Annotated in this window: 100 protein-coding genes, 3 tRNA genes and 2 pseudogenes (1 of these 105 cut by a window edge); 55 read left to right on the top strand and 50 right to left on the bottom strand. The window is 62.9% G+C overall.

Annotated elements, in window-relative coordinates:
- Together mexE and N8H22_RS06285 are read right to left on the bottom strand one after the other, a co-directional pair.
- Positions 1–762, bottom strand: the 5' portion of a protein-coding gene (gene mexE / locus N8H22_RS06290; protein ID WP_264589754.1) for a multidrug efflux RND transporter periplasmic adaptor subunit MexE. The gene continues 468 nt to the left of window position 1, outside the view; only the first 762 of its 1,230 coding nucleotides appear in the window; its start codon is at positions 760–762; its stop codon lies beyond the left edge, outside the window.
- Positions 763–1,064: 302 nt separating this feature from the next.
- Positions 1,065–1,982 (bottom strand): LysR family transcriptional regulator, encoded by a 918-nt coding sequence (locus N8H22_RS06285; protein ID WP_264589753.1) that lies wholly within the window; start codon positions 1,980–1,982, stop codon positions 1,065–1,067.
- Between the two features lie 262 nt (positions 1,983–2,244).
- On the opposite strand from N8H22_RS06285, the gene N8H22_RS06280 reads away from it, so the two are divergent.
- The 4 genes from N8H22_RS06280 to ligD (N8H22_RS06265) all read left to right on the top strand — a co-directional run bounded on the left by N8H22_RS06280 (position 2,245) and on the right by ligD (N8H22_RS06265) (position 6,121).
- Positions 2,245–3,261 carry a zinc-dependent alcohol dehydrogenase family protein gene (locus tag N8H22_RS06280; protein ID WP_264589752.1) on the top strand — a complete coding sequence of 339 codons (1,017 nt, stop codon included), beginning with the start codon at positions 2,245–2,247 and terminating at the stop codon, positions 3,259–3,261.
- Positions 3,262–3,355: 94 nt separating this feature from the next.
- Positions 3,356–4,213 (top strand): SDR family oxidoreductase, encoded by an 858-nt coding sequence (locus N8H22_RS06275; RefSeq protein ID WP_264589751.1) that lies wholly within the window; start codon positions 3,356–3,358, stop codon positions 4,211–4,213.
- Positions 4,214–4,229: 16 nt separating this feature from the next.
- The gene (locus N8H22_RS06270) at positions 4,230–5,189 is read left to right on the top strand and encodes a Ku protein (protein WP_264589750.1); all 960 of its coding nucleotides are present in this window, start codon (positions 4,230–4,232) and stop codon (positions 5,187–5,189) included.
- 17 nt (positions 5,190–5,206) lie between these two features.
- Complete coding sequence (gene ligD / locus N8H22_RS06265) at positions 5,207–6,121, top strand: non-homologous end-joining DNA ligase (protein WP_264589749.1); 915 nt, start codon at positions 5,207–5,209, stop codon at positions 6,119–6,121.
- A gap of 16 nt (positions 6,122–6,137) precedes the next feature.
- Here ligD (N8H22_RS06265) and N8H22_RS06260 read toward each other — a convergent pair whose 3' ends face one another.
- The gene (locus N8H22_RS06260) at positions 6,138–6,302 is read right to left on the bottom strand and encodes a hypothetical protein (protein WP_264589748.1); all 165 of its coding nucleotides are present in this window, start codon (positions 6,300–6,302) and stop codon (positions 6,138–6,140) included.
- Positions 6,303–6,654: 352 nt separating this feature from the next.
- Between N8H22_RS06260 and N8H22_RS06255 the strand changes: the two genes are divergently transcribed.
- The 3 genes from N8H22_RS06255 to glgB all read left to right on the top strand — a co-directional run bounded on the left by N8H22_RS06255 (position 6,655) and on the right by glgB (position 14,347).
- Complete coding sequence (locus tag N8H22_RS06255) at positions 6,655–8,667, top strand: alpha-1,4-glucan--maltose-1-phosphate maltosyltransferase (RefSeq protein WP_264589747.1); 2,013 nt, start codon at positions 6,655–6,657, stop codon at positions 8,665–8,667.
- A 144-nt stretch (positions 8,668–8,811) separates the two neighbouring features.
- Positions 8,812–12,138 (top strand): maltose alpha-D-glucosyltransferase, encoded by a 3,327-nt coding sequence (treS, locus tag N8H22_RS06250; RefSeq protein ID WP_264589746.1) that lies wholly within the window; start codon positions 8,812–8,814, stop codon positions 12,136–12,138.
- Entirely contained in the window at positions 12,131–14,347 is a 2,217-nt protein-coding gene (gene glgB / locus N8H22_RS06245; protein WP_264589745.1) for a 1,4-alpha-glucan branching protein GlgB, read from the top strand. The genes treS and glgB overlap by 8 nt, the downstream gene beginning before the upstream one ends.
- Before the next feature lie 3 nt (positions 14,348–14,350).
- On the opposite strand, the gene N8H22_RS06240 is transcribed toward glgB, so the two are convergent.
- From N8H22_RS06240 to pqqD (N8H22_RS06220), 5 genes are all read right to left on the bottom strand, one after another.
- Positions 14,351–15,205, bottom strand: a complete 855-nt coding sequence (locus N8H22_RS06240; RefSeq protein ID WP_264589744.1) for a phosphoserine aminotransferase — start codon at positions 15,203–15,205, stop codon at positions 14,351–14,353.
- Positions 15,198–16,298, bottom strand: a complete 1,101-nt coding sequence (serC, locus tag N8H22_RS06235; protein ID WP_264589743.1) for a 3-phosphoserine/phosphohydroxythreonine transaminase — start codon at positions 16,296–16,298, stop codon at positions 15,198–15,200. Before serC ends, N8H22_RS06240 begins: the two co-directional genes overlap by 8 nt.
- Positions 16,279–16,782: a urate hydroxylase PuuD gene (locus tag N8H22_RS06230; RefSeq protein WP_264589742.1), complete on the bottom strand. Its 504-nt coding sequence runs from the start codon at positions 16,780–16,782 to the stop codon at positions 16,279–16,281. Before N8H22_RS06230 ends, serC begins: the two co-directional genes overlap by 20 nt.
- 85 nt (positions 16,783–16,867) lie before the next feature.
- The gene (gene pqqE, locus N8H22_RS06225; protein WP_264589741.1) at positions 16,868–18,013 is read right to left on the bottom strand and encodes a pyrroloquinoline quinone biosynthesis protein PqqE; all 1,146 of its coding nucleotides are present in this window, start codon (positions 18,011–18,013) and stop codon (positions 16,868–16,870) included.
- A complete protein-coding gene (gene pqqD, locus N8H22_RS06220; RefSeq protein WP_264589740.1) occupies positions 17,982–18,278 on the bottom strand; it encodes a pyrroloquinoline quinone biosynthesis peptide chaperone PqqD in 297 nt (98 codons plus the stop codon). Before pqqD (N8H22_RS06220) ends, pqqE (N8H22_RS06225) begins: the two co-directional genes overlap by 32 nt.
- A gap of 544 nt (positions 18,279–18,822) precedes the next feature.
- Here pqqD (N8H22_RS06220) and N8H22_RS06215 point away from each other — a divergent pair.
- From N8H22_RS06215 to N8H22_RS06155, 13 genes are all read left to right on the top strand, one after another.
- Positions 18,823–20,343, top strand: a complete 1,521-nt coding sequence (locus N8H22_RS06215) for an aldehyde dehydrogenase family protein (protein WP_264589739.1) — start codon at positions 18,823–18,825, stop codon at positions 20,341–20,343.
- Positions 20,344–20,670: 327 nt separating this feature from the next.
- A complete protein-coding gene (gene pqqA, locus N8H22_RS06210; RefSeq protein ID WP_003291121.1) occupies positions 20,671–20,742 on the top strand; it encodes a pyrroloquinoline quinone precursor peptide PqqA in 72 nt (23 codons plus the stop codon).
- Positions 20,743–20,789: 47 nt separating this feature from the next.
- Positions 20,790–21,701 carry a pyrroloquinoline quinone biosynthesis protein PqqB gene (gene pqqB, locus N8H22_RS06205; protein ID WP_264589738.1) on the top strand — a complete coding sequence of 304 codons (912 nt, stop codon included), beginning with the start codon at positions 20,790–20,792 and terminating at the stop codon, positions 21,699–21,701.
- A 78-nt stretch (positions 21,702–21,779) separates the two neighbouring features.
- A complete protein-coding gene (gene pqqC / locus N8H22_RS06200; RefSeq protein ID WP_264589737.1) occupies positions 21,780–22,532 on the top strand; it encodes a pyrroloquinoline-quinone synthase PqqC in 753 nt (250 codons plus the stop codon).
- Between the two features lie 109 nt (positions 22,533–22,641).
- Positions 22,642–22,920: a pyrroloquinoline quinone biosynthesis peptide chaperone PqqD gene (pqqD, locus tag N8H22_RS06195; protein WP_264589736.1), complete on the top strand. Its 279-nt coding sequence runs from the start codon at positions 22,642–22,644 to the stop codon at positions 22,918–22,920.
- Positions 22,892–24,046, top strand: coding sequence for a pyrroloquinoline quinone biosynthesis protein PqqE (gene pqqE, locus N8H22_RS06190; protein ID WP_264589735.1), 1,155 nt, complete (start codon positions 22,892–22,894; stop codon positions 24,044–24,046). Before pqqD (N8H22_RS06195) ends, pqqE (N8H22_RS06190) begins: the two co-directional genes overlap by 29 nt.
- 59 nt (positions 24,047–24,105) lie before the next feature.
- Entirely contained in the window at positions 24,106–26,019 is a 1,914-nt protein-coding gene (locus tag N8H22_RS06185) for a prolyl oligopeptidase family serine peptidase (protein ID WP_264589734.1), read from the top strand.
- Between the two features lie 108 nt (positions 26,020–26,127).
- On the top strand, positions 26,128–27,291 hold the full coding sequence (gene ercA, locus N8H22_RS06180) for an alcohol dehydrogenase-like regulatory protein ErcA (protein WP_264589733.1): 1,164 nt from the start codon (positions 26,128–26,130) through the stop codon (positions 27,289–27,291).
- Complete coding sequence (locus N8H22_RS06175; RefSeq protein WP_264589732.1) at positions 27,275–28,966, top strand: NahK/ErcS family hybrid sensor histidine kinase/response regulator; 1,692 nt, start codon at positions 27,275–27,277, stop codon at positions 28,964–28,966. The genes ercA and N8H22_RS06175 overlap by 17 nt, the downstream gene beginning before the upstream one ends.
- Complete coding sequence (locus N8H22_RS06170) at positions 28,956–29,369, top strand: hypothetical protein (RefSeq protein WP_264589731.1); 414 nt, start codon at positions 28,956–28,958, stop codon at positions 29,367–29,369. The genes N8H22_RS06175 and N8H22_RS06170 overlap by 11 nt, the downstream gene beginning before the upstream one ends.
- A gap of 100 nt (positions 29,370–29,469) precedes the next feature.
- Positions 29,470–30,705, top strand: a complete 1,236-nt coding sequence (locus tag N8H22_RS06165) for a TolC family protein (protein ID WP_264589840.1) — start codon at positions 29,470–29,472, stop codon at positions 30,703–30,705.
- Entirely contained in the window at positions 30,702–32,267 is a 1,566-nt protein-coding gene (locus tag N8H22_RS06160; RefSeq protein ID WP_264589730.1) for an efflux RND transporter periplasmic adaptor subunit, read from the top strand. The genes N8H22_RS06165 and N8H22_RS06160 overlap by 4 nt, the downstream gene beginning before the upstream one ends.
- Complete coding sequence (locus N8H22_RS06155; protein WP_264589729.1) at positions 32,264–35,404, top strand: efflux RND transporter permease subunit; 3,141 nt, start codon at positions 32,264–32,266, stop codon at positions 35,402–35,404. Before N8H22_RS06160 ends, N8H22_RS06155 begins: the two co-directional genes overlap by 4 nt.
- A 153-nt stretch (positions 35,405–35,557) precedes the next feature.
- On the opposite strand, the gene arsJ is transcribed toward N8H22_RS06155, so the two are convergent.
- The 5 genes from arsJ to N8H22_RS06130 form a co-directional block, all read right to left on the bottom strand.
- Positions 35,558–36,781 (bottom strand): organoarsenical effux MFS transporter ArsJ, encoded by a 1,224-nt coding sequence (gene arsJ, locus N8H22_RS06150; protein WP_264589728.1) that lies wholly within the window; start codon positions 36,779–36,781, stop codon positions 35,558–35,560.
- Positions 36,782–36,914: 133 nt separating this feature from the next.
- Positions 36,915–37,919, bottom strand: coding sequence for an ArsJ-associated glyceraldehyde-3-phosphate dehydrogenase (locus N8H22_RS06145; protein ID WP_264589727.1), 1,005 nt, complete (start codon positions 37,917–37,919; stop codon positions 36,915–36,917).
- A gap of 25 nt (positions 37,920–37,944) precedes the next feature.
- Entirely contained in the window at positions 37,945–38,442 is a 498-nt protein-coding gene (locus N8H22_RS06140; RefSeq protein ID WP_264589726.1) for a protein phosphatase, read from the bottom strand.
- 17 nt (positions 38,443–38,459) lie between these two features.
- Positions 38,460–39,173, bottom strand: coding sequence for an arsenical resistance protein ArsH (gene arsH / locus N8H22_RS06135; protein WP_264589725.1), 714 nt, complete (start codon positions 39,171–39,173; stop codon positions 38,460–38,462).
- Between the two features lie 21 nt (positions 39,174–39,194).
- The gene (locus tag N8H22_RS06130) at positions 39,195–39,551 is read right to left on the bottom strand and encodes a metalloregulator ArsR/SmtB family transcription factor (protein ID WP_264589724.1); all 357 of its coding nucleotides are present in this window, start codon (positions 39,549–39,551) and stop codon (positions 39,195–39,197) included.
- Positions 39,552–39,757: 206 nt separating this feature from the next.
- Between N8H22_RS06130 and N8H22_RS06125 the strand changes: the two genes are divergently transcribed.
- The 12 genes from N8H22_RS06125 (at position 39,758) to N8H22_RS06070 (ending at position 48,646) form a co-directional block, all read left to right on the top strand.
- Positions 39,758–40,825: an ArsO family NAD(P)H-dependent flavin-containing monooxygenase gene (locus N8H22_RS06125; protein WP_264589723.1), complete on the top strand. Its 1,068-nt coding sequence runs from the start codon at positions 39,758–39,760 to the stop codon at positions 40,823–40,825.
- Positions 40,826–40,881: 56 nt separating this feature from the next.
- Positions 40,882–41,961, top strand: coding sequence for an ACR3 family arsenite efflux transporter (gene arsB / locus N8H22_RS06120; RefSeq protein ID WP_264589722.1), 1,080 nt, complete (start codon positions 40,882–40,884; stop codon positions 41,959–41,961).
- A gap of 10 nt (positions 41,962–41,971) precedes the next feature.
- Complete coding sequence (locus N8H22_RS06115) at positions 41,972–42,976, top strand: permease (protein ID WP_264589721.1); 1,005 nt, start codon at positions 41,972–41,974, stop codon at positions 42,974–42,976.
- Between the two features lie 15 nt (positions 42,977–42,991).
- Positions 42,992–43,228, top strand: a complete 237-nt coding sequence (locus N8H22_RS06110) for a thioredoxin family protein (protein ID WP_264589720.1) — start codon at positions 42,992–42,994, stop codon at positions 43,226–43,228.
- A 34-nt stretch (positions 43,229–43,262) separates the two neighbouring features.
- Complete coding sequence (locus tag N8H22_RS06105; protein WP_346658370.1) at positions 43,263–44,135, top strand: cation transporter; 873 nt, start codon at positions 43,263–43,265, stop codon at positions 44,133–44,135.
- A gap of 227 nt (positions 44,136–44,362) precedes the next feature.
- Positions 44,363–45,007, top strand: coding sequence for a UvrY/SirA/GacA family response regulator transcription factor (gene uvrY / locus N8H22_RS06100; RefSeq protein WP_264589719.1), 645 nt, complete (start codon positions 44,363–44,365; stop codon positions 45,005–45,007).
- Positions 45,007–46,830, top strand: a complete 1,824-nt coding sequence (gene uvrC, locus N8H22_RS06095; RefSeq protein WP_264589718.1) for an excinuclease ABC subunit UvrC — start codon at positions 45,007–45,009, stop codon at positions 46,828–46,830. Before uvrY ends, uvrC begins: the two co-directional genes overlap by 1 nt.
- A 33-nt stretch (positions 46,831–46,863) precedes the next feature.
- A complete protein-coding gene (gene pgsA, locus N8H22_RS06090; protein ID WP_264589717.1) occupies positions 46,864–47,418 on the top strand; it encodes a CDP-diacylglycerol--glycerol-3-phosphate 3-phosphatidyltransferase in 555 nt (184 codons plus the stop codon).
- Between the two features lie 68 nt (positions 47,419–47,486).
- Positions 47,487–47,562, top strand: a tRNA-Gly gene (locus N8H22_RS06085).
- 46 nt (positions 47,563–47,608) lie between these two features.
- Positions 47,609–47,682 (top strand) — tRNA-Cys (locus N8H22_RS06080).
- Positions 47,683–47,956: 274 nt separating this feature from the next.
- Positions 47,957–48,043: transfer RNA gene (locus N8H22_RS06075), tRNA-Leu, on the top strand.
- 225 nt (positions 48,044–48,268) lie between these two features.
- Positions 48,269–48,646, top strand: a complete 378-nt coding sequence (locus N8H22_RS06070) for a hypothetical protein (RefSeq protein WP_264589716.1) — start codon at positions 48,269–48,271, stop codon at positions 48,644–48,646.
- A 339-nt stretch (positions 48,647–48,985) separates the two neighbouring features.
- On the opposite strand, the pseudogene N8H22_RS06065 reads toward N8H22_RS06070, so the two are convergent.
- The 12 genes and pseudogenes from N8H22_RS06065 to oscA all read right to left on the bottom strand — a co-directional run.
- Positions 48,986–49,933, bottom strand: a pseudogene (locus tag N8H22_RS06065) (alkaline phosphatase family protein); the annotation flags it as partial.
- A gap of 310 nt (positions 49,934–50,243) precedes the next feature.
- The gene (locus tag N8H22_RS06060; RefSeq protein WP_264589715.1) at positions 50,244–52,010 is read right to left on the bottom strand and encodes a DUF262 domain-containing HNH endonuclease family protein; all 1,767 of its coding nucleotides are present in this window, start codon (positions 52,008–52,010) and stop codon (positions 50,244–50,246) included.
- A 266-nt stretch (positions 52,011–52,276) separates the two neighbouring features.
- Positions 52,277–52,696, bottom strand: a complete 420-nt coding sequence (locus N8H22_RS06055) for a hypothetical protein (RefSeq protein WP_264589714.1) — start codon at positions 52,694–52,696, stop codon at positions 52,277–52,279.
- Complete coding sequence (locus N8H22_RS06050; RefSeq protein ID WP_264589713.1) at positions 52,693–54,705, bottom strand: hypothetical protein; 2,013 nt, start codon at positions 54,703–54,705, stop codon at positions 52,693–52,695. Before N8H22_RS06050 ends, N8H22_RS06055 begins: the two co-directional genes overlap by 4 nt.
- Positions 54,702–56,657 (bottom strand): hypothetical protein, encoded by a 1,956-nt coding sequence (locus N8H22_RS06045; RefSeq protein WP_264589712.1) that lies wholly within the window; start codon positions 56,655–56,657, stop codon positions 54,702–54,704. Before N8H22_RS06045 ends, N8H22_RS06050 begins: the two co-directional genes overlap by 4 nt.
- Entirely contained in the window at positions 56,654–58,120 is a 1,467-nt protein-coding gene (locus N8H22_RS06040) for a site-specific integrase (RefSeq protein ID WP_264589711.1), read from the bottom strand. The genes N8H22_RS06045 and N8H22_RS06040 overlap by 4 nt, the downstream gene beginning before the upstream one ends.
- A gap of 77 nt (positions 58,121–58,197) precedes the next feature.
- A pseudogene (locus N8H22_RS06035) lies at positions 58,198–59,181 on the bottom strand (alkaline phosphatase family protein); the annotation flags it as partial.
- A gap of 169 nt (positions 59,182–59,350) precedes the next feature.
- Positions 59,351–60,346, bottom strand: coding sequence for a sulfate ABC transporter ATP-binding protein (locus N8H22_RS06030; protein WP_264589710.1), 996 nt, complete (start codon positions 60,344–60,346; stop codon positions 59,351–59,353).
- Positions 60,343–61,218 (bottom strand): sulfate ABC transporter permease subunit CysW, encoded by an 876-nt coding sequence (gene cysW / locus N8H22_RS06025; RefSeq protein ID WP_264589709.1) that lies wholly within the window; start codon positions 61,216–61,218, stop codon positions 60,343–60,345. Before cysW ends, N8H22_RS06030 begins: the two co-directional genes overlap by 4 nt.
- A gap of 10 nt (positions 61,219–61,228) precedes the next feature.
- Positions 61,229–62,047 carry a sulfate ABC transporter permease subunit CysT gene (gene cysT, locus N8H22_RS06020; RefSeq protein WP_264589708.1) on the bottom strand — a complete coding sequence of 273 codons (819 nt, stop codon included), beginning with the start codon at positions 62,045–62,047 and terminating at the stop codon, positions 61,229–61,231.
- Positions 62,048–62,204: 157 nt separating this feature from the next.
- A complete protein-coding gene (locus N8H22_RS06015) occupies positions 62,205–63,203 on the bottom strand; it encodes a sulfate ABC transporter substrate-binding protein (protein ID WP_264589707.1) in 999 nt (332 codons plus the stop codon).
- 169 nt (positions 63,204–63,372) lie between these two features.
- Entirely contained in the window at positions 63,373–63,552 is a 180-nt protein-coding gene (oscA, locus tag N8H22_RS06010; protein WP_264589706.1) for a sulfur starvation response protein OscA, read from the bottom strand.
- A 254-nt stretch (positions 63,553–63,806) separates the two neighbouring features.
- Between oscA and N8H22_RS06005 the strand changes: the two genes are divergently transcribed.
- From N8H22_RS06005 to N8H22_RS05970, 8 genes are all read left to right on the top strand, one after another.
- Positions 63,807–64,388 carry an alpha/beta hydrolase gene (locus N8H22_RS06005; protein ID WP_264589705.1) on the top strand — a complete coding sequence of 194 codons (582 nt, stop codon included), beginning with the start codon at positions 63,807–63,809 and terminating at the stop codon, positions 64,386–64,388.
- A 53-nt stretch (positions 64,389–64,441) separates the two neighbouring features.
- Entirely contained in the window at positions 64,442–65,080 is a 639-nt protein-coding gene (locus N8H22_RS06000) for a peroxiredoxin (protein WP_264589704.1), read from the top strand.
- A 24-nt stretch (positions 65,081–65,104) separates the two neighbouring features.
- On the top strand, positions 65,105–65,698 hold the full coding sequence (gene ssuE / locus N8H22_RS05995) for an NADPH-dependent FMN reductase (protein ID WP_264589703.1): 594 nt from the start codon (positions 65,105–65,107) through the stop codon (positions 65,696–65,698).
- Positions 65,699–65,833: 135 nt separating this feature from the next.
- Positions 65,834–66,817: a sulfonate ABC transporter substrate-binding protein gene (locus N8H22_RS05990; RefSeq protein WP_264589702.1), complete on the top strand. Its 984-nt coding sequence runs from the start codon at positions 65,834–65,836 to the stop codon at positions 66,815–66,817.
- 66 nt (positions 66,818–66,883) lie between these two features.
- Positions 66,884–68,032, top strand: coding sequence for an FMNH2-dependent alkanesulfonate monooxygenase (ssuD, locus tag N8H22_RS05985; RefSeq protein WP_264589701.1), 1,149 nt, complete (start codon positions 66,884–66,886; stop codon positions 68,030–68,032).
- A 94-nt stretch (positions 68,033–68,126) separates the two neighbouring features.
- On the top strand, positions 68,127–68,933 hold the full coding sequence (gene ssuC, locus N8H22_RS05980; protein WP_264589700.1) for an aliphatic sulfonate ABC transporter permease SsuC: 807 nt from the start codon (positions 68,127–68,129) through the stop codon (positions 68,931–68,933).
- Positions 68,930–69,745 (top strand): aliphatic sulfonates ABC transporter ATP-binding protein, encoded by an 816-nt coding sequence (gene ssuB, locus N8H22_RS05975; protein WP_264589699.1) that lies wholly within the window; start codon positions 68,930–68,932, stop codon positions 69,743–69,745. Before ssuC ends, ssuB begins: the two co-directional genes overlap by 4 nt.
- A gap of 35 nt (positions 69,746–69,780) precedes the next feature.
- On the top strand, positions 69,781–69,996 hold the full coding sequence (locus tag N8H22_RS05970) for a TOBE domain-containing protein (protein WP_264589698.1): 216 nt from the start codon (positions 69,781–69,783) through the stop codon (positions 69,994–69,996).
- Positions 69,997–70,036: 40 nt separating this feature from the next.
- Here the strand turns inward: N8H22_RS05970 and N8H22_RS05965 are convergent, their stop codons facing one another.
- The 5 genes from N8H22_RS05965 to N8H22_RS05945 form a co-directional block, all read right to left on the bottom strand.
- Positions 70,037–70,282: a hypothetical protein gene (locus tag N8H22_RS05965; protein ID WP_264589697.1), complete on the bottom strand. Its 246-nt coding sequence runs from the start codon at positions 70,280–70,282 to the stop codon at positions 70,037–70,039.
- 153 nt (positions 70,283–70,435) lie between these two features.
- Positions 70,436–72,697 (bottom strand): ATP-dependent DNA helicase, encoded by a 2,262-nt coding sequence (locus N8H22_RS05960; protein WP_264589696.1) that lies wholly within the window; start codon positions 72,695–72,697, stop codon positions 70,436–70,438.
- Positions 72,694–74,337 (bottom strand): VRR-NUC domain-containing protein, encoded by a 1,644-nt coding sequence (locus N8H22_RS05955; protein WP_264589695.1) that lies wholly within the window; start codon positions 74,335–74,337, stop codon positions 72,694–72,696. Before N8H22_RS05955 ends, N8H22_RS05960 begins: the two co-directional genes overlap by 4 nt.
- A 132-nt stretch (positions 74,338–74,469) precedes the next feature.
- The gene (gene hemN, locus N8H22_RS05950) at positions 74,470–75,858 is read right to left on the bottom strand and encodes an oxygen-independent coproporphyrinogen III oxidase (RefSeq protein ID WP_264589694.1); all 1,389 of its coding nucleotides are present in this window, start codon (positions 75,856–75,858) and stop codon (positions 74,470–74,472) included.
- A 230-nt stretch (positions 75,859–76,088) separates the two neighbouring features.
- Entirely contained in the window at positions 76,089–77,711 is a 1,623-nt protein-coding gene (locus tag N8H22_RS05945; protein ID WP_264589693.1) for a HAMP domain-containing methyl-accepting chemotaxis protein, read from the bottom strand.
- A gap of 591 nt (positions 77,712–78,302) precedes the next feature.
- Here N8H22_RS05945 and galU point away from each other — a divergent pair.
- Positions 78,303–79,142, top strand: coding sequence for a UTP--glucose-1-phosphate uridylyltransferase GalU (galU, locus tag N8H22_RS05940; RefSeq protein ID WP_264589692.1), 840 nt, complete (start codon positions 78,303–78,305; stop codon positions 79,140–79,142).
- A gap of 56 nt (positions 79,143–79,198) precedes the next feature.
- Here galU and N8H22_RS05935 read toward each other — a convergent pair whose 3' ends face one another.
- On the bottom strand, positions 79,199–79,621 hold the full coding sequence (locus N8H22_RS05935; RefSeq protein ID WP_264589691.1) for a VOC family protein: 423 nt from the start codon (positions 79,619–79,621) through the stop codon (positions 79,199–79,201).
- A gap of 72 nt (positions 79,622–79,693) precedes the next feature.
- Here N8H22_RS05935 and gorA point away from each other — a divergent pair, with 72 nt between their 5' ends.
- The gene (gorA, locus tag N8H22_RS05930) at positions 79,694–81,052 is read left to right on the top strand and encodes a glutathione-disulfide reductase (RefSeq protein ID WP_264589690.1); all 1,359 of its coding nucleotides are present in this window, start codon (positions 79,694–79,696) and stop codon (positions 81,050–81,052) included.
- A 57-nt stretch (positions 81,053–81,109) separates the two neighbouring features.
- Here the strand turns inward: gorA and N8H22_RS05925 are convergent, their stop codons facing one another.
- Positions 81,110–81,610, bottom strand: a complete 501-nt coding sequence (locus N8H22_RS05925; RefSeq protein ID WP_264589689.1) for a copper chaperone PCu(A)C — start codon at positions 81,608–81,610, stop codon at positions 81,110–81,112.
- Positions 81,611–81,878: 268 nt separating this feature from the next.
- Between N8H22_RS05925 and groL the strand changes: the two genes are divergently transcribed.
- Positions 81,879–83,498, top strand: a complete 1,620-nt coding sequence (groL, locus tag N8H22_RS05920; RefSeq protein WP_264589688.1) for a chaperonin GroEL — start codon at positions 81,879–81,881, stop codon at positions 83,496–83,498.
- Positions 83,499–83,504: 6 nt separating this feature from the next.
- On the opposite strand, the gene N8H22_RS05915 is transcribed toward groL, so the two are convergent.
- From N8H22_RS05915 to N8H22_RS05890, 6 genes are all read right to left on the bottom strand, one after another.
- On the bottom strand, positions 83,505–84,218 hold the full coding sequence (locus tag N8H22_RS05915) for a hypothetical protein (RefSeq protein WP_264589687.1): 714 nt from the start codon (positions 84,216–84,218) through the stop codon (positions 83,505–83,507).
- Complete coding sequence (locus N8H22_RS05910) at positions 84,196–86,604, bottom strand: ATP-binding protein (protein WP_264589686.1); 2,409 nt, start codon at positions 86,602–86,604, stop codon at positions 84,196–84,198. The genes N8H22_RS05915 and N8H22_RS05910 overlap by 23 nt, the downstream gene beginning before the upstream one ends.
- A gap of 162 nt (positions 86,605–86,766) precedes the next feature.
- A complete protein-coding gene (locus N8H22_RS05905) occupies positions 86,767–87,444 on the bottom strand; it encodes a cyclic nucleotide-binding domain-containing protein (RefSeq protein WP_264589685.1) in 678 nt (225 codons plus the stop codon).
- 194 nt (positions 87,445–87,638) lie between these two features.
- Positions 87,639–88,592, bottom strand: a complete 954-nt coding sequence (gene prs / locus N8H22_RS05900; protein ID WP_264589684.1) for a ribose-phosphate diphosphokinase — start codon at positions 88,590–88,592, stop codon at positions 87,639–87,641.
- Positions 88,589–89,662 (bottom strand): phosphotransferase, encoded by a 1,074-nt coding sequence (locus N8H22_RS05895; protein ID WP_264589683.1) that lies wholly within the window; start codon positions 89,660–89,662, stop codon positions 88,589–88,591. The genes prs and N8H22_RS05895 overlap by 4 nt, the downstream gene beginning before the upstream one ends.
- A gap of 141 nt (positions 89,663–89,803) precedes the next feature.
- Entirely contained in the window at positions 89,804–90,346 is a 543-nt protein-coding gene (locus tag N8H22_RS05890; protein ID WP_264589682.1) for an Hsp20/alpha crystallin family protein, read from the bottom strand.
- Positions 90,347–90,592: 246 nt separating this feature from the next.
- Between N8H22_RS05890 and acsA the strand changes: the two genes are divergently transcribed.
- The 6 genes from acsA to N8H22_RS05860 all read left to right on the top strand — a co-directional run bounded on the left by acsA (position 90,593) and on the right by N8H22_RS05860 (position 96,562).
- Positions 90,593–92,353, top strand: a complete 1,761-nt coding sequence (acsA, locus tag N8H22_RS05885; RefSeq protein WP_264589681.1) for an acetate--CoA ligase — start codon at positions 90,593–90,595, stop codon at positions 92,351–92,353.
- Positions 92,350–93,342, top strand: a complete 993-nt coding sequence (pdhA, locus tag N8H22_RS05880) for a pyruvate dehydrogenase (acetyl-transferring) E1 component subunit alpha (protein WP_264589680.1) — start codon at positions 92,350–92,352, stop codon at positions 93,340–93,342. Before acsA ends, pdhA begins: the two co-directional genes overlap by 4 nt.
- Positions 93,339–94,313 (top strand): alpha-ketoacid dehydrogenase subunit beta, encoded by a 975-nt coding sequence (locus tag N8H22_RS05875; RefSeq protein WP_264589679.1) that lies wholly within the window; start codon positions 93,339–93,341, stop codon positions 94,311–94,313. The genes pdhA and N8H22_RS05875 overlap by 4 nt, the downstream gene beginning before the upstream one ends.
- 25 nt (positions 94,314–94,338) lie before the next feature.
- Positions 94,339–95,487: a dihydrolipoamide acetyltransferase family protein gene (locus N8H22_RS05870; protein ID WP_264589678.1), complete on the top strand. Its 1,149-nt coding sequence runs from the start codon at positions 94,339–94,341 to the stop codon at positions 95,485–95,487.
- A 12-nt stretch (positions 95,488–95,499) separates the two neighbouring features.
- Positions 95,500–95,760 carry an acyl carrier protein gene (locus N8H22_RS05865; protein ID WP_264589677.1) on the top strand — a complete coding sequence of 87 codons (261 nt, stop codon included), beginning with the start codon at positions 95,500–95,502 and terminating at the stop codon, positions 95,758–95,760.
- 181 nt (positions 95,761–95,941) lie between these two features.
- Positions 95,942–96,562, top strand: a complete 621-nt coding sequence (locus N8H22_RS05860) for a class I SAM-dependent methyltransferase (protein WP_264589676.1) — start codon at positions 95,942–95,944, stop codon at positions 96,560–96,562.
- A 135-nt stretch (positions 96,563–96,697) separates the two neighbouring features.
- Here N8H22_RS05860 and N8H22_RS05855 read toward each other — a convergent pair whose 3' ends face one another.
- The 8 genes from N8H22_RS05855 to N8H22_RS05820 all read right to left on the bottom strand — a co-directional run bounded on the left by N8H22_RS05855 (position 96,698) and on the right by N8H22_RS05820 (position 104,786).
- The gene (locus tag N8H22_RS05855) at positions 96,698–97,294 is read right to left on the bottom strand and encodes a cytochrome b/b6 domain-containing protein (protein WP_264589675.1); all 597 of its coding nucleotides are present in this window, start codon (positions 97,292–97,294) and stop codon (positions 96,698–96,700) included.
- 1 nt (position 97,295) lies between these two features.
- A complete protein-coding gene (locus tag N8H22_RS05850; protein ID WP_264589674.1) occupies positions 97,296–98,879 on the bottom strand; it encodes a tetrathionate reductase family octaheme c-type cytochrome in 1,584 nt (527 codons plus the stop codon).
- Between the two features lie 65 nt (positions 98,880–98,944).
- A complete protein-coding gene (locus tag N8H22_RS05845) occupies positions 98,945–100,072 on the bottom strand; it encodes a glutaredoxin domain-containing protein (RefSeq protein WP_264589673.1) in 1,128 nt (375 codons plus the stop codon).
- Between the two features lie 25 nt (positions 100,073–100,097).
- Entirely contained in the window at positions 100,098–101,300 is a 1,203-nt protein-coding gene (locus N8H22_RS05840) for a hypothetical protein (protein WP_264589672.1), read from the bottom strand.
- A 23-nt stretch (positions 101,301–101,323) separates the two neighbouring features.
- Complete coding sequence (locus tag N8H22_RS05835) at positions 101,324–102,304, bottom strand: SLAC1 anion channel family protein (RefSeq protein ID WP_264589671.1); 981 nt, start codon at positions 102,302–102,304, stop codon at positions 101,324–101,326.
- Positions 102,305–102,371: 67 nt separating this feature from the next.
- Positions 102,372–102,560, bottom strand: coding sequence for a DUF2892 domain-containing protein (locus N8H22_RS05830; protein WP_264589670.1), 189 nt, complete (start codon positions 102,558–102,560; stop codon positions 102,372–102,374).
- A 33-nt stretch (positions 102,561–102,593) separates the two neighbouring features.
- Positions 102,594–103,133, bottom strand: coding sequence for a rhodanese-like domain-containing protein (locus tag N8H22_RS05825; RefSeq protein ID WP_264589669.1), 540 nt, complete (start codon positions 103,131–103,133; stop codon positions 102,594–102,596).
- 744 nt (positions 103,134–103,877) lie between these two features.
- Positions 103,878–104,786: a helix-turn-helix domain-containing protein gene (locus tag N8H22_RS05820; RefSeq protein WP_264589668.1), complete on the bottom strand. Its 909-nt coding sequence runs from the start codon at positions 104,784–104,786 to the stop codon at positions 103,878–103,880.
- A gap of 159 nt (positions 104,787–104,945) precedes the next feature.
- On the opposite strand from N8H22_RS05820, the gene N8H22_RS05815 reads away from it, so the two are divergent.
- From N8H22_RS05815 to N8H22_RS05800, 4 genes are read left to right on the top strand one after another with little or no spacing between them, the layout of a single operon-like run.
- Entirely contained in the window at positions 104,946–107,012 is a 2,067-nt protein-coding gene (locus N8H22_RS05815; protein WP_264589667.1) for an FUSC family protein, read from the top strand.
- Complete coding sequence (locus N8H22_RS05810; RefSeq protein WP_264589666.1) at positions 107,009–107,212, top strand: DUF1656 domain-containing protein; 204 nt, start codon at positions 107,009–107,011, stop codon at positions 107,210–107,212. The genes N8H22_RS05815 and N8H22_RS05810 overlap by 4 nt, the downstream gene beginning before the upstream one ends.
- A 3-nt stretch (positions 107,213–107,215) precedes the next feature.
- Positions 107,216–108,118 carry an HlyD family secretion protein gene (locus N8H22_RS05805; RefSeq protein WP_264589665.1) on the top strand — a complete coding sequence of 301 codons (903 nt, stop codon included), beginning with the start codon at positions 107,216–107,218 and terminating at the stop codon, positions 108,116–108,118.
- On the top strand, positions 108,115–109,593 hold the full coding sequence (locus N8H22_RS05800; RefSeq protein ID WP_264589664.1) for an efflux transporter outer membrane subunit: 1,479 nt from the start codon (positions 108,115–108,117) through the stop codon (positions 109,591–109,593). The genes N8H22_RS05805 and N8H22_RS05800 overlap by 4 nt, the downstream gene beginning before the upstream one ends.
- On the opposite strand, the gene N8H22_RS05795 is transcribed toward N8H22_RS05800, so the two are convergent.
- The gene (locus N8H22_RS05795) at positions 109,565–109,897 is read right to left on the bottom strand and encodes a YnfA family protein (protein ID WP_264589663.1); all 333 of its coding nucleotides are present in this window, start codon (positions 109,895–109,897) and stop codon (positions 109,565–109,567) included. The genes N8H22_RS05800 and N8H22_RS05795 overlap by 29 nt on opposite strands.
- Before the next feature lie 194 nt (positions 109,898–110,091).
- On the opposite strand from N8H22_RS05795, the gene N8H22_RS05790 reads away from it, so the two are divergent.
- Both N8H22_RS05790 and N8H22_RS05785 read left to right on the top strand, forming a co-directional pair.
- The gene (locus N8H22_RS05790; protein ID WP_264589662.1) at positions 110,092–111,027 is read left to right on the top strand and encodes a LysR family transcriptional regulator; all 936 of its coding nucleotides are present in this window, start codon (positions 110,092–110,094) and stop codon (positions 111,025–111,027) included.
- Between the two features lie 284 nt (positions 111,028–111,311).
- A complete protein-coding gene (locus N8H22_RS05785) occupies positions 111,312–111,548 on the top strand; it encodes a DUF2790 domain-containing protein (RefSeq protein WP_264589661.1) in 237 nt (78 codons plus the stop codon).
- A 75-nt stretch (positions 111,549–111,623) separates the two neighbouring features.
- Here the strand turns inward: N8H22_RS05785 and N8H22_RS05780 are convergent, their stop codons facing one another.
- From N8H22_RS05780 to N8H22_RS05770, 3 genes are read right to left on the bottom strand one after another with little or no spacing between them, the layout of a single operon-like run.
- A complete protein-coding gene (locus tag N8H22_RS05780) occupies positions 111,624–112,190 on the bottom strand; it encodes an HPF/RaiA family ribosome-associated protein (protein WP_264589660.1) in 567 nt (188 codons plus the stop codon).
- A gap of 52 nt (positions 112,191–112,242) precedes the next feature.
- Entirely contained in the window at positions 112,243–114,783 is a 2,541-nt protein-coding gene (ligD, locus tag N8H22_RS05775; RefSeq protein ID WP_264589659.1) for a DNA ligase D, read from the bottom strand.
- A gap of 28 nt (positions 114,784–114,811) precedes the next feature.
- Positions 114,812–115,108, bottom strand: a complete 297-nt coding sequence (locus N8H22_RS05770) for a hypothetical protein (RefSeq protein ID WP_264589658.1) — start codon at positions 115,106–115,108, stop codon at positions 114,812–114,814.
- Positions 115,109–115,343 lie beyond the last annotated feature (235 nt).

Here is a 115,343-nt window from a genome sequence, read left to right as displayed (position 1 = left end):
GTGGCCGAGATGCGGGTGGCCATCCTCGCTGGACAGGCCGAGGTAGACCGGCGTGGTCTCGCCGCGGTCGCCTTGTCGCGCCAGCTCGCGGTACTTCAAGTACAGACGTTCGTCCGCTTCGAAATAGGCGTAGACCTTGTCGGTGGAGACCAGCGTGGTCAGCAGCGCCTCGCCGGCATTGACCAGGTTACCGGCGGTGATCAGCGCGCGGCCGACACGGCCATCGATGGGCGCCGTCACGCGGGTGAAGGACAGGTCCAGCTGGGCCTTGTCCAGCTGCGCCTGGATCGCCGCGACCGCCGACTTCGCTTCGCTGGCGGCGCTGACACGGGCGTCGGCCAGTTCGGCGGAGATCGCATTCTTCTGCCGCAGACGCTGGCCGCGTTCGGCTTCGGTGGCAGTACGCTGCTGCGTGGCGCGAGCCTGCTGCAGCTGCGCCTGCAGCCGTTTGACCTCGGCCTGGAACGGCCGTGGGTCGATCTGGAACAGCAGGTCGCCTTTTTTCACCAGCGCGCCTTCGTCAAACGCCACCTTGTCGATGAAGCCGGACACGCGCGGGCGAATCTCCACCGATTCCGGCGCCTCCAGACGCCCGGTGACTTCGTCCCACTCGGTCACCTGATGCTCGATGACTTCGGCCACGCTGACGGCTGGCGGCGGCATGCCCGACTGAGTGGCCTCCGGTGCCTTGCCGCAGGCGGCGGTGATCAGCACCGTTAGGGCAATGAGGGGAAAACGCAAGGCGTTGAGCGAACGTTCCATGCTTGACTCCGCAAGTCGGATTTGTTGATGGCGGGAGTCTGCGCGGTCAGTTCGTCAGGCAGAAATCGAACGAGCCGAAGGTGAATATCACTGGCGATGATGGTTGCGGATAGATCATCAGCAGCACGCGATAACGGTAGGGTGGAAAACGACCGCCAGGTCTTTTCCACCGATTCGCGGCGTCGATCGGCCGCGTCGGCTGGCAGCCGGTGCTGCGCTAGGAATCGGCAGTGAAGTCGAGAAAGGCGTGGCGGCGTGCAGGGGCGGGGAGACGCGTGGAAAAGGCTGCGCCGTTTTCCACCCTACAGGCTGTCGGGATCGCCGATGAACATCTGGATGCGCGAGCGCAGCCAGCGTTCGGCGGGATCGTTGTCCTGAGCGCCGCGCCAGGCCATGGACAGTTCGAAGTCATGGCTGGTCTCGAACGGCAGTGGCTCGGCGCGCAGACCGCCGTGGGCCACCAGCGCGGCGGCGGCATAGTCCGGTACGGTGGCGATGATGTCGGTGCCGGCGAGCAGGGCGGACAAACCGTTGAATTGCGGAACCGCCAGCACCACGCGGCGTTTGCAGCCATGCAGCGCCAGTTCTTCGTCGATATAGCCGGTGAGATCGCCGGCGAAGGAAACCATTGCATGCGGGCGCGCGCAGTAGTCCTCAAGGCTGATGCGCCCCGGAATGCTGTCCGCGCGCAACAGCATGGGCTTGGGCCGGCGCAGCACCTTGCGCTTGGCGTTGGCCGGCAGCTCCTCGGTATAGCAAACGCCCACCGAAATCTCGCCGGAGGCGAGCAGGCCCGGCATCAGCAGGTAATTGGCGCGGCGCACCACCAGCACCACGCCGGGCGCTTCGGCCCTTAGACGGCGCAGCAGGGGCGGCAGCAGGGCGAACTCCACCTCGTCGGTCAGGCCTATGCGAAACACCTGGTTGCTGGTCGCAGGATCGAAGGTCGAGGCACGGCTGACCGCAGTGGAGATCGAGTCCAGCGCGGGCGACAGCAGCTGGGCGATTTCCTGCGCTCGGGCAGTGGGTTCCATGCTGCGTCCGGTGCGCACGAACAGCGGATCGTCGAACAGCGCGCGCAGGCGAGCCAGCGCGGCGCTGATCGCCGGTTGACCGAGGAATAGCTTCTCCGCCGCGCGTGTGACGCTGCGCTCGTGCATCAGCGTTTCGAAGACGATCAGCAGATTGAGGTCAACACGGCGAAGATCGTTGCGATTCATACCTGATTCACGTCGAGCCTGCAGCCGGACCAGGAGGTGTCCGGCTCTGGGGGTGGTCTGCATTCTAGACAGCTTCGGCTACCCAAGGCATGCCCGATTCCGCTTTCGAAATGCACAAAGCTGCAAGGTGCAGCACGGATACATACGCAGTTCCATCATTACGGTGCATGGCAACTATCAATGGAAAGACGCGCCGCTGGCTGGAGTTGTGACGATACTGACGATAGAGTCCGTTTGCACAGTAGTAAGGCGAGGGGTCGCAATGTCCCGCATCATCCGGTTCCATCAGTTCGGCGCTGCCGACGTCCTGCGTTTCGAGGAGCGGGACACTCCCGTGCCGGGGCCAGGCGAGGTATTGCTCGCCGTCCATGCGATCGGCGTGAGCTGGAACGATGTGCTCTGGCGCCAGGACCTCGCACCACGTCATGCGCGCTTGCCGGCGGGGCTAGGTAGCGAAGCAGCCGGCGAAGTCATTGCGGTCGGCCCGGGCGTTCAGGGCTTTGCCGTGGGCGACCGGGTGGCGAGTTTTCCGGCCCACGATCTCAATCAGTACCCGCAGTACGCCGAACAGGCGCTGCTGCCGCAGCAGGCCCTGGTGCACTACCCAGGCATGCTCAGCGCCAGTGAGGCGGCAGTGCACTACACGCCGCTGCTGGTCAGTTACTTCGCGCTGGTCGAACTGGCGCAGCTGGAGCCCGGACAATACGTGCTGATCACCCAGGCCAACCACTGCACCGGGCCGGCGGCAGTGCAGCTGGCCAAGGCGTTGGGGGGACGGGTGATCGCCAGCTGCGACAGCGCTGCCGACCGCAGCTATCTGCATGAGCTCGGTGCCGAAACGGTGATCGTCACCGAGGACGAGGATCTGGTCGGCCGGCTGCAGAAAATCACCGGCGGGCGTGGCGTCGAGGTTGTGCTGGACGCCTGTGGCGGCTCGCAGATGAAACTGCTGGGGGATGTGATCGCACCGCTCGGCAAGCTCATTCTCTACGGAATGAATGGCGGTAACGAAACGGCGTTCCCCGCCTGCGCGGCGTTCAAGAAGAATTTCAAGTTCTTCCTGCATTGCCTGTGCGACTTCACCGGACAGCCGGAACTTGGCATCGAGCAGAATCGCGAGGCCGTCGAGCGCGCGCTGCAACACATCAATCAGTTGACCGCGGACCGCCTGCTCCGGCCCCAGGTCGATCGGGTGTTCACCTTCGAACAGGTCGTCGAAGCGCATCACTACGTTGAAAGCGGCATTCCCCGCGGGCGCGTGGTACTGACCGTCGACTAAGCGCCGCGACCCTCTCATCGCCTGGCAGAAACTTTTCCCGCGGCTTCCCAGTCCTCCGAAGACAGGCTATTGACCTTGACGGAGGATTTTTTGCATGGCCGACGAAAAGCAGACCCTGCCCCCTCAGGAACAACCCGAACCTGGCAAGGAGGGGCTGATGCATCCGCGCCCGGAGTTTCGTGGCGCCGAGTACAGGGCTGCCGGCAAGCTCGCTGGCAAGGTCGCCATCATCAGCGGTGGCGACAGTGGTATCGGCCGCTCGGTGGCGGTGTTGTTCGCTCGTGAAGGTGCCGATGTGGTCATTCTCTACCTCGATCAGCATCAGGACGCCGAGGAGACCCGCAACACCGTTGAGCAGCACGGCCGGCGTTGCCTGACCTTCGCCGGCGACGTGGCCGACCGCGATGTCTGCCGCAAGGTCATCGACGAAACCCTCGCTGCATTCGGCAAGCTCGACATACTGGTCAACAACGCCGCCGAGCAGCACCCGCAGAAGTCGCTGGAAGACATCAGCGAAGCGCAGTGGGAGAAGACTTTCCGCACCAACATCTTCGGCATGTTCCAGCTGACCAAGGCAGCGTTGCCGCATCTGGGCGAGGGCGCGTCGATCATCAACACAACGTCGGTGACCGCCTACAAGGGCAGTCCGCACCTGCTCGACTACTCTGCCACCAAGGGGGCGATCACCGCGTTCACCCGCTCGCTGGCGATGAACCTTGCTGAGCGCGGCATTCGCGTCAACGGCGTGGCGCCGGGGCCGATCTGGACGCCGCTGATTCCCTCGACCTTCGATGCTGAAGAGGTGGCGCACTTTGGTTCCAACACGCCGATGAAGCGGCCTGGTCAGCCGGATGAAGTCGCACCGGCCTATGTCTACCTCGCCAGCAGTGACGCGGCCTATGTCAGTGGCCAGGTGCTGCACGTCAACGGCGGCACCGTGGTCAACGGTTGAACCGCAAGGAGGAACTATGCCCCGCACGATCTGGAAAGGTGCTGTCAGTTTTGGTCTGGTCCACATCCCGGTGGCGCTGGTGCCGGCCACCACCCGCCAGGGCATCGACTTCGACTGGCTGGATAAACGCAGCATGGACCGGGTCGGCTACAAGCGCATCAACAAGACCACCGGCGAAGACATCGACAGCGAGAACATCGTCAAGGGCGTCGAGTACGAGAAGGGCCACTACATCGTACTCAGCGACGAAGAGATCAAGGCGGCGCACCCCGAGGCCACGCAGACGCTGGACATCGTTGCTTTCGTCGATGCCAAGGAGATCTCCTTCCTCTACATCGACACGCCGTACTACCTGACGCCCGAACGACGGGGCGAGAAGGTGTATGCGCTACTACGCGAGACGCTGATCCAGACCGGCAAGGTCGGTATCGCCAATGTGGTGCTGCGTAACAAGCAACATCTGGCGGTGGTGATGCCGCTGGGCAAGGCGCTGGTGATGAATACCCTGCGCTGGGCCGACGAGGTGCGTGGAGTGGAATACCTCGAACTGAAGGACGAGGCGCTCGATCCTGATCTCGCCGAACGCGAACTGGAGATGGCGAAGCGGCTGGTCGAGGACATGAGCGAGAAGTGGAAGCCCGAACAGTACAAGGACACCTTCCAGGACCAGATCATGGAACTGGTGGAGAAGAAGGCCCGCGAAGGCAAACTCGAGGCGGTGGGCGGGCCGGAAGAGGCGGTGGACCGCCGCTCGGCGGATGTCATTGACCTTACCGAGCTGCTCAAGCGTAGTCTGGCGGCGAAGCCCAAAGCCAAGGCGCCCGCCGACGAGGATGAGGAGAACGCGCAGGCGCAGAAGCCCGCGGCCAAGAAGCCTGCGAACAAAGCCGCCGCCAAACCCAAGGCTGCGACCAAGGCCAGTGAGTCGCGCAGCCGCAAACCGGCCGCAAGCAAGACCAGCAAGAAGGCCAGCTGACAGGTAGCGGAGGGGCAATGGCGCAGTCGCGTGGTCGTCGGCCGCTGGTTGGTTCGGTCGGGATCAGCAACCCGCAGCGGGTCATCGACGCTTGCAGCGGCACCACCAAGCTGCAATTGGCCCAGTTCTATCAACGCATCGACCGCTGGCTGGTGCCGCAGCTCGCCAAGCGCCCGCTGTCGCTGGTACGTGCACCGGACGGCGTCGACGGCGAGACATTCTTCCAGCGCCATTGCGGGCGGCTGAAGATGCCGCACATGCGTCTGCTCGACCGCGCGCTAGACCCCGACCACGCCCGGCTGATGCAGGCCGACAATGCCGAGGCGGTGCTCGAGGCGGTCCAGATGGGCACCGTCGAGTTTCATACCTGGAACGCGCGCAGTGACCGCATCGAGCGGCCGGACCGGATCATCTTCGATCTCGACCCCGATCCCGCGCTGCCCTGGGCGCGGATGGTCGATGCCACGCGCATGACCCTGCAACTGCTGGACGAACTTGGGCTCGATGCCTTCATCAAGACCAGCGGCGGGCGTGGCATGCACATCCTGGTGCCGCTGGATCGCCGGCATGAGTGGGAGCAGGTGCGATGCTTTTCCCGTGCGTTCAGCGAGTATCTGGCGCGCCAGGCACCCCAGCGCATCGCAGCGAAGATGGGGCCGCAGAACCGTGTCGGCAGGATCTTCGTCGACTATCTGCGCAATCAGAAAGGTGCCAGCACGGTCGCCGCCTATTCGGTCCGCGCTCGCCCCGGGCTGCCAGTGTCCGTGCCGATTGCGCGTGACGAGCTGAATGAGTTAGGCAGTGCGGCACAGTGGACCGTGGCTAATCTGGCCCAACGCCTGGCTGCGCTACGCTGCGACCCCTGGGCGAGACAGGGAGTGGTGCGCCAGCGTCTGACCCGCACGATGCTGGCGAAGCTCGATGCCGAATGAGCGGGGCAGCGAGCGTTCAGGAGGGCTGCTGGTCGTCCGGGTCGGCCACGGTCTGGCCGCCGTAGGGCGCACCCGGCTTGTTCTCGTCCAGCTCATCGGCGCAGGGCACCTGCGGTACATCGCCCGGTTTGTCATGCACCACAGGATCGGGTTGAGGTACATCGGGTCGTGCGTGGGTCATTGGATCTCTCCTGCCATACCACGGATTTCGGGCTCGCCAGAGCGAGCGTTCTGGATGGAGGCAACGGCCCGTCGCGAAGTTCCGCCCGGCCATCGCCGCCAGCCGGCCTGGCGACCGGCGGTGCGCTCCAGTCTAGAGGCCCTTGACCGTCAACGCAGCCCCTCCGCGCGGTGCTGCCATGCGGGCGGTCAAGTACCGAATCCGGCTGAACTTTTCCCCACCCCTTCGGCTCGGAAGAAGAGAGCCTGCGCACGCCCAGCGCCGGTTTTTCTGCGGCAACCGTTCAGCTCGACCACCGTAGCCGTGTGCCGGGAGGGCCTGTGCCGCATCGCAACGCTTCAGGAGCCCGCCGATGACCGATGCACAATCCCTTGCGCCGCTTCACCCCCGCCTTGAAGAAGCCCTGCAGATGGGGCGAATCGCGATCGAATCCACCGAGCCGGTGGTGGAGAACGGGCGTTTTGCGGCCAAGGCAATCATCGGGCAGGCGGTGACCGTGACCAGCAAGATCTTCGCGGACGGCCACGATCAGCTGGCCGCGGCGGTGTGCTGGCGAGTTCGCGGCGAGGACAACTGGCGACGCGCCCGGCTGAAGCCGTTGGGCAATGACAGCTGGAGTGGCCAGTTCACTGCAACGCAGGTGGCGTCCCACGAGTTTCGCATCGAGGCCTGGTGGGATGTGTTCGAAAGCTACCGCTACGAGCTGTCGAAGAAGCATGCTGCCGGCGTTGCGATTTCCGTCGAGCTGGAAGAGGGGCGTCTGCACCTGCAACGCGCCGCGCAGCGAGCCCACGGCGAGACCCGCGCGATACTCGACGACTTGCTGCATCGCCTGGACATGACCCATCTGCAAGACGAGCGTGTCTCGCTGCTGCTGGCGCACGAAACCGCGGCGGCGATGGCCGATGCCGACCCGCGCGAGCATTGCAGCCACAGCCCGATATATCCGCTGGAAGTCGAGCGCACACGAGCGCAGTTCGCCAGCTGGTACGAACTCTTCCCGCGTTCGGAAACCGATGACCCGAATCGTCACGGCACCTTCCGCGACGTGATCAAACGCCTGCCGGCGATCCGCGACATGGGCTTCGATGTGCTGTATTTCCCGCCGATTCACCCCATCGGCCGCTCCTTTCGCAAGGGGCCGAACAACAGCCTGGAGGCCGGCCCGAACGACCCCGGCAGTCCCTACGCCATCGGCAACGAGGACGGTGGCCACGATGCCATCCACCCGCAGCTCGGCACCCACGAGGAGTTCCGCGCGCTGGTCGCCGCGGCGGCCGAGCACGGCCTGGAGATCGCGCTGGATTTCGCCATCCAGTGCTCGCAGGACCATCCGTGGCTCAAGGAGCATCCAGGCTGGTTCTCCTGGCGTCCGGACGGCACCATCAAGTACGCCGAGAATCCGCCCAAAAAGTACCAGGACATCGTCAACGTCGACTTCTACGCCGAAGACGCCATGCCCGATCTCTGGATCGCTCTGCGCGATGTGGTCTGGCACTGGGTGGAGCAGGGCGTGAAGATCTTTCGCGTGGACAACCCGCACACCAAGCCGCTGCCGTTCTGGGAGTGGCTGATCGCCGATATCCGCGAGCGCGATCCGGACGTGATGTTCCTCTCCGAGGCCTTCACCCGCCCGGCGATGATGGCGCGCCTGGGCAAGGTCGGTTTCAACCAGAGCTACACCTATTTCACCTGGCGCAACAGCAAGGCGGAGCTTTCCGAGTACTTCAGCGAACTCAACGAGGCACCGCTGCGCGACTGTTACCGGCCAAACTTCTTCGTCAACACACCGGACATCAATCCGTTCTTCCTGCAGGACTCCGGCCGCGCCGGTTTTCTCATCCGCGCGGCGCTGGCGACCATGGGGTCGGGGCTGTGGGGCATGTATTCCGGCTTCGAGCTGTGCGAGGCGGCGGCGATCCCCGGCAAGGAGGAATACCTGGATTCGGAGAAGTACCAGATCCGCCCGCGCGACTACCACGCACCGGGCAACATCGTCGCCGAGATCGCCCAGCTCAACCGCATCCGCCGACAGAACCCGGCGCTGCAGACGCACCTGGGTTTCCAGCCCTACCTGGCCTGGAACGACAACATCTTCTACTTCGGCAAGCGCACCGAAGATCGCAGCAATTTCATCCTGGTGGCGATCAGCCTCGATCCGCATCACCCGCAGGAGGCGCACTTCGAGTTGCCGTTGTGGGAGCTGGGCTTGCGTGACGATGCGCATACCCAGGGCGAGGACCTGATGAACGGCCACCGCTGGACCTGGTACGGCAAGACCCAATGGATGCGCATCGACCCGGCACACCTGCCGTTCGGCATCTGGCGCCTGACTGCGGCGCCGGTCGATCCAGACCTGAAGTGATCCCTCAACTGTGCGCTGGAGTTGCAGCGATTTCAGTCACTTAAGGCATGTATCGAACAACGATTCGATGATTCGACGCCGAGAATTCCAGCCCCTGCCGCGAACGTCAGGCAGCCGGTGCGGGGCCACATAAGGAACGAAGACATGGCAAAAGCACGCAAACCCGCCGCCTTCATCAAAGACCCGCTCTGGTACAAGGACGCGGTGGTCTATCAGGTACACCTGAAATCCTTCTTCGACTCCAACAATGACGGGGTGGGCGACTTTCCCGGGTTGATCGAGAAACTCGATTACATCGCCGACCTCGGGGTGAACACCATCTGGTTGCTGCCGTTCTACCCGTCACCGCGCCGCGACGACGGATACGACATCGCCGAGTACCGCGGCGTGCACCCGGACTATGGCGACATGGCCGACGCCCGGCGCTTCATCAATGAGGCACACAAGCGCGGCCTGCGGGTGATTACCGAACTGGTCATCAACCACACCTCCGACCAGCATCCCTGGTTCCAGCGCGCACGCAAGGCGAAGAAGGGCTCGGCGGCACGCAACTTCTACGTGTGGTCGGACACCGACGACAAGTACCAGGGCACGCGGATCATCTTCCTCGATACCGAGAAGTCCAACTGGACCTGGGACCCGGTGGCCCAGCAGTACTTCTGGCACCGCTTCTATTCGCACCAGCCGGACCTCAATTTCGACAATCCGCAGGTGATGAAGGCGGTGCTCAGCGTGATGCGCTACTGGCTGGATCTCGGCATCGACGGCCTGCGCCTGGATGCCATTCCCTACCTGGTCGAGCGCGATGGCACCAACAACGAGAACCTGCCCGAAACCCATGTGGTGCTTAAGCAGATCCGTGCGGAGATCGACGCCAACTATCCCGACCGCATGTTGCTGGCCGAGGCCAACCAGTGGCCGGAGGACACCCAGCTGTACTTCGGCGGCGAGAACGGCGGGCCTGGCGATGAATGCCACATGGCCTTTCACTTCCCGCTGATGCCGCGCATGTACATGGCCATCGCCCAGGAGGACCGCTTCCCGATCACCGACATCCTGCGCCAGACGCCGGACATTCCGGACAACTGTCAGTGGGCGATCTTCCTGCGCAACCACGACGAGCTGACCCTGGAAATGGTGACCGACAAGGAGCGCGATTACCTGTGGAACTACTACGCCTCGGACAAGCGCGCGCGGATCAATCTGGGCATCCGTCGTCGACTCGCGCCGCTGCTGGAACGTGACCGTCGGCGCATCGAACTGCTCAATAGCCTGCTGCTGTCGATGCCGGGTACGCCGGTGATCTACTACGGTGACGAGATCGGCATGGGCGACAACATCTTCCTTGGCGACCGCGACGGCGTGCGTACGCCGATGCAGTGGTCGGTGGACCGCAACGGCGGTTTCTCCCGTGCCGATCCGCCGAACCTGGTGCTGCCGCCGATCATGGACCCGCTCTACGGCTACTACACCGTCAATGTCGAGGCGCAGCAGCGCGACCCGCATTCGCTGCTCAACTGGACGCGGCGCATGCTGACCATCCGCAAGCAGTTCAAGGCGTTCGGCCGCGGCACGCTGAAAATGCTGGCGCCGAACAATCGGCGCATCCTGGCCTATCTGCGCGAATTCACCGGACCCAGTGGCGAAACCGAACTGATCTTCTGCGTTGCCAATGTTTCGCGCTCGGCGCAGGCAGCCGAGCTGGAAATGTCGCAATACGCCGGCATGGTGCCGGTGGAAATGCTCGGTGGCAGCGCCTTTCCGCCCATCGGCCAGTTGCCGTACCTGCTGACATTGCCGCCCTACGGCTTCTACTGGTTCCAGCTCGCCACGACCCATCAGATGCCCAGTTGGCACCAGGAACCGGTGGAAACCATGCCGGACTTCCGTACCCTGGTCTTCCAGCGTCTGGATACCCTCAACAGCGCCTGCAAGCGCATCCTGGAGAGCGAATCGCTGCCGGCCTATCTGCCCAAACGGCGCTGGTTCGCCGGCAAGGACGCGCCGATCGATTCGATCAAGATCTGCTACAGCGTGCCCTTCGGCAATCCGCAACGCCCGGTGCTGTTCAGCGAGATTGCGGTAGAAAGCGCCGGGCGCACCGAGCTCTACCAGCTGCCGCTGGGTTACCTGGCCGAAGCGGACTTCGGCAATGCGCTGCCGCAGCAACTGGCGATGGCGCGGGTTCGCCGTGGTTCGCAGGTCGGGCTGCTGACTGATGCCTTCACCCTCGATCAGTTCGTGTTCGGAGTCATCCAGGGCCTGCGCGATCATCTGGTGCTGGCTTGTGGCGAGGGCGAGATTCGCTTCGAACCCATGCCTCAGCTGGAGGAAGTGGAGCTGCCGGGCGACGCCGAAGTGCGCTACCTGTCCAGCGAGCAGTCGAACAGCTCGGCGATCATCGGCCACGCCATGATGATCAAGCTGCTGCGTCGGGTGGCACCGGGCATCCATCCGGAACTGGAAATGGGCCGGTTCCTCACCGCGCAGGGGTTCACTCACATCTCGGCGATGCTCGGTCAGGTCAACCGGATCGACAAGAACGGCGATCCGCATGCGCTGATCGTGGTGCAGCGTTACCTGGACAATCAGGGCGACGCCTGGGAGTGGTCGATCAATACCCTCGACCGCGCGGTGCGTGACCAGCTCGCCGGCGGCGTGTCGGAGCATGAGAACCAGTACAGCGCGCTGGCGGAACTGGAAGACTTCAATCAGCTGCTCGGTCAGCGTCTGGGCGAGATGCATCGGGTATTGGCCGGTGCCGCGGATGATCCCGCCTTTGCTCTCGAGCCGACGAAAAAAGCCCATGCGCAGGAATGGGCACAGGCGGTGACGGCCGAGCTGGAGCGCGCGTTGACGCTGCTTGGCGATCACCGGGGCGATCTGGAGCGCAAGGATGCCGTACTGGTGGACCAGCTGCTCGGACAGCGCGAACAATTGATCGCCGAAGTGCAACGTCTGGCTGCTAGAACTCTCGGAGGCGTGCGCATGCGCGTGCACGGCGACTTGCATCTGGGGCAGGTGCTGGTGGCCCACGGTGATGCGTATTTCATCGACTTCGAAGGCGAGCCGTCGCGGCCGCTGGAGCAGCGTCGTCGAAAGCTGAGTCCGTTCAAGGATGTCGCCGGGGTGCTGCGCTCGTTCGAGTATGCGGCGGCGATGACCATCCGCAATGCCCAGGTCAGCGACAGCTCGGCCGAGGCCGACCAGGCGCGCCGCACCATCGCCGAAAGCTACCGGCGAAGCGCGCGCGAGGTCTTCCTCGATGCCTATCGGCAGGCGACCAGCGACCTGCCGCATGCCTGGCGCGACGCGGATGGCGCCGAGGCGGCATTGATGCTGTTCAGCCTGGACAAGACCGCGTATGAAGTGGCCTACGAGGCAGAGAATCGTCCGGCCTGGCTGTCCGTCCCGCTACAGGGATTGGCAGCCTTGGCTCAACAGCTTTCCAGTGGAGGTTCCAATGAGTGATCGTCCGGCCGTGACCATGCCCGGAGAGAACCTGTTGCCCAGCGACGTGGATGTCGACGAGCTGGTCCGGGCCGAGCACGGCAATCCTTTCGCCATTCTCGGGCCGCATTCCGACGGCGACGGCCTGGTGATTCGCGCCTACCTGCCCAACGCGCTTGGCGTCGATGTGCTCGATCGTTCCGGCATCAACGCGCTGGGCAGCATGGAGCAGGGGCAGGTGCCGGGCTTCTTCGTCATTCGTCTGAGTAATCCGCAACCCTACCTGCTCAGGATTCGCTGGGCCGGCGGCGAGCAGATCACCGAGGATCCGTACAGCTTCGGCCCGCAACTGGGTGAGGTGGACATGCACCTGTTCTCCGAGGGCAACCACCGGGAGATCGGCCGGGTGTTCGGCGCTCAGGTGGTGACGGTCGAGGGAGTACCGGGTGTGCGCTTTGCGGTGTGGGCGCCGAATGCGCGGCGGGTCTCGGTGGTGGGCAGCTTCAATGGCTGGGACGGCCGGCGCCATCCGATGCGCCTGCGCTTTCCTTCTGGCGTGTGGGAGTTGTTCATCCCGCGTCTGCAACCGGGCGACGCCTACAAGTACGAGATTCTCGGCCCTGACGGCGTGCTACCGCTGAAGGCCGACCCGGTGGCACTGGCCACCGAACATCCACCGGGCACTGCGTCGGTGATCGCGCGTCCGCTGGAATACGAATGGCACGACCAAGCCTGGCTGCAGCAACGACCGGCACGTCAGGCGATCGACGCGCCGATGAGCATCTACGAGCTGCATGCCGGCTCCTGGCGTCGCGAAGGCGGCGATGGCGGGCGGCTGTATAACTGGCACGAGCTGGCCGAGCGGCTGATCCCCTACGTGGTTGACCTGGGCTTCACGCACATCGAGCTGATGCCGATCATGGAGCATCCGTTCGGCGGATCCTGGGGTTACCAGCTGCTCTCGCAGTTCGCGCCGAGTGCCCGCTACGGCACGGCCCACGACTTCGCCGCCTTCGTCGATGCCTGTCACGGCGCAGGCATCGGCGTGATCCTCGACTGGGTGCCGGCGCATTTCCCCACCGATGCCCACGGCCTCGGTGAGTTCGACGGCACCGCGCTATACGAATATGCGCACCCGTTCGAAGGGTTCCATCAGGATTGGGATACCTACATCTACAACCTCGGCCGCACCGAAGTGCACGGCTTCATGCTGGCCTCGGCGCTGCACTGGCTGCGCGAGTTCCATGTCGATGCGCTGCGCGTGGATGCGGTCGCATCGATGCTCTACCGCGATTATTCGCGCAACGAGGGCGAGTGGATTCCCAATCGCCACGGCGGCCGAGAGAATCTCGAGGCAATCGATTTTCTCCGTCACCTGAACGATGTGGTGGCGCTGGAGGCGCCCGGTGCGCTGGTGATCGCCGAGGAATCCACCGCGTTCCCCGGCGTGAGCAAGCCAACCAGCGAGGGCGGCCTGGGGTTTTCCTACAAATGGAACATGGGCTGGATGCACGACACGCTCAAGTACATTCAGGAAGACCCGATCAACCGTCGTTATCACCATGACCGCATGACCTTCGGCCTGGTGTATGCATTCTCCGAGCATTTCGTGCTGCCGATTTCCCATGACGAAGTGGTGCATGGCAAGGGCTCGCTGATTGACAAGATGCCGGGCGATCGCTGGCAACAGTTCGCCAACCTGCGAGCCTATCTGACCTTCATGTGGACGCATCCAGGCAAGAAACTGCTGTTCATGGGGAGTGAGTTCGGTCAGTGGCGCGAATGGAATCACGACCGCGAGCTGGACTGGTTCCTGCTCGACGAGGCCGATCACCGCGGTGCGCAGCATCTGGTTCGCGATCTGAACCGCCTGTACTGCCAGGAGCCGGCGTTGCACCAGCTCGATTGCGATCCGCAGGGCTTCCAGTGGCTGATCGGTGACGACCGTAACAACAGCGTGTTCGCCTGGCTGCGGCGCAGCACCACCGGCCATCCATTGCTGGTGGTCGCCAACTTCACCCCGGTGGTGCGGGAAGGGTATCGGGTGGGCGTGCCGCTGGAAGGCCGCTGGCTGGAGATTTTCAACAGCGATGCCGAATGCTACGGCGGCTCCAATGTCGGTAACGGCGGCGGCCTGCTGGCCGAAGCGCTGCCCAGTCACGGCGAGCAACGGTCGTTGCTGTTGACGCTGCCGCCGCTCGGGGTGGTGATGCTGCGCCCGCAGGGCTGACGTTCAGCCTTTCACCAGCAGCCGGCGCGCAATGTACGGGCCTTCGTGCAGCAGCGCACTGTGCACCTGAACCAGGCGCGCGCCGGCTGCCATGCGCGCCTGCAGGTGAGCGGCGGTCTGCACGCCGCCCACCGACATCAGCGCCAGCTGGTTGCCGCAAAGCCGCTGCAACTGCTCGATCTGCGCACAGGCCAGATGCTGCTGTTCGTCGTTCTGCCAGTTGACGTAACGCTGGCGGGTCGCCGGCGGGCCGGGGTCATGAGCGGCGAGAAGACCATCGAAGCCGAGCTCCAGCAGCACTTCGGCCAGCGCCAGCGGGACCTGGCCGGGCAGGCTGCGCAGCTTGACCGCCAGCGGCACGCGGCGGGGGCCACAACTGTTCAATGCATGCGCGCGATTGCGCAGCGCGCGCAGCAGGTCGATCAGCTGCGCACGCCGCTCGTCCGCCAGCAGCGGCGCGCTGAGCGGGCTGATCAGGTTCAGCATCAGGTAATCGGCCTGCGCCCAGGCAAGCGTCAGATCGGCGCACAGTTCAGCCGAAGATCGGGTTGGGTCGAGACTCAGATTGAGGCCGACCAGGGCGCGTCCGCCAGCGTTGGGCGGGCGCATCTCGAACAGTTCGGCCGAGGTGCAGCTGCCGACTTCTGTGAAGCCGAAACCCAGCCGTGCGGCGCGCCGGCCGAGCCGGCCGCTGCGGTCGAACCCGGCGGCGATGCCCACGGGTGAGGGGAAGCGCAAGCCCATGACATCTACCGCTTGCGCACGACTGCGGGTCGCCGGCAGATAGCTGGCGGCGCAGGCCAGTTGCAGTGCCAGCCGTTGGCCCAGCCGGCGCACGGTCATGTTGCGCTCAGCCATGTTCACGCTCGAAACGTTGCAGGAAGGCGACCAGCCGCTCGACGCCCGCCAGTGGCATGGCGTTGTACAGGCTGGCACGCAGACTGCCGATGGCCGCGTGCCCGGCCAGATGATGCAGCCCGGCCTGTTCGGCCTCGGCGAGCAGCAGCGGCAGCAACGCCGGCTCGCGCAGCTCGAAGCAGACGTTGACGGTTGAACGATCCTCCTCGCGCTGGTGGCAGCGATACAACTCGCTGCGGTCGAGGCAGGCGTATAGATATTGGCTTTTTTCGCGGCAGCTTGCCGCCATCGCGGTGAGACCGCCGTTTGTGGCGATCCAGCGCAGCATCAGCGCGGCGACATAGAGGGCAAAGGTCGGTGGTGTATTGAAGCGGCTCTGCTGCTCGGCCTGCACCGCATAGCTGAACGCTGCGGGCAGCCCGGGTGCTGGCGGACGCAGCAGGTCGTCGCGGACGATGACCAGGCATAGCCCGGCGACTCCGACGTTCTTCTGTGCGCTGGCGTAGATCAGCCCGAAGCGCTCGACGGGAACGGGGCGGGTGAGGAAGTCAGAGGTCATGTCCGCCACCAGCGGCACCGACAGTTGCGGGAAATGGTGCAGCTGTAGGCCGTTGCCGGTTTCGTTGCTGGTGAGGTGGCAGTAGCCGGCGTAGGGATCGAGCTGCCAGGTCTCGACGGCGGGCAGGGCGGTGAAGCCCTCCGCCGCACCGCTCGCCACCACGTTGACCGGTCCATGCCGGCGTGCCTCGGTGATGGCCTTGCGGGCCCAGTGGCCGCTTTCCAGGTAGTCGGCGCGCTGTCCGGCTTGCAGCAGGTTGAGCGGCACCAGGCCGAACTGCGCCGATGCGCCGCCCTGCATGAACAGCACGCGATAGTTGGCGGGAATCGCCAGCAATGCGCGCAGTTCCTCTTCAGTTTCGCTCATCAGCTGCTTGAAGGCCGGGCTGGTGAACGGTTGCTCCAGCAGCGAGAAGCCGCTGGTTTGCCAGTCCGGCAGCTCCTCGTGGATCTGGTTCAGCACCTCGCGCGGCAGCATTGCCGGACCGGCGGCGAAGCTGTAGCGCTCGGCCTGTTCAGAAAAGGTGCAGGCCATGACCGCCGGCCGCCATCAGGAACAGCAGGGGAAACGAGAGGATGGTGTTGCTGCGCGAGGACAGGAAGGTGATCCGCGAACAGATCACGCGCTCTTCGAGCGTCGCCGGAACGAAGCCGAGCAGTTTCTTCTGATGCGGCCAGAGCACCAGCCAGAGATTGAGCAGCATCGCCGTGCCGATCCAGGCACCCAGGCCGATCGCCGCCAGCGGGCCTTGCAGCAGCAGCGCATCGACCAGCCAGCCGCGCTGCCAGAGCATGAACATCCCGGAGGCCCAGACCACCAGCGAGGCATAGCGGAAGATGCCGTGCTCGCGCTTCATCCGTACCTCCAGATCGCGGTTCAGCGTGGCGGTGTCGATGCCGTTCTGCAGCGGCACGAAGCGCGGGTTCTGGATGAAGTTGGCGTAGTTGTGGCCAACCCACACCAGCGCGAACACGAGGTGCGCGTAACGCGCTAGCACATCGAAGACGGACAGTTGCATCGATCTCTCCTAGATCAGCACGCGCAGCAGCAGGTAGCAGCCGAGCGTCAGCGCGAGGCCCGCGCTGACGGTGCCGCCGAACGAGTCATGGGGCAGTTTCAAGTTCCACCCCCTGGCTGGCCTGCCGGGCGATCAGCGTGCCTTGCGGGCGGGTGGCGTCCTGCGCCAGCGCGACGGCCTGCTGGATCAGCTGATGGTGCGGCGACTTGCTGCACGCCGGGTCGGTGTTGGCACCGTTGCCGGTGAGCAGCAAGGCCTGACAGCGACAGCCGCCGAAGTCCTTTTCCTTCTCGTCGCAGCTGCGGCACGGCTCGGGCATCCAGGCATCGCCGCGGTAAAGGTTGAACACCGGCGAGTCGTGCCAGATCTCTTCCAGGCGCTGCTGGCGCACGTTGGGGAAGGTCAGGTTCTTGAAGTTGCTGGCCTGCGAGCAGGGCAGCACATCGCCGTTCGGTGCTACGGTGACGTGGATCGCCCCCCAGCCGTTCATGCAGGCCTTGGGCCGGCCTTCGTAGTAGTCGGGGATGACGAAGAAGATCGTCAGCCGATCGCCGTAACGCTCGCGCGCACGCTGCACCTGATCCTCGGCGCGTTGCAGTTCGGCGTGGGTTGGCATCAGGGCGTCGCGGTTGAGCAGCGCCCAGTTGTAGTACTGCACGTTGGCCAGTTCGAGGTACTCGACGCCCAGCTCGACGGCAAAATCGATGATGTCCGGTATCTGGCTGATGTTCTGCCGGGTGATCGGTACGTTGAGCACCATCGGGAAGTCCAGCGACTTGATCAGCCGCGCCATGCCGAGCTTGCGCTCCCAGGCATCGACGCCGGCCAGCTCGCGCGCCACGTTGCGGTCGGTGGACTGGAAGCCCAGCTGGATATGGCGCAGGCCGGCATCCTTCAGGGCGCGCAGGCGCGCTTCGGTCAGGCCAATGCCGGAGGTGATCAGATTGGTGTAGTAGCCCATGCGGTCGGCTTCGGCGACCAGCGTCTCCAGATCCTTGCGCAAGGTCGGTTCGCCGCCGGAGAAGCCGATCTGCATGGCGCCCATCGCGCGGGCCTGCGCCATCACGTCGATCCATTCGGCGGTGCTCAGCTCATGCGGGCGGTAGTCGGCGAAGTTGCGCGGGTTGCTGCAGAACACGCACTGCAGCGGGCATTGATAGGTCAGCTCCAGCAACAGCCAGACCGGATTGCCGCTGCCATCAAGCCTTAGCTCGGATCCAGCCTTTGCCATGGGACACCTCCAGGAAATTCAGTACGCCCTTGCCGATCGCGTCGATATCGGATGCGTGGTAATCGCGGCCCAGCTGTTCGATCAGCTCGGCGACGCTGGTCTTGCCGTCGCAGCGCTTGAGGATGTCGCCGCCGGTGGCATTGAGCTTGACGATGCCCTCGGGGTAGAGCAGCACGTGGGCCTGCTGCGACTCCTCCCAGCGGAACAGGAAGGGTGGGCGAATCTCGTAGCAGCTGGCCGGCGATATGTTTGTTGTTGTCGTCATATCCATCTCCTCGCTCGACCGGCGTGAAGGCTTGCACCACCACGCCGGCCAGGGGCTCAGCGCACGTAGACGTACGCGGTGACTTCGAAGCCCAGACGCAGGTCGCAGAAGTCCGGATTGATCCACTGCATGGCGTATCTCCTCGATCAGATTGTTTTCAGGAACAGCGATGTCGCAGCTCGAAACTAAGGCGCTTTGCAGGGGCGACTAATAAGACTTTGGGGTCGGTTTTCCGGGCATTTGGTCGCGCTTTTCTTGCCGCGGAGAAATATTTGCGCTGCGAGGTGTCGCCCTTGTTCATGGTCAATTTCGAGTGCGCGATACGACCTACACTGACGAGTTTTTTTGCGTGGCCATGCGTAGCTGCTAAGCCGGCGCGCCGCGCCAACCGGGCGCTCCAGCGTCGTTGGCATCTACTACCAAATGAGGAGGGCTCCGCTGCCATGGGTGCATACCGGCGGTGAGAGGGCGCTGCCTAAGATCGGTCCATGCCCTGTGCCGGTTCTGGTGCGGGCTCCGACAAGCAGAAAAAGAGAGGCCCAACATGATCTACGCCCAACCCGGTACTGCAGGCGCCGTCGTTTCCTTCAAGCCGCGCTACGGCAACTACATCGGTGGTGAACTCGTGCCGCCGGTCAAAGGTGAATATTTCGTCAACACCTCGCCAGTGAACGGTGAGGTGATCGCCGAGTTCCCGCGTTCGGGCGCCGAAGACGTGGAGCGTGCGCTGGATGCCGCCCATGCCGCCGCCGATGCCTGGGGCAAGACTTCGGTGCAGGACCGCGCGCTGATTCTGCTGAAGATCGCCGATCGCATCGAAGCCAACCTGGAAAAGCTCGCGGTCGCCGAAACCTGGGACAACGGCAAGGCCGTGCGCGAAACGCTGAACGCCGACGTACCGTTGGCTGCGGATCACTTCCGCTACTTCGCCGGCTGCATCCGTGCGCAGGAAGGCAGCGCCGCCGAGATCAACGAGCACACCGCCGCCTATCACTTTCACGAGCCGCTGGGCGTGGTCGGTCAGATCATCCCGTGGAACTTCCCGCTGCTGATGGCGGCCTGGAAACTGGCTCCGGCGCTGGCTGCCGGTAACTGCATCGTGCTCAAGCCGGCCGAGCAGACCCCACTGTCGATCATGGTATTCATCGAAGTGGTTGGCGATCTGCTGCCGCCGGGCGTGCTGAACATCGTCCAGGGCTTCGGTCGCGAAGCCGGTCAAGCGCTGGCCACCAGCACCCGCATCGCCAAGATCGCCTTCACCGGCTCGACCCCGGTTGGCGCGCACATCATGCGTTGCGCCGCCGAGAACATCATTCCGAGCACCGTCGAGCTGGGCGGCAAGAGCCCGAACATCTTCTTCGAAGACATCATGCAGGCCGAGCCCGCGTTCATCGAGAAGGCCGCTGAGGGCCTGGTGCTGGCCTTCTTCAACCAGGGCGAAGTCTGCACCTGCCCGTCGCGTGCAGTTATCCAGGAGTCGATCTTCGAGCCCTTCATGGAAGTGGTGATGAAGAAGATCCAGCAAATCAAGCGGGGCAATCCGCTGGATACCGAAACCATGGTCGGTGCCCAGGCGTCCGAGCAGCAGTTCGACAAGATCCTCTCCTACATGGACATCGCTCGGCAGGAAGGCGGCCAGATTCTCACCGGTGGCGCTGCGGAGAAGCTCGAGGGCAGCCTGGCCAGCGGTTATTACGTGCAACCGACCCTGATCAAGGGCACCAACCAGATGCGCGTATTCCAGGAGGAAATCTTTGGGCCGGTGGTGGCCGTCACCACCTTCAAGGACGAGGCCGAAGCGCTGGCCATCGCCAACGATACCGAGTTCGGCCTGGGGGCCGGGGTGTGGACCCGTGATATCAATCGCGCTTATCGCATGGGCCGTGGCATCAAGGCCGGTCGCGTCTGGACCAACTGCTACCACCTATACCCGGCACATGCCGCGTTCGGCGGCTACAAGAAATCCGGCGTCGGCCGCGAAACTCACAAGATGATGCTCGACCACTACCAGCAGACCAAGAACCTGCTGGTCAGTTACGACATCAATCCGCTCGGCTTCTTCTGATTGGATGGGCTCCGGCGCAGCGCGCTCCCGCCGCGCCGGTTACTTTGCCAGGCACCGCTCGGTGCAGGGCCTTTGCGGACAGTTTCTCCCTTCTGTCGTCCGACTGGCTCGTTTCGCAACGCGGCTTTCATGCCGCGTTTTTTTATGCGCGAGAAATACCTGCACGGCTGATCCGGACATGGCATTCGTCTGGTTTGAGGGCAATCCGGGGCACTACGAAGGCAGGTTGATATCTACTTCCAAAGTACCATTCTGCCGGTGGCGGACAGGGTGCTTAATGAGGGTGCCGGGCATTTCCGGCGCCACGCATAAGAAGAGGATCGAGCCATGTGGACTAAACCCGAATACACCGATCTGCGCATTGGTTTTGAAGTGACGATGTATTTCGCCAATCGTTGATCGTCCCGCCCCGGCTCCGGCCGGGGCTTCGTTTTCAGGGGTAGCCCATGTTCATCCAGATTCTCGGCTCCGCCGCGGGCGGTGGTTTTCCGCAGTGGAACTGCAACTGTGCCAACTGCGCCGGTTTGCGTGCCGGCACGCTGCGAGGCCAGGCGCGCAGCCAGTCATCCATCGCCATCAGCGACAACGGCGAGGACTGGATTCTGTGCAATGCTTCGCCGGACATCCGCGCCCAACTGGAAGGCTTTCCCAAGCTGCAGCCGGCCCGCAAGCCACGGGATACCGCCATCGCCGCGATCATCCTGCTCGACAGCCAGATCGACCACACCACCGGGCTGCTGACCCTGCGCGAAGGCTGCCCGCATCAGGTCTGGTGCACCGAGATGGTCCATCAGGATCTGACCAGCGGCTTTCCACTGTTCAACATGCTGGAACACTGGAATGGCGGGCTAAAGTGGAATCGCATCGAGCTGCAGGGCAGTTTCGTCATTCCGGCGTGCCCGAACCTGCTGATCACGCCTGTTCCGCTACGCAGTTCGGCGCCGCCGTATTCACCGCATCGCAACGACCCGCATCCGGGCGACAACATCGGCCTGCTGATCGAGGATCGCAACACCAATGGCACGCTGTTCTATGCGCCGGGACTGGGGCAGATCAGCGATGGGTTGCTGGCGATCATGCGCCGCGCCGACTGCCTGCTGGTGGATGGCACCCTCTGGCGCGACGACGAAATGCGCCTGCGTGAGGTCGGCGACAAGCTCGGAACCGAGATGGGCCACCTGCCACAGAGCGGCCCGGGCGGCATGATCGAGGTGCTCGACGGGCTACCGGCGCCGCGCAAGGTGCTTATCCATATCAACAACACCAACCCGATCCTCGACGAGGACTCCGCCGAGCGGGAAATCCTCGGAGAGCACGGTATCGAAGTCGCCTTCGACGGCATGAGCATCGAGCTGTAACGCTGCTTGGACCTTTAACCGGCAGGGACCACCCGCGTCGGTCGAACCAAAACAGAACGATAAGAAAGGAATTGCGCCATGAACCTGCCAGCCATGAGCCCCGCCGAATTCGAACAGGCGCTGCGCGCCAAGGGCGAGTACTACCACATCCATCATCCGTTTCATCGGGCGATGTATGCCGGGCAGGCCACGCGCGAGCAGATCCAGGGTTGGGTCGCCAACCGTTTCTACTATCAGGTGTGCATTCCGGTGAAGGACGCCGCGATCATGGCCAACTGTCCGGACCGCGACACCCGCCGTGAGTGGATCCAGCGCATCATCGACCACGACGGTCGGCCCGGCGAGGAGGGCGGCATAGAAGCCTGGCTGCGCCTGGCCGAAGCGGTGGGGCTGGATCGCGAGCAGGTGCTGTCGCAGGAGCTGGTGCTGCCCGGCGTGCGCTTTGCGGTGGATGCCTACGTCAACTTCGCCCGTCGCGCCAGCTGGCAGGAAGCGGCCAGCAGCTCGCTGACCGAGCTGTTTGCCCCGACCATCCATCAGTCGCGCCTGGACGCCTGGCCGCAGCATTACCCGTGGATCGATGCCTCCGGCTACGACTATTTCCGCAAGCGGCTGAAAGAGGCGCGGCGCGACGTCGAGCATGGCCTGCGCATCACCCTGGAGCATTACCGCACCCGAGAAGCTCAGGAGCGCATGCTGAACATCCTGCAGTTCAAGCTCGACGTGCTCTGGAGCATGCTCGACGCCATGAGCATGGCCTACGAGCTGGATCGCCCGCCGTACCACACCGTGACCGCCGAGCGCGTCTGGCACAAGGGCATCGCGCTGTAAGCGCCGCGGATCGGCAGCGTAGGGTGGAAAACGACCACAGGTCTTTTCCACCGTAGTGAACAGTGGCGGGAAGCGCTGCGCGTGTTTCCCTCCCGACGGAGAATTACCGATGAGCGACGACATCCTGCTGAAGGTTCCGGCCCTGCGCCGCGGCTTTCGTTTTCAGTTCGAGCCGGCGCAGCAGTGCCACGTGCTGCTCTATCCCGAGGGCATGATCAAGCTCAACGACAGCGCCAGCGAGATTTTCAAGCGCATGGATGGCGCGCGGACGGTGGGGGGCATCATCGCTGACTTGCAGACGAGTTTCCCCGGTGCAGAAGGTATCGAGGAAGACATCCTGGCGTTTCTGGAGGTGGCCGTTGAACGATTCTGGATCGAACTTCGCTAAACCCGGTTTCGAGCCCGGCCCGCCGCTCTGGCTGCTCGCCGAGCTGACCTACCGCTGCCCGCTGCAGTGTCCGTATTGCTCCAACCCGCTGGATTTCGCCCGCGGTCATGAGGAGCTGAGCACCGCCGAGTGGATCGAGGTATTCCATCAGGCGCGGGAAATGGGGGCGGCGCAGCTGGGTTTTTCCGGCGGTGAGCCGCTGGTACGCCAGGACCTTGCCGAGCTGATAGCCGCCGCGCGCGGGCTCGGCTACTACACCAACCTGATTACTTCGGGCATCGGCCTGACCGAAGAGAAGATCGCCAGCTTCGCCGAGGCAGGGCTCGATCACATCCAGATCAGCTTCCAGGCGGCCGACGAGGAGGTGAACAACCTGCTCGCCGGCTCGAAGAAGGCCTTCGCCCACAAGTTGGAGATGGCCCGGGCGGTGAAGAAGCATGGCTACCCGATGGTGCTCAACTTCGTCACTCACCGGCACAATATCGACAACATCGACCAGATCATCCGCCTGTGCATCGAACTGGAAGCCGATTTCGTCGAGCTCGCCACCTGCCAGTTTTACGGCTGGGCCGAGCTGAACCGCGCCGGCCTGCTGCCGAGCAAGGAGCAGCTGGTACGCGCCGAGCGCATCACCAATGAATGGCGCGACAAGCTGGCCGCGGAGAACCACCCGTGCAAGCTGATCTTCGTCACCCCGGATTACTACGAGGAGCGCCCCAAGGCCTGCATGAACGGCTGGGGCAACCTGTTCCTCGATATCACCCCGGATGGCACCGCGTTGCCTTGTCACAGCGCGCGACAGCTGCCGGTGGAGTTTCCCAACGTGCGCGAGCACAGCGTCGAGTACATCTGGCGCCACTCGTTCGGCTTCAACAAGTTCCGCGGCTACGACTGGATGCCCGAGCCGTGCCGCAGCTGTGACGAAAAGGAACGCGACTTCGGCGGCTGCCGCTGCCAGGCCTTCATGCTCACCGGCGATGCGGCCAACACCGATCCGGTCTGCAGCAAGTCGCCGCAGCACGGCACAATCCTCGCCGCACGCCAGCAGGCTGAAGAGGGCGCACTGGGGTTGGACCAACTGCAGTACCGCAACGAAAAAGCTTCGAAACTTATCCTCAAGGTCTAGCAGGGCCGCCGTGGTGCGCCGCCACCAACAGCGCTGAATTCCCGACGATGAATGCATGCATGAGCAAAACCACGGTTCCCCACGGATTCTGGCCCAGCGAATGGACTGCCGAGCGGGCCGCGGCAGCCAGTCGCGATTTCGCCGAACTGCGCGCCGGACATGGCGGACTGTTCTGGATCGCCTACGATCCGGCTGATGCGCGCTGCACGCTATGGCATTGGTGCGAGGGTACGGCCAGCTGCCTGACGCCCAGTGACTACTCGCTGCGCAGCCGGGTGTATGAATACGGTGGTGGCGCCTTCTGCCTGACCGGGCATGGCGTGGCATTCGTCAACGAGGCCGACCAGCAGATTCATTTGCAGTCACCTGCCGGGCATGGCGGCTGGAGCGATCCGATCGCTCTGACCCGCAACAGCGCCTGCCGCTATGGCGCGCTGCATTTCGATGCGAGCCGTGCAGCGATCATCGCCGTGGAAGAAGCCCATGCGGCGCAGGCAGTGCAGCATCGCGTGGTCAGCATCGCCGTGGCCGACGGGACGCGCCGGGTCATCGCCGAAGGCGCGGATTTCTATTCCTCGCCAGTCGCCAGTGCTGATGGCACACGGTTGGCATGGATCCAGTGGAACCGTCCGGAACAGCCGTGGACTGCGACCAGCCTGTGGCTCGCCGAGCGCGACGCGGCTGGCGAGTGGGACGGCGGACGCTGTCTGGCCGGCGCAACGGGCGGGGAGTCGCTGCAGCAGCCGCGGTTTTCAAACGACGGCGAGCTTTACTGCCTGTCCGACCGTCACGGCTGGTGGCAGCCCTGGCGCGAGAGGTCGGGCCGGCTGGTAGCCGTCGAGCTGGCTGAGCATGCCGCAAACTTCGATTGCGCACCGGCGCCCTGGGAACTCGCCACGACCAGCTACCTGCCGTTGGCCAATGGCCGGTTGCTGCTGACGCAGATGGTCGAAGGGTACGGCCTGCTGTTCGAGCACACCGAGGCGGGTGGGCTACGTCAGCTGGCCAGGGACTTTTCGCGCTGCCGTCAGTTGGCGGCCGACGACCGTCACTACTACTGCATTGCCGGCTCGCCCGCGCGTGCGCCGGCGGTGCTGGCGATCGCACGCGACAGCGGTGGCGTGCGGATTCTCGCCGGTGGGGCAGTGCCGCTGCCGGAAGCGGAGCTATCGCGCCCGCAGAGCCTGACTTTCGCAACCGGTGCAACGGTTGACGGTGCTGCCAATGAAGGAGAACGAGCGCATGCGTTCTTCTATCCGCCGTGGAATGCCGCGTGCGTCGGGCCTGCCGGCGAGCGACCGCCGTTGCTGGTGTTCGTCCACGGTGGGCCGACTTCTGCCTGCTATCCGCTGTTCGACCCGCGTATCCAGTTCTGGACGCAGCGCGGCTTTGCCGTGGTCGATGTCAACTATCGGGGCAGCAGCGGCTTCGGCCGCGCCTACCGTCAGCGTCTGCGTGAGCAGTGGGGGGTATTGGACGTCGAGGATGCCTGCCGGGTGGTCGAGACGCTGGCGAGCAGCGGGCGGATCGATCCGCAGCGGGCCTTCATCCGGGGCTCCAGCGCAGGAGGCTACACCGCACTCTGTGCCCTTGCTGCCGGCGCGCGCTGGCGTGGCGGCGCCAGCCTCTATGGCGTCAGCGACCCACTGGGGTTGCGCCGGGTGACGCACAAGTTCGAGAGCGACTATCTGGACTGGCTGATTGGCGATCCGCAACAGGTGCCGCAGCGCTTCCGCCAGCGCGCCCCCCTGCACAACGTCGAGAAGATCAGTGCACCGGTGATCTTCTTTCAGGGCGGGCGTGATGCAGTGGTCCTGCCGGAGCAGACCGAGTCGATGGTGGCGGCGCTGCGTGCCCGCGGCGTGGCGGTCGAATACCGGCTCTATCCCGAGGAGCGCCATGGGTTTCGCGAGGCGCGACACCTGGCCGATGCGCTGGAGCAGGAGTGGCGGTTCTACCAGGCGCTGCTGTGACCAGCGCGGTAGCGGACGGTCGGGCGTGAGCCTTTGGGTGGATTGCTTTAGCTGAGTAATCCAGTAGGCTGGCGCGGTTGTTACAAAAAGATAAAAAAGGCCGCAGTGATGAGCCCGAACATCAGCCTCCAGCGTAAATTCGTCTCCCCTGAAATCGTCTTCGGCGCCGGCTGTCGTCACAGCGTCGGTACCTGTGCGAGCAACTTCGGTGCGCGCAAGGTGCTGCTGGTGTCCGATCCCGGCGTGGTCGCGGCTGGTTGGGTGGCCGACGTGCAGGCGAGCCTGGAGCTGCAGGGCATCGAGCACTGCCTGTTCACCGACGTGTCGCCCAACCCCCGTTGTGAGGAGGTGATGCTCGGCGCCGAGGTCTACCGCAACGAGGGCTGCAACGTGATCGTCGCGGTCGGTGGCGGCAGCCCGATGGATTGCGCCAAGGGCATCGGTATCGTGGTCGCCCACGGCCGGCATATCGTCGCATTCGAGGGTGTGGACACGCTGCGGGTACCCAGCCCGCCGCTGATCCTGATTCCGACCACCGCCGGCACCTCGGCGGACGTCTCGCAGTTCGTGATCATTTCCAACCAGGACGAGCGGATGAAATTCTCCATCGTCAGCAAGGCGGCGGTTCCCGACGTTTCGCTGATCGATCCGGAAACCACCCTGAGCATGGACCCGTTCCTCTCTGCCTGTACCGGCATCGATGCGCTGGTGCATGCCATCGAGGCTTTCGTCTCCACCGGCCACGGGCCGCTGACCGATCCGCATGCGCTGGAAGCCATGCGCCTGATCAACGGCAACCTGGTGCAGATGATCGCCAATCCGACGGACCTCGCCCTGCGCGAGCAGATCATGCTTGGCAGCATGCAGGCCGGGCTGGCGTTTTCCAACGCGATTCTCGGCGCAGTGCATGCCATGTCGCACAGCCTGGGCGGTTATCTCGATCTGCCGCATGGCCTGTGCAATGCGGTGCTGGTCGAGCACGTGGTGGCGTTCAATTACGACGCAGCACCGGAGCGCTTCAGGATCGTCGCCCAGACGCTGGGCATCGACACCCGCGGACTGAGTCACCGTGAGACTCGTGAACGCCTGGTCAGCCACCTGATCAGCCTCAAGCAGGCGATCGGCTTCAAGGAAAGCCTGGGGCTGCACGGTGTGCGTCTTACCGACATTCCCTTCCTCTCGCAGCACGCGATGCAGGACCCGTGCATCCTCACCAACCCGCGCTCGTCGACGCAGAAGGACGTCGAGGTCGTTTATGCCGAAGCCCTCTGACGAGCGCCAGCAGGCCCTGACCCAGCTGCTCGGCTTTGGTAGCCATTCGGCGCGCAAGAGCCACTACCCGGAGCTGTTGGCGCGGCTGGAGGAGCTGGAGGCCGAGCGCAACCGCTACAAGTGGTTGTTCGAACATGCCGTGCACGGAATCTTTCAGGCCAGCCTGCAGGAGGGCATCCGCGCGGCCAATCCGGCGCTGGCACGAATGCTCGGTTACGAAAGCCCGGAAGAGGCGCTGTGGGCGCTGACCGATCTGTCGCATCACCTGTTCATCGGTGGCGAGGACGAGCTGCGGCAGATTCGTCATACGCTGAGCGACCAGCTCGGTCTGTTCGGCTACGAGACGCGCTTGCGCCGCAAGGACGGCAGCGCCATCTACGTGGTGATGAACCTGCTGCTCAAGCCGGACGAGGACGGCCTGGTGGAAGGTTTCGTCGCCGACATCACCGAACGCAAGCAAGCCCAGCTGCGTCTGCTGCAGCTCAACGAGCAGCTCGAACAGCGGGTCGCCGAGCGTACCTGCGAGCTGCGCGCTGCACGCGACGCCGCCGAAGCGGCCAACCTGAGCAAGGACAAGTATCTGGCGGCGGCCAGCCATGACCTGCTGCAGCCGCTCAACGCGGCGCGGCTCCTGATCTCGACGCTGCGCGAGCGGCCGTTGCCCGGCGAGGAGCTCAACCTTGTGGAGCGGGCTCACCAGGCGCTGGAAGGTGCGGAAGATTTGCTCACTGATCTGCTGGATATCTCCAAGCTGGATCAGAGTGCGATCAAGCCGGACATCGACAGCTATCGCCTCGACGAGGTGCTGCTGCCACTGGTCTCGGAGTTCCAGCCGGTCGCGGCAGCGGCCGGCCTGCGGCTGGCGCACTACATTCCGCAGTACGCGATTCGCAGCGATTTCCGCCTGCTGACGCGGATCTTGCGCAACTTCCTCAGCAACGCCTGCCGCTATACCGACAGCGGGCGGGTGCTTCTCGGCGCGCGCAGACGAGGTGGCGCGCTGCGCATCGAGGTCTGGGACACCGGCCGGGGTATCGCCGCGGATCAGTTGCAGTCGATCTTCCTTGAGTTCAACCAGCTCAACGTCGAGCGTGCGGCCGAGCGGCACGGCGTCGGGCTTGGCCTGGCAATCGTCGACCGCATCGCCAACATGCTCGATTACCGTATCCAGGTGCGCTCGCAACTAGGCCGCGGTTCGGTATTCAGCATCGAGGTACCGCTCGCCGAGGCGCTGCCCAGTCGCAGCAGCGAGGCGCTGGCAGTCGTGCCGCAGCTGGGCAATCCGCTGCCAGGGCGGCGCCTGCTGGTGCTCGACAACGAACTCAGCATCCTGCACAGCATGGCTGCGCTGCTCGGTCAGTGGGGCTGCGAAGCGCTCACTGCCACCGACGAGGCCAGCGCGCTGGAAGTGCTGCAAGGGCGTGCGCCGGAGCTGATCCTGGCCGACTACCACCTGGATCTCGGGGTCACCGGCTGGGAAGTGGTGCAGGCGCTGCGGCTGCACTTCAACGCGGCGATTCCGCTGGTGATGATCACCGCCGACCGCAGCGACCAGTGCCGCAAGCAACTGCAGGGCCTCGGCGTGCCGGTACTGAACAAGCCGGTCAAGGCCGGCAAGATGCGCTCCGTACTCAGCCACCTGCTCGGCGAACGACCGTCCGCGGATGGCGCCTGAAGCCGATCTCGATCAAGTTCTTGTTAGCCCGTCCGCCACTACACTGGCCGCCATGAAAACCTGTCTGTCGCTGTGCCTGCTACTGCTGATCAGCTTCGCGCTTCCCGTCAACGGGCTGGTCGCGGCTGAGCGCATGCCGCAGCCCTGCACGATGCAGCCGGCAGACACGCAACATGGCGCCATGCAACATGCGGCGGACATGCACGCCGACCAGCATGGCGACCGCGGGCACGATGGCAATCCGCAGTGCGAGAGCGGCCATCAGTGCAAGACCGGCTGCCTGTTGCAGTTCGCCGTACCCCGGGCGGACGTCGATGCACCGTCGTCCCGGCTGATCGTCTACCTTCCCGAATTCATTCCCTCGCGTAACGGCGCCGACGTCTGGCGTCCCCCGTGCGCCTGATTCCCCATCCGAGCTGACTGGTCCGTCGCCTGACGACTGACCTCGCGCGTGCCCGTTCGGCACGCAGGATCCGAGGAATCCGCACATGCAATCCCGATTGATGCGAGACATTCGCGCGCGTGCCGCCGTGGCCGCGTGCGCCCTGGCGTTGCCGGCTGCCGCCAGCGCGCTGAGCTTCGACGAGGCCCTGGCGCTGGCCCAGCAGCAGGCGCCGTCCCTGCAGGCCGAAGCGGCCAAACTGCAGGCCGCCCGTAGCGACGCCGTACCTGCCGGCGAACTGCCCGACCCGAAACTGCTGCTCGGTGTACAGAACGTCCCGATCGAAGGCAACGATCGCTGGAGCCTGGACCGCGACGGCATGACCATGAGCATGGTCGGCCTGATGCAGGACGTGCCCAACCGCGACAAGCGCCGCGCCCGGGTCGAGGTGGCGAATGCCGGCGTCCAGCGTGCCGCCGCCGAGCGCGCGGTCGAGGCGCTGAACGTGCGCCAGGCCACCGCCCAGGCGTGGATCGCCAGCCACGCCATCGAGCGCAAGCTGGCGACCTTCGACGCGCTCTATGCCGAGAATCGCCTGCTCAGCGAGGCCGTGCGGGCGCGGATTGCCGGTGGGCGCGGGCAGGCCGCCGACAGCGTGCTACCGCGTCAGGAAGCGGCCTTGCTCGATGAGCGCGCCGATGAACTGCATCGCCAGCGCCGGCAGGCCCGCGCGGCGCTCGCCCGCTGGATCGGTAAAGCCGCCCTCGAGCCGCTGGAGGGCAGCGTGCCGCACTGGTCGCTCGACGCCCCGGCGCTGCAGCGCGAGCTGCACCAGCATCCGCAACTGCAGGCCTACACGCCGATGACGCAGCAGGCGCAAGCGCGCATCCGCGAGGCGACCGCCGAGAAGAAGCCCGACTGGAGCTGGGAAGTGGACTACCTGCGCCGCGGGCAGGAATTTGGCGACATGGTCAACCTGCAGGTCAGCTTCGACCTGCCGCTGTTCACCAGCATGCGGCAGAACCCGCGCATCGCCGCCCGGCATGCCGAACTCAACCAGCTGGAAGCCGAGCGCGAGGCGCTGGAGCGGCAGTTCGCCGAGCAACTGGACAACGAACTGGCCGAACTCGAGCGCCTGCAACGCGCCCTGACGCGCACCCGTGAGGTGCTGCTGCCGCTGGCGCGCGAGCGTAGCGAACTCAGCATGGCCGACTACCGCGCCGGGCGCGGCGAACTGGAGACGCTGCTGGCAGCGCGTCGTGAACTGATCGAAACGCGCCTGAAGGAAATCGACCTCGAAGGCCTGCAGGCCATTGCCGCCAGCCGCCTGTACTTCGCCTATGGAGATGCGCAATGAGCCAGACCGTTCACAAGACCGGCGTACTGATCGCCGTCACCACCGCGCTGGGGCTGGCCGGTGGCTACTGGCTGGCCTCGCGTCAGCCGCATGCCGCGCCGCAGGATGGCCCGGCCAGTGCCGTCAGCGAGCGCAAAGTGCTCTATTGGTACGACCCGATGATGCCGCAGCAGCGCTTCGAGCAACCGGGCAAATCACCGTTCATGGACATGGACCTGGTGCCACGCTACGCCGAGGAGGCAGACGCCGGCGGTGCGCCGGCGGTGCGTATCGACGCCGATATCAGCCACAACCTCGGCGTGCGCCTGGCAACGGTCAGCCGCGGCGTGCTTGCGCGCAACATCGAGGCCGTCGGCGTGCTCGGTCTCAATGATCGTGACGTGGCGTTGGTGCAGACGCGCGCGGCGGGCTTCGTCGAGCGCGTCTACCGACTGGCGCCGGGCGATGTGCTAACGGCCGGCGCGCCGCTGGTGGACCTGCTGATACCCGAATGGGTGGCGGCGCAAGAGGAATTTCTCGCGTTGCGCCGCAGCGGCGATCGCGCGCTGCTGGACGGTGCGCGCCAACGCCTGCGGCTGGTCGGTATGCCGGCCGAGGCGATCCGCCAGCTGGAGCGCTCCGGCCGGGTGCAGGCGCAGCAGACCGTGCGCGCGCCCATCGGCGGTGTGCTGCAGGAGCTGGACGTGCGCGAGGGCATGAACGTCGGTAGCGGCGCGCCGCTGGCGCGGATCAACGGGCTGGACAGCGTCTGGCTCGAAGTCGCGGTGCCGGAAGCGCAGGCCGGCGGCATTCGCACCGGGCAGGTGGCGACGGCGCATCTGCCGGCGCTGCCCGGTGAGCCAATCGTGGGCACGGTGACCGCGGTGTTGCCCGAGGCTACGGCGGCCAGCCGCACGCTGCGTGTGCGGGTGGAACTGCCCAATGCCGAGGGCCGGTTGCGCCCAGGCCTGAGCGCACGGGTCGAACTGGCCGAGCAGGGCGCGCAGAGTGCATTGCTGATCCCCAGCGAGGCGGTGATCCGTACCGGCAAGCGCGCGCTGGTGATGCTTGCCGAAGCCGGTGGCCGCTATCGTCCGGTGGAGGTGCAGCTCGGTGTCGACAGCGGCAGCCAGACCGCCATCCTGCAGGGGCTGGAGGAGGGCCAGCAGGTGGTCGCGTCCGGGCAGTTCCTGCTCGATTCCGAGGCCAGCCTGCGCGGCATCACCGCCGTTGCCGCGCCGCCGGCGGAGGCACATGAACATGCCGATGCCGCACCAGCCGAGCATTCCACCCACGCGATGCATGAGCACGCCGCACCGAGCGCGCATTCGATGCATGCGGCCCAGACGCCGATCGTCGCAGCGTTGCACGAGGCCGAAGGACGCATCGTCGAGATCAGCGCGCAGGGCGTGAAGATCGCCCATGGGCCGTTCAAGACCCTCGGCATGCCGGGCATGACTATGCGCTTCCCGGTGGCCGATGCGCATCTGCTGCACGGGGTGCAGGTCGATGACCGGGTGCGCTTCGCCGTCCGCGAGACCGGCGCCGGGCTGGTCATCGAGCAGCTGGAGCAGCAGCCATGATCGCCGCGCTGATTCGCTGGTCGGTGGTCAACCGCTTCCTGGTGCTGCTGGCGACACTGCTGATGACCGCGGTGGGCATCTGGTCGCTGCGCACCACGCCGATCGACGCGCTGCCGGACCTGTCCGACGTGCAGGTGATCATCCGCACGCCGTATCCGGGGCAGGCGCCGCAGATCGTCGAGAACCAGATCACCTATCCGCTGACCACCACGATGCTCTCGGTGCCGGGAGCAAAGACCGTGCGCGGCTACTCGTTCTTCGGCGACAGCTTCGTCTACCTGCTGTTCGAAGACGGCACCGACCTGTACTGGGCGCGCTCGCGGGTGCTGGAGTACCTGAGCCAGGTACAGAGCCGCCTGCCGGACGGCGCCAAACCGTCGCTCGGCCCGGACGCCACCGGTGTCGGCTGGATCTACCAGTACGCGCTGGTCGACCGCAGCGGCACGCACGACCTGGCGCAGCTGCGCAGCCTGCAGGACTGGTTCCTCAAGTTCGAGCTGATCACCCTGCCGAACGTCGCCGAGGTCGCCACCATCGGCGGTATGGTCCGCCAGTACCAGGTGCTGCTCGACCCGCTGAAGCTGGCCAGCCTCGGTGTGACCCAGGCACAGGTGACCGAGGCCATCGGCCGCGCCAACCAGGAAACCGGTGGCGCGGTGCTGGCGCTGGCGGAAACCGAATACATGGTGCGTGCCTCGGGCTACCTGCAGACGCTCGACGATTTCCGCCAGATTCCGCTGCAGCTCAGCGCTGCCGGGGTGCCGGTGACGCTCGGCGATGTCGCGCATATCCAGCTCGGCCCGGAGATGCGCCGCGGCATCGCCGAACTGAATGGCGAAGGGGAAACCGTCGGTGGCGTGATCATCCTGCGCAGCGGCAAGAACGCGCGGGAAACCCTGACGGCCGTGCATGCCAAGCTCGACGAGCTGAAAAAAAGCCTGCCGCAGGGCGTGGAGATCGTCACTACCTACGACCGCAGCCAGCTGATCGACCGCGCGGTGCACAACCTGAGCTTCAAGCTACTGGAGGAGTTCATCGTCGTCGCACTGGTCTGCGGGCTGTTCCTCTGGCACCTGCGCTCATCGCTGGTGGCCATCGTCTCGCTGCCGATTGGCGTGCTGCTGGCCTTTGCGGTGATGCGTTACCAGGGCATTAACGCCGACATCATGTCGCTGGGCGGCATTGCCATCGCCATCGGCGCGATGGTCGATGCGGCGGTGGTGATGATCGAGAACGCGCACAAGAAGGCCGAGGCCTGGCGGCATGCCAATCCCGGCCGGACACTGGAAGGCGAGGAGCACTGGCGGGTGATGACCGAGGCGGCGCAGGAGGTCGGCCCGGCGCTGTTCTTCTGCCTGCTGATCATCACCTTGTCGTTCATTCCGGTGTTCACCCTCGAAGCGCAGGAAGGCCGGCTGTTCGGCCCGCTGGCGTTTACCAAGACCTACGCGATGGCCGCTGCCGCCGGGCTTTCGGTGACGCTGGTGCCGGTGCTGATGGGCTACTGGATTCGCGGCCGGCTGCCGGATGAGACGCGCAATCCGCTCAACCGCGGACTGATCCGGGTTTACCGGCCGGCGCTCGACGCGGTGCTGGGACATCCGAAAACCACGCTCGTCGCCGCGCTGCTGGTGCTGGCGACCACGCTGTGGCCGATGACCCGGCTGGGCGGTGAGTTCCTCCCGCCGATGGACGAGGGCGACCTGCTCTACATGCCCTCGGCGCTGCCGGGGCTTTCGGCGCAGAAGGCCGCACAGCTGTTGCAGCAGACCGACCGGATGATCCGCACGGTGCCGGAAGTCGCCACGGTGTTCGGCAAGGCCGGGCGCGCCGAGTCGGCCACCGACCCGGCGCCGTTGGAGATGTTCGAGACCACCATCCAGTTCAAGCCGCGCGAGCAGTGGCGCGCCGGCATGACCCCGGAAAAACTGGTGGAGGAGCTGGACCGCGCGGTGCAGGTACCGGGACTGACCAACATCTGGATTCCGCCGATCCGCAATCGCATCGACATGCTCGCCACCGGCATCAAGAGCCCCATCGGGGTGAAGATCGCCGGCGCCAATCTGGAGGAAATCGACCGGGTCAGCCAGCAGGTCGAGGCCGTCGCCAAGACAGTGCCAGGCGTCAGCTCGGCGCTCGCTGAGCGATTGGTCGGCGGGCGCTACATCGATATCGACATCGACCGCCAGGACGCCGCGCGCTATGGGCTGAACATCGCCGACGTGCAGGCCATCGTCGCCGGTGCCATCGGGGGTGAAACCGTCGGCGAAACGGTGGAAGGCCTGGCGCGTTACCCGATCAGCGTGCGTTACCCGCGTGAATGGCGCGACTCGCCGCAGGCGCTGGAGCAGCTGCCGATCCTCACACCGCAGGGCGCGCAGATCACCCTCGGCAGCGTGGCGCGGGTGCGTGTCAGCGACGGCCCGCCGATGCTGCGCAGCGAGAACGCGCGGCTGTCCGGCTGGGTGTACGTCGATGTGCGCGGGCGCGACATCGCCTCGGTGGTGGCTGATCTGCGGCAGGCGGTGAGCGCTGGCGTCGAGCTGCAGCCGGGCATGAGCCTGAGCTATTCCGGCCAGTTCGAATTTCTCGAGCGCGCCAACGAGCGGCTCAAGCTGGTGGTGCCGGCGACGCTGCTGATCATCTTCGTGCTGCTCTACCTGACCTTCGGCCGTATCGATGAGGCGTTGCTGATCATGCTGACGCTGCCGTTCGCGCTGACCGGCGGGGTGTGGTTCCTCTACCTGATGGGCTACAACCTGTCGGTGGCGACCGGCGTCGGTTTCATTGCTCTGGCTGGTGTCGCCGCGGAGTTCGGCGTGATCATGCTGCTCTATCTCAAGCATGCCTGGAGCGCCCGTCTGAAGGCTGGCCAGCACGACGAGGCGGCGCTGTGCGCAGCCATCCGCGATGGAGCGGTGCAGCGGGTGCGACCCAAGGCGATGACGGTGGCGGTGATCGTCGCCGGTCTGCTGCCGATTCTCTGGGGCTCGGGAACCGGCAGCGAAGTGATGAGCCGCATCGCCGCGCCGATGGTTGGCGGCATGTTGAGCGCGCCGCTGTTGTCGCTGTTCGTGTTGCCGGCGGCCTATCGGCTGATGCGTCGCCGGCAGGGACGTGAGTTGGAAGGTCAGTAGTCGACCGGATCGCGGCTCGGCGGATAGTTCAGACAAGGGCTGCCGTCGCGGCCGCGACTCGGTTCGCACAAAGTCCGACGCTGGTTTTGGGCGCCTGGGCGTTGGTCTGGACGTTACAGTCGTCGCTGGCGGACGGCGAGTATCTCGCGGCGATTACGCCGCCGCTTGTGCGTGCCGTGGCAGGGCGATGGAGATCAGCGCCGCGAGCAGCACGAAGATGCTGGAAATCCACAGACAGGCCGTCAGCCCATAGGCCTGATAGACCCAGCCGGAAAGCAGGGTACCGATGAGCCGACCGAGGGCGTTGGACATGTAGTAGAAACCGACGTCCAGCGAGACGCCGTCTTCCTTGGCGTAGGAGACGATCAGGTAGCTGTGCAGGGAGGAGTTCACCGCGAATAGCGCACCGAATATCAGCAGGCCACCGAGCAGCACCGGTTGCGCCGGTGCGTCGCTGCTCAGCCCCAACGCGATTGCCGCAGGCAGTCCGGCCAGCAGCAGCGCCCAGAGGAATGCGGCACGCCCGTCGGGTACATGGCCGCGGCGCTTGCCGGTGATCGCCGGCGCCAGTGATTGCACGATGCCGTAGCCGATCACCCAGGCGGCGAGAAAGCCGCCGACCTGCCAGACATCCCAGCCGAACACGCTGGCGAGATAGACCGGCAGGGCGACGACGAACCACACGTCGCGCGCGCCGAACAGGAACAGCCGCGCGGCCGACAGCACGTTGATCGCCCGGCTCTTGGACAACAGATCGCGAAACTTCGGCTTGGCCTTGGCCTTGCCGAGGTCCTGCTTCAGGAGCGCTAGGCTGGCGACCCAGATCACCGCCAGCACGGCTGCCATCACCAGCAGCGCGCCCTGGAAACCGAGCACGGCGAGCAGGGCGCCGCCAAGGAAGAAACCGACGCCCTTGAGTGCATTCTTCGAGCCGGTGAGGATCGCCACCCACCTGTACAGCGTGCCTTGCTGTCCGTCGGCCACCAGCAGCTTGATCGAACTCTTGGCGCTCATCTTGTTGAGGTCTTTGGCGATGCCGGACAACGCCTGCGCCGCCATCACCCACGGCACGGTGAGCAGCGCGGCCGGCACCGTGAGCATCAGCAACGCCGCCACCTGCATGCCCAGGCCGATGTTCATGGTGCGATTGAGCCCCAGGCGCGCGCCGAGATAGCCACCCACCAGATTGGTCACCACCCCGAAGATTTCGTAGAACAAGAACAACGCCGCGATCTGCAGCGGCGTATAGCCCAGCGCATGGAAATGCAGCACCACCAGCATGCGCAGCGCACCATCGGTGAGGGTGAATGCCCAGTAGTTGCCGGTAACCAGCAGGTATTGGCGGATTTCAGGTGAGAGGCGGGTGAGGACGTGCATGAACGGTTCCAGGCCGGTGTGCTGGTAACAGGTGGAAAAGGCCGGCGGCCGTTTCCAACCCTACGATCCGCGATCGATACCGTAGGGTGGAAAACTCGCGCCGCGATTTTCCACCTGAACGGCGATGCTGGTCTCAGCCGGCCAGACCGACCTTGCGCGCCAGCTCCACGGTGCGGTTGGCGTAGCCCCACTCGTTGTCGTACCAGGCGTAGATCTTCACCTGCGTGCCGTTGATCACCATGGTCGACAGCGCGTCGATGATCGATGAGCGCGGGTCGGTGCGGTAGTCGATGGAAACCAGCGGGCGTTGCTCGTAGCCGAGGATGCCCTTGAGCGGACCATCGGCGGCAGTCTTGAGCAACTGGTTCACTTCCCCGACGCTGGTCGCGCGCTCGACCTCGAATACGCAATCGGTCAGCGAGGCGTTGGCCAGCGGCACGCGCACGGCGTGGCCATTCAGCCGGCCGCGCAGCTCGGGGAAAATCTCGGCGATGGCGGTGGCCGAGCCGGTGGTGGTCGGGATCAGGCTCATGCCCGAGGCGCGGGCACGCCGCAGGTCCTTGTGCGGCTGGTCGAGGATGCTCTGGGTGTTGGTCAGATCGTGAATGGTGGTGATCGAGCCGTGACGGATGCCCAGGGCCTCGTGGATCACCTTGACCACCGGTGCCAGGCAGTTGGTGGTGCAGGAGGCGGCGGTGACGATACGGTGCGAAGCCGGATCGAACAGCTGGTCGTTGACGCCCATGACGATGTTCAGTGCGCCTGGTTCCTTGACCGGCGCGCTGACCACCACACGCTTGACGCCCTGGTCGAGGTAGCCCTGCAGCACGGCGACGGTCTTCATCTTGCCGCTGGCCTCGATCACCAGATCGCAGCCGCTCCAGTCGGTGTCGGCGATGGCCTTGTTGGCGCTGACTCGGACGCGCTTGCCGTCGATCATCACACAGGCGCCCTCGCTGCTCGCCTCATGCTGCCAGCGACCGTGTACCGAGTCGAAGTTGAGCAGGTGGGCGTGGGTCGCGGCGTCACCGGCCGGATCGTTGATCTGCACGAACTCCAGCTCCGGCCAGCCCCAGGCGGCGCGCAGGGCCAGACGTCCGATGCGACCGAAGCCGTTGATGCCTACTTTGATGGTCATGCGCAAGTCCTCGAATCGGTCAATGTCAGTCAGCGTCGAACTGCTCAAGCCAGGCCACGTGGGCCGGATGCTGGATGGCCTTGGGCCGCAGGGCCTGGACCCTGGCGACGGCCTCGGCGCGCGGCAGGCCGCGGTCGATCAGGATGCGCGCGGCGATCAGCCCGGTGCGCCCTGAGCCGCCCTTGCAATGGATGGCGATACCTCGGCCCTCATCGAGCAGGGCGCCTATGCGCAAGCGACTGGCGCTCCAGGCTTCGTCGAAATCCGCCAGCGGAACCTGTTCGTCGGCCACCGGCAGGTGGAACCACGCCAGATTGCGCTGCGCGCACAGTTGCGGCAGTTCGGTGGCCTGGTTCAGTTCCAGCTCCGTGGCGGGCATCAGGGTGATCAGTGCCTCGGCGCCGGCAGCCTGCAGGGTGTCCAGCGCTTCAGCGACGCTGGTGTCCTTGCTGCCGGGGCAGGGTGTAAAGATCAGCCGGCCGGCGCAGTCGGGCAGGGTGAGAGTGTCGTAAGGATGTTGCACGGTGATTTCCTCGCGATTCAGATCGAGCGCTGGTTGACGCGGCGGGACAGCTCCTCGGCCGACTCCTTGCGCTCGGAATAGCGGTCGACCAGGTAGTCGGTGCGGCCGCGTAACAGCAGGGTGAACTTGAGCAGCTCTTCCATCACGTCGACCACGCGGTCGTAATACGCCGATGGCTTCATGCGGTCGTTCTCGTCGAACTCCTGCCACGCCTTGGCTACGGATGACTGGTTGGGGATGGTGAACATGCGCATCCAGCGCCCGAGCACGCGCATCTGGTTGACCGCGTTGAACGACTGCGAGCCACCACAGACCTGCATCAGCGCCAGGGTCTTGCCCTGCGTCGGACGCACGGCACCCATGGCCAGCGGCACCCAGTCGATCTGTGCCTTGAACACAGCGCTCATCGCGCCGTGGCGTTCCGGTGAACACCATACCTGGCCTTCCGACCACTGCATCAGCTCGCGCAGCTCCCGCACCTTGGGGTGATCGTCGGGAGCATCGTCCGGCAATGGCAGACCGGCAGGGTGGAAGATGCGCGTCTCGGCGCCCATGTTCTCCAGCAAACACGCCGCTTCGAGGGTTAGCAAGCGGCTGAAGGAATGCGCTCGGTTGGAGCCGTAAAGCAGCAGGATTCGTGGCTTGTGCGTGGTCGTCGCCGGCGGCTCGAGCCTGGCGAGATCGGGCAGCTCAAGCAGTTGCGGGTCGACGTTGGACAGGTCGGCGGGCATGGTGGGCTCCGGTAGTGGTGTTCAGCAGCAGGCGGCGCTGCGCTCGGGGCGCTCGCCCATGGCCGCCAGACGCTGGCTTTGCGGGCTCAGCCAGTGGCGGTTGGAATCGAGCATCAGCTTGAGCAGGTCGTGTACCCAGTCTGGCAATGCCGGATGGAGACGGTAGAACACCCACTGGCCTTGTCGGCGGTCGGCCAGCAGCCCACAGTTACGCAGCTGCGCCAGGTGGCGGGATATCTTCGGCTGACTTTCATTCAGCGCGCAGACCAGTTCGCACACGCACAGCTCCTGCTCACGGGCGATCAGCAACGCGATGCGCGCACGGGTTTCGTCGGCCAGGCACTTGCATACCAGGGGCGGGGTGAGGTGGTCGGCCATCGACACTCTCCGAGTTCATCGTGGGCAGAACATATGCTAAATCGAATATTCGGTAAAGCTACAGGATGTTCGCTGATCTGGATAAGCTCAGTTTCGGTTTATCGACTCAAGACAATGAATATCTGTATTTTCGTATGTTATCGTTCGCCCATTCTGAAGGCGCTTGTATTACCAGCGCGTGACAGCCCGCAATCTCGGAGTCGCACATGTCCGCCAGTCCGAAGGATGTCGATGTAGTCGTCATCGGCGGTGGCCAGTCTGCCCTGGCCACCGCCTACTTCCTGCGCCGCACCCAGCTTTCCTTCCTTCTGCTCGATGCACAGGCCACGCCGGGCGGCGCCTGGCTGCATGGCTGGGAGTCACTGCGGTTGTTCTCGCCTGCGACCTGGAGCTCGCTCCCGGGCTGGCCGATGCCCGTGGGGGCGAGCACCTACCCGACTCGCAGTGAGGTCATCGACTACCTGAGCCGCTACGAGGAGCGCTACAAGCTCCCGGTGCAGCGTCCGGTGCACGTCGAATCCGTTGAATGCGACGGTGACCACCTGCGGGTATATGCCGGCGAGCAGAGCTGGCGGGCGAGGGCGGTGGTCAGTGCCACCGGTACTTGGAGCAATCCGTACATTCCCGACTATCCCGGCCGCGAGCAGTTCGCCGGGGTGCAGTTGCACTCGGCGCACTACGTCGACCCGGTTCCTTTCGTCGGCCAGCGGGTGATGATCGTTGGCGGCGGAAACTCTGGCGCGCAGGTTCTAGCCGAGGTATCCAAGGTCGCCGCCACCCTGTGGATTACCCCCGAGCCACCACAGTTCCTGGCCGATGACGTCGATGGCCGCGCGCTGTTCGAGCGTGCCACCGAACGCTGGAAGGCGCAGCAGGAAGGCCGCACGGTTGACGAGCCGGTCGGCGGCCTGGGCGATGTGGTGATGGTCGAGCCGGTGCGCGAGGCGCGCAGCCGCGGCGTGCTGGTCAGCGAAAGGCCGTTTGAGCGGTTCACCGAGTACGGCGTGGAGTGGGCCGACGGCCGCCGCGCCGAAGTCGATGCGGTGATCTGGTGCACCGGTTTCCGTCCGGCCCTTAATCACCTGAGCGAGCTGGGTGTGATCGAGAGCGACTGTAAGGTGGCCCTCGACGGAACCCGTGCGCTGAAGCAGCCGAACCTTTGGCTGGTCGGCTACGGCGAGTGGACTGGCACTGCTTCTGCCACCCTGCTCGGTGTGATGCGCACCGCGCGCAGCACAGCCAGCGAGATTGCCGAGGCGCTCGGCGAACACTGATTACCCGGGCCCGCTCAGCGGCCGCTCGGCAATTGCAAGAACGGAAGGAAATACTGATGTCCAGTCCCTGTGAGGTGGCGGCAAAGAAGGCCTCCGGTACACCGCTCGGCTTCTTCGAGCGCTATCTGACGCTGTGGGTGTTGCTCTGTATTGTCGCCGGCACAGTGCTGGGGCTGACTCTGCCGTCGGCTGCGCAGGCAGTCGGTGCGCTGGAGATTGCCCAGGTCAACATTCCGGTGGGGCTGCTGATCTGGGTGATGATCATCCCCATGCTGATGAAGATCGACTTCGCCGCGCTACATGAGGTCCGCCAGCAGAAGGCGGGCATGGGCATCACGCTGTTCGTCAACTGGGCGGTGAAACCGTTCAGCATGGCCCTGTTCGGCTGGTTGTTCATCAAGCACCTGTTCGCTGGCTGGCTGCCGGCGGACGAGATCGACAGCTACATGGCCGGGCTGATCCTGCTCGGCGCGGCCCCTTGCACGGCGATGGTTTTCGTCTGGAGCAATCTGTGCAACGGCAACGCCAACTTCACCCTGACCCAGGTGGCGCTCAATGATCTGGTGATGGTGTTCGCCTTCGCGCCCATCGTCGCTCTGCTGCTTGGCGTGTCGTCGATCCCGGTGCCTTGGGACACTCTGCTGCTGTCGGTGGTGATGTACATCGTCATTCCGCTGGCTATTGCCCAGTTCATCCGCGCCCGATTGCTCAAGGGTGGCGAGGCGGCCTTCCAGGCGGCGCTGGCGAAGATCTCGCCGTTCTCCATCATCGCGCTGCTGGCGACCCTGGTGTTGCTGTTCTCCTTTCAGGGCGAAGCCATCGTGGAGCAGCCATTGATCATCGCCATGTTGGCGGTGCCGATCCTGCTGCAGACACTGTTCATCGCCGGCCTCGGCTACTGGCTCAATCGCAGCTTCCGCGTGGGCCACGACGTCGCCGGGCCGTCGACGATGATCGGCGCCTCCAACTTCTTCGAACTGGCGGTGGCTGTGGCCATCGTGCTCTATGGCTTCGACTCCGGCGCCGCCCTGGCCACGGTGGTCGGTGTGCTGATCGAAGTGCCGGTGATGCTCTGGCTGGTGCGCATGGTGATGAGCAGTCGCGACTGGTACAACCGCGCGCTCGTGCGTCGTTGAAGGAGGCCGCATGACGATCTTCGGTTGGCTCAATGATCAGCTGCTGCGCATGGAATGGCTCGCGTATCTGGTGCGTCTGCTGCTTGAGCAGGGGCTAGGCCTGGATACGGCCAGTCGCGTCGGCGGCAGCCTGCATTTCTTCATCTATGACGTGATCAAGATCTTCATCCTGCTGTCGGCGCTGATCTTCGGTATCTCCTGGATCCAGAGTTATTTCCCGCCGGAGCGCACACGGCGCATTCTCGGTCGCATGCGCGGCTTTCGCGCCAACCTCACCGGCGCACTGCTGGGAACGGTCACGCCGTTCTGTTCCTGCTCGTCGATCCCGCTGTTCATCGGCTTCACCAGTTCGGGTCTGCCGCTGGCTGTGACCTTCTCGTTCCTGATCTCCTCGCCGCTGGTCGATCTGGCGTCGATGATCCTGCTGGCCAGCATCTTCAACTGGTCGATTGCGCTGGCCTACGTGGTAGTGGGCATCGTGCTGGCAGTGATCGGCGGGACGCTGATTGGCAAGGCTGGGATAGAACAGTACGTCGAGGCCTTCGTCACGCAACAGAAGGTCCTGGACCTGCCACAGGAACAGCTCACCCTGCGCGACCGCCTGACCTACGCCCGCGAGCAGGTGGGAGAGATCATCCGCAAGGTTTGGCTGTATATCCTGATCGGCGTGGGCATCGGCGCTGCCATTCACAACTGGATTCCGGCGGGTCTGATCGAAAAGGTCATCGGCCAGGACAACTGGTGGTCGGTGCCGCTGGCCACGCTGGTGGGCGCGCCGATGTACGCCGACATCTTCGGCACTCTGCCGATTGCCGAGGCTCTGGTGGCCAAGGGCGTTGGCCTGGGCACCGTACTGGCGTTCATGATGTCGGTCACCGCGCTGTCGCTGCCGTCGCTGATCATGCTGAAAAAGGTGGTCAAGGCGCCGCTGCTGGCGCTGTTCATTGCCATCGTGCTGATGGGCATCATGCTGATCGGCTACCTGTTTAATGCATTTGCTTACCTGTTCATCTGAGATGGGAGATTCGCCATGCTGATCAAGATCCTGGGCTCCGGCTGCAAGAAGTGCGTGACCTTGGCCGACAATACTCACCAGGCATTGGCGTCGCTGGGACGCGAGGCCGAGGTGGTGAAGGTGACCGATTTCGCCGAAATCGCCGGCTACGGCGTGATGTCCACCCCGGCCCTGGTGATCGACGACAAGGTTGTCTCTGTGGGCAAAGTGCTCAGCTCCGACGAGATTGCCGCATTGGTGCAGGGGCAGTGAGCGACGTTGACGAGCGCCTCCTTGGATGATGGCCATGAGTGGCTGTGATCGACAGTGTGGACGCGGCGACGGTTCGGCAAAGGCGGCCGAGCCTGCATTGGCACCGAGTGGTCGTTGGGTCAGCCTGTTTCAGGTGCCAAAAATGGATTGCCCGGCCGAAGAACGGATGATCCGCCTGGCGCTGGAAGGCCGCGCAGAGGTCAGCGGCCTGGTATTCGACCTGCCGGGTCGTCGCCTGCAGGTTGCCCATGATGGCGCCGTCGGGCCGATTGCCGATCGCCTGAGTGAGCTCGGCCTGGGTGCAGTGTTGCTCGAAACCTGCGCTGCGGCTGAACAACCGTTGAACGATGTGGCCGCTGCCAACGAGTCGAAGACCCTCAAGACACTGCTGGCCATCAACGGGGGCATGTTCGTCGCCGAGCTGCTCGCCGGGCTGTTCGCACAGTCTGCCGGCCTCATTGGTGATTCGCTGGACATGTTCGCCGATGCCGCCGTCTATGGTGTGGCGCTGTATGCCGTCGGTCGCGGCGTACACCTGCAGATGCGCGCTGCCAAGCTTGCCGGTCTGCTTCAACTGGTGCTCGCAGTTGGTCTGCTGGCTGAGGTGGTGCGGCGATTTGTCTTTGGCAGCGAACCGCAGTCGATGGCGATGATGGGCGTGGCCTGCGTGGCGCTGCTGGCCAACGTCAGCTGTCTGGCCCTGATCCACAGGCACCGGAAGGGCGGGGTGCATATGCGTGCCAGCTGGATCTTTTCGGCCAATGACGTGTTGATCAATGCCGGCGTGATTGTCGCTGGCGGGCTGGTAGCCTGGACCGGCTCGCGTTATCCGGACCTGCTGATCGGTAGCTTGATCGGTGTGCTGGTACTGCTCGGAGCACGAAGAATCCTGGCACTGCGCGCGTGAATGGTCTGCACTAGATAGCGATTGGCTTACACTGCCGCGATTGTAAGTTTTCGCTGATGGGCGGCACGGACCGCTTCAATACCGAGGTTTCAGCGCGATGGCCGTGCGGGTTGCGGCCATTTTCGTCACCCCATAGGAGGCGAGGCTGGCCGTTTTTTTGGTAGAGTTCGCCGCTCTCACGAAGCGCGCAGCCAGCCAGCTTTGAATTGCATTAACGAGGTGTCTGCTTGATTAGGGTGCTGGTGGTAGATGACCACGATCTGGTTCGCACGGGCATTACCCGTATGCTGGCCGACATCGACGGGTTGTACGTAGTCGGGCAGGCGGATTGCGGCGAAGAGGCCATCAAGAAAACCCGCGAACTCAAGCCTGACGTCGTCCTGATGGATGTGAAGATGCCGGGCATCGGCGGCCTGGAGGCCACTCGTAAGCTGCTGCGCAGCCATCCTGACCTGAAGGTCATTGCCGTCACGATCTGCGAAGAGGACCCGTTTCCCACGCGCCTGCTGCAGGCTGGCGCCGCGGGGTACCTGACCAAGGGCGCAGCGCTGGAGGAAATGATCCGCGCCATCCGCATGGTCTTCGCCGGGCAGCGCTACATCAGCCCGCAGATCGCCCAGCAGCTGGCGCTGAAGTCCTTCCAGCCGCAGAACAACGGATCGCCGTTCGACCTGCTGTCCGAGCGGGAAATCCAGATCGCCCTGATGATCGCCAATTGCCAGAAGGTCCAGGCTATTTCCGACAAGCTCTGCCTGTCGCCAAAAACGGTGAATACCTACCGTTACCGGATATTCGAGAAGCTCTCGATTTCCAGTGATGTCGAGTTGGCGTTACTGGCCGTGCGGCACGGTATGGTCGACACCATCAACTGATGGCCAGCGGATTCGACTCTTCCGCCTTCCTGGCGGCGTGCAGCGGCCATCCGGGTGTCTACCGGATGTTCGATGCCGACGAGAAACTGCTCTACGTCGGCAAGGCAAAAAATCTCAAGAAACGGCTCTCCAGCTACTTCCGCAAAACCGGCCAGGCGCCGAAAACCGCGGCTCTGGTTGCCAGAATCGCCCAGGTGGAAACCACCATCACGGCGAACGAGACGGAAGCGCTGCTGCTTGAACAGACGCTGATCAAGCAGTGGCGACCGCCGTACAACATCCTGTTGCGCGACGACAAATCCTATCCGTACGTTTTTCTTTCCGCCGGTGAGTTTCCGCGCCTGAGTATCCATCGTGGCGCGAAGAAGGAGCCTGGGCGTTACTTCGGCCCGTATCCTAGTGCCGGCGCGATACGCGAGAGCCTGAGCCTGCTGCAAAAGGCGTTCTTCGTCCGGCAGTGCGAGGACAGTTACTTCCGCAACCGCACGCGGCCTTGTCTGCAGTATCAGATAAAGCGTTGTAAGGCGCCCTGCGTGAATCTGGTGGAGCCGGCCGAGTACGCCGAAGATGTGCGCCATTCGGTGATGTTTCTCGAGGGGCGCAGCAATGCGCTGGCCGAGGAGCTGTCGCGGAATATGGAAAAGGCCGCGATGAATCTTGAATTCGAGCGTGCGGCGGAGATCCGCGATCAGATCGGCATTCTGCGCCGCGTTCAGGATCAACAGAGCATGGAGGGCGGCAGCGGCAACGTCGATATCGTCGCCGCTGCAGTCAGCCCCGGCGGGGCCTGTGTGCACCTGATCAGCGTCCGCGGGGGCAGGGTGCTGGGCAGCAAGAACTTCTTTCCGCAGGTCGCCATCGAGGAAAGTGTCAGCGATGTGCTTCAGGCATTTCTGGAGCAGTACTACCTCGGCTCAGCCGAGCGCGACCTGCCGGGTGAGCTGATCGTAAACGCGGTACACGAGGACTTTCCCACGCTGATCAGTGCAGTTGCCGAACTGCGCGGCGTCGAGTTGAGCATCGTGCAACGCGTGCGCGGCACGCGCTCACGTTGGCAGCAGCTCGCGTTGACCAATGCCGAGCAGGCGTTGTCGGCGCGCCTGGCCAATCGACAACATCTGTCGGCGCGTTTCGAAGCGCTGGCCGAAGCGCTCAATCTCGACGAGCCACCAGCGCGCCTGGAATGCTTCGATATCAGCCATTCCAGTGGCGAGGCCACCGTTGCGTCCTGCGTGGTATTTGGCCCGGAGGGGCCGCTGAAGTCGGACTACCGCCGCTACAACATTGAAGGGGTCACGGCTGGAGACGATTATGCGGCGATGCACCAGGCGCTCTCGCGGCGTTTTCGAAAGGCGGCCGAAGGCGAGGGCAAGCTGCCCGACATCCTCTTGGTGGACGGTGGCAAGGGCCAGCTCAACATGGCGCGAGATGTGTTGGAAGAGCTGGCGGTACCCGAGCTGATCCTGCTCGGCGTGGCCAAGGGCGTCACCCGCAAGCCCGGCCTGGAAACGTTGTATCTCAACGACGCGGCGCACGAATTCACCCTGCCGGCCGACTCGCCGGCACTGCATCTCATCCAGCAAGTGCGTGACGAAGCCCACCGTTTCGCGATTACCGGGCACCGTGCGCGGCGCGGCAAGGCGCGGCGAACCTCAAGTCTGGAAGATGTCGCGGGCATTGGGCCGAAGCGGCGGCGCGAACTGCTCAAGCACTTCGGTGGTCTGCAGGAACTCTGCCGAGCGTCCCTTGATGAGATCGCCAAGGCGCCCGGTATCAGTAAAAAGCTTGCCGAGTCGATTTATGCCGCTCTGCACAGTGAGTAGAATCCCCTTCAATTTCGCCGATCAGTGGTACCGATGAATATTCCAAATCTGCTCACCGTGCTGCGCGTGCTACTGATCCCCATCTTCATTCTGCTGTTCTATCTGCCGTTTCACTGGAGCTATCTGGCTGCCAGTGCGGTATTCACGGTCGCGGCACTGACCGACTGGCTGGACGGTTATCTCGCCCGACGCCTGCAGCAGAGCACGCCCTTCGGCGCCTTTCTCGACCCAGTGGCCGACAAGCTGATGGTCGCAGTCGCCCTGGTGCTGCTCGTCGGCGAGCACGCCAACCTCTGGCTGACCTTGCCTGCGGCGATCATCATCGGGCGAGAAATCGTCGTTTCGGCATTGCGCGAATGGATGGCCGAGCTCGGGGCGCGCGCGCAGGTCGCCGTATCCAACCTGGGCAAGTGGAAAACCGCGGCCCAGATGGTGGCGTTGGTGATTCTGCTGGCCAACCCACCTGCGCTGACGGCCTGGGTCGGCGTAGGGTACGGACTGTTGATCGTTGCGGCCGGGCTGACACTCTGGTCGATGATCAATTATCTGAATGCGGCCTGGCCTCACCTAAGTGCCGAAAAGAAATAAAACTTTTTTAATCAAGGGCTTGACGCCGCGCTCTGATCATATAGAATGGCGCCCGTCACCAAGACAACGCGGGAATAGCTCAGTTGGTAGAGCACGACCTTGCCAAGGTCGGGGTCGCGAGTTCGAGTCTCGTTTCCCGCTCCAATTTGTTGTAGATGGCGCCGCAGTAGATGCGGCGCCATTGTTTTGAGGCCGGTTGGCAGAGTGGTTATGCAGCGGATTGCAAATCCGTGTACGCCGGTTCGATTCCGACATCGGCCTCCAGTGTTGAAGACCCCGTAAGTTAGCGCTTACGGGGTTTTTTTATGGCCGCTTACCTGTGCGTTGCGGATGGATGTTGGAGCGATGCACGTCTTTCCGTTGCCGATAGGCACGAAGCTACCTTAGCTGATGATCGGGAACCTTCCCCGCGCTGGTTGCCTGCTTGGCTTTACCGTTCGCCGAGGGTGGGGATCGCCTGCGCGGTTGCGCGAAGCTGGGGAGCTGGTTATAGTCCTGCGCCGCCGCGATCCGCCCTCGCGGCCAACTGCAGCGTTCTGCCCGGATGGCGAAATTGGTATACGCAAGGGACTTAAAATCCCTCATCCGAAAGGGTATGCGGGTTCGACCCCCGCTCCGGGCACCAATCATGCTGCATGTGCTACAAAGTCTCAGTTTGCCTCGCACCCCGTTGGGCCTGCTGCGCGTCCAAAAAAGTGCGATGCCTTGCATTCGCCAAGCCCTTATCAATAGCCATTCCCAGCGGAACTTATGATCGTCGCCATGGCGCCAAGCCTAGCGGCTTTGAGTCTTGCCTCTCGGGTTTGTATAGCCTGACAGTCAGCGTGCTGAACAACACGAACCGGCTGACATGCCGACCGGATTCATCCGCCTGAACCTAACCGATCCGCTGACGCGGGCTTCGCTGCTCGCGCATAACGACGACGACATCAACATGACAGCAGCCGAACTGATAGCGATTCTGCAAACCTATCCCGCCGACAGCATGGTGCTGGTCGAGGGTTATGAGACCGGCTGGGACGCGATCCACGACACCGCCAGCGCAGTCGTCGTGGAAGTCGTGGAGCCAGCCGAGCATGACGGACAGTTCCAGAAGGAAGGCGATCTACCCGATCCCGATGCCTTCTATCTATCCGAACAGGCCAAGCGCAACGTAATGAAGACGCTGATGAAGGGCAAACGGAGCAGGGCGGTGCTGCTCACTGGACGGCGCGGGCACTTGCGCTAGGTTTGCGCCTTTTTCGTCAGGTAAAGAGTCCGACCATCGTTCTCCTGCGGCAAGGCCAGCGACCGGTCTCAGTAGCAAAGGCCGTCAGTGCCTGAATTAGCCACTTGCAATGCGAGCCGTTGCCCTGATTGGCCGTTGCGCATTTTCTCATCCCTGAGCCGTAGCCTCCTGACGACAGGACAGGCAAGAGGAATGCCAGCGCCAGTGATATTGGCTGCCTCCTCGGCACACCGCGCCCTTCGCGCGGCGCCTGACTGTTGTTGCGTACGCCAAACAACCCGGACGCCCTGAAAATACGCAGTAGCGCACCAGCGTGGCACGCGATTGGCTCGAATGCGCTCAGTCCTGCGGCCTGAACCGCACCGGCGTCGAGCCGTCCGCGTTGATCTGTTCAACCAGCAACGGCCGTCCATCGGCATCCAGCTGCAGGTGGCCGATACCTGCCCCATTCCACAGACGTTCGCCGGAGCTGCTACGGCTGGGCAGCCAGGGGCGCACCTTCACCCGTCGACGCTTGGTCAGCCAGTTCAGCGGCGAGCGCGGTGCGTAGAGCCAGCGATTCAGTCGGTCGAAGATATCCAGCAGGCGGCGCGGAAACTCGTTTTTCACGCCGCTGCTGGTGATCTGCCACAGCTGCGGACGGCTGCGCCGGCCACGGATGCGGATTTCGTATGCGAACGAATAATGCACGTCGCCGGAGAGAATCACGTAGTTACCCGGTGTGCGCGTGTGGCGAAAGATGTTGAGCATCACCTGCGCCGCACCGCGATGCGCCATCCAGTTTTCCGCATCGACCAGCAGCGAGTGGCCGAGCCAGCTGAACACCCGCTGCACCGTCTCGATCAGCTTGACGCCGAACATCGGTGCCGGGGAGACGATCACCACCGAGTGATGATCGAGCAGCGCGTGCTGGAAGTCAGTGAGCGCTTCCCAGTCCATCAGACCCGAGGGTCGATTCAGGTTGCGCTCGCTGCGCCAGCGTCGGGTGCGGGTGTCGAGCACCACCAGCGCCGGCTCACCGGGCAGCACATACCCCCAGTTGGCGAAGGCGAGCAGGGCATCGACCGCATCGTTCTGGGCCTTGCAGTCGAGTGCGCCGTCGCTCGCGCTATTCAGTAGCCGCTGCAGCGGCGCGAGCACCTGGTTGAACGCGTCTGGCTGGTTGCCCCAGCCCTGGCAGAGCAGATAGGCCGCCAGCGCGTTGCCGATGATGCGGCGCGAAAATGGGTGGCCGTAGGCCGTTTCTTCCCAGCGGGCCGAGAGATTCCAGTCGTCGGTGATGTCGTGGCGCAAGTAGTCGTTAACGGCACAGGTATGGATACGGCCCAAAACCCAAGGCATTCGGGCTTTCCGATATTTTCTATCGTTGTCCGTATGGACACGGCCAATATATGGACATTCTGCGCCCCTTGTCCATACGGGGCCTGTGGGAAACGCCGATCAAGTTTCGCGGTAGTCGGCAATGACCGGCGCAACGACCACTAATGACCGGACTTTTGGCGCCGATGACGTTTACGTCCAAGTTAATACGCCTTAGGCAGGCCATGGCTAAGGCTGTGGGTACGAATGGTACCCACAAGATAATTATTTTTCGATATTAATATTCGACGTACTGAGGGTTCCAGTAGCGAATACAGAAGTCGATGATCTTTGATTGTCTCAGGTCAATAGATTCTGCCGTCCATTTGCCATCAATCATGAAAGACTCTAATTCATTCTGTGTTTTATAAGGAGATTTGGAGAAATATTTGGAGTATTTGAAATCCATCTCTCCATTGCTTTTTGAAGAATTGGCTGAGGCTGGGTCGAACGTTAAATTTCCTAGGCGATGTAGGTGTTGATCTCTGAAGGTCGCATCAATGTCTGGCACTATGGAGCTATCAAGAACGATGCCGTTTTTGGTCTGTGAGGCGATATGTTCCACTGTTAGGCGGGTTTTGCTGCCAGTGCTTTTGAATTCAGATTCTGACATTTCAGAGCAAATCGGCTGTTCGGAGCGCCGTAAGTGGTTTTCATATTTCCATACCAGATAGCAAAGGTCGCGGCTAGATATCCAGTTGAACAGGTCAGCATCTTGCAGCGTTTCATGAAAGCGTTTGCGACTGCTGGCGTCATTTATGATTGACGAAAGATCGTCGAATAGGGGCTCAAATCGGCCTGAGAAATTTCTAGCAAGCTTATAAAGTGCCGACTGCCCTGTATTTGACCTATTTCGTTGAACCGCGAAAACGCGGAAGCTAAAGATTTCTAACAAGCGGCACGTGATAGTGAAATTCTTTTTTTCAGGCGAAGAGTCACTTTTATAAGCTTTCAAAATTAGAGGATAGAAGCTCTCCATTCGCTCCAGGCATGCAAGGTCACGGTAAGATTGGCACTTAGACATTGAAATTTGCCGCATAATATGGAAGCTTTCTTTGAGCTCCCTGCTAAAGCGATCAATGAACGCTAACGCCTCCTGCTTGCGACCATTGGCTATAAGCGGGTTCAGCTTGCTTCTGATAGAGGTCGTCGGTTGCTGAAAATCAGCCTTATCAGCCCAGTCCTCAAAAGCAACATAGTGGAAGCGAAGAATGGAGTCTTCATCCATTTTTCCGTCAAATAATTCCAACTCTCTGAAAATGTCAGCAAATCTTTGCTGGATTACTGCTAGGTAGTGATCGACGTCCTCGGCGGCAGCGAGGTAGGTTTTGTACATTAAAAAACTTTTGATTTTCTCAAGGTTGGTTAGCCTCTTTCCTCGATCGTTCGTGGTTTCAAAAATCAGAGTTGCTTCAGCAGCGTCTTTTACTGAGTACGTTAAAACTTTAGTGTATTCGTCTATCTTGCATTTTAATTGTAGTAGTTCTTCGGTGCTTCTGTCGGCTAACTTGACCTGAAAATATTTCTTCGCTTCTAGTAGTCGGCGTTGGGACGGTGTTTCAATGTGGTCGGCGCCATTGCCATCATTTAGGACGTAGTTAAAAAAGAAGTCATTGTCAGGTGAGATGGCTTGTAGTTTTGGACGGTTTTTATTGAAAATGTACGTTTCTTCAACTAGATCTAGGCCGAGCTCTTCATATTGGGTGTCGTTCAACCGTTGGCGCAAGCTGGACAGCAATACCTTCATAAATATGATCGTTGTAGTAATTCTTTGCTGTCCGTCCACGATATCGATCAGGTCAAATCCAGCATGCTTTTCAGATTTTTCTTGAAACAGGATAGTGCCTAAGAAGTAGGCTCGACCTAGTGCTTGGTTGTCAATATCTTCAATGAAGTCAGGAAGTTGTCGGTTTGTCTCCCACGCGTAAGCTCGCTGGTAATCTGGGATGTTGAATATTTTGCGACCATCAAACAACTCTTTTAATTTTTTTTGTCCGTTTTCCATTAGGGTAGTCCACTATGCTCAGGTAGGATGGGAAGAATCTACAACACACAAAGGCATTTTGCCATGCCAAGGCATTTTTTAACGGACTATTTCATCTTCCCTTGAATAAGTCTGGAATACCATACCCCTTCAGCGTAGATAGGAGTCGTCGGTTACAGATCACTTTAGCGCAGTTTGGTATTTTGAAATGCGGATCTTGAGCGCGCCGAAGGCACGGTTGAGTCCAGCGCGCCGACAAGACCGGCTGCCTCTTTTTTGCTCAGTATTCAATGCAGATTGCCCATTGGCACAACCTTACTACCGTGCTTTTTGTCAGCGGTGAGTTCCCTGATCTGTTGCTTGAGCAAGTAGTTCTCCTGAATCAACGATACAATCTTTTGAAGTGCAAGTTCATAGTCTGCCTTCAGATCACCAAGCTGCTCTTGGGCCGCTTGCTTCAGGGCTTTCTGCTTCTGCGCCTCTTCAGATGCCGACGGCTTGGGTAAATCTTGCTGTGCAGTTGCAGCGGCTTCTATCTCAGCAATGAGCTCGGTGTGCTCATCCCGGCTCTTTTTGATCGAGCCGCGTTTGCGACCCGCTTCCAGAGCCACCGTATCTTTGTTGATCGCAGAGCCTTTGGGGACGTTTTGCGGCTTTCCTTCAATCAAACGCTGTAATGCGGCGCGATAGTTGTCAACTGCACTCATGCCATTGCCTCCATCTTCTCACGCATACCGCGCTTCTCCAGCTTGTCGTATATCTCGCTGATTTCGGATTCAAGCTGCTTGTACTGCGGATTCTCTGGGGCGAACAGGGATTGCCCGCGTTTCAGATTATTCAGGCCTCGCTGGATATTCTTTAGGCTGCGGTCGTCATCAAGGATTGATTTCTCGCAGTCGATACATGCAAAGACACTGGTGAACGAAATCTTGTCGCAAGGTTCGAGATTCGTACAGCCACCAATGGGACCGAGCTTGTAAGTTATCTCCCCCTTGAGGAACTTCTTTTTAGTCATTTCTCTATCAGTGGTGATAATGAGTGGCTGGCCTTTATCACGCGCCACCTGAATGCGATTGCCTTCACCGCCCCACAAACGACTCGTTGTGCTGATAACATTGACTTCGTAGTTGATGTACTGAGCCTTATGACGCTCGTACTCGATCTCATCAATCATATTCTGAGCGTCATCTGTATTCAGAAAATTAACCGCAAAGGCGCTTCCCTTCCGGTAATACGAGGTCATCACTTCCGACAGGTGTTTGAATTGCAAACCCAGCGAGCCAACGGAAACCAGACCTGAGCGCGCACAGTAGACCGCTAGGGAACGCCTGCATTGGTGAGTTAACAGCGGCCAAACCTGTCCGACTTTAACGTCAGGATCATTGCGCCAATCACGAAAACCGTCGAATTGCTCCAGTTCGCGTATATCCGCCTCTTCAACAATCAGGTCAGGCCAACGAGCCAGCAGTCGCTTCTGACTTTCCGTGTGCCCACCCTGGCTGATGACAGGTGCGCCTGCAAATGAGTTAATCTCTGCCCTCTTGCCTGGCCCTAATGAAGGAAATAGTGGGTAGTGAGACAGATTGCTATCGTCATAATCGCTAATAAGCGCGGCGATTTTTCCAATATGTCTAGCGGCGACGACCCCTTTCTCAATAATCTCGGCAGTCATCCAAAATGTTTCTGTCTGGTTTTGGCCCGCGATCTTTGATGTATAGCCACGCAAGATATGAACATCTGCGCCACCCGCTTTTATCGTCGTATAGGCGTCGGCAGGCAGGTGCCTAGCTTCATTTGCCCGCATTCCAGTGAACAAATGAATCCAGTATTTCGCAGCAGATTGAGCCTCGCCAAGATAGGCGAGCAAATCAAGCCAATTCGCAATGGAGCGGCTTTCAAACCGCGAACTCAGCCCGTACTGTGCAATAGCACCCTCCCAGGCAACAGAATCTTTATAACTGCAAGCGTGACATTCAGGGAGTCCAAATCGCGGATTTGCTTTTCGCTGCCTGAAAAGTTCGACTACGGCATCGGCGTTAGTGTTGAAGTCGTCCAGCTCTGCGTTAAGCGCCGCAATAATCGCCGCGTACAGACGGGACGGGATGAGCTTGGTTTGCTGTGAGTCATTTGCTTTTTGCTTGGGATGCTTATCGTAGAGCGCCTGTATGCGCTCAATAATCGCGTAATCGGTCGGTGCAAACTTAAAATCAGGGTATTTAACCCGTAGATCAAATAGCTCTTTGAGTAATTGAAGCATGAATTTCATCTGATTTGCGGCTAGCTCCGCAAAGCTCGGCAGCAGCACCCGATTGATGTTCGCATCATCAAGTAGATCACTCAGGGACAGATCGTTGTTAAGCGCTAGACGGGACAGCCTTCTAAGCTCAATCAGCCGTATAGAGGTGGGTTTGCGAGGCCTGTGAAACAAATACATTCGCGCCAGTTGAATCTTTTTCATTTCTCCGGTAATTACTGTCACCAGCGGTTTGGTGGAACCCACGGCCCAACTAACGAAGTTGTAGACACAGGTGCCTTGCGCGTCATACATCTTCATACTCCACTCGTCATCCCCATAAATGGAAACAATCACCCCTTGCGTCGTGCGGGAGATAACAAAGTCATCGTTAACATGCAGGTACTGCGATGCACCGTCGCAGCGATCTGGCAGTTGATGCTCTTGCCACTGGTTGAGTTGGAGATTGGCAATAATGCTCACGACACGGCTCCTACAGTGACCAATGTGTCGAAGTGGATAGACCAGAACGTATCAAGATCGCCGGACTCGACTTCATTACGCACGCGATTGATAGTTGCCTCTATACTGCCATCAGCGTCCTGCATGGCCGAGAGTACTTCATCAATGCGATGAAGGCTCGGGCCGAATTTACTTTGCCAATGGTCAACGGGCTGTTTGTGCTTAATGGCTTGGATCAAATAACGCAACGACAGCAGACGACGAATATCTTGCTCGTCGGCATGGACGGCATAGAACTCACAGAACAAGCACGTTTCCGGGGCGCCGCAAGCGGGCGTAGGCGCTTGGGCCGTAAAGCCCTGTGCGCGCTTAGGATCGGTTTCCGGCACTTTTTCGCACGCCCCTATACCCGTCGCCGCCTCGGGCCTTCTTTCGTCCGTAATACGCACTGGAATGCGCTCTACGAAGCGTGTGCGATCAATCGCAGCTTGGTGCATCGACTCGAAGAAAACCGTCATTTCCGCTGCGAAGTCTTCCAGGGCTGGGCGGCTATAGCTTTGTCGCAGAGTCGCTTCGGTATTGCCCAACTTTTCCGCTGCCAGCGCCATGTCACCGCCGCTGAGCCTGAGGTATTGGTAACTGACGTTTTTCCGCCATTGGGTCGGTGTCACCCAGCCCGTATTCGGAAGCGCCTTGGTAATAAGGCTTTTAAGCGCTTTTATATGGTTATTGCCTACTACAACGAAGCCGTATTGCGCGCTTGGGATTGGAAACACCAGCGTACTTTCGGCGCCGTTCAGAATCCAATTCCGCAACTCCAGGTATTTTTTGAATACAGGTGCGAACCGCACACCAAATTCCGGGTAAACGACCTTACCTTTCGCCCGCCCCTTGGTTCCTGAAAAACGGTTGCCCTGCGAAGTGGGGACAATCTCAAGCGTATCGACTTCAAGGTTTTGAGCGACACTGAGATTGCAGGAAGTTGCTGCGATGAACGCGAGCGCACCAGCCGTTACAGCATGAGCGCCAATCCGTTGTCTTAGATGACTGCGCATGTCGTCGTTATTACGGCTATACCTTTTTCTGGCCCTACCATAAATCGCGTTTTCGACTTTGGTAGATGCGCCATCACCCACAAAAAGAAAGTTCGATTTAACCTCGGCCCAGGTCGGAAACGCAGGAGAGGCGGCCAACAACAGTGAAAGGCTAAAATTCGCGTTCTTTGATTTTTCTGTACCCACGTGGTCTGAGTACAGATATATCGACTCCCCGCTTGGCGAAACGAGGTGCAGCGGAAACGCCCCGCCTTGAACCAATAGGCGATGTGCTTCATCAATGAAGTTGACCAGCACGGCAAACGTCCGGGCTTGCACATCGGAATTTGGCAGCTTTAGGTTTACATGTCTCGCCTGACCATCATTGCGAGGAATATGGGTGGCGACTCCTTTAACCTCGGGTTCACTCAACCCGGTTGCCAGTATCACTACGCCTCTGGCGGCTCTTTGATAGTCCCAAGCAGTCCCACTTTTTATTGACTGCCCATTGATGCCAGAGCTATTCATCCGATGCAGTAGGTGCTGCGTATAGTCGCCATAGGCTTTCTTCATGGAGACCAAATCATCAAAAGCGTAGGGCTGCTCTTGAGTATCAATCCATTCAATAAATCTTGAAATCGCCTCAAATTCCGAAGCTGTTGTCGCGCTACTGACTTTTCTCCTCAGATGCTCAATTAGCCCCTGCACGACAGGGATTCGCGCATAATCGAGCGAAGACAGGTCAACGGGGGAACCAACTTGGTGAGCACCTGATCTACCCCGGCATTTATAGCAGAAAGCACCCACATCCAAGTATCGCTTGCCGCCGGCAACTTTATTATCAATCATCAAGACAGCCAGTTGAGGATGTATGACCTCGACATCTGCATCCTTGGCGTTAATGATCACGACTGGACGATGGGAAAACTCAGTACTCATACAAGCCCGCCCGCATTTGCTGATGTGTTGACGTGCTCGAATAGCTGAAGCTCAAACTCATGCTGGACGCTGTTCTTCCATTTCAGGCGAGATTTGTACTGCAAATACCGCATGGTGGTTTTTATATCTGCGTGCCCCATGCGCTGGCGAACATACTCCAACGCGGCAGTAATGTGCTGGTCGCCCATGTGCTGCAACTGGCTTTCGAGCAAATTCATGCCGAAGGTTGCGCGGAGATCGTGGAAAGTAAAGTCCTGAAAATCGGGATTGCTTGGATGAATACGGGGCAGCAAAATGTCACGAATATGCTGCCGAAGCGTTGCACCATCTTGAATTGAAACATTCAGCGCCTGATCTGCCATGCCTGCATGTCGGTTCACACTGGCATCACGCCTGTCGTAAATCTCTTTTTTGCTCGTGTAGTACGGAATACCATTCTTGCTTAGAAAAACGTAGTTATCCTCAGTGTCACCGTAAAACGAGCGCTCTCGCCGCTTTGTCGCTTCCGGGCTGCGCGAGTAAACCAAAATATCTTGAACCAACCAGCCTGGCACAAGCAGCGTCATTGGCTTTCCGCGCTTCGTATCAATCTGCGTACCGTGTCCAATGGGCAGCCTTAAATATCCACCTCCATCCAGCTTGCCTTGGAGGTGTTTGACGCGCAGGGTGCCTACAGTTTGAACTCGTGCCCCCGTAAAGAGCGCAAAATAAAACATCAACTGGTATTCTCGCGATGAAGCCTGCAACGCCTTCAGAACACTTTCCTGCTCCGCAACCGTGAGAGGACGCAGATCACCGCCGTCATTGATATATTCTGATTGTCGCTGCTTCTTCGGCGTCGGAATGGCCAGATTATGAGACTTGATTTTCAGGGCGTTCTGGATGCCATGCTCTGAGGTCACATTGATGTATCTCTCGACTTCCTCAAACGGAGCATTTTGAATCTGGTTCCTCGCAATTAGATTCCAGTGCATGATACCGCGATAGAAGTTCACCACGGCGTTAATACGCGCCTTGGCTGTACTGGCAGATAGATCACCGCCTGTTACCTGCTCAACGAGGCGCTGCTTGTAACGGAACGTCACTTTGAGGCGATCATTTCGCGGGAACTGCAAATAATCCAATCCCTCATCTTCAAGAAAGCGCAGATAATCCAGCAGATGATCCGCAATCCCTCGAAAGGTTCGGGACTCATACCCACTTTCCGACCTGAGCTTAGTCGTTAGATAGAGGTTGGCGATTTCCCAAGGTGCGCCATCACCTTGAATCAGAATTGGAAAGTTTGGGAAGTAACCGTCCTTACCACCTGAAAAGACATAATCAGGTACGCCATTGGGGTTAGCGTCGTGGTAAGTCGAAAGAAATTCGATGTTCTGAAAGCGGAACTCGGGAATCAGTACGCGACGGGCTTTGGACTCATAGCGTCCTTGGCCGGTTTTGCTCTTGACCTGGTTGCGCGACATTGGACAGCATCCTTGGCAGTGTCATGTGTCCATATGCTACTACATTCGGATTGTCGAGTTCACACAACTACATTCGGATTATCATCGAAGATCATCAGCGTCGACACATGCGCCAACGCCCGAGCAGCGCGCGGCAAGGTGCGGCGGAACGCATCGATCTGCTCGGTTTCACGTGCATAACGCCGGGCCAGCTCGCCGTCGAGCGGCGGTGCGGCTGGATCGATCAACTGCCAGGGCACCGGCGACCACACCAGCAGGTACATCGCCAGCACCTCGGACAGGGTCACCAGGTGATTGTGGGCATTGGCGGTGGTGAACACCGGCTTTTCCGCTCCGCCGAAGAAGCGCTCGCGCAACGCCTCGCTGGCCTTGAACGCCGGCAGCAGCTGTTCGCGCCGGTAATAGGTTGCCGGGTGCGCCAGCAGCTCGGTACTGTTGGCCACCAGCGCGCCCTCCAGACATTCGCCGAACAGTCCGAGACGGCGAATCAGCGCATGGATCGCCACCAGCATCGGCCCGGCGACATCGTCGGCGTAGATCTGGTCGCCGGTCATCAGCAAGGCCGCCGGCCATTGCTCCGGTGTCTGCCGCGCCTCGTCGAGCAGGCGATCGACGCAGACGAGTCCGTCAGCGGAGGCGTGATGCGGCTTGCGGCAGGAGCCGTGCAGCAGGTTGTCGAAGCGCGGCCGGATCACGAACAGCGGCATACGTTCGCCTTCATGCAGCAGATGCGGCGCCCACTGCGCGATGCCAGGCTCGGCAGCGTGGCCGAGCAGGCGCAGGTCGTAGCGGATCGGCCGGTCGTGGGGCAGTGGCTCGTCGAGCTTCACCTCGATCAGATGCAGCCACGCCGACGTGCCGACCTGTATTCGCGTGCACTCGTCGTCGCTGAGGGCTCGCACGCGTTCCGGCTCACCGTCGACGTCCAGGTGCAGGCGCAGTGTCAGCGCTTCGCTGCCGACCAACCAGAACACCAGCCGGGTGGTTTCGACGCGGCGCAACAGCGGCCCGGCGAGCACCGGCGGCAGCGCCTGGCTCGGGGAGGAGGTGGGTTCGTTCATGCAATGCTCAAAGGGTAAACGCCAGCTATCAGAGTGCTTCAATCGCAGAAGATTGCGGCGGCGAGGAAGCATTCAAGCCCGTCACCGCGAGCGCTATGACGAGACTCGACGCCAGGTTACCCGATTGCGCAAAAGGCCGGCCGCCGCGCCGAGCGCCCGGCGCGTTGTGTCAGGCGTGCGCGACGCCGTACCGCTGGGCAACGGGGCAAGGTTGGAAATACAACGTCTCGCCGCGTTGCACGCCGATCAGGCTGGCGTGGTCGTTGCCAACTTCCGCCTCGATCGGCTCGTCCTGGCCGTTCACGCGCAGCGTCACGCGAGTGATTGCGCCCAGCGGGCGGATGTCGCGCACCTCGCCGATCTGGTAGTCGGCCACCGCCTCGCGCGACAGCAGCACCTCGTGCGGGCGGAACACCAGTGGCCGGTCGCCCAGCTGCAGGCGGTTGGCATCGCCGAGAAAGTCGTAGACGAATTCGCTGGCCGGGTTGCGGTAGACCTCCGCCGGCGTGCCGATCTGCTCGATCACGCCCTTATTCATCACCACGATGCGGTCGGCCACTTCCATCGCCTCTTCCTGGTCGTGGGTGACGAACACGGAGGTCAGGTGCACGTCCTCGTGCAGCCGCGCCAGCCAGCGGCGCAGTTCCTTGCGCACCTTGGCATCCAGCGCGCCGAACGGCTCATCGAGCAGCAGCACACGCGGCTCGACCGCCAGCGCGCGGGCCAGGGCGATACGCTGGCGCTGGCCGCCGGATAGTTGCTCCGGATAGCGGTCGGCGAGCCAGTCCAGCTGCACCAGGCCGAGCAGTTCGTGGACTTTCTGGGCAATCACCGCCTCGCTCGGGCGCTGCTTCTTCGGCTTCATGCGCAGGCCGAAGGCGACGTTGTCGAATACCGTCATGTGGCGGAACAGCGCGTAGTGCTGGAAGACGAAACCGACGTTGCGGTCGCGCACATCGTGGCTGGACACGTCCTCGCCGTGGAACACGATGCTGCCGGTGTCCGGCGTCTCCAGCCCGGCGATGATGCGCAGCAGGCTGGTCTTGCCGCAGCCGGACGGTCCGAGCAGGGCCACCAGCTCGCCGCTGTGGATGTCGAGGTTGATGGTGTTCAGCGCCTGGAACTGGCCGAAGCGCTTGTTGACGTCACGGACTTCGATACTCATGGCTGTGCTCCGGTTTGCAGGCGCGCGAGGCGCGATTCGCTCCACTGCTTGAGCAGCAGGATCACCAGCGCCAGGGCCAGCAGCAGGCTGGCCACGCTGAACGCGGCGACGTGGTTGTATTCGTTGTAGAGAATCTCGACGTGCAGCGGCAGGGTGTTGGTCAGCCCCCGGATATGCCCGGAGACCACCGACACCGCGCCGAACTCGCCCATTGCCCGCGCGGTGCAGAGCACCACGCCGTAGATCAGGCCCCATTTGATGTTCGGCAGGGTGATGTGCCAGAACATCTGCCAGCCGCTGGCGCCGAGCAGCCGCGCGGCTTCTTCCTCGGTGCTGCCCTGTTCCTGCATCAGCGGGATCAGTTCGCGGGCGACGAAGGGCACGGTGACGAACAGCGTCGCCAGGACGATGCCCGGCACGGCGAAGACGATCTGGATATCGCGATCACTCAGCCACTCGCCGAAATAGCCCTGGGCGCCGAACAAGAGCACGTAGATCAGGCCGGCGATGACCGGGGAGACCGAGAACGGCAGGTCTATCAGGGTCACCAGCAGGCTCTTGCCGCGAAATTCGTACTTGCTCACGCACCAGGCGGCAGCCACGCCGAATACCAGGTTCAGCGGCACCGAGATGCCCACGGCGAGCAGCGTGAGTTGCAGCGCGGCAATGGCATCGGGCTCGAAGATCGCCTCGAAGAAGGTGCCGAAACCCTGCTTCAGCGCCTCACTGATGACGATCAGCAGCGGCAGCAGCAGGAACAGCGCAAACACCAGCCAGGCGGCGACGATCAGCACACGCCGGCCCCAGGCATTGCCGCGACGCGCAGCGTTGGCGGTGGCGCTGGCGGTCGTGGTTAGCGAAACAGAAGACATGCCGGACTCCTCAGGAACGCGCGATGCGGCGCTGCAGCAGGTTGATCGCCAGCAGCAGGATGAAGGCCACCACCAGCATCAGCACGCCGATGGCCGTGGCGCCGGCGTAGTCGTACTGGTCCAGCTTGACCATGATCAGCAGCGGCAGGATCTCGGTCTTCATCGGCATGTTGCCGGCGATGAAGATCACCGAGCCGTACTCGCCGACGCCGCGGGCAAAGGCCAGGGCGAAGCCGGTCAGCCAGGCGGGCAGCAGCGCCGGCAGCAGCACGTGGCGAACCACCTGCAGTGGACGCGCGCCGAGGCAGGCCGCGGCTTCTTCCACTTCTCGCGGGATATCGGCGAGCACCGGCTGGAGGGTGCGCACCACGAAGGGCAGGGTCACGAAGGTCAGTGCCAGGGTAATGCCCAGCGGGCTGTAGGCGATCTTGAAGCCCAGATCGGCAGCGAACTGGCCGATCGGCCCGTTCGGCGCATACAGCGCGGTGAGGGCGATGCCAGCCACCGCGGTCGGCAGGGCGAAGGGCAGGTCGATCATCGCCTCGATGATCTTCCGGCCGGGAAAGCGATAACGCACCAGCACCCAGGCCAGCAGCGTGCCGATCACGCCATTGAGCACGGCGGCAGCGAAGGCGGTGCCAAAGCTCAGCTTGAGCGCCGCCAGCACGCGCGGCGCGCTGACGATGGCGATGAACTGCGCCCAGGAGAGTTCGGTGGTCTTGAGAAACAGCGCACCCAGGGGAATCAGCACCAACAGGCTGAGGTACACCAGGGTGTAGCCCAGCGTCAGCCCGAAGCCGGGTATGACGGAGGTAGATCGGCTAGACATGTTCGAGGCTCGGTCGGTTGAGAGTTTGAAGCCGAAAAGCCGTAGGGTGGAAAACTCGCCAAGCGATTTTCCACGCGCGTCGCGCCCAAACCTGCCGGTGCAGGCCAGTGCCTCGAGCGCGTGGATGGCTTCGGCCATCCACCCTACGAATTGCCGCTTACTGCGCCTGATAGATCTGGTCGAAGACACCGCCATCGTTGAAGAACTTCGGCTGCGCGACCTTCCAGCCGCCGAAATCGTCGTCGATGGTGACCAGCTTCAGCGCCGGGAACTGATCCTTGAACTCGGCCGCCACGGCCTCGTTGCGCGGCCGGTAGAAGTTCTTCGCCGCGATGCGCTGGCCTTCCTCGCTGTACAGGTAGTTCAGGTAGGCCTCGGCGACCGCCCGCGTGCCCTTGCGCTCGACGTTCTTGTCCACAACCGCCACCGGCGGCTCTGCGAGGATCGACAGCGACGGCGCGATGATCTCGAAATCTTCACCGCCCTGTTCCTTCAGTGCCAGGAAGGCCTCGTTCTCCCAGGCCAGCAGCACGTCGCCGATGCCGTTGTTGACGAAGGTGACGGTAGAGCCACGGGCGCCGGTATCCAGCACCGGCACGTTCTTGTAGAGCTTCTCGACGAAGGCCTGGGTCTGCGCCTCGTCGCCGAATTTCTGCTGGGCGTAGGCCCAGGCGGCGAGGAAATTCCAGCGGGCGCCGCCGGAGGTCTTCGGATTTGGCGTGATCACCTCGACGCCCGGCTTGATCAGGTCATCCCAGTCCTTGATGCCCTGCGGATTGCCCTTGCGCACCAGGAACACGATGGTCGAGGTATAGGGCGTGCTGGCATCCGGCAGGCGGGTCTGCCAGTCCGCGGGGATCAGCTTGCCGAGGCGATGCAGCTCGTCGATGTCACCGGCCAGCGCCAGCGTCACCACATCGGCGCGCAGGCCGTCGATCACCGCGCGGGCCTGCTTGCCCGAACCGCCGTGCGACTGCTGGATCTGGATCGGCTCGTGGCCCTGCGCCTGCCAGTGTTTGTTGAAGGCCTGGTTGAATTCCACATACAGCTCACGGGTCGGGTCATAGGACACGTTGAGTAGAGAGTCGGCGGCCACGGCGGGGGCGGCGATGAGGGCGCTCGCCAAGGCGGCGAGGGCGAAGCGACGAATGGACATGTGCAGCTCCTGAATGAAGAAATCGTGTTTTGCGTTGGCTTAGTAGGTGTTCAGGTTAGTCAGCTCCGCATTCGCGGATGACAGCGGCAGTACCGGTGCGTGGTCATGGTGTCGTTCTCATTTGCACGCCCTCCGGTGGTCCAGTCGGGCTTGGTTCGGTTCTAGCGAATCAGGCGGTCTTGCCAGTTGGTTGCAGGCGGAACTTCTCCTTGCGCTCGATCTGCACGACCTGACCGTTGTGCACGGTGATCTCCACCGAGCCGAACTTCAGGCCGCTCAGGGCGCTGCGGATTTCGCGCAGGATGCTGGCTTCGTCCTGACGTTCGAGGTTGCGAATTGGCGCGGTCATTTCTCTCTCCGTGAAAGCCTCTGTGACGGCCGGGTAGCCGTAGCCGCGAGGCGTGGAGCGGATACTAGATACTGCCGTAATATTCTTAAAAATAATGTTTAAGAACATTTATAGATCGATGTGGAATAACCGGCTGAATCTCCTGCTCTGGCAATGAATAGAAGTAAAACGAATAAATAAAGAATTCGTTATTCTTTTTACGTTCAACATGTTGCTGCCTAGACTGGTCGCCATGAATCGCAGGAGGCGCCGATATGCGCAGTGAATCCATCCGTTATCTGATCGTGCCGGGCTGGCATGGCTCGCCTGACCAGCATTGGCAAAGTCATTGGCACCGCACGCTACCGAACAGCGCGCGGGTTGAGCAGCACGACTGGATTGCACCGCGTCGGGAAGACTGGGTCGCCGAGCTGCATAGCGTGGTCGCTGCCAGTGCCGAGCCGGTCATCCTGGTGGCGCACAGCCTGGGCTGCATCACGGTGGCGCACTGGGCAGCGCAAGCCCCGCTGGAACTGCTGGACAGGGTACGCGGCGCGTTACTGGTGGCGCCGGCCGATGTCGAGCGAAACGGCTGTCCGGAACCCTTGCGCAATTTCGCGCCGATCCCGCATCAGCCACTGCCATTCGCCAGCGTGCTGATTGGCTCGGACAATGACAGCGCTGCGAGCGCCGCACGTGCTGTCGAGATGGGCCGCGACTGGGGCAGCGAGATCGTGATGCTTCCCGGCGCGGGACACATCAACGTCGCGTCCGGACACCACTGCTGGGAGCAGGGCTTCGCTTTCCTGTACCGCCTGCAGAACCGTATCGAGCAGCACGCCCGCCGGCGCGCTTGAGCGCCGACAGGTTTCATTAAGCAAACGCAGTGACTCACGTGAAGGAGAAGAAAATGAGCATCCGCCTAGGCGATATCGCCCCCGACTTTGAACAGGACTCCAGCGAAGGCCGCATTCGTTTCCACGAATGGCTCGGTGACAGCTGGGGTGTGCTGTTCTCGCACCCCGCCGACTTCACCCCGGTATGCACCACGGAACTCGGCTTCACCGCCAAGCTGAAGGACGAGTTTGCCAAACGCAATGTCAAGGCCATCGCCTTGTCCGTGGACCCGGTGGATTCGCACATCAAGTGGATCGACGACATCAACGAGACGCAGAACACCCGTGTCAACTTCCCGATCCTGGCGGACGCCGATCGCAAGGTCTCCGAGCTGTACGACCTGATTCACCCGAACGCCAACGACACCCTCACCGTGCGTTCGCTGTTCGTCATCGATCCGAACAAGAAGGTGCGCCTGACCATCACCTACCCAGCGAGCACCGGGCGCAACTTCCACGAGATCCTGCGGGTGATCGATTCGCTGCAGCTGACCGACAACCACAAGGTCGCCACCCCGGCCAACTGGCAGGACGGCGATGACGTGGTGATCGTTCCGTCGATCAAGGACGAGGAAGAGCTCAAGCAGCGCTTTCCCAAGGGCTACCGCGCGGTGAAGCCGTATCTGCGCCTGACCCCGCAGCCCAATCGCTGAGCGAGCACGAGAAGGAATTCCCGCATGTTGGTCGTTTCTCTCGCCGGCAGCCCCAGCCAGCGCTCGCGCTCGGCGGTGCTGCTGGATATCGCCGGCGACTGGTTGCAGCAGCGTGGTGTCGAAGTGGTGCGTTATGGCGTGCACGACTTCGATGCCGCGGACCTGCTACACGCGCGCTTCGACAGCCCGCGGGTACGGCAGCTGCTCGCACATGTCGCGCGGGCGGATGGCCTGCTGATCGCCACGCCGGTGTACAAGGCCTCCGTCGCCGGTGCGCTGAAAACGCTGCTGGACTTGCTGCCCGAGCGCGCCTTGGCGCACAAGGCGGTGTTGCCGCTGGCGACCGGGGGCAGCGTGGCGCACATGCTAGCCGTCGATTACGCGCTCAAGCCGGTGCTCGCCGCGCTCAAGGCCGAGGAAATGCTGCACGGCGTGTATGCGACCGATGCCCAGATCGCCTATGCCGAGCCACAGCGCCCGGCCAGCCTGGCGCCGGAGCTGAACGAACGGCTGGTCGAATCGCTGCAGCAGCTGTATGCCGCCCTGGCCAGACGACCGCAACCGCTGAACCCGCAACTGCTGTCTGAGCGGTTGACCAGCGCGCGCTGGAGCATCTGACCCCCCCAATCGTATTCCCGGATTGCCACCGGGTTACCTGCGCAACACCCGCCTGACGGCGGTTCTACAGTCTCACTCGCCCGCCAACGGGCAAGCAGGCCGTAAATCCACATCCAGACTGCAAAGGAGAGTGCCATGCGCACCAATACCTTGCGTCGCGGACTGGTCGCCCTGTTTGCCGCGGCCATTTCCTTCGGCGCCATTTCTCAGGTTCAGGCTGCATCGGAGCAGGGCGACGTCCTGCGTATCGGTTATCAGAAATACGGCACGCTGGTGCTGCTCAAGGCACGCGGCACGCTGGAGAAGCGGCTGGCGGAACAGGGGTTCACCGTGCAGTGGACCGAGTTTCCCGGCGGCCCGCAGCTGCTCGAAGGCCTCAACGTCGGCTCGATCGACTTCGGCGTGACCGGCGAAACCCCGCCGGTGTTCGCCCAGGCCGCCGGTGCCGATCTGCTCTACGTCGCGCATGAACCGCCGGCGCCGAGCGGCGAGGCGATCCTGCTGCCCAAGGATTCCCCGATCCGTTCGCTGGCCGAACTCAAGGGCAAGAAGATTGCGCTGAACAAGGGCTCCAACGTGCACTATCTGCTGGTGCGCGCGTTGCAGTCGGCAGGGCTGAGCTACACCGATATCCAGCCGATCTACCTGCCGCCGGCCGACGCCCGTGCCGCCTTCGAGCGCGGCAGCGTGGATGCCTGGGTGATCTGGGATCCGTTCCAGGCTGCCGCGGAGCAGCAATTGCAGGCGCGTACGCTGCGCGACGGACAGGGGCTGGTCAGCAATCACCAGTTCTACCTCGCCGCGCGACCCTTCGCCGAGCGCAATCCGGCGGTGCTCGGCGTGCTGATCGAGGAAATCCGCGGTATCGGCGAATGGGTGGAGGGCAACATTGACGAGGCCACCGCCCAGGTTGCGCCGTTGCTCGGCCTGCCGAGCGAGATCACCCGCAAGGCGGTGATTCGTCAGGGCTATGGTGCGCGGCCGATCACGCCGGAGGTGGTGCGCGCGCAGCAGGCCATCGCCGACACCTTCACCGCGCTCAAGCTGATTCCCAGACAGCTGGTCATCGAGAGCGTCGTCTGGACGCCGCCCAAGCGCATCGCCCAGCACGCCGAATAACGCATACCGACCGAATTTTTCGCGCGGCGCAGACGTCGCGCACCCCAATGGATATGGAGCATTCCCATGAGTCTTAACATCTTCTGGTTCCTGCCGACCCACGGCGACGGTCACTACCTCGGCACGGCCGAAGGCGCCCGCGCGGTCGACCACGGCTACCTCACGCAGATTGCCCAGGCCGCCGACCGCCTGGGTTTCGGTGGCGTGCTGATTCCCACCGGACGCTCCTGCGAGGATTCCTGGCTGGTCGCCGCCTCGCTGATCCCGGTGACGCAGCGTCTGAAATTCCTCGTCGCCCTGCGTCCGGGAATCATCTCGCCGACCGTGGCGGCGCGGCAGGCGGCGACCCTGGACCGGCTCTCCAACGGCCGTGCGCTGTTCAATCTGGTCACCGGCGGCGACCCGGACGAGCTGGCAGCCGACGGGCTGAATCTGAGCCACGCTGAGCGCTATGAAGCCGCCGTCGAATTCACCCGCATCTGGCGCCGCGTGCTGGAGGGCGAAACCGTTGACCTGGACGGCAAGCATCTTCAGGTCAAAGGCGCCAAGCTGCTCTATCCGCCGATTCAGCAGCCGCGCCCGCCGTTGTACTTCGGCGGCTCGTCCGAGGCGGCGCATGAGCTGGCGGCCGAGCAGGTCGAGCTGTATCTGACCTGGGGCGAGCCGCTGGACGCCGTCGCCGAGAAGATCGCCGATGTGCGCAAACGCGCCGCGCGGCACGGGCGCAGCGTGCGGTTCGGCATCCGCCTGCATGTGATCGTGCGCGAAACCAACGACGAGGCCTGGGCCGCCGCCGAGCGGCTGATCAGCCATCTCGACGACGACACCATCGCCAAGGCGCAGGCCTCGCTGGCGCGCTTCGATTCGGTCGGCCAGCAGCGCATGGCCGCGCTGCATGGCGGGCGCAGGGACCAGCTGGTGGTGGCGCCGAATCTCTGGGCCGGGGTCGGTCTGGTGCGCGGCGGTGCCGGCACGGCACTGGTCGGTGACGGCCCCACCGTGGCAGCGCGGGTCCGGGAGTACGCCGAGCTGGGCATCGATACGTTCGTCTTCTCCGGCTATCCGCATCTGGAGGAGAGCTACCGCGTCGCCGAGCTGCTGTTCCCGCATCTGGATATCGCCCAGCCGCAGCGGCCGGAGAGCCGCGGCTACGTCAGCCCGTTCGGCGAAATGATCTCCAGCGACATCCTGCCGAAGACCTCGGCGGCCAGTTGAATCGATACCGGCTACGTAGGGTGGGAAACGGCCGCAGGTCTTTCCCACCTGGCGCTGGAAAAGCGAATTGCGCGATTTCCAGCCTACGAAGTGCATGAGCAGAACGGAGCAAACTATGACTCTTCATTCTTTCGGCCAGCGTCTGGCCCCCTGGCTGCTGCCGTTGGCGTTGCTGGCGGCCTGGCAGGGCGCAGTGGCCTTCGGGTTGCTGTCCACGCGCATCCTGCCGGCACCGAGCGCGGTGGTGGCGGCTGGCTGGACGCTGATCGCCAGCGGCGATCTCTGGACTCATCTGGCCATTAGTGGTTGGCGCGCCGGCATCGGCTTCGCCATCGGCGGCGGTATCGGCCTGGCGCTGGGCTTCATCACCGGCCTGTCGAACTGGGGCGAGCGCCTGCTCGACAGCTCGGTACAGATGATCCGCAACGTGCCGCATCTGGCGCTGATTCCGCTGGTGATCCTGTGGTTCGGCATCGACGAGAGCGCAAAGATCTTCCTCGTTGCGCTCGGCACGCTGTTCCCCATCTACCTGAACACCTATCACGGTATCCGCAGCGTCGATGCCGGGCTGGTGGAGATGGCGCGTAGCTATGGGCTATCCGGCTTCGCGCTGTTCCGCCAGGTGATCCTGCCCGGCGCGCTGCCGTCGATCTTGGTCGGCGTGCGCTTCGCGCTCGGCTTCATGTGGCTGACGCTGATTGTCGCCGAAACCATCTCGGCGAGCGCCGGCATCGGTTATCTGGCGATGAACGCCCGCGAGTTCCTGCAGACCGACGTGGTGTTGCTGGCGATCCTGCTCTATGCCGTGCTCGGCAAGCTGGCCGACCTTGCGGCGCGCGCGCTGGAACGCTCGTGGCTGCGCTGGCACCCGGCCTATCAGGCCAAGGCAGGTGCGCAATGACCGCATTGAATCGTATCCATCAGAGCGCCGCGCCCGGCGGCATCCCGTTGACCATCGAGGGCGTCGGCAAGGCCTTCGGCCAGCGCGAAGTGCTCAGGGGCATCGATCTGCAGATCCCGGCCGGGCAGTTCGTCGCCGTGGTCGGGCGCAGCGGTTGCGGCAAGAGCACGCTGCTGCGCCTGCTGGCCGGCCTCGAACAACCCAGCCGTGGTTCGCTCGGCGCCGACACTGGCTCGCTTGGCGCCGCGCGCGACGCCATTCGGTTGATGTTCCAGGACGCCCGTCTGTTGCCGTGGAAGCGGGTGATCGACAACGTCGGCCTCGGCCTGAGCGGCGACTGGCGGCCGCAAGCGGCCGATGCGCTGACGGCGGTGGGGCTCGCCGAGCGCGCCAACGACTGGCCTACGGCACTCTCCGGCGGGCAGAAGCAGCGCGTCGCGCTGGCCCGCGCGCTGATCCATCAGCCGCGCCTGTTGCTGCTCGACGAGCCGCTCGGCGCGCTGGATGCGCTGACGCGTATCGAGATGCAGCAGCTGATCGAGCGGTTGTGGCAGCGGCACGGCTTCACCGTGTTGCTGGTTACCCACGATGTCAGCGAGGCGGTGGCGGTCGCGGACCGGGTGATTCTCATCGAGGACGGCCAGATCGGCCTGGATCTCGCCGTGCATATCCCACGCCCGCGCAATCGCGGCTCGGCCAGCCTCGCCGCGCTGGAAGAACAGGTGCTCAACCGCGTACTCGCGCTGCCGGAACTGCCGCCACGGGCGGAACCCGTTTCACCCTTGCCCACGCAACTGCGCTGGGCGCTTTGACCATTCAGAACCAACCACTCAGACGGAGCAAAACCATGACCATCAAGGCCATCAACGTACGCAATCAGTTCAGGGGCACCATTCGCGAGATCGTCCAAGGCGACGTGCTGTCGGAGATCGACGTGCAGACCGCCGCCGGCATCGTCACCTCGGTGATCACCAGCCGCTCGGTGCGCGAGCTGGAGCTGGCGGTCGGCAGCGAGGTGATCGCGTTCGTCAAATCCACCGAAGTGTCGATCGCCAAGCTGTGAGGGGGGCGCCTTGGCAAGGAACTGCCAGGGCGCTTACAGCTCAGGATTTGATGCCGAGCAGGTCGAGCGCTTCGCCCAGCACCTTGACCGACTGAGGGTGGTCGCCGGCATTGTGCAGCTGTTCGCCCTCGGCGCGCAGCTGCTTGACGCGTTCGAGGGTGGCGGCGTCGCTGGGCGGATTGGCGGCGAGCTGTTCGTCGATCTTGGCCATGTCCATCGGGCAATGCATGGCCCAGAGCGGAGCACTGAAGAGAGCGGCAACGGCGAAACTGACAAGGCGACGCATGGCGGGATCCTCCGATGGGTTCGGTTCGATTCGAGTATAGAAGCGATCCCAGGCCGGCCTATGCGTTTGCGATCCGCGTGAATCGCTGAAAGCTATTAACTGTAAATTCAGTGTGTTATGTCGCTGTCTTGGCATACGGCTTCAAGTTGCAGCTTAACTGCGGACTTCCCACCACGACGGCAACAGGCGGCGTACCTGTGTGCGAGCAAAACGATCGTCGATCAGGTGGATGACGCCTTCGTCCTGGGTGGTGCGGATCACCCGACCGGCCGCCTGCACTACCTTCTGCAGGCCGGGGTAGAGATAGGTGTAGTCGTAGCCGCTGCCGAACACCGCCTCCATTCGCGCCCTCAACTGTTCGTTGACCGGGTTGACTTGCGGCAGGCCAAGGGTGGCGACGAACGCGCCGATCAGCCGGTTGCCCGGCAAATCGATGCCCTCGGCGAATGCGCCGCCGAGCACGGCGAAGCCGATACCACGTCCATTCGCCTCGAAGCGGGCGAGAAACGCCTCGCGGGCGCTCTCCTGCATGCCGCGGGTCTGTTGCCAGAAAGGCACGTCGGGGTGGCATTCGACGAACAGCGCAGCGACCTGTTGCAGGTAGTCGAAGCTGCTGAAGAACGCCAGGTAATTGCCTGGCCGCCGACGATACTGATCGGCCAGCAGCGCAACGATCGGCGCCAGGGAACGCTCGCGGTCTTGGTAACGGGTGGAGATATGCCGCGCCAGCTGGACCTGCAGCTGCTCGCCGCGAAAGGGCGAATCCACGTCGATCCAGGCGCTGGCCGGCGGCACGCCCAGGGTGTCGGCGTAGAACCGGCGCGGGCTGAGCGTGGCGGAAAACAGCACGCACGAGCGCGCCTGCGCCAGCCGTGGCGCAAGGAACGGCGCCGGGATCACGTTGCGCAGGCACAACCGCGAAACCTTGCCGCGAGCCGAACCGCCAGCGGGCAGCAAGGTGCAATCGACCAGCGAATGCTCGCCGAACAGTTCAGCCATCCGGCACAGGTGCATCGCCTGGAAGTAGGCGTTGAGCACGGCGGCGTCCACGCCGGTGGGATTCTCGCCCAGGTAATCGGTAACGGCGCTGACCAGCTGTTGCAGCGCGCCGATCAGCGTCTGCGGCAGTTCCGCCAGCACGCGGTACTCGCTGGGCTGGTCGCGGTGCAGCTCGTTCCAGCAGCGCTGGATGCGGCTGAGCGACTTGTGCAGTTGTGTGGGAGCTTTGGCGCGCAAGCCTTTGAAATCTCGCTGATCCAGCTCGGCGCTGTACATGCTCCGAGCGCGCTCGAGGAGGTTGTGCGCTTCGTCCACCAGCACGCAGACGCGCCACTGATTGGTCAGCGTCAGCCCGTGGAGCAGGGCGCTGACGTCGAAGTAGTAGTTGTAATCGCCGATTACCACATCGGCCCAGCGCGCCATCTCCTGGCTGAGATAGTAAGGGCAGACATCATGGGCCAGCGCCACCTCGCGCAGCGTCGCCTGATCCAGCTGCGGGTGCGCCAGCGCGGTCTGGCGCGCCGCTGGCAGCCGGTCATAGAAGCCGCGTGCCAGCGGACAGGACTCGCCGTGACAGGCCTTGTCCGGGTGCTCGCAGGCCTTGTCGCGGGCGATCAGCTCCAGCACGCGAACCTCGTTCGCGCCAGTGCGCTGCAACGTCTGCAGTGCGTCCAGCGCCAGACGTCGCCCCGAGGTCTTGGCGGCGAGGAAGAACAGTTTGTCCAGCTGCTGACCCGGCATCGCCTTGAGCAGCGGGAACAGCGTGCCGAGCGTCTTGCCGATGCCGGTCGGGGCCTGCGCCATCAACACGGTGCCGGTGCAGGCGGCCTTGTATGTCGCTTCGGCTAGCTGGCGCTGGCCGTGGCGGAATTCGCCATAGGGAAATTTCAGCGCGTGCAGCGCCAGATCACGCTGCGCGCGGTGGGCCATCTCCTGCTCGGCCCAGGCGAGGAAGCGCGTGCACTGCGCCTCGAAGAACTGGCGCAGCTCGTCGGCGCGGTGGCGTTCGAGCAGCAGCGTTTCCTTCTGGCTGAGCACGTCGAAATACACCAGCGCCAGCTCGATTTCCGACAATCCGCGCGTCTGGCAGAGCAGCCAGCCGTAGACCTTGGCTTGCGCCCAATGCAGCAGGCGATGGTTGGCCGGCTGGCGGGAGAGATCGCCGCGGAAGGTCTTGATCTCCTCCAGACGGTTGCGCTGCGGATCGTAGCCATCGGCCCGGCCGCGCACGGTGAGTGCGCCGAAGGCGCCTTCCAGGGCAACTTCGCGCTCGTAGCCCGCACCCCGGCGCGCGGTGACCTGAGCGTGGCCGGCAATGCCCTCCAGCGCGGTGGGCGAGGGCGTGAAGCGCAGGTCCAGATCGCCCTGCTTGGCGGTGAACTCGCAGAGCGCCCGCACGGCAATCCGATAGCTCACGCTGCGCTTTCCGCCCACTGCACGTAGCACACGCTGACCGGCAGGCCGTGCTCATCGGCGAAGGCCAGCCAGCGCAGCTGGTTGTCCTGCAGGCGGTCGCCAGGGCCTTTGACCTCAATCATTCGGTAGCGACGTTCCGCCGGCCAGAACTGGATCAGGTCCGGCAGGCCGCTGCGATTGCTGCCGATGTCGGCGAGCATGCGCTGGAAGATCAGCTTGAGGTGCGCTGCCGGCAGGCAGTCCAGCGCCTGCTGCAGCAGCGCCTCGTCGAGCATGCCCCAGCTGACGAAGGCGTTGTGGATGCCGTATTTTGCATTGAAGGTGCGTCGGATGCACTCGCGATAGCCGTCGCCATCCAGGTGAGCGAGGCAGTCGGCGAACAGCTCGACGCGACGCTGATGGAAATCGGGGCGGTCGAGGTCCGCCGGCGCCCAGTGGAAGGGATGGAAGAACGCGCCCGGTAGCGGTGCGAACAGCGCGTCCCAGCACAGCAGGCCGAACAGCGAACCGAGCAGGGTGTTTTCCACGTAGTGCACGGGCGCGTCGGTCGTGCTCAGGTGGGCACGCACGACCTGTTCCACGCGGACGGCACTCGTCGGGGGCGGCAGCAGCAAGTCGATGCGCTCCGCCGTCGCCGAATGCCGGCGCGCTGCCGGCTGCAAACCGAGACTGCGCTGCAGGCGCGGCAGGATGCGCGTCAGTTGCTGGCCTTCGTGCTCGGATTCCGGTGCGGCGGCGGCTTGCAATGCCAGCGTCAGCGCGGCCTCCGGCTGCCCGCAGCGTTCGAGCACGCGAATGGCCCGCTCGCGCGCCCCGGGATAGCTATTGCCAGCATGCACGCGCAGCGCGTGCCCGAACTCGCCCTGGCGTTCGAGCTGCTGACCGATGCGCAGCAATAACTTGCCACGCCGACTTTCCAGCCAGGGATTGGCGAAGGCCTGCCCGGGAACATCGGCGAGCAGCTCCGGAAGCGGCTCGCCGGCATCGAAGCGTTCGCGGCAATGCTGCAAGTGCAGGTAGGCATCCACCTCCGCGCGACTGGCGAAGGCCCGTGAGGCGGGAGAGAAGGGCACCTGTTCGTAGCGATGGATGCCGAGATCGGCCAGGACGAATTCCGACCAGTCCTGATGGGCGTTGCCGAAGAACATCAACCGCAGGCGTTCGCTGAATGCGCTGATGCGCAAGGCAAATATCCGCTCATCCAGCGCTGGGTGCCATTGGTGCAGCGTCTGCGCGCTGGCGTGGCTGGCGCGCAGACAGTCCAGCAGCTCGGTTTTGCGCAGGCCGGCGGCGGCCGAATCGAAGACCTGCAACAGTTCATCCTTCTTCAGCAATGCAAACAGCTGCTCCAGAGCCAGCGCCGGCGCCGGGTCGATCCAGCCGCGCGCAACCAGCGGCTCGCTCGCCTGCAACGCGCAACCGATCTCGGCGTAGCGCAGCTTGCTCGCGCGAAACAGCTCGCCCTTGCGCATCACCATGCGCACCAGCAGCGCACGCGAAGGCCGGGGCAACTGAGGGAAAGCGTCCAGGAAGGCGCGCTCGTCCTCGTCCAATAGGTCGCCATGGTGCTGACCGACCCAGGCAAGCACGCGCTCGAAGTTGTCGAGGTAGTAGAAGGGATTTTCCAGAGGTTGGCGCATCGCACGTCTGCTCACACAGGGCGGAGGCGCCCGGCTTAAGACTGGCTATTTATCCAGTTATGACGTGTTTTGGCAACGCCGGAACGATCGGCGGAAAGACGAAGCGGGCAAGCGCCCGCTTCGTGGAGCGGCTCAGACGGTGCGGGAGAAACGCCCGCGCTGCTCGCCGCCGAGGTAGGCGTCGAAGGCCATGGCAACGTTGCGCATCATCAGCTGACCTTGCGGCAGCAGGATCAGCGCGTCGTCACGCAGCTCCACCAGCCCATCGGCGACATGCTCGGCCAGCTGGGCCAGCGAATCGGCGAAGTACTCGCGGAAGTTGATGCCGTGCTTGCGCTCGATCGTCGGGTAATCGATGCGACCGTGACACATCAACGAGATGATCACGTCGCGACGCAGACGATCATCGGCGCTCAGCTGATAGCCGCGCTGCACCGGCAGGATGCCCTCGTTCAGGCGCGCGTAGTACTGCGACAGCTCCTTGACGTTCTGGCTGTAGCTGTCGCCGACCTTGCCGATCGAGGAAATGCCGAGGCCGATCAGGTCGCAATCGGCATGGGTCGAGTAGCCCTGGAAGTTGCGCTGCAGCGTGCCATTGGCGCGGGCGAGGGTCAGTTCGTCATCCGGAAGCGAGAAGTGGTCCATACCGATGTAGACGTAGCCGGCGGCGGTAAGGCGCTGGATGGTCAGCTCCAGCAGCTCCAGCTTGCGCTCGGGCGGCGGCATGTCTTCGGGACGGATCAGCTTCTGTGCACGCACCAGGTCCGGCAGGTGCGCGTAGCTGTAGGCAGCGATGCGGTCCGGGCGGATGTCGATGATCTTGTTCAGCGTGGTGTTGAAACTCTCCACGGTCTGCAGCGGCAGGCCGTAGATCAGATCGACACTGACCGACTTGAACTGTGCGTCGCGTGCGGCTTGCACTAGCTCGCGGGTCTGTTCCTCGGTCTGGATGCGATTGACTGCCGCCTGCACGTTGGCATCGAAGTCCTGCACGCCGAAGCTCAGGCGGTTGAAGCCGAGTTTGCGCAGCGTGTGGATCTGCTCCGGGGTGACGGTGCGCGGGTCGACTTCCAGCGAAAACTCGTGATTGTCGCTGTCGTCCATGTTGAACGCCTGGTGCAGCGTCGCCATCAGGTCGGCCAGCTGCTCGCTGGTGAAATAGGTCGGCGTGCCGCCGCCGAGGTGCAGCTGGGTCAGCTTGCGCGAGCGATCGAACAGCGCGGCCTGCATGGCGATCTCGCGCTTGAGGTATTCGAGATACTCGACGGCGCGCTCGGTCTTGTGGGTGATGATCTTGTTGCAGGCGCAGTAGTAACAGAGGCTTTTGCAGAACGGGATATGGATGTACACCGACAGCGGCTTGGGCGTCGGCGCCTCGTTGCTGGCGCGCGCGGCGTTGCGGTAGTCGTCGGCAGCGAACGCCTGATGGAACTGCGGCGCGGTGGGATACGAAGTGTAGCGCGGACCCGGGCGGTCGTATTTCTCGACCAGGGCGCGGTTGAAGCTCGGCGTTTGGTCCATGTTCGGTTTCACCTTGCGGGTTCAAAGAGGAGTCGCGGATGCGGCGCGCCAATGGAAAGACGCCGCTCTGAGCGGAATGTGGCGCGGATTATTACCGATTCGCACGCGCGAGCCGACTGTTTCAGATCAAGAAGCCCGGCGTCGGCGACAGGTGTCGCACGTCGATGGTGGCGCAGAGGAGGTTAGCCGAAGGTGCGGGGCAGGGCGCAAGGCCCGCCCCGCAACGTGGCTCAGAGCTTGAACTGGCCGACCAGGCGGTTCAGTTCGGCGGCCAGGCGTACCAGCTCCTCGCTGATCTGCGAAGTCTGGGTCGCATCCGCCGAAGTGGTGTCGGCGATCTGGCTGATGGTGGTGATGTTGCGGTTGATCTCCTCGGCCACGGCGCTTTGTTGTTCGGCCGCGGTGGCGATCTGCGTGTTCATCTCATTGATCGTGCCGACTTCGTTGGCGATCAGGCCGAGACTCTGCGCTGCCTTGGCCACGCACTCGGAACCGGAACGAGCGCGGCTCTGCGCGGCGGACATGGCCTGCACGGCATTGCGCACGCCGCCTTGCAGTTGTTCGATCATCGCCTGGATTTCTTCGGTGGATTTCTGCGTGCGTGACGCCAGCGTGCGCACCTCGTCGGCCACTACGGCGAAACCGCGACCCTGCTCGCCGGCCCGTGCGGCTTCGATGGCCGCGTTGAGGGCGAGCAGATTGGTCTGCTCGGCGATGCCGTTGATCACACCAAGCACCATATCGATGCTGGCGCTGTCGCTTTCGACCTGCTGAATGACCTGGGCAGCGTTCTCGATGTCATGAATCAGCGTTTCGATACCGTCCAGCGCTTCGGTGGCGACCTGTACGCCGGCCTTGGATTCGTTGTCTGCACCACTCGAGGCGGTAGCAGTCTGGCTGGCGTTACGCGCCACTTCCTGCACGGTGGCGCTCATTTCGTTCATCGCCGAAGCGACCATGTCGGTCTCGCTGCGCTGCTCCATGACCGCACCGAGAGTTTTTTCGGCCACATGGGAAACGCGATCCGAGACGTCGCCCAGCTGACGGGTGACACCCGCCACCGCCTCGAGGCTGTGGCGGAACTTGTCGATCATGCGGTTGAAGGCATGGCCCATGGCACCGATTTCGTCCTCGGCGCCGATTGCCACGCTGCGGCTCAGATCCTCGTCCTTGGTCATCGCCTCCATCGTGTGGCGCATGGCGTGGATGCGACTGATGATCACCCGACGCACGGTGTAGATCATCACGCCGACGCCGACCAGCAACAGGATCAACTGGATGCCGCCGAGCATCTGGATATTACGCGCGACCTCGGCGTCCAGCGCCTTGAGGTCATAGCTGATGCGCACGGCGCCCATCACGGTGTTTTCGGCGACCTGGTGGCAGGTCAGGCAGTTGGTGCCGCGGTAGTCGGCATGCGCCAGGATCGGGTTGATCACGGTCAGGACGCGACCACCGGCGCCTTCGGTGACTTCCATGATGGCCTTGCCCGCCAGCGCACTGCGATCGAGCGCGTCGGCCGGCGATTGATGGTCGAACCCGGGGCCGAAGGTCTTGGTCACCGCATCGCTGCGCACGATGCGCGCGTCGATCACACCGGGACGGGCGAGAATCTTCTGTCGCAGCACATCACGCTGGGCCATGGTGCCGGTCAGCATCATGGTGTTGATGCTGTCGAAGTAGGAGTCGGCAGCATCCTTGGTCTGTTGCTCGACTACCTGCAGCACCAGGTTCTTTTCGGCGCTGGCTGCGATGTAGAGCGAGGCGGACATGATCAGCACGAGCACCAGCAGCAGGGCCAGGTTGATCTTGGTCTGTACGGACAGTTGTCGAGGAGCGGAGGTGTTGTTCATGTTCGTCCTTAGGTCTACTGCTGCGCGCTGGGGCCTTGCCGCATGAACCCTGTTCTTGTTTTTCAGATCTGGCCATTCGGGATCGGCGCGTGCCTCGCACCGGGTCACTACAGGCTCGCTATCGGCGGGATATCCCCGTTCTTTAAGGGGGAATAGCCCATGTTGTTCCGGGCGAACGATATAGTGGCGATATGATATTTGTCAGCCGCTACGTTGGTGTCATCTGCGCGACAAAATTCATTGAAATCATCAAGTTTGCTGATCTGGATCAGTTGCGACCGGGCTTCAGCGATTGGCGCGCCGCTGCCATCCCAGGCTCTGTTTTATTCGGGTTGTATCGGCGTCGCAGAGCATTTACAGATTGGCCAATAGCCATTAGCGTTGCGCACGCCGAACGGGATGCTTCGATTGGTTGCTCGAGGTCCCGGCGGCTGCATGGTCGGCGCACTTTTCGGATTTGCCACCACCCGGCGAACCCCCACTGATTTGAATGGTCGTAGCCTCTGCGTCGGGCTTCCGGCGAACCCCGCAAGGCAGCTGCTATCTATCAAGGGCAGTGCATCAACTGGAACCTTTATTTCAAGGACTCACATGATCAAAAAATGCCTTTTTCCCGCTGCCGGCTATGGCACGCGTTTTCTTCCCGCAACCAAAGCCATGCCCAAGGAAATGCTGCCGGTGGTGAACAAGCCCCTGATCCAGTACGGGGTTGAAGAGGCACTGGCCGCGGGCCTGACCGAAATTGCGATGGTTACCGGACGCGGCAAGCGCTCGCTGGAGGATCACTTCGATATCAGCTACGAGCTCGAACACCAGATTCGCAACACCGACAAAGAGAAGTACCTGGTCGGTATCCGCCGCCTGATCGACGAGTGCACGTTCTCCTACACCCGCCAGATCGAAATGAAGGGCCTCGGCCACGCCATTCTCAGCGGCCGCCCGCTGATCGGCGATGAGCCGTTCGCCGTGGTGCTGGCCGACGACCTGTGCATCAACCTCGATGGCGACCCGGTCCTGGCGCAGATGGTCAAGCTGTACAACCAATTCCGCTGCTCGATCGTGGCGATCCAGGAAGTGCCGCCGGAGGAAACCAGCAAGTACGGCGTCATCGCCGGCGAGATGATCCGCGACGACATCTTCCGCGTCAGCCACATGGTCGAGAAGCCCAAGCCCGAAGATGCGCCATCCAACCTGGCGATCATCGGCCGCTACATTCTGACGCCGGACATCTTCGAGCTGATCGAGCAGACCGAGCCGGGCAAGGGCGGCGAGATCCAGATCACCGATGCGCTGATGAAGCAGGCTCAGGACGGCTGCGTGCTGGCTTACAAGTTCAAGGGGCAGCGTTTCGATTGCGGTAGCGCCGAGGGCTACATCGCGGCGACCAACTTCTGCTACGAACACTTCTACCTGACCGGCAAGGCGTTTTGATCGCCAGAGCGCCGCTGGTTGTACAAATGGGCTGCCTCCGGGTGGCCCATTTGTTTTCAGGGAGCTGGTAATTCCTGCGCGCCGGGACCGAGCGGCTGGCCGTAGCTGAACTCGACATAGTTGCCAGCCGGATCGCGCAGGCCGCAGTAATAGCCGACCGGATAGGGCTCGTCGCGCGGTTCCCAGATCAGACAGCCTGCTGCACGGGCCTGCGCGGCAATCGAATCGACCGCCGCACGGCTTTCCAGGGCAAAGCCGAGGTGGCTGTAGTCATTCTCTGCGAGCGCGCGGTCCTGCCCGCCAGGCATGATCACGAAGATGAATTCGCGTTCTTTCCCGGGTTCGGCCATCCAGACTATGCGCGAGCCCTTGCCGGCGCGCTCGTGGAATACCTGCATCCCGCAGAACCGGCTGTAGAAGTCGATGCAGGCCTCAAGGTCCGGCACATGCAGGGCGATGTGGGTGAGGGTAGGGTGCATGCGTCACTCCTCCGCTGATCGGTGCGCGATGGCTGGGGTATGCTGTCCCGCTCTAGAAGGAGACAACATCTCATGGCTTACGACTTCGATCTATTCGTCATTGGCGCCGGTTCCGGTGGCGTGCGTGCGGCACGCTTCGCTGCAGGTTTCGGCGCGCGGGTTGCCGTGGCCGAGAGCCGTTATCTGGGCGGCACCTGCGTCAATGTCGGCTGCGTGCCGAAGAAGCTGTTGGTCTACGGTGCCCATTACGCCGAAGAGATCGGCCAGGCGCAGGGCTATGGTTGGACCATTGACGGTGCGACCTTCGACTGGAAGACGCTGATTGCCAACAAGGATCGCGAGATCCAGCGGCTCAACGGCATCTATCGCAACCTGCTGGTCGACAGCGGCGTGACGCTGCTGCAGGCCCATGCACGATTGATCGATCCCCATACCGTCGAAGTCGACGGTCAGCGCTACAGCGCCGAACACATCCTGATCGCCACCGGCGGCTGGCCGCAGGTGCCGGACATCCCGGGCCGCGAACACGCGATCACCTCCAACGAGGTGTTCTATCTCGAATCATTGCCCCGGCGCGTGCTGGTGGTTGGTGGTGGCTACATCGCCGTGGAGTTTGCCTCGATCTTCCACGGCTGCGGTGCCGACACTTCGCTGCTGTATCGCGGTGAGCTGTTCCTGCGCGGGTTCGATGGTTCGTTGCGTGATCATCTGAAGGATGAGCTGATCAAGAAAGGCGTCGATCTGCAGTTCAACACCGACATCGCCCGCATCGATCCCCAGGCCGACGGTAGCCTGATGGCCACGCTCAAGGACGGCCGTACGCTGACTGCCGACTGCATCTTCTACGCCACCGGCCGGCGGCCAATGCTCGATGGACTGGGACTTGAACAGGTTGAAGTGGCGCTCGACGAGCGCGGCTACATCGCCGTCGACGACGAGTTCCGCACCTCAGCCCCCTCGATCCTGGCCATTGGTGACGTGATCGGTCGGGTGCAGCTGACCCCGGTCGCACTTGCCGAAGGCATGGCCGTGGCACGCCGCCTGTTCAGGCCGGCGGATTATCGACCGGTGGATTACGCGACCATTCCCACTGCGGTGTTCAGCCTGCCGAACATGGCGACCGTCGGGCTGACCGAGGAGCAGGCGCGCGAGCAGGGGCACAAGGTCACCATCTTCGAAAGCCGCTTCCGGCCGATGAAGCTGACCATGACCGAAAGCCTGGAACGCAGCCTGATGAAGCTGGTGGTCGATGCCGACACCGACCGTGTGCTGGGCTGCCACATGGCTGGGCCGGATGCGGGCGAGATCATGCAAGGCCTGGCGGTGGCGTTGAAGGCCGGAGCGACCAAGCGGGTGTTCGACGATACGCTGGGCATCCACCCGACCGCGGCGGAGGAATTCGTCACTATGCGCACGCCCGCTTCGATCTGAACGAGCAGGGTGTTGAAGGGGGTGTCGATTGCGACGCCCCCTTCGATCTACGCGCGATCAGTGATGGGCGTGGGGATCGGCTTGCGCGCCCGGAGCCTGATCGAGGATGTCGACGTCGGTGGTAATTTCGCCGGCGTGCTCGAACTCCAGAGTCAGCGCGAAGCGTTCGCCAGCGGCCAGCGGCTGCTTCAGGCCGAACAGCATCACGTGGTTGCCGCCAGGCTGGAACTGAACCGTATCGCCCGCAGGGACGGCTACCGACTCCACTTGCTGCATGCGCATCACATCGCCTTCATGCACATGCGTATGCAGTTCGGTTTTCTCCGCACGTTCGGTATGCGCAGCGATCAGACGATCATCCTGCTTGCCGCCGTTGTTCAACAGGAAATACACCGCACCGGTCGGCGCGCTGGGCGGCATGGCACGCGACCACACCTGGCTTACGGAGATGTCGGCGGCCTGCGCTGGAGCTGGCGCAGCGTGGTCATGATGTTCCTGAGCCGTGGCGGACAGGCAAACGGCGCTCAGGCAGCCCGCGGTCAATAGGCGAAGCAGCATAGGAAAAACTCCCGATCGGTTGGACGCCGCAACATACCACGCCGGGTATCCGGTCAGGGATAGGTCCGATCGAGCCAGTCGGTCGAAGGTTGCGTATCCGAATCCGTTTGTTTGCGACAGTCTGCTGTACGTTCTGGCGCTTTTCGACGCATAACGCGCAATTCGCATGCACACAACAGCGCGCGAACGATGATCTTCCGTTGATGCGGATCAAACATGCGGGGGGAAGCCTGAACAAAGCTGCGTCGAAAACCGGAGGATGCAGCCCATGGCACACACCAAGCTGATGTTTCGCAACGCCGCTCGGGAGAAGATCCTGCGTGGCGCCGAACAACTGGCTTCTGCCATCCGCGTCACCCTGGGGCCGAAGTCCAAATCGGTGCTGATTCGTCGCAAGTACGGCACGCCTCAGGTCTGTAATGATGGCGTGACCATTGCCAAGCAGATCAGTCTCGAGGATCCGGAAGAGGACCTGGGTGCGCAAATGCTGCGCCAGGCTGCCGAACGCACGGGTGAAGCCGTGGGCGACGGCACCAGCACTTCGACGATCCTGGCCCACGCGATCCTTGCCGAGGGCGTGCGCAATATCGTTGCCGGGGCGAGTGCAATCGACCTCAAGCGTGGCCTCGATCGCGGACTGCAAACAGCCATAGAGTCGCTGCGTGCACAATCGAAACCAGTAAAAAGCCGCAAGGAAAAGGCACAGATCGCCACGATCTCGGCACATAACGATCCATCCATCGGCGAACTGGTGGCCGATGCCATGGAAAAGGTCGGCGACGACGGCGTCATCACCGTCGAGGAATCGAAGACCACGGAAACCGTACTGGAGGTGGTCGAAGGCCTGCAGTTCGATCGCGGCTACGTGTCGCCGTATTTCATCACCGACACCGAGAAGATGCAGGCGGTCCTCGAGGACGCCTACGTTCTGCTATGCGAGCAGAAGATTGGCATGCTCAAGGACCTTATCCCATTGCTGGAGATGATCGCCAAGAGCGGTCGCCCCCTCTTGCTGATTGCCGAAGATATCGAAGGCGAGGCGTTGGCGACGCTGATCGTCAACCACATTCGTGGTGTGCTGCATGTGGTGGGCGTGAAGGCTCCGGGCTTCGGTGACCGGCGCAAGGAGATGATTCAGGACATCGCGGTGCTCACCGGCGCACAGGTGGTCTCGCCCGACCTTGGCATCAGTCTGGAACAGGTTGGCCTCGAACAACTGGGGCATGTCCGCCGCGTAGTGGTGGATCGTGAGCACAGCACGCTGGTCGGAGGAGCCGGTGCGCGCGAAGCGATCGAGGCACGCATGCAGCAGATTCGCACGCAAATTGAGCAGAGCAGCAGCGATTATGACCGCGAGAAGCTGCGCGAACGCCTGGCCAAGCTGGCCGGTGGCGTGGCGGTGATTCGCGTCGGCGCACCGACCGAAGCAGAGATGAAGACCAAGAAGGACGCGCTTGATGATGCCATCTCGGCGACCAAGGCAGCGATGGCCGAAGGCATCGTGCCCGGTGGCGGCTTGTCGCTGCTGCGCAGTGTCGTGGCGGTAGCCGCGCAGGAAACCCAGTGCGACGGCGACGAGCGTACCGGCATGCAGATCCTGCGCCGTGCGCTGGAAGCCCCCACCCGCACCATCGCCGACAACTCCGCGGTGGATGACGGTGTGGTGGTCGCGCGCCTGCTTGCCGAGTCCGGCAATGTCGGCTACGACGCCGCAGCCAATCGGTATGTCGATATGTACGAGGCCGGGATCATCGACCCGACCAAGGTCATGCGCATCGCGCTGGAAAACGCCGTATCGGTCGCCAGCGTGCTGTTGCTGACCGAGGCGACGATGACGGAGCTGCCAGAGAAAAACGACGACGAGCGCGGAGGACTGCCGTTGGAATAAGGCCCGTCAGGCGCTGGGTTCTCCAGGCAGAAGCAGCACCGGGCAATCCAACCCTTCAAGCAACGCGCGCAGCTCGCCGGATGGCCAGCAGGCGGACCCTCCGGCAAGCAGGATCAGCCCGGGATTGCACCGACGCAGCAGCGGCAGGCTCTGCGCCACATCGACCCAGCGCAGTGTTTCCACGGTCAGTTGCGGCAGCGGCGGGGAGATGCTCCGTGCCAGATCGCTCAGCACCTGTTGAGCGTGGGTCAGGTCATCGCTGTTGCGGTAGAGCAGCATGGCATGTCCGGTTGCCGGCAACGTGCTCCACGGCGTGCGAGGCGCCCGGCCGAGAACCATGAAGTCGGTCAGGCTCCATTCATCCAGCAATGCCGCGAGCCCGCTTCCGCGCAGGCTGCGCATCGACCAGACGATACCGCGTGGCTCGACCTGTCGGGCCACCTGCTCACGCAGCCGGGTCTCACTGACGCGCAGGCTGCGCTCAAGCGTCACCGGGTCCAGCGGATGATCTTCGCCACTCCCCCTGATCTCACGTGCGAAGGGCAGGGTGGCCGCCCGCAGCAGCGCCAGGTCCTCCATCAGCAGGCTGCGCAGTTCCGCTTTGAGGCTGTGCGATAGCTGCACAGCCAGCTGCAGCGAGGCGGGGTTGATGCCCGTCGGCTCCAGGGCCAGCAGTACCCGCGCCGGGCGCGCCAGCTCAGCTGTTGTTCGGATGATCATGGTTGGCGTTTTCCGGATGGCTGAAGCGTTGCCGCAGATCGCCGAGTTCACGCAGGCGCCGCTGCACCGCGCCGTTCACGCTGTTCTCGGGATACACACCCTGAACATCTGCAACACCGGCAGGCAGTCCGCAGAGCAGCTCCATCGCCTCGTCTATCTGGCTGACGCCGTAGACGTGGAACAAGCCCTGGCGCACGGCGTCGACCACGTCCTGACGCAGCATCAGATGTTTGGCATTGTCCTGCGGAATGATCACGCCCTGGCTCCCACTCAGACCGCGAGCCTGGCAGATGTCGAAGAAGCCTTCGATCTTCTCGTTGACGCCGCCGATGACCTGAATGTTGCCGTGCTGGTTGACCGAACCGGTAATGGCCAGATCCTGACGCAGCGGGAGGTTGGCCAGCGCCGACTGCAACACGCAGAGCTCCGCGGCCGAGGCGCTGTCACCTTCCACCGGCCCGTAAGACTGCTCGAACACCAGACTGGCCGCCAGCGACAGCGGTGCGTTACCCGCGAAACGGCTCGCCAGGTATGAGCTGAGGATCATCACGCCCTTGGAGTGCAGCGCGCCGCCCAGCTCGACCTCACGTTCGATATCGATGACCTTGCCATCGCCCAGCCGGGCGGTGGAGGTAATTCGCACTGGATGGCCGAACGCATGCTTGCCCAGCTGAATCACCGCCAGTCCGTTGATCTGGCCGATCTGGCTGCCGCTGCTGTCGATCAGGCGCAGATTGCGCAGCACGGCCTCGTGCATACGCTCGCGCATCTGGTCGGCACGATGCAGCGATTCGCTGACTGCGCGATCTACATCCTCCCGGCGAATCACTTCGCTGTGCTGTTCGCCGGCCCAGAAATCCGACTCGCGCAGCATGTCCAGCATGCTTGCCACATGCAGCGACAGCCGTTCGGCGTCGTCGACGTGCCGCGAGGCATACTCGATCAATCGCGCCACGGCGCTGCGTTGCAGGGGTTTGAGCTTCTCCCGGCGCTGCAGGGTGGCCAGCAGACGGGCGTAGAGCAGGGTATTTTCCGGGGTGCGCTCGAAATCTTCGGCAAAGTCAGCCTCTACCTTGAACAGCAGAGCGAACTCCGGATCGTACTGGTTGAGAAGATGGTAGAGCAGGCGGTCGCCAACCAGCACTACCTTCACATCCAGCGGAATTGGATCGGGCTCCAGTGAGATCGTACTGCCCAGACTGAGCATCTGCTCCAGCGATTGCAGGCGCAGCTCCCGCGCCTGCAGAGCCCGCTTGAGCGCCTCCCAGGCGAACGGCTGCATCAGCAGCTTGCGCGCGTCCAGCACCAGGTAGCCGCCGTTGGCACGGTGCAGCGCGCCGCTCTTGATCAAGGTGAAATCGGTTAGCAGGGTGCCCATGTGCGCCATGTGCTCGACTCGTCCCATGAGGTTCTGGTAGTTCGGGTGATCCTCATAGACCAGCGGCGCACCGGTGCTGTTGGCGTTGTCCACCAGCACGTTGACGAAGTAGCGGTTGAACGGCGAAAGGCGATGACTGAACGCCTTGGTCGGCTCGACATTGGCGAAGGTATCCTCGCCTTTCTCGATGATGTCCTGCTTGACCTCGGCGAGAAAGGCCATCGCTTCCGGCAAGGCCTTGTAGCGCTCTTCGAGCTCGGACATGTGGCTGTCGACCGTAGCGCGAATAGTGTCGGCGTTAAGTTGCTCGATGCGCTTGTCGTGCTCGCGATGCCAGGCCGCAATCTGTTGCAGGGTTTGACGCAGGGCCTGGCGCAACGTCTCACTGCTCTGCTCGATACGCTGCTTTTCCTCGTCGGACAGATGCTCGAACTCCACGGCACCCAGCACTTCGCCATTCTTCAGCGGCGCCAGGGTGTAACCCGACGGCGTGCTCATCAGCATGATGTCCGCCTGCCGGGCCTGCTCGCCGACGCTGCCGAACAGCGCTTCCTCACGGGCCTTGAACTCGTCCTTGATTGCCTGCACGGCATTGCGGTAGTCGTCGCTGTCGAAGGCCGCGGGCAACGCACCGATCAGCTCGCGAACCAGACGCTGCATATCGTCGCGCAGGGCTACGCCAGTCCCAGCCGGCAGGCGCAGCACCAGTGGCTTGTGCGGCGTGCGGAAGTTGTTGATGTAGCACCAGTCCGGCGTCTCACGGACCTCAGCAGCACGTTGCGCAAGCAGGTCGCGCACGATGGCATGCTTGCCGAGCCCGGGCGAACCCATCACATAGAGGTTGTAGCCTTCATGGCGGATGCCGACACCGAAGCGCAAGGCGTCGAGGGCGCGATTCTGCCCCAGGGTTTCGGCCAGATCGGGGAGTTCTGCGGTGGTTTCGAAGGAAAGCTGGCCATCGTCACAGGCGTGATAAAGACGTTCCACAGGTAGTTCGTAGGACTGCAAGTCGTGTCTCCCTGTTCTTTTCATCGCTTCCCGGGCGTAAGCGTGCCGGGGCTGTTGTGCTGCACCGAGAATCCTCGGGCAGGCAAAGGTGGCCGTAAATCGCGCATCGATTATTGCCCAGAAGGTCAGGTGGGCCTTGATGAGGATCAACCGCCCCCCGGATCACCCTACCAGGCAAGCTGCTTCGTGGCTGTCCAGGCGTTCGAGCTGCAGCAGCGAAGCGACATCCAGCAGCCGAACCTCGCGACCGTTGCTTTCGATCAGACCGAGCTGGCGATAACGGGTGAACAGCCGGCTGATGGTTTCGGTCGTCAGGCCCAGATAGCTTCCTATTTCCGCGCGGGTCATGGGTAGAATTAACTGCGTAGGGGAGAGTCCGCGCCGACCGTTACGTACCGACAGATCGCGCAGGAAGGCGATGAAGCGCTGGCCTGCGCTCTCGCGGTTATGGCTGAGGTGCTGCTGTTCGCTGTGTAACTCGTGACTCATGGATTTCAGCAGCGTTCTGCGCAGCCGCGCACTGGTGCCCACCAGCTCTTCGAGCGGCGCGAGCGGAATGACGCAGACCACCGACGCCTCCAACGCCATCGCGTGGCTGGGAAACTGCTCGCCACCGAAGGCGTCCAGCCCGACCAGCTCGCCAGGAAAGACGAAACCGGTGACCAGCTCGCTGCCGTCGCGCCTGGTCAGACAGGTTTTCAGTGCGCCGCTGCGCAGCGCGTAAACCTGACGCGTCGCCTCGTTGGCGCGGAACAGATATTCCTGTTTTCGCAGGCGCCGGTTGTGCCGGATGATGCCTTCCAGCTGCTCCAGTTCGACATCGCTCAGGCTTGCGGGCAAACAGACCCGCTTCAGGGCGCATTCGCGGCATTTCAGGGAGGCAGAGCAGCTGCAGGACTTCCGACGTGCAGGCATGGCAAGACTCCTAATCATGAGTGGCATTCCGCTGGCTCTTGTCATGACTGTAGTCGGGAAACTGGCGGCAAGCCTGCGCAAGCCGGGTTTTGCTATGGAGTCGGGACCGTCCGAGCGCTTCAGGCGTATTCAGCCATCAGGGCAGCGGCGACCGTCTTGCTGGTGTCGAGAATCTCCAATCGGCGACTTGCCAGGTCAGCCTCCAGGCGGAACGGCGGAACCGTGTCGGTGATGACGACCCGCTCGAAAACCGGACTGTTCAGCAGGTCGGCCCCGGCGGTGAACAGCCCATGCGTAGCAGCAGCGTAGACTTGCTGCGCTCCGGCGTTGCGGCAAGCCTGACCTGCGCGCAGTAGCGTACCGCCGGTGCTGATCAGATCGTCGACGATTACCGCGATCCGACCGCTGACCTCACCGACCAACATCGCTCCGGTGACGATGTCGTTGCTCCGGTATTTCTCCATGTAGGCGCTGGTAACGGCGCGTCCAGTACGCCGCTCCAGGGCGCGACGGAATGATTCGGCGCGCTTGGCACCACCCGCATCCGGCGAAACGGCGACCAGTTCGGCCTCAGCCGCCAGTGGTGCGAAATGCTCGGCAAACAGCTCGGCGCTCTCGATATGGCGGGTCGGAATGCGGAACGCGTTATCGAAGGCAGCTACGTTATGCACTTCGAGCGTCGTCAGACGATCCACCTGGCACGCCTCGAACAGTGCTGCGACGTAGCGGGTGATGATCGGGTCCTGGTACTGGGTGCGGCGCTCCTTGCGGGCGTAGCACAGATACGGCGCCACCACCTGCACATGGCGTGCGCCGGCATCCTTGAGTGCGCCGCAGAAGAACAGCAGGCGACAGAGCTTATCGTTCACGCTGCGCTCGTCGTCGCCATACAGTGCATGGAAAACCACCACACTGCGCGCGTCGACCGGCGTCAGCGCGCGGGTCTTGTGCTCGCCATCCTCGAAGAGGCGCTCTTCGTGCTCGGCCAGCTCGAGCCCCATGTCCCGGGCCACGCGGGCGGCGTAGTCCTTGGTGCCATGCAGGGCGAACAGCAGCGGGGAACGGGTGGTCATGGCTGACTCCTGGTCGAAAGGGGGCTGGTTTGCGATAACTGCGGGAAGTCCAGGCCGAGAGCCTGGTGATCCAGCAGATAGATGCGTGATTGGCGCAGCAGGGCCTGGGCCTGCGCGGTCTTTTCTTGTCTGGCGCGTGGCGTACTCTGCCGCAGAGCGCTTCCGGCCAATGTGAAGCAGCGGGTCGCTGCGCGGACTGAGAGAAACAGCGGCAGCGGCAGCGGCAGGCAGTCCGGTGATTCGTCACCGCTCTCCAGATACGCCCGCAGCAACAATGGCACCAGTGCCCCAAGGTGGTGATGCTGCAGATCCATCAGCACGAAGGCGAGGTCGTAGAGCACATCGATACAGGCGATCCGATCGCTGAACTCAATGCCATCGAACAACGTTGGTCGACCTTCGAACAGGCAGATATTGGCCAGCCGCATGTCGCCATGACAGCGCCGCACACGGCCGCTGTTGCGGCGCTGCTCGAGCGTCGGCGCCTGCCGTTCGAGCAGCGCCAGCTGATCGCGATACAACGCCTGGACGGTTTCGCCGTCTAGCAGTTGCGGGTAGCGAGACATCTCCTGATGATTGCTCTCGATCGCCCAACGGATACCTGCACTGCCACCAAACTCCGGTGTGACTTCCGCAAAGGCGTGGAAACGTGCGATTTCAGCGCCCAGCGTCTGAATCAGCGTTGGCGTGAGCTGACCGGTCAGGGCCATATGTTCGAACAGCGCCGTCTGTGGGAAGCGACGCATGACCACTACCCAGTCGAGCACCTCGCCTGCACCATCGAATGCCAGCCGGCCGTCGCTTCGACGGGTGATCGAGCGCACTTCCAGGTAGATGCCTGGCGCGGTACGACGGTTGAGCCGCAACTCGGCATGGCAGGCACGCTCGCGCTTGTCGAGCGTGAGGAAATCCAGCGCGGCATAGGCGATCGCGCGCTTGAGCTTGTACGCCCGTTCATCGTGCAGAAAGATCAGCGAGCCGTGGGTTTCGATGATTTCCACCGCAGTGCCCGGCGCACCGTAGCTTTCCGGGCACGCGAGAAAGTCGATGACCTCCTGCTGAACAGTCATCGACTCACCGCAAGCGTTTGCCACTGCCTCGCCCACAGACCCACGCGCGCCGCGCGTTACCCTAGGCATCCGTCCGACCCTCTGCCAGCCTGTCCTGGAGTCTAGACAGCCTTGCGCAGCGCGTGGCGGGCAGGTCAGACATCAGGCGGGAGAGATCGGAATCTGCCTTTCCGGCCGCGCGGGTACGGCAGTCTTGGGTAGGGTAATGGTCAGCACGCCATGGCTGCCGAAATGCGCTTCGATGCCCTCGACATCGATGTTCTCCGGCAGGTTGAAGCTCCGTTTGAACGAACCGTAATGGCGTTCGGCAATGTAGTAGTCCTTGTTCTTTTCCTCGCGAGCTTCGGTTTTCTCTCCACTGATCTCCAGAGCGCCGTTAACGACCTTGACCCGTATGTCCTGCTCTTCCATCCCGGGGACCTCGACGGTCACTTCGAACAGTTGATCCTTCTCGGTGATGTCCACCGCCGGCATGGTCGCCGGCAGCGTGTGCGACTGCAGAAGCGACTCGACCTGGCTGGGGCGGCGAAAGAAGGGCAGGTGCGGTCTGCCGTGACCGAACTCGTCGAATAGCCGGTCGGCCTGCCGGCGCAGACTGTCCAGTGGGTTCCAGGACTCGGCTTTATCAGACTTCTTGTGCGGATTATCGGTGCCTTTCGACACTTGCTGGTCGGTATTGGCCATCGCTAGTCCCTCCCTGGGGATAGTGGAGACGCAAACGATACTGCGACCGGAATGCTCCGCCGGGTTTGATTCGGATCATGTCGGCGGCACGATGGCGGTGCCGCTGGAAAATAGTTCGTTGATGCTGATCAAGCCGTTTTGCCGATTCGCATCTAGCCTCAGTGCCAAGCTTCGCGCGAATGCCACTTCGCTTCTGCACGGCTTCTGCGCGTCATGCCGATCACCGACCTGCCAGGAAACCGCGATATGCGCTCGGCCATCATCGAAAAGACAGCAAAGGATCTACCGGTCGCGCCCAACTGGCCCGACAGCGCGTTCGCCGAGGCCCGGTTCACCTGGCAGGCGGCAGCCAGCGCCCTGAGCGGACTGCCAGGCGGGGGACTGAATCTTGCCCACGAGGCAGTGGATCGGCATGCCGCTGGCCCGCGCGCCCAGCATCCCGCGCTACGTTTTCTCGAACGCAACGGCAGTCGTCGCGAGCTGAGCTATCTACAGCTCAGCCGGCAGACCAATCGCTTCGCCAATGTGCTCAAACAGCTTGGTGTTGCGCCGGGGGAGCGTCTGTTCGTGCTGTGCAACCGGGGCCTCGAGCTCTATCTCGGCGTGCTGGGTGGCTTGAAGAATGGCTGCGTGGTATCGCCGCTGTTCTCCGCGTTCGGCCCGGAACCGCTGGAAACCCGTCTGCGCCTCGGCGAGTGCAGCGTGCTGCTGACCAGCGAGGCGCTGTATCGCAAGAAGGTCGCCGGTCTGCGTGACAAGCTGCCATTGCTCAAGCACGTGTTGCTGTATGACGAGACTGGCGGTCACGCTCGGCTCGACGGCACGCTGGATCTCGGCGATCTGCTGGCTGCCGCGAGTGAGGACTTCGCAATCGCAGCGACCACCGCTGACACGCCGTCGCTGCTGCACTTCACCAGCGGCACCACCGGCACACCAAAAGGTGCGCTGCACGTGCACGGAGCGGCGCTGACCCATTACATCACCGGCAAGTACGCCCTGGACCTGCATCCGGACGATATCTACTGGTGCAGCGCAGATCCCGGCTGGGTCACCGGCACCTCCTACGGCATCCTTGCGCCGCTGCTGTTGGGCGTGACCAGTGTGGTCGATTGCGGCGACTTCGACGCCGAGCGCTGGTACGGCATCCTGGAGAAGGAGCGGATCACCGTCTGGTACACCGCGCCGACGGCCATTCGCATGCTGATGAAGGCGGGGCCGGAGCTGGCGCGCCGACATTTCCACCCCCAGTTGCGGTTCGTCGCCAGCGTCGGCGAACCGCTCAATCCCGAGGCCGTCTGGTGGGGCAAGGAAGTGCTCGGACTGCCGATCCATGACAACTGGTGGCAGACCGAAACAGGCGGAATCATGATCGCCAACATTCCGGTCATGCCGATCAAGCCGGGCTCGATGGGCAAGCCGCTGCCAGGTGTGGAAGCGGCCATCGTCCAGCATGGCGAAGACGGCAGCCTGACGCTGCTGGACGACGAGCAGGTCGGGGAGCTGGCGCTGAAGCAACCCTGGCCCGGCATGTTCCGTACCTACCTCGGTCAGGAGGAGCGCTACCGCCGCTGCTTCGTCGGCGACTGGTACCTGAGCGGCGATCTCGCGCGCCGCGACGCCGATGGTTACTACTGGTTCATCGGTCGTAGCGACGATGTGATCAAGTCTGCCGGTCACCTGATCGGCCCCTTCGAGGTGGAGAGCACGCTGATGGAGCATTCCGCCGTGGCTGAGGCGGCAGTGATCGGCAAACCCGACCCGTTGCTGGGCGAGACAGTCAAGGCGTTCGTCTCGCTGAAACGCGGACGCGAGGCCAGCGAGGCGCTGCATGACGAGCTGATCGGCCATGCGCGCAAGCGCCTGGGCGCCGCCGTGGCTCCGAAAGAGCTGGAGTTTCTCGCCAGCCTGCCACGCACGCGTAGCGGCAAGCTGATGCGCCGGTTGCTCAAGGCCCGTGAGCTGGGGTTGCCGGAAGGAGACACCTCGACGCTGGAGAACCCGTTATGACCACGCCAGCGTCTGTACCGTACCCACAGGAGTTCGCCCTGACGCTGTTGCGCGACATGCTGCGCATCCGCCGGATGGAGGAGCGTGCTGCCGAGCTGTACGGCGAAGGCAAGATCCGCGGTTTCCTGCACCTGTACATCGGCGAGGAAGCCGTGGCGGTGGGGGCGCTGCATGCCCTGGCCGCGGACGATGCGGTGATTGCGACCTATCGCGAGCATGGCCATGCGCTGATTCAGGGCGTGCCGATGAACGCGATCATGGCCGAGATGTATGGCCGGCAGGAGGGCTGCTCGCACGGGCGCGGCGGCTCCATGCACCTGTTCGATGCGACGACACGCTTCTTCGGTGGTAACGCAATCGTGGGCGGTGGCCTGCCGTTGGCTGTTGGCCTCGCCCTGGCCGAACGCATGCAGAAGGGTAGGCGCATCAGTGTGTGTTTCTTCGGCGAAGGCGCGATGGCCGAAGGTGCGTTTCACGAATCGATGAACTTGGCGGCGCTGTGGAAACTACCCGTGCTGTTCTGCTGCGAGAACAACCTCTACGCCATGGGCACCGCGCTGGCGCGCTCGCAATCGCAAACCGATCTCTGCGCCAAGGCCGCAGCCTATCGCGTGTCTGCCAGCGCCGTGGATGGCATGGATGTGGTCGCCGTACACGAGGCCACCCGCGCGGCGGTAGAGCATGTTCGCAGCGGCCAGGGACCGTACTTTCTCGAGTTCCAGACCTACCGTTTCCGTGCTCATTCGATGTTCGATCCGGAGCTATATCGCGACAAGGCGGAAGTGGAAAAGTGGAAGGAGCGCGGTCCGATCCATACCTATAGCGCCCGGCTCAAGGCATTGGGGCTGCTCGATGAGCAGGGCTTCCTCGAAATTGCCGCAGCGGTGAAGAACGAGGTGGAAGCGGCAGTCGCTTATGCCGAAGGTGGCACCCTTGAGCCGACGGAGAACCTTTGCATGGATGTCTACACGCCGGAGGTGCAGCCATGAGTCCCCGTATCACCTACCGGGAGGCGCTGCGTGAAGCCCTGCGCGAAGCGTTGCAGCGTGACGAACGGGTGTTCCTGATGGGCGAGGACGTCGGCCGCTACGGCGGAACCTATGCGGTCTCCAAGGGCTTGTTGGAAGAGTTCAGCGGTGAGCGCATACGTGACACGCCCTTGTCCGAACTGGCTTTCGTGGGAGCCGGTATTGGCGCGGCGCTCGGCGGCATGCGCCCGATCGTCGAAGTCATGACGGTGAATTTTGCCCTGTTGGCCCTTGACCCGCTGATCAATACCGCGGCGACGCTGCGCCACATGTCCGGTGGGCAGTTTTCCGTGCCTCTGGTGCTGCGCATGGCTACCGGCGCTGGCCGCCAACTGGCGGCGCAACATTCTCACAGCCTGGAGGGCTGGTTCGCGCATATCCCGGGCTTGAAGATTCTGGCGCCGGCCACCGTCGAGGATGCCCGCGGCATGCTCTGGCCGGCGCTGCAAAACCCGGACCCGGTGCTGATCTTCGAACACGCCCAGCTGTACAACCTGGAAGATGAGCTGGACAGGGCGCCGACGGTGGACATTCGCTCTGCCCGCGTGCGTCGGGAGGGCAGCGATCTGACCTTGATCGCCTACGGCGGCACTTTGCACAAAGCACTGCAGGCAGCGCAGCAGCTGGCGGAGGAGGGCGTGGCCGCGGAGGTCATCGACCTGCGCGTGCTGCGCCCGTTGGACGACGCGACCATTCTGGAGTCGGTACGCAAGACCCGTCGCGCGCTGGTGGTCGACGAAGGCTGGTGCAGCGGCAGTCTGGCAGCCGAGATCATCACGCGCATCATCGAGCAAGGCTTCTTCGAGCTCGACGCACCGCCAGCACGCGTGTGCAGCGCGGAGGTGCCCATTCCCTATGCCAAGCACCTGGAGGACGCGGCGCTGCCACAGGTGCCGACCATCATCGCGGCGGCGCGCAAGCTTTGTCAGTAATGTTGGAATCGACGACGAGGTGTGAATGATCGTTTTCAAACTGCCATCGCTTGGCGCAGACATGGACGAAGGCACCTTGCTGGAATGGAAGGTGAAACCTGGCGAGCGCATCGAGCGCGGCGAGGTGATCGCGGTGGTCGATACCTCCAAGGCGGCAGTGGACGTCGAATGCTGGCAGACCGGCGAGGTTCTGGAGCTGCTGATCGAGCCTGGTTGCAAGATCCCGGTCGGCACAGCCATCGCGACGCTGCTTGAAGCCGGCGAATCCCGCGAAGCCGCAATGGCCCAGAGCGCCGCGGCGCGTGCTGCGCTGCCGGCAGAACAGCCAGCAGGGACTGCACCAACTGCGCCGGGGGTCAGCCCGACACGACCACGCATCTCTCCGGCGGCACGCAAGCGCGCCGCTGAACTTGGCCTCGATCCGGCGCAGCTGACTGGCAGCGGCCCACAGGGCACGATCACCCTGGAGGACGTGGAGGCTGGACTGCCGAAGGCCACTTCCCAGGATCGCAACGCGGCGATGCGCCAGGCCATCGCCGCCGCCATGAGCCGCTCCAAGCGGGAGATTCCCCACTACTACCTGAGCGAAACCGTGGCCTTCGGGGCCGCCTCCCGGTGGCTCCACGCATACAACGCCGAGCGCACTCCGGAGCAGCGGCTGCTCGCCAGCGTGCTGCTGCTCAAGGCCGTGGCGTTGGCGTTGCGTGAGTATCCGCAGCTCAACGGCTACTGGCAGGACAATACCTTCCAACCCGCCAAAGGCATCCACCTCGGTGTCGCGATCGCCCTGCGCCAGGGCGGGCTGATCGCGCCGGCGTTGCACGATGTCGCGGACAAGCCGTTGCCACAACTGATGACGGAGCTTAGCGATCTGGTCCAGCGCGCTCGCAGCGGATCATTGCGCAGCTCGGAAATGAGCGATGCCACTCTGACCGTCACTCAGTTGGGCGAGCAGGGCGTCGATAGCGTGTTTGGCGTGATCTACCCACCGCAGGTTGCGCTGGTCGGTGTCGGACGGATTGTCGAACGGCCGTGGGTGGAAGCCGGCGAACTCTGCGTGATGCCGACCGTGGTGCTGAGCCTGGCTGCAGATCACCGCGTCAGCGACGGCCATTACGGTGCGCGATTCCTCGCGGAAGTCCGCCGTTTGCTGCAAAGTCCGGAGAGTTTGTGACGGGAGATGAAGATGGACGAAGCTCAGATACGCCGCGAAGCACTGGATGCCCTGCAACGCATCGCCCCGGAAGTCGAGGTGGAAAGTTTGCGTCCCGACCGCCTGCTGCGTGATGAAGTGGATCTCGACTCGATGGATTGGTTGCGGTACATCTCCGCGCTGCATCAGCGTCTCGGCGTGAACATTCCGGAGGCCGATTATCAGCTGCTGATCAGTCTCGATGCGGTCGTCGCCTATCTGCACAAGCGCCTGGAGGAGGGCGCCAACAGCTGACCCGTCTGCGTAGGCGATGCGCGAACACTCACGTAAATGCCCTGCTTCGACAAGCGGGCGACTGCCGGCGGCAAACTCCTGCGGTCGGCCTCGAATACCGCTACGCGGCTTGCCTGTCTTAATACGCCAGGGGGTATATTGCCTCCCATTGTCTTCGCCATGAACAGTTTCGGAGAGCCTGATGGATCCGCAGATCGAGCAATGGAATGAGCGTTTCAAAGAGGATGATTACCTGTTCGGCAAGGAGCCCAACGCCTTTCTAGCCAGCCAGGTGAAACGTTTCACGCCTGGGATGAAGGTCCTGTCGGTGGCTGATGGCGAGGGCCGCAATGGTGTCTGGCTGGCACAGCAGGGACTCGATGTGCTGGCGGTGGAGGCCGCACCACGCGCAATCGAGAAGTCACGTCTGCTGGCGGCAGAGCGCGGCGTGAACCTCACCCATGAATGTGCTGACGTGCTGAGTTGGCACTGGGGAAGCGAGCGTTTTGACGCCATCGTCGCGATCTTCATCCAGTTCGCCGGTCCGGATGCTCGTGCGCAGATGTTCGCCAACATGCAGCGCGCACTGAAGCCAGGGGGACTACTGCTGCTCGAAGGTTATCGGCTCGAGCAACTGCAATACGGCACCGGCGGCCCGCAGGATCCGAGTCACCTCTATACGGCCGGGCTACTGCGTGAGGCCTTCGCCGGGCTGGAGGTCCTGCATCTGGCCGAGTATGACGCGCATATCGAGGAGGGCACCCGCCATCGCGGAATGTCTGCACTGATCGACCTGGTGGCGCGCAAGCCGCTGGTGAGGTAAGCGAAGCCAGGTTCACTAAAGAGAACCCTGATGGTCTCGGCAGGGTGCGGGCATCCACCATGAGCACCATCGGGGATGGTTGCAGCAGGGACGCGGCGAATGAACCTGCGTGGTGGTAGTGAGCAGCCAACGGCGTTAGTCGCGTTCCTCCCAGCCAGTGATCATCGCCCGGATATGCGCCAGTGGCGTATGCCCGGTGGTGGTCAAGTACACATGCACGATCAGAAAGATCAGCATCAGGAAGGCCGCGCAGACGTGCACCAGGGCGATCTGTTCCAGGCTCAGCCAAGCCGATACGTAAGCCTCCACGCGCCCCCAGAACAGGTAAAGCAGGCCGCTCACCCAGATCAGCGGATTGATCAGTACCAGTACGCCCAGGTAGGCAATGCGTTGCAGCGGGTTGTGCTTGCGCTCGCGGGTAACCTTATAGGGGTGCGGTGCGCCGATGAAGATGCCGTGGGCGTAGTAGAGCGCCACACGCTGAAGGTTGGTCAGGGTTGGTACGTACTGTCGCCACTGACCGGTGGTGAAATGCCAGAAGATGGCGAAGATCCAAAGGGCAATCAGCAGCCAGGCGGCTGTCTCATGGACTTCGACCGCGGTACGGAAGTCGAGCAGGGCATGGCTGCCGTGGATGCCGAAGCCGCTGAACAGCAGGATGATGATCAGCAATGCCTGCGACCAGTGCCAGAAGCGCTCGAAGCGGGTGAACAGGTACATGCGCTCGGCCATATCAGTGCCTCCTTTGATGCGCATGGGCAACGATGCGTAGCAGCGCGTGGATCAGTACACCGAGCAGTGCCAGGCCGGCGAGGCTGAAACCAAAGGTATCGAGCAGCGGGTTGCGATCCTTGCCCGGCAGCCAGACACCAGGTACTGCCGCCAGTCGGCTCTGGCTGGAGTGGCACTCGGCACAGTTCAGCGCCTGTTCCTTGGGGGCGACCATGTGAGTGATAGGCCAGAGCATCCGCGTATCGACGAAGCCGAACTGGCCGCTGTAGGGCGCGCCAGTGGCATCGGCGCCGGCCTGCAGCGCCTTGGCCCAGTCGAAGTTGTACCAGAAGGCGGTGTCGTCAGGCACGGCGGTATGCGGCACCAGCAAGGTCATGTGGACGGTGTCGTAGGGCTGACGGCTATGGAAGGTCTTCACCGGCCAGATACGTGCGTTCTCGGCGCCCGGTGCGCCGTGAAAGATATTGATCGGCACGCGGCCGCGCGGATCGATTCGGGTATCCGGTTGTACATAGGTGACGGTGCCGTCAAACCAGACATAGTCGGGCACCACATCTTCGCCAAGGACGAAGTCACCCTTGCGGCTGTCGTAGATCACATGCCCCTTGGCGTCCTTCGTCTGGAACGGTTTGCCCTCGGCGTTCATCTTGCCCGCAGTTGACCAGTCCCAGCCCAGCTTGGTCGGCACACCGCCGCGGGCGAAGGTCGGAATATGGCAACTCTGGCAGGCAAGGGTGCGGGTGTGGTCGTTGAGCCGGCTGGCATGCAGTAGCGAGCCTTTGTGTGGTCGCTCGCCGTGACAGGACTGGCAGGTGGATGGGTTGCGCGCGCTGCGCTCGCCGCGAAGGATCGGCGCATGCGGATCGGCCGCCGTCACGCTGATGCGGCTGCCGGCGATCTTGTGCTGGTCTGAAACATGACAGGTGGAGCAGCTGAAATCCGGCCCCTCGCTGGCCATGTGCACATCGAGGCTGCGCGGTGGAGCGTTCAGCGAAGAGTCGAGATCGCCATGTTTCACCCCGTCACCGCCGCCACCATAGTAATGACACGTGCCACAGGTGCGGCGCGTGGTGGCGCCGATGTTGCGCGCCACCGCCGCCAGGTCTACCGGGTCAGCGAACTTGCCTGAGCCGGGCGAGGTTTCGGTGCGTACCAGTGGCGGGTGGCCGGCCAGGCCGGCAAGCTTCAGATAGTTACCGGTATTGTGGCAGGCCAGGCAGTCGACCTTGCTCTCGTCGCTGAAATCGAAGCTCGCATCTTTCCAACCATAGCCGACGTGACAGGACTGGCAGAAGGCCTCGTTGGATCGGTCGCCTATGCAGAAACCATTGAGCATGGTCTTCTTGCCCAAGCGTTGGCCAGTATCCGGATTGGTGTAATCCCAGGTCCAGTGACGGGTAGCCATCACCTGTTTGGCCGCTTCGGTATGGCAGCCGAGGCAGGCGCGAGTGACTTCCTCGCCGCTGGCGAAAGGGCCTTGCAGCTCCTTGAAACGGCTGTGATCGGCCGTGGCGCCCAGCGTCAAACCGGGCAGCAGCAGGACCAGCCAGAGCACCCAGACAGCTACCCGTCCTGAAACTGTCATAAGCACCTCTCGTCGTTAGGCAGCTTGCGGGCTGTCACCACAACCATAGTCCAGCCAGCTCAGCTTCACCCCTGCAGCAGCCAGTCGGGGCGCAGCAGCATGATCACACCCAGGGTCAGCATGACCAGGCCGCTGAGGATCTTCAGCCCGCGTCCGGTCTGCGCCGATAGCTTGCGACTACTCAGCGCGGCTACTGCGGTGGCGACCATCAGCGCATCGTCGGCAATGTAGCCGACGATGTACAGGCCGAGGTAGGCATAGTGGGCCTGCGGCGCCAGGCCCTGCTGGGTCAGTACCGCGGTGAAGATCGCCGGCAGGCCGGCGGTGCACAGCAATTCAATGAAGTTGACCACCACAGCCAGGGCCGCCACGCCGACGAGCGCAGGCAGCAGGCTGTCGGCCTGCAGTACGGTGCGCATTCGGGCATACAGGCCAGGCTTAGCCGCAGCGGGAATCGACAGCGTGAAGTCGCCGCCCGAGCGCACGCCGTCGCGCAGGTTGACCACACCGATGGCGATGGCCACCGTGCCCAGCGTCCAGATCAGCAACGTAGACAGCCCTACCAGCAGGAACAAGTTGAGCCAGGCGGCCATAAAAGCGTAATAGACCACGCCGCTGACCAGCACGAAGGTACCGGCGACCGTCGCCATACGTGCCCGGTCGTGCAGGTGTACCAGCAACGAGAGCAGAAACAGCAGCACCCACATTGCACAGGGGTTGAATCCGTCAAGCAGACCGAGGGCGAGGGTGAACAGCGGGAGGCCGAGGCGCTCGACGCTGAGGGTGCCGAACATCTCGCTCTGCACGCTGGTGGCGGCAGGCGGACCGTCATCGATCAGTGCGAGCAGCTGTGCGCCGCTGTGTTCGGCGTCGTCGAAACCGACCAGTACGCGTTCGCGGACCACGAACGTCGGCACGCCGGGTGGCCAGTAGCCTGCTTGACGGGAGATGCGGAGCAGGTCGGCACGGGCCTCAGGATCGCTATCGACTTGTCGCAGCACGATGTTCAGCTCGGGACGCCGACCCGCCAGGGTGGCCAACCACTCCTTGGCGGCGGCGCAGTGCGGGCAGCCGTCGCGCACGTAGACTTCCAGCCTCGGTGCTTGCTCGCGCGTCCCTTGAGCGCCGGCGAAGGCCGGCAGCAGGACCAACAGCGCCAGGAGCCAGCGCAGTGCTGCTTTCACATCCTTCATGAGGTTTCGCTCCTTGGGCCGGACGTCAGCCATCGACTCCAGCGATGTATACCGTGCGGCGCAGCAGCAGATTCCAGGTCAGGCGTAGCAACGCCGTCAAGGTCGCCAGCTGGACCGTCGCTAGCACGGCTATGCCAGCCCAGTACGCCACGCCGTATAGGCGAATCAATCCGCTGCCGACCCACACCAGATGCCACCAGAACATGCCCAAGACGAACAGCGCCACCCCGGGGCAGATCAGTCCGAAGCTGACTGGGCTGCGCTCGCGGCCGCTCAGGTGGCTGCGCAGGTAACCGTTGAGCTGCATTACTCGGTAGCCGAGCAGCAGTACGCCGAGCTGCAGCATGAAGATCGCGGTCAGGGTTACGAAGACGGTGCCGTTGCTGGCGCCACCGGTGAAGTGGTGACTGAGGCCGTGCTGCAGGCGCAGCCATTCGATGCCCAGCAGGGTCAGAATGGGGATCAGCATCCACAGGCTTGGCGTGGCCTGGGGCTGCAGTCCATGGCTCATCATCGCGGCGATGCCTGTCACCAGAACCACCAAGGCAACCACCAGCGACAGCACCAGGAACAGGATCGACAGGGTGGCGGCGAGCACCGACACTAATTTGACGTGGGACATGGCGGCGGGCGCGGCGAACCCCACCGAAAGCATGGCGAAGGCAAACACCGCCATCAGCGGCGACAAGTGATTGTGCTCCTCGCTGCGGTAGCCGCCATGCACCAACATCCGCCCCAGGTAGCGACCGTAGATACGCAACGCGCTCCAGGCAATGAGCAGGAAGGCGAGTAGAGCGAGCGGGAACAGGTATTCGATCACCGACCACAGGCCGGGCACGAACAGCGCACCAAGGGCGAAGCAGACGTTTACCGTCATCGCCAGGGTCAGCGGGATCGCCATCAGCTGCACTTCACCCGGCGAGCCGCGCAGCGTGGACAGCGCTTGCTGCGCTGCGGCCGAGCGGTACTCGCGGATGTTCCAGGCGAGCAGCAGGAGGTGCAGCAGAGCCAGCAATGCCACTCCGGGTGCGGCGATCAACAGCAGCGCGCGTAGCGGTGTGTCGGCCTGCCAGGCTGCCAGCAAATGCCCCCAGGTCGGCATCGGATAGTCCTGATGAGGCACCATCCACATCAGATACATGTAGAACGAGATCGACAGCCCTCCAGCACCGAGGGCGCCCAACCAGTAGCTGGGGTGGTAGGGGATATCGCTGGTCCGTTGGAACATGCTGCAGCTCCTTTACCGCTCGTTCATTCAGGCACGCAGATTCTGCCCTTGAATGCCGCCATCACCGTTTTACCAGCGAGAATGGCAACCACGCTGCTCAGCAACACCAGCAGCGTCCAGGCCAGCCAGCCGTAGAAAACCAAGCCAGTACGCGCTGCCATCTCGAAGGTTGCCAGAGTAAGTGCTGCCAACGGGAAGGAGTATGCCCAGGCGGAAATGAAAAAAGGCACGCGGAAAAAGCGCGCGGCGTTGCTGGTCAGCAGCAGGCCGAGGAACAGCGCAGTAAAGTAGAGGATGCGGGCGAAAGCATCCAGACTGTCAGTTAACGCCAGATAGGCGAGGAAGCCTACCGACGGAGGGGCGAGGAGGATGAACAGGGTCGGTGTCAGGCGTACGGGCAGCGGTTCGTGGAAGAACAACCGGTACAGCACGATGGTTAGCAGTACCAGCCAGAAGATCAGGCCGATGCTGAAGAAAAACCAACTGATGTCACTGTGGGCGGAGCTCGCCCCAACCACCGGAACCAGTATGTTGCCGACCACGGGGATGAACCAAGCCGGGTTGACGTGCTTGATCTCGAAGTGAGTGTGGTGAATCCAGCCGCTCATGGCCAACAGCGTAAAAATCAGATGCAGTGCCGCGCCGGTGTTCCACAGCCACTGCGCTGTCGCGGGTGCGGTATGAGCCCAGGCAATGGAGAGTAAAAGAACGCCGATGGAAATGGCGGGGAAGAAGTTCTGCTTGAGCGGGTGAGTGCGTTCGGCCAGCACCGCTGCGGGGTGCCGCAACAGTTTGACTACATAGACCAGTAGTAAAAAGGCGAACAGGCCGCTGGCCAGCCAACGTACGCCACCACCAATTGCCTCGGGTACGACTCCCGTCTGGGCAGCTTTGAGCCAAGCGATTGCAAGGCCAGCGATGCCCATCACGCTAGCGAATAGCGCGACAGGGAAGTGTTCCAGACGATGTGGTGCATCGATGCGGGTATCGATGGTGGTATCCATAGCAACCTCGGCTTCCACTCAGTCGGCCAGACCGGTCAGGAAGGGATCGGCCTGGCCTATTGGAACGCTACTTCTTCAGCGGGCAGGTCTTGATGCCGAGCAGGGAGTAGGCCGGGCACCAGCCGAGCAATCCGGTGACCAACGGCAACACGCCGATCCAGGCCCAGACCGGCCCGCCAAGCACGGCCCATGCGATCAGCCCAATACCGATTACGATGCGGGCGATCTTGTCGATACCGCCAATGTTCTTTTGCATGATTTGCTGCCTCTTCGATTGGGTATGTGAGCGTTACGGGCGATACATTTTTTCCGCGTTCATTTTCGGGGACCATGGCAGCCCGGAGTTCTGCCAGCCGTTCTGCAACCGGAAGCCGGCCTGCGGGCCTTCCTTGATTGCGGAACCCTGGAAGCCATCGATAACGTAACGGGCATTAGGGAAGCCATTGACACGCAGGAAATCCGCGCTGGGTTTGCCGCGCTCGCTACCGGAGCGGCACATGGTGATGATCTCGGTGTTCTCGTCGAGCCCTCGTTTTGTCAGCTCGGCGCGAATCTCGGCAACGAAATTCGGATTCTGCGCGACCTTGTAAGTACCGCGCTGATCGTCCCAGATACCGCGGTCGACCAGCAGGTAGGGCACATTCACATGCGCGGAGTCAGTAAAGCCGACGAACATGATCTCCACCGGATCGCGAACATCGACGAAGAGCAGCTTCGCGTCGCTCTGCTGTACCCGGGTGTAAACCTCTTGAGCCGTCACACCGAGCTCTACTGCCTGGGCACCGTATGTAAAAAGGCTCAGTACGCCGGCAAGCAACAAACGTTTCATCCGCTTTCTCCTTCAATCCATAGTCATGAACAAGCGCGGAATGTATGACTTCGATTCACGAGCCAGACCTGTTACAGCTCGGATTCAATTTCCGCTCCTTTTGATTTTTATACCCCTGGGGGTATAAAAATACAAGGCGGATGGAAGTAACAGCTACCTATCAGGAGCGCTGCGCAAAGGTAGGCAACAAGGTCAGCAGCCGTAGCTACGACGTATCCGCATTTTTAGGTTTAGCACCATGCGCAGGTAGTTGGCGGAGAAGCGCGACAAGCAACGCCGCCGTACACCGGACCGTTCCTAGCGGAGAAACACATCCGAACTGCCAATCAGCACGGTCTCAGTTGTTCTTCATGGTTCGGCAGGCGTGGATTACTCGGCGAACTGTCAGCGCCCGGAGCTGCGTGTCCGCCATTACAGCGCGGCTGACACAACCAAAGGCAACACAAGGACATGCAGGGAGAGCGGTGATCGCCAGATTGGCGCGACGTCGCAGCTGGTTAGGTCGATTGATGTGCGAACGCAGTGATCAAAGCGGATGGTTACCAGCAGCGTGAAGCAGGACAGCGGAACAGCACAGTGCTCAGTCCAGCCGGCATAAGCACCCAGGGAGTTCACTGTGCCGTCTCGATATCGTTTATTTAACATAATATAGATTATGCGAACCTATGGCTCCGACGATCCGTCTCAACCCGCCTACGACATTGGAATGTCAGCCCAAGGGTTTCATTGCCCTGGATCGCACCATCAGCCTTTCGCGTTTACTTCGTCCGTTCCGGAATGCCGAAACGCCGCGCGGAACTCGCTGGGCTTGAGGCCCGCCTGTTTGCGGAAAAAACGGCTGAAATACGCTGCATCGGCGAATCCGAGTTCGCGAGCGACCTGCTGAATGTCCAGCGCTGTGTATGCCAGCTGCCGCTGCGCTTCGCGAACGATCCGCGCGTTGATGACCGCGGTTGGCGATTCACCGAGCTCTTCGCGGCAGGCTCGACCTAGCGTCGTTGCAGTGATCCCAAGGGCCTCGGCATAAAGTCCGAGCGGCCAGTGCTGCCTGAAGTGCACGTCAACCAGTTCGCGAAATTGCGCCAGTAGTGCCGATCGCCGCCCGTTGACCGGCCTGGCCGCCATCGCAGGCTGCGCCAACCGAGTGATCTGCACCAGCAAGGCGATTAACAGCGCATGCCCGGCGGCTACGTTGCCACGCGCATGACTCTGCGCCTCAGCCTGGATCAGCTGGATCAGCGGCCAGATCGGTTCGGAACCGTCCGCTTCCCACGGCAAGGGAACCACTGCCGGACGCTGCATCAGTGCCAGCAGATCGCTGGACAGAATTCTCGCCATCGACTCTAGCGGCCGCTGTGCCGCCGTAATGACCGGTCCGTCGGTATCGACGCTGTAGCGAAAGGCATGCACGGTGCGCTGCGGCAACAGGATCAGGCATGGCGCATGAAAGGCCATGCGGCTGTTCTCCAGCGACACCTCACCCTGACCGCTGCGCACGTAGACGACCTGCAGCAGCGAATCATGCTGATGCGGCTTGATGGCGCGCAGGTGCAGGTCGCCACGGTCGCCGATCCACTCCAGATGCAACAGATCCTGCCATGCCGGTAACGCGGCCTGGCCGTACAAGGCGTAGTTGGGAATGCGTTTGTTCATGCTTGCGATCCGTTCCGGCGGCGCCCACGAAAATGCACCGATTGTCCTAGCCCTTGTTCAATTTGTCACACCTGTTTGCCGTTAAATGTAACGACTAGTGTTTCCCGCGTGCTGCGCTGCAACTCTCCCGCCTTGGCCACGCCCCAGAAATAGAACTCTATGAATATGCCAACCTGGCGCGAATGGCTGTTTTCGGCCAAAGCGCTGACTGCTGCCCTGCTTGCGCTCTACATCGCCCTGGCGATCCCACTGGACAATCCCTACTGGGCCATGGCGTCGGTTTACGTGGTCTCGCATCCGCTCTCCGGGGCGACCCGCTCCAAGGCCATCTACCGCGCTCTCGGTACCCTGCTCGGCGCCGCGGCTTCGGTGGTTCTGCTGCCGCTGTTCGCGCAACAACCGCTGATGCTGAGCCTGGTGATGTCGCTGTGGATCGGCGCCCTGCTCTTTCTTTCACTGCTCGACCGTTCGCCGCGCAGCTACATCTTCCTGCTCGCCGCCTATACCGTGCCATTGATCAGCCTGGCCGAGGTCAATCATCCGTCGACGATCTTCGATGTCGCACTGTCGCGCTCCGAGGAGATTCTGCTCGGCATCGTCTGCGCCAGCGTGGTCAACGCGGTGCTGTTTCCCAGTCGTATCGCACCGACGTTGGGCGCGAAGATGAATCTGCTCCTGCGCGACGGCCGTGCTGCGGTCAGCCGCATGCTCAATGCCCGTCACCTGGGCGAGGCCGATCAGCGTGCACTGAACACGCTGCTGGTCGATGTGATGGGCCTGGACGGCATGATCAACCACCTGAACTACGACAGCAGCAGTCACCTGGCGGCGACACATGCACGCGAGTTCCGCGCGCGCATGGCCATGCTGATGCCGCAGCTGATCGCTGCCGCGGATTCCTTGCACCGTTTGCAGCACGAACTGCACGGCCTGCTGCCGGAGCTGGAGGAACACCTGCAAGACGTCGATCGCTGGATTCAGGACGATGAATCGGCCAGCCACGCCGAGCTGCTGCGCCAGCGCAGTTTGCAGCTGACGGCCTGGCTCAGCGACACCCATCCCGAGCATGCACTGGCGATCGACAGCGGCTTGCGTCAGCTACGCGCGTTGATCGACCTGTGGCAGGACTGCCTCACGCTGCACCGACAGTTCCGCGCCGGTCATACCGACGCTACGCCCACGCTGCGTTATCACGTGCAGCAACTGGTTGGCGGGCCACGCCACTATGACTACGGTCTGCTGGCATTCTCCGCGGCATCGGTGGCGTTGTCGGTGTTCTGCCTGAGCATGCTGTGGTTCGTTTCCGGCTGGGAGCATGGCTACAGCGGCGTATTCATCGCGGCGGTCGCGGGCTGTTTCTTTGCCAGCCAGGACAACCCGGCACCGTTCATCAAATCCTTTCTGAACGCCACGGTGATTTCCTCGGTAGCAGCCGGTATCTACCTCTTCGCCCTGATGCCCAATGTGCACGACTTCGGCAGCCTGGCCACCCTGCTCGCCGTACCCCTGCTACTGCTTGGCACCCTCGCCGGACGTCCGCAACACGCAGGCACGGTGATCGTCGTAGCGGTGCAGACGATCTCCAACATCACCATCCAGGACAGCTACCGCGCAGACTTCCAGCTGTTCGCCGATATCGCTTTGTCCACCGCGCTTGGCGTGGTATTCGCGTTGGTCTGGGCGCGCCTGACCCGCCCGTTCGGAGCGCACCGGGCCGCGCGACGGCTGGCGCGGCATGGCTGGGTAAGCCTGGCCGAGCTGGCAGTCACGCGACGCAAACATAACTATGCAGACATCGCCTCGAACTTCGTCGACCGCACCGCCCAGCTACTGCCGCGCCTGACCCAACTGGGCGACGACCGCCTGGCACTGAATGATGCTGCGCGGGAACTGCGCATCTGCTTTCGCCTGCTTGAACTGCGCGAGCTGCATTTGTCAGCCGTGGACGACCGCCCCGTACAAGCAGTGCTCGGCATGATTCATGAGCACTTTCGCACCTGTGCCAAGGCGCATCGTCAACTGCCAGCGCCACAGCCTTTGCAACAGGCGCTGGAAGCCGCCCTGCTCCAGCTGCAAACCAACCCCACCCGCATCGCGCAAAAGGCGGCACAGGCGCTGCACGGCCTGCGTCTGGCGCTGTATCCCGACGCGCCAGCCAGTGTGTCCGCACCGTTGGCGCAATTGCGGTCATCCGCAGGGCACGATCCAGCAGGAGTCTGCGCATGACCGGCCATCTGAATATCTATGGCGTCTACGTGCCCGTGCTACTGATCGCGATGCTCGCCGCCTACGGCCTGAAAAGCCTGCTTGCCGCGTTGCTGCAACGGCTGGGCTTCTACCGCTGGGTCTGGCACCCACCGCTGTTCAATCTCGCCCTGTACATCCTCGTGCTCGGCGCCCTGTTCAACCTAGTACCCCGGATGTAAATCGTGAAGAACTGGATACCCGCCGCCGGCTCGGTAATGTTGACCCTGCTGGCCGTAGCCTTCGCCGCCATCGTCTGCATGCACCTGTGGGACTACTACATGGAAGCACCGTGGACCCGCGATGGCCACGTACACGCCGACATCATCCAGGTGGCACCGGATGTGTCCGGGCTGGTGACCGAACTGCACGTGCGTGACAACCAGAAGGTCAGCCGCGGCCAGGTGCTGTTCGTGATCGATCAGGCGCGCTTCGAGCTGGCCGTCGACGAATCCCTGGCCGCCGTACAGGAACGCCGTGCACAGCTGGAGCAGGCGCGCCGCGAAGCCAGGCGCAACCGCGTGCTGAAGGACTTGATCGCGGCGGAAACCGTGGAGATCGGCGACACCCAGGTCAAGCGCGCCGAAGCCGCGCTGGCCACCGCCGAGGCGGCACTCGGCGTGGCACGACTGGACCTCAAGCGGACCACCGTGCTCAGCCCGGTGGATGGCTACCTCAGCGACCAGACCATGCGTGTCGGTGATTACGTGAAAACCGGCACGCCAGTGCTGTCGATCGTCGACACCGATTCGCTGCGCGTCGAAGGCTATTTCGAGGAAACCAAGTTGCACGCCATCGAGATCGGCCAGCCGGTGGACATCCGCATCATGGGCGAAGCACAACACCTGCGCGGTCACGTGCAGAGCATCGCCGCCGGTATCGAGGACCGCGACCGCGCGCGCGGCACCTCGCTGCTGCCCAATATCGACCCGAGCTTCAACTGGGTGCGACTGGCGCAACGGATACCGGTGCGCGTGATGCTGGACGCGGATCAGCAGACTGACATCCGGCTGGTGATCGGCCGCACCGCGACGCTCTCGGTACTGCCCTGGCCGGACAATCATGGCGCGGAGCCGGCGATCCAATGAGCCGCACTTCCCGTTGCGCCCTGCTAGCGCTGTGCACCGCCCTCGCCGCCTGCTCTGCGGTCGGCCCGGATTACCGACTGCCCGACGAGGCGGCAATCACGCGTGAGAAGGCGCAGGCGCCGTTCGATCTTGCTGGCAACCTCGAAGTCTCTGCGGCACCGCTCCTGCCAGACGGCTGGTGGCGGCTGTATGACGACCCCCTGCTCAATCAGCTGGTTAACGCCGCGCTGGCCGGCAACACCGATGTGCGCGTCGCGTACCACAACCTGCGGCGCGCCTACGAGGGCTACCAGATGGCCCATCACGCTCAGGAAGTCGAGATTGGCGGCAGCGGCTCGCTTGCCCGTGGCCAGCTGTCCAGCGAGGCGCTGGCGCTGCACGAGAAACTACCGGTGATGAATCTTGCCGACGCCGGTCTTACCGTCGGCTACCAGCTCGACCTGCTCGGCAAACTGCAGCGTGCCACCGAATCGGCGGCAGCCAATGCCGAGGCTAGCCAGGCCGCGCTCGATGCGGCCCGCCTCACGCTGGTCGCCCAAGTGGTGCGCAACTATGTGCAGGCCTGCCATGCCACCGAGGAACTGCACATCGCCGAGCATTCGCTGTCGATCCAGCGTCGCCAGCTCGATGTGGCCGAGCGCCTGCTCGCCGGAGGGCGCGGCAACCAGGTAGACGTCTCTCGCGCGCAAGCCCAGACGCAAGCGTTGCAGGCCGAGCTGCCGCCATTCGAGACGAAGAAAGCGGCCGCGCTCTACCGGCTCGCCGCCCTGCTCGGCCGCACACCCGGCGACCTGCCGTCGCCTGTCGCTGCCTGCGAGCATGCGCCGCAGCTGAGTCAGCCGATTCCGGTGGGCGACGGCGCCGCGCTGCTCAAGCGGCGGCCGGATATCCGCGCCGCCGAGCGCCAACTCGCCGCGGCTACCGCCGACATAGGAGTCGCGACCGCAATGATGTATCCAGAGGTCAGTCTCGGTGCCAGCGCCGGTTACACCGGCATGCTCGAACACATGGGCGACCCGATAACCCGTCGCTGGGCGTTCGGCCCGCATATCGCCTGGCATTTCCCGACTCAGGTCGACCGCGCTCGTGTGCGCGCCACCGAGGCAGGCGCCGATGCCGCGCTCGCGCGTTTCGACGGCGTGGTGCTCGACGCCTTGCGCGAAACCCAAACATTGCTCAGTCGTTATGCACATGACCTGCAACGCAACCGCGCCCTGCGGGCGTCACGCGATGCCGCGAAGGCGGCGGCCGAGTACAACCGCACGCTTTATCAGGAAGGCCGCCTCGCCTACCTCGACAGCCTGGACGCGGAACGGACCCTGGCCACCAGCGAAGCCGCCCTCGCGGCCTCCGAGGCCCAGCTCTCGCAGGATCAAGTGGACCTGTTCCTCGCTCTCGGCGGCGGCTGGATGACCATCGCCGGACAACCGCGTAGTGATGAACGGCTCAGCGAGCAACGGGCTGCAAGGCAATAACCGCCATTCCGGTCAGAGCGATGGCGGCTCCAGCGACATCCCAGCGCGTCAGCGCGACGCCATCGACCAGGCGCAGCCAGAGCAACGCAACCGCGATATACATGCCACCGTAGGCCGCATACGTGCGCCCTGCCGCTGTGGGATGCAGCGTCAGCAGCCAGGCGAACAGCGCCAATGAAAGCGCCGCAGGGACGAGCAGCAGGGAGCTTTTATGTTGCTTGAGCACCAGCCAGGGGAGATAGCAGCCCAGGATTTCAGCCAGTGCGGTTACGGCAAACAGACAACCGAGGCGCAGCAGTTCCACAACAAGACCTCAATGGTGCTGGGGACGTCGATGAAGTTGACGCCGCACGGACAGGGCAGTCTGACCTGAGGCTGGCCTAGGTCAAGTGATGAGCTGCGCGATCGTATCGGCAATCGGGCTCTGCACTGCTCTGTCATCTCCTAACGATAAGCAGGCATCATCGGCCGTACGAGTTGCATCAGGGGTAACAATCAATGGATATGCTGCAGGCAATGCAAATGTTCGTGCGGGTGGTCGATGCCGGCAGCTTCACCGCCGCGGCGACGCAAGCGGCGACCTCGACGGCGCAGGTTTCGCGCCTGGTTTCCGACCTGGAAAACCAGTTGCAGGCACGCTTGCTACACCGCACCACGCGCCGCCTGGCACTGACCGAGGCCGGCGCACGCTTTCTCGAACAATGCCGGCAGATCCTTGCACAGCTCGAACAGGCCCAGCTGGAAGCCTGCGGCGCACACCAGAAACCACGTGGGCGCCTGCGCGTGCATTCCACTACCGGGCTGGGTATCCAGTTGCTCGCCACCCTGGCAAGCCGCTACAACCAGCTGTATCCCGAGGTGCGACTCGAACTCATGTTGTCGCAACGGCAGCCGGGCTTGCTGGAAGAGGAACTGGACGTGGTCATTACCCTCTCCCGCGAACTGCCCGACTCCGAACTCATCGCACAGAATCTTGGCACGGTATTCAACGTCGTCTGTGCAGCGCCGAGTTACCTCGACCAGCATGGCGTTCCGAGCCAGCCCCAGGACCTGGAACAGCACCGCTGCCTGCGGCTGGTCGACCCGGTCTGTGCCGACACGTGGGAGTTCAGCAGCGACGACGGCGATTTTCTGTTCCACCCCGGCGACACCTTCAAGGTCAACGTGGCCGAAGCCATGGCCAGCGCCGCCGAAGCCGGCATGGGGATCTGCCTGTTGCCCGACTACGTGGCCGCACCGGCCTTGCAGCGTCGGACCCTGGTGCGATTGTTGCCGCGCTTTCGCCTGCAGGAAAAAAGCATCTACGCGCTCTACCCGTCACGGCGCTTTCTCGATGCGAAGACCAAGACCTGGCTGGACTTCCTCAAGCTGGAATTGCCCAAGGCGTTCGACCGCTATCATCAGGTCATCGGGAATTCGGCGTACTGGTCCTGATTGTTACCTGATCGGTAAGAGTGCTTGACGGCAGACGCGCTTTTTCCCGGTGCGCCGTCGCCGTAATCTTCACCGGTGGCCCCAGCGGTAGGCCCCTCCACCGCTGAGCCGGACGCCAGATCGGGTGCTCCTTCGATCATGGCAGCCGGCAGGCCCCTCTCCGGGCCGCTTGTCCTCGTGGCGGCCCTTTTTATTCCGCTGGTGCGCCGCATCGCACCAGCCTTGCGCGGTCCCACCTGGCCAGGCCATGTCGCACCGCCAAGCACTTCGTGTGGAGGTCCGATATGAACAAGCTGTTTTGCATCGCCAGTCTGGCACTCTGCGCCCAGGTCGCCAACGCGCAAACCCAGGCGGTTCCCTATGAGTACGGGGACAAGCTCGACATTGCCAAGCTGGTTTCACTAGAGGTGCCACAGGGCGGCTGCGAGGTGGTCGAGGCGAAGATGACCTACATCGATTCCAAGGGTGAAACCCACGTCACCACCTACCTGCGCCAAGGGACCGAGTGCGGCAACTTCTGACTCGGACAGCAGCGGCTGACGCGCCCGCGCCCCGCTGCTTCTTTGTTAGCGCGCTCCGTCGCACATGACTCTGCCCTAGCGTTGCGGATGCTGATCGCCGACCCGCTGCACCCTAGTCGCCATCGGGCCCTGCTCACCGAGCTCTTCCGCGAAGCGCACCTCGTCGCCGATCTGCAGCGCGCCAAAAGCATCGTTCAGCACGCTGTGGTGTCGAAAGACCAGCTGCCGGCCATCGGTGGTCTCGATCCTGCCGCCGTCGCCCGCTGCATCCAGCTCGATCACCAGCCCCTGATGATGCAGCGCTTCAGTCGCCAAATCGCCGCATGATCGGTGGGCGTATTCATCGAGCTGCCAGCGCACCGCCTCGAAACTGTCGCGGATCGCCACGTACGGATCGGCGTGGGGCTGCGGTGGCTGATCAGCCCGATCGGAGTGGATCTCACCGTCGGCCAGGGTCAGACGAACCTCCACCTTGTAGCGTTTGCCGTGCTGTTCGGCCTGTTGCATGGCAGTCACCCCGACGGTACAGCCGATGATGTCCTGGCAGCGCTGTTCAAGCTCGGCGCAATGCTCACGGATCTGGGTCTCGAGAGCGGGCGAAGGGCCCATCTGCTGGAAGTCGATGTGCAACGGCTTGTCCATGGCGATACCTCGCGGATCAAAAATGGTAGGCACACGCGCCCGGCCGATGCGCTCAGAGGCCCAGGCGTTCGCGCATCTCTGACGTAATGCTCTGTTCGCAGGCGCCGATGCCCGCCCAGGGATCGTCGTCGCCCAGTTCCTGCAGGCGCGGCAGCAGGTTGCGCACACTCCAGGCATTGGCGCCCTTGATCTCGCCGAGCTCGGCACGGTGGATCGGCACCGACACCGGCAGTCCTTCGCGCGCACGCACCGAATAGACATTGACGGTACTGGCGCCCTGGCTGTTGCGTAGATAGTCGATGAAGATGCGCCCAATGCGGTTCTTCGGCCCGCTGGTCGCGGAGAAATGGTCAGGCAGCAGCTTGGCCAGATACCGCGCTATCGCCTGGCTGAACGCTTTCACCTCTTTCCAGCCCTGCTTTGGCCGCAGAGGCACGACGATGTGCATGCCCTTGCCGCCGCTGGTCTTGAGGTAGGAGTTCAGGCCGATCTCGTCGAGCAAGGTCTGGGTTAGCTGGGTGGCTTCCACCATGCGTTTCCATGGCAGTGCCGGGTCCGGGTCGAGATCGAGCACGAAACGATCCGGGTGGGTCAGGTCCGGCGCCAGTGCGTTCCAGCTGTGCAGCTCGATGGTGCCCATCTGCGCGGCGCCGACCAGCGCCTCGACCGAGTCGATCACCAGCAGTGGCGCATGTTGCGGATAGAGCTCGCGGTCGAGCTGGGTGATGTGCGGGATGCTCAGCTTGTCCGCGTGCTTCTGGAAAAACAGCTCGCCGGTGATGCCCTCCGGCGCGCGGACCAGCGCCAGCGGCCGGGCTTGCAGATGCGGTAAGGCCCAGGGTGCGACCTCCGCATAGAAACGCGCCAGTTCCAGCTTGGTCGTGCCGCTGCCCGGGTCGATGATCCGCTCGGGGTTGGAAATCCTGATTCGGCCGCCGGCTACCGGATCGCTCTTCAGCTTCCCTCGCGTGGCTTTCGTTCCACCGGTTAGTGGTTTGGCGCGCTCGCGGGTGATCGCCTTGGCCGGCTTGTCCGAGCGCAGGCCGTGGAACACCGCGTGGCGCACCACGCCTTGACGGGTCATCTCGGCATAGCCGACTTCGCACATCAGCTGCGGTTGCAACCACTGTGCGCCCCGCACGTCAGCCGCTGGAGGTGTCTGTTCCAGCGGGCATCGTTCACTGTGCAGTGCCTTCAGCTGCTTGTGCAGGCTGGTCAGGGTGGCCTGGCTGAAGCCGGTGCCGACCTTGCCGGCGTAGCGCAGCGCACCGGCGTCGTCATGCAAGCCAAGCAGCAGCGCGCCAAAGCCGCTACGCGAGCCCTTGGGCTGGGTATAGCCGACGATGATGAACTCCTGGCGGTTCTTGCACTTGATCTTCACCCAGCTGCTGCTGCGCTTGCCAGCGTAATGACTGCCGGCGCGCTTGCCGATCAGGCCTTCGAGTTTCATCTGGCAGGCGCTTTCCAGAATGCTGTCAGGCTGCTCGGTGAAATCTTCGGAAAAGCGCAGCAGCTCGCTGCCGTTGCCCTCAAGAACGCGTCGCAGCGCGGTCCGGCGTTGTTCCAGCGGGACCTGTCGCAGATCCATGCCATTGAGATAAGGGACGTCGAACAGGTAATAGAGAATGTTGCCGCTGCGCCCGGCCTCGAACGCATTCTGCAGGGCCTGGAAATCCGGCGTGCCCTCCTCGTTCGGCACCACCACTTCACCATCCAGCCAGGCACAATCGATGTTCAGCGCCGCCAGCGCCGCCGCCTGTTGTGGCATCTTCGCGGTCCAGTCGTGGCCGTTGCGGGTGAAAAGCCGCACCTCGCCCGCCTCGATGCGCGCAAGGATGCGATAGCCGTCGAATTTGATCTCGTAGCGCCAATCGCCATCGGGCACCGCCTCGACGAGCGTCGCCAGCTGCGGCTTCAGGATCTTGGGCAGCGCTGCGGGATGAGCACCTTCCAGCAAAGCGTCACCCGCCTGTCTGTGCTGGCGTCGTGGCGCAGACCGCTTGCTCGACGGCGGTACCGTGCTGCCGCGCTTGCGTGGTATCAGCGTGCGCTCGCTAAGCACACTGTCAGGCTCGGCGCTGACCACGTCGAACTCGCTCTGGGCGCGGGCCGCCTCGTCCCTGCCTTTGATCAGAAACCACTGCTCCTGCTTGCCCTTCATCTGTGTGCGTACCAGATTCCAGCTGCCGCCGAGCTTCTCGCCAGCGAGGCTGAATTTGAGCTTGCCGTTGCGGTAGCCCTCGGCAGGATCGCCTTCCGGTATCCACACACCACGGTCCCAGACGATTACGTCACCCGCGCCGTAATGGCCTTCGGGGATATGTCCCTCGAAACTGGCGTAATCCAGCGGATGGTCTTCGACATGCACCGCCAACCGACGTACCTGCGGGTCCAGACTCGGGCCCTTGGGGATGGCCCAGCTCTTCAGCGTACCGTCCAGCTCCAGACGGAAATCGTAGTGCAGGCGCGAGGCATCGTGCTTCTGGATGCAAAACTCCAGCGCTTGCCACTCACGTCGCGCGCTGGAGGCACTGTCTGCCGGCTCCGGCGTTGCGGTGAAATCGCGCTTGCGCTTGTACTCATCGAGGGCCATGAGCGGCGCTCCGAAGTCGAATCGCCGCCTATTCCAGCTTACCGGCGTCAGTGGATGAGTCCTTGGGGCCGCCTGGGTCGGCATGCCGCGTCGAGTCGGTCGAGCCGTCCTCGTGGCGCTGCGGATTGGCGACAGGGCGGCCGTCCTCGGTGACGGTACGACCTTGCTCATCCGTGTGCGTCTTCACTTCCTCCTGGGGTGTCGGATTGCCCATGCTGCTGGGTGGCGAGCCACGGTCGTCGCCAGCAGTACCAGCCGGATACTGGGCGAATGCCGGCATTGCCAGCAGCCCGCTCAGGGCGAATGTCAGGGCCAATCTGCTCACTGTTTGTCCTCCGCTCTTTATGACGCTGTGCTGGGACACGCGCCGCTACCTACTCAGTTTTGTCATCCCGGGCTGATATGAGTTCAGCAGTACGGATCGCCGGGCCAGCCAGGCTCACCGATGAAAGGCAGGGGCTGGGGATGCCGGATTCAGCCGACTCTCGGTGCCGCGCGCCAAAAGGTGCCGGATGGTGATTTACATCCGGCGAGTGGCTGCTACGGTTCTTCAGTGGTCG

Origin of the sequence: Stutzerimonas sp. S1 (genome assembly GCF_025966695.1) — a bacterium.
GTDB lineage: Bacteria > Pseudomonadota > Gammaproteobacteria > Pseudomonadales > Pseudomonadaceae > Stutzerimonas.
The sequence above is the reverse complement of the archived record's forward strand: the minus strand, read 5'-3'. Positions and strand labels throughout refer to the sequence as shown.

Coding starts and splice junctions, on each gene's coding strand:
- N8H22_RS06015 (WP_264589707.1), bottom strand. CDS start 63,203: ATGTCCATTCGTCGCTTCGCCCTCGCCGCCTTGGCGAGCGCCCTCATC.
- N8H22_RS05860 (WP_264589676.1), top strand. CDS start 95,942: ATGGATCCGCAGATCGAGCAATGGAATGAGCGTTTCAAAGAGGATGAT.
- N8H22_RS06145 (WP_264589727.1), bottom strand. CDS start 37,919: ATGACCATCAAAGTAGGCATCAACGGCTTCGGTCGCATCGGACGTCTG.
- pgsA (WP_264589717.1), top strand. CDS start 46,864: ATGAATATTCCAAATCTGCTCACCGTGCTGCGCGTGCTACTGATCCCC.
- N8H22_RS05815 (WP_264589667.1), top strand. CDS start 104,946: ATGAATATGCCAACCTGGCGCGAATGGCTGTTTTCGGCCAAAGCGCTG.
- N8H22_RS06030 (WP_264589710.1), bottom strand. CDS start 60,346: ATGAGTATCGAAGTCCGTGACGTCAACAAGCGCTTCGGCCAGTTCCAG.
- treS (WP_264589746.1), top strand. CDS start 8,812: ATGGCAAAAGCACGCAAACCCGCCGCCTTCATCAAAGACCCGCTCTGG.
- N8H22_RS06165 (WP_264589840.1), top strand. CDS start 29,470: ATGCGAGACATTCGCGCGCGTGCCGCCGTGGCCGCGTGCGCCCTGGCG.
- N8H22_RS05915 (WP_264589687.1), bottom strand. CDS start 84,218: ATGATCATCCGAACAACAGCTGAGCTGGCGCGCCCGGCGCGGGTACTG.
- ssuC (WP_264589700.1), top strand. CDS start 68,127: ATGAGCAGAACGGAGCAAACTATGACTCTTCATTCTTTCGGCCAGCGT.
- N8H22_RS05800 (WP_264589664.1), top strand. CDS start 108,115: ATGAGCCGCACTTCCCGTTGCGCCCTGCTAGCGCTGTGCACCGCCCTC.
- ssuE (WP_264589703.1), top strand. CDS start 65,105: ATGTTGGTCGTTTCTCTCGCCGGCAGCCCCAGCCAGCGCTCGCGCTCG.
- N8H22_RS06070 (WP_264589716.1), top strand. CDS start 48,269: ATGCCGACCGGATTCATCCGCCTGAACCTAACCGATCCGCTGACGCGG.
- N8H22_RS06275 (WP_264589751.1), top strand. CDS start 3,356: ATGGCCGACGAAAAGCAGACCCTGCCCCCTCAGGAACAACCCGAACCT.
- galU (WP_264589692.1), top strand. CDS start 78,303: ATGATCAAAAAATGCCTTTTTCCCGCTGCCGGCTATGGCACGCGTTTT.
- N8H22_RS05790 (WP_264589662.1), top strand. CDS start 110,092: ATGGATATGCTGCAGGCAATGCAAATGTTCGTGCGGGTGGTCGATGCC.
- glgB (WP_264589745.1), top strand. CDS start 12,131: ATGAGTGATCGTCCGGCCGTGACCATGCCCGGAGAGAACCTGTTGCCC.
- N8H22_RS06005 (WP_264589705.1), top strand. CDS start 63,807: ATGCGCAGTGAATCCATCCGTTATCTGATCGTGCCGGGCTGGCATGGC.
- N8H22_RS06000 (WP_264589704.1), top strand. CDS start 64,442: ATGAGCATCCGCCTAGGCGATATCGCCCCCGACTTTGAACAGGACTCC.
- N8H22_RS05850 (WP_264589674.1), bottom strand. CDS start 98,879: ATGACAGTTTCAGGACGGGTAGCTGTCTGGGTGCTCTGGCTGGTCCTG.
- N8H22_RS05870 (WP_264589678.1), top strand. CDS start 94,339: ATGATCGTTTTCAAACTGCCATCGCTTGGCGCAGACATGGACGAAGGC.
- N8H22_RS05925 (WP_264589689.1), bottom strand. CDS start 81,610: ATGCTGCTTCGCCTATTGACCGCGGGCTGCCTGAGCGCCGTTTGCCTG.
- N8H22_RS05855 (WP_264589675.1), bottom strand. CDS start 97,294: ATGGCCGAGCGCATGTACCTGTTCACCCGCTTCGAGCGCTTCTGGCAC.
- groL (WP_264589688.1), top strand. CDS start 81,879: ATGGCACACACCAAGCTGATGTTTCGCAACGCCGCTCGGGAGAAGATC.
- N8H22_RS06040 (WP_264589711.1), bottom strand. CDS start 58,120: ATGTCGCGCAACCAGGTCAAGAGCAAAACCGGCCAAGGACGCTATGAG.
- N8H22_RS05970 (WP_264589698.1), top strand. CDS start 69,781: ATGACCATCAAGGCCATCAACGTACGCAATCAGTTCAGGGGCACCATT.
- ercA (WP_264589733.1), top strand. CDS start 26,128: ATGAGCCCGAACATCAGCCTCCAGCGTAAATTCGTCTCCCCTGAAATC.
- ssuD (WP_264589701.1), top strand. CDS start 66,884: ATGAGTCTTAACATCTTCTGGTTCCTGCCGACCCACGGCGACGGTCAC.
- N8H22_RS06105 (WP_346658370.1), top strand. CDS start 43,263: ATGAGTGGCTGTGATCGACAGTGTGGACGCGGCGACGGTTCGGCAAAG.
- N8H22_RS06055 (WP_264589714.1), bottom strand. CDS start 52,696: ATGAGTGCAGTTGACAACTATCGCGCCGCATTACAGCGTTTGATTGAA.
- oscA (WP_264589706.1), bottom strand. CDS start 63,552: ATGACCGCGCCAATTCGCAACCTCGAACGTCAGGACGAAGCCAGCATC.
- pdhA (WP_264589680.1), top strand. CDS start 92,350: ATGACCACGCCAGCGTCTGTACCGTACCCACAGGAGTTCGCCCTGACG.
- cysW (WP_264589709.1), bottom strand. CDS start 61,218: ATGTCTTCTGTTTCGCTAACCACGACCGCCAGCGCCACCGCCAACGCT.
- N8H22_RS06155 (WP_264589729.1), top strand. CDS start 32,264: ATGATCGCCGCGCTGATTCGCTGGTCGGTGGTCAACCGCTTCCTGGTG.
- N8H22_RS06170 (WP_264589731.1), top strand. CDS start 28,956: ATGGCGCCTGAAGCCGATCTCGATCAAGTTCTTGTTAGCCCGTCCGCC.
- acsA (WP_264589681.1), top strand. CDS start 90,593: ATGCGCTCGGCCATCATCGAAAAGACAGCAAAGGATCTACCGGTCGCG.
- pqqD (WP_264589736.1), top strand. CDS start 22,642: ATGAGCGACGACATCCTGCTGAAGGTTCCGGCCCTGCGCCGCGGCTTT.
- N8H22_RS06125 (WP_264589723.1), top strand. CDS start 39,758: ATGTCCGCCAGTCCGAAGGATGTCGATGTAGTCGTCATCGGCGGTGGC.
- N8H22_RS05825 (WP_264589669.1), bottom strand. CDS start 103,133: ATGAAACGTTTGTTGCTTGCCGGCGTACTGAGCCTTTTTACATACGGT.
- serC (WP_264589743.1), bottom strand. CDS start 16,298: ATGGCCTGCACCTTTTCTGAACAGGCCGAGCGCTACAGCTTCGCCGCC.
- N8H22_RS05965 (WP_264589697.1), bottom strand. CDS start 70,282: ATGCGTCGCCTTGTCAGTTTCGCCGTTGCCGCTCTCTTCAGTGCTCCG.
- N8H22_RS05785 (WP_264589661.1), top strand. CDS start 111,312: ATGAACAAGCTGTTTTGCATCGCCAGTCTGGCACTCTGCGCCCAGGTC.
- arsJ (WP_264589728.1), bottom strand. CDS start 36,781: ATGCACGTCCTCACCCGCCTCTCACCTGAAATCCGCCAATACCTGCTG.
- N8H22_RS05895 (WP_264589683.1), bottom strand. CDS start 89,662: ATGACTGTTCAGCAGGAGGTCATCGACTTTCTCGCGTGCCCGGAAAGC.
- N8H22_RS05875 (WP_264589679.1), top strand. CDS start 93,339: ATGAGTCCCCGTATCACCTACCGGGAGGCGCTGCGTGAAGCCCTGCGC.
- N8H22_RS06215 (WP_264589739.1), top strand. CDS start 18,823: ATGATCTACGCCCAACCCGGTACTGCAGGCGCCGTCGTTTCCTTCAAG.
- N8H22_RS06280 (WP_264589752.1), top strand. CDS start 2,245: ATGTCCCGCATCATCCGGTTCCATCAGTTCGGCGCTGCCGACGTCCTG.
- hemN (WP_264589694.1), bottom strand. CDS start 75,858: ATGGACCAAACGCCGAGCTTCAACCGCGCCCTGGTCGAGAAATACGAC.
- N8H22_RS05830 (WP_264589670.1), bottom strand. CDS start 102,560: ATGCAAAAGAACATTGGCGGTATCGACAAGATCGCCCGCATCGTAATC.
- pqqC (WP_264589737.1), top strand. CDS start 21,780: ATGAACCTGCCAGCCATGAGCCCCGCCGAATTCGAACAGGCGCTGCGC.
- N8H22_RS06130 (WP_264589724.1), bottom strand. CDS start 39,551: ATGGCCGACCACCTCACCCCGCCCCTGGTATGCAAGTGCCTGGCCGAC.
- N8H22_RS06255 (WP_264589747.1), top strand. CDS start 6,655: ATGACCGATGCACAATCCCTTGCGCCGCTTCACCCCCGCCTTGAAGAA.
- N8H22_RS06175 (WP_264589732.1), top strand. CDS start 27,275: ATGCCGAAGCCCTCTGACGAGCGCCAGCAGGCCCTGACCCAGCTGCTC.
- arsH (WP_264589725.1), bottom strand. CDS start 39,173: ATGCCCGCCGACCTGTCCAACGTCGACCCGCAACTGCTTGAGCTGCCC.
- arsB (WP_264589722.1), top strand. CDS start 40,882: ATGTCCAGTCCCTGTGAGGTGGCGGCAAAGAAGGCCTCCGGTACACCG.
- N8H22_RS06045 (WP_264589712.1), bottom strand. CDS start 56,657: ATGAGTACTGAGTTTTCCCATCGTCCAGTCGTGATCATTAACGCCAAG.
- N8H22_RS05955 (WP_264589695.1), bottom strand. CDS start 74,337: ATGCGCCAACCTCTGGAAAATCCCTTCTACTACCTCGACAACTTCGAG.
- prs (WP_264589684.1), bottom strand. CDS start 88,592: ATGACCACCCGTTCCCCGCTGCTGTTCGCCCTGCATGGCACCAAGGAC.
- N8H22_RS05780 (WP_264589660.1), bottom strand. CDS start 112,190: ATGGACAAGCCGTTGCACATCGACTTCCAGCAGATGGGCCCTTCGCCC.
- uvrC (WP_264589718.1), top strand. CDS start 45,007: ATGGCCAGCGGATTCGACTCTTCCGCCTTCCTGGCGGCGTGCAGCGGC.
- N8H22_RS05990 (WP_264589702.1), top strand. CDS start 65,834: ATGCGCACCAATACCTTGCGTCGCGGACTGGTCGCCCTGTTTGCCGCG.
- N8H22_RS05845 (WP_264589673.1), bottom strand. CDS start 100,072: ATGAAGGATGTGAAAGCAGCACTGCGCTGGCTCCTGGCGCTGTTGGTC.
- N8H22_RS06285 (WP_264589753.1), bottom strand. CDS start 1,982: ATGAATCGCAACGATCTTCGCCGTGTTGACCTCAATCTGCTGATCGTC.
- N8H22_RS06060 (WP_264589715.1), bottom strand. CDS start 52,010: ATGGAAAACGGACAAAAAAAATTAAAAGAGTTGTTTGATGGTCGCAAA.
- pqqE (WP_264589741.1), bottom strand. CDS start 18,013: ATGGCAAAGGCTGGATCCGAGCTAAGGCTTGATGGCAGCGGCAATCCG.
- pqqB (WP_264589738.1), top strand. CDS start 20,790: ATGTTCATCCAGATTCTCGGCTCCGCCGCGGGCGGTGGTTTTCCGCAG.
- N8H22_RS05810 (WP_264589666.1), top strand. CDS start 107,009: ATGACCGGCCATCTGAATATCTATGGCGTCTACGTGCCCGTGCTACTG.
- N8H22_RS06110 (WP_264589720.1), top strand. CDS start 42,992: ATGCTGATCAAGATCCTGGGCTCCGGCTGCAAGAAGTGCGTGACCTTG.
- N8H22_RS06230 (WP_264589742.1), bottom strand. CDS start 16,782: ATGCAACTGTCCGTCTTCGATGTGCTAGCGCGTTACGCGCACCTCGTG.
- ligD (WP_264589749.1), top strand. CDS start 5,207: ATGGCGCAGTCGCGTGGTCGTCGGCCGCTGGTTGGTTCGGTCGGGATC.
- N8H22_RS05945 (WP_264589693.1), bottom strand. CDS start 77,711: ATGAACAACACCTCCGCTCCTCGACAACTGTCCGTACAGACCAAGATC.
- N8H22_RS05935 (WP_264589691.1), bottom strand. CDS start 79,621: ATGCACCCTACCCTCACCCACATCGCCCTGCATGTGCCGGACCTTGAG.
- N8H22_RS06260 (WP_264589748.1), bottom strand. CDS start 6,302: ATGACCCACGCACGACCCGATGTACCTCAACCCGATCCTGTGGTGCAT.
- N8H22_RS05865 (WP_264589677.1), top strand. CDS start 95,500: ATGGACGAAGCTCAGATACGCCGCGAAGCACTGGATGCCCTGCAACGC.
- pqqD (WP_264589740.1), bottom strand. CDS start 18,278: ATGACGACAACAACAAACATATCGCCGGCCAGCTGCTACGAGATTCGC.
- N8H22_RS05835 (WP_264589671.1), bottom strand. CDS start 102,304: ATGGATACCACCATCGATACCCGCATCGATGCACCACATCGTCTGGAA.
- N8H22_RS05890 (WP_264589682.1), bottom strand. CDS start 90,346: ATGGCCAATACCGACCAGCAAGTGTCGAAAGGCACCGATAATCCGCAC.
- N8H22_RS05820 (WP_264589668.1), bottom strand. CDS start 104,786: ATGAACAAACGCATTCCCAACTACGCCTTGTACGGCCAGGCCGCGTTA.
- N8H22_RS06115 (WP_264589721.1), top strand. CDS start 41,972: ATGACGATCTTCGGTTGGCTCAATGATCAGCTGCTGCGCATGGAATGG.
- N8H22_RS05840 (WP_264589672.1), bottom strand. CDS start 101,300: ATGTTCCAACGGACCAGCGATATCCCCTACCACCCCAGCTACTGGTTG.
- ssuB (WP_264589699.1), top strand. CDS start 68,930: ATGACCGCATTGAATCGTATCCATCAGAGCGCCGCGCCCGGCGGCATC.
- N8H22_RS06270 (WP_264589750.1), top strand. CDS start 4,230: ATGCCCCGCACGATCTGGAAAGGTGCTGTCAGTTTTGGTCTGGTCCAC.
- N8H22_RS06240 (WP_264589744.1), bottom strand. CDS start 15,205: ATGGCTGAGCGCAACATGACCGTGCGCCGGCTGGGCCAACGGCTGGCA.
- ligD (WP_264589659.1), bottom strand. CDS start 114,783: ATGGCCCTCGATGAGTACAAGCGCAAGCGCGATTTCACCGCAACGCCG.
- gorA (WP_264589690.1), top strand. CDS start 79,694: ATGGCTTACGACTTCGATCTATTCGTCATTGGCGCCGGTTCCGGTGGC.
- cysT (WP_264589708.1), bottom strand. CDS start 62,047: ATGTCTAGCCGATCTACCTCCGTCATACCCGGCTTCGGGCTGACGCTG.
- N8H22_RS06160 (WP_264589730.1), top strand. CDS start 30,702: ATGAGCCAGACCGTTCACAAGACCGGCGTACTGATCGCCGTCACCACC.
- N8H22_RS06185 (WP_264589734.1), top strand. CDS start 24,106: ATGAGCAAAACCACGGTTCCCCACGGATTCTGGCCCAGCGAATGGACT.